General features: G+C 70.1%; 98 protein-coding genes, 1 tRNA gene and 1 riboswitch (2 of these 100 running past the window's edge). Of the genes, 50 read left to right on the top strand and 49 right to left on the bottom strand.

Annotated features, from left to right (window positions below; genetic code table 11):
• Positions 1-204: the final stretch of a histidine phosphatase family protein gene (locus ACEUEL_RS14830; protein WP_405706992.1), read on the top strand. Its footprint begins 594 nt before the window's first position; the window shows 204 of its 798 coding nt (coding positions 595-798); its start codon lies off the left edge, out of view; the stop codon is at positions 202-204.
• Between the two features lie 156 nt (positions 205-360).
• On the opposite strand, the gene ACEUEL_RS14835 is transcribed toward ACEUEL_RS14830, so the two are convergent.
• Both ACEUEL_RS14835 and ACEUEL_RS14840 read right to left on the bottom strand, forming a co-directional pair.
• Positions 361-1,875 carry a carnitine 3-dehydrogenase gene (locus ACEUEL_RS14835; RefSeq protein WP_405706994.1) on the bottom strand — a complete coding sequence of 505 codons (1,515 nt, stop codon included), beginning with the start codon at positions 1,873-1,875 and terminating at the stop codon, positions 361-363.
• 270 nt (positions 1,876-2,145) lie between these two features.
• Positions 2,146-3,048 carry a BKACE family enzyme gene (locus ACEUEL_RS14840; protein ID WP_405706995.1) on the bottom strand — a complete coding sequence of 301 codons (903 nt, stop codon included), beginning with the start codon at positions 3,046-3,048 and terminating at the stop codon, positions 2,146-2,148.
• A 91-nt stretch (positions 3,049-3,139) separates the two neighbouring features.
• Here ACEUEL_RS14840 and ACEUEL_RS14845 point away from each other — a divergent pair, with 91 nt between their 5' ends.
• On the top strand, positions 3,140-4,105 hold the full coding sequence (locus tag ACEUEL_RS14845) for a GlxA family transcriptional regulator (protein ID WP_405706997.1): 966 nt from the start codon (positions 3,140-3,142) through the stop codon (positions 4,103-4,105).
• A 196-nt stretch (positions 4,106-4,301) separates the two neighbouring features.
• On the opposite strand, the gene choX is transcribed toward ACEUEL_RS14845, so the two are convergent.
• Complete coding sequence (gene choX / locus ACEUEL_RS14850) at positions 4,302-5,246, bottom strand: choline ABC transporter substrate-binding protein (RefSeq protein ID WP_405706999.1); 945 nt, start codon at positions 5,244-5,246, stop codon at positions 4,302-4,304.
• A gap of 315 nt (positions 5,247-5,561) precedes the next feature.
• Between choX and ppk2 the strand changes: the two genes are divergently transcribed.
• Together ppk2 and ACEUEL_RS14860 are read left to right on the top strand one after the other, a co-directional pair.
• The gene (gene ppk2 / locus ACEUEL_RS14855) at positions 5,562-6,680 is read left to right on the top strand and encodes a polyphosphate kinase 2 (RefSeq protein ID WP_405707000.1); all 1,119 of its coding nucleotides are present in this window, start codon (positions 5,562-5,564) and stop codon (positions 6,678-6,680) included.
• Positions 6,681-6,754: 74 nt separating this feature from the next.
• A riboswitch (cobalamin riboswitch) is annotated at positions 6,755-6,980 on the top strand.
• Positions 6,981-7,016: 36 nt separating this feature from the next.
• Positions 7,017-7,694, top strand: a complete 678-nt coding sequence (locus ACEUEL_RS14860; RefSeq protein ID WP_405707002.1) for an energy-coupling factor ABC transporter permease — start codon at positions 7,017-7,019, stop codon at positions 7,692-7,694.
• Between the two features lie 106 nt (positions 7,695-7,800).
• Here the strand turns inward: ACEUEL_RS14860 and katG are convergent, their stop codons facing one another.
• Entirely contained in the window at positions 7,801-9,978 is a 2,178-nt protein-coding gene (gene katG / locus ACEUEL_RS14865; RefSeq protein ID WP_405707003.1) for a catalase/peroxidase HPI, read from the bottom strand.
• A 345-nt stretch (positions 9,979-10,323) separates the two neighbouring features.
• On the opposite strand from katG, the gene ACEUEL_RS14870 reads away from it, so the two are divergent.
• Genes ACEUEL_RS14870 through ACEUEL_RS14880 form a run of 3 tightly spaced genes read left to right on the top strand, consistent with a single transcriptional unit; the run spans position 10,324 to position 14,848 of the window.
• Positions 10,324-11,766, top strand: coding sequence for a CHASE2 domain-containing protein (locus ACEUEL_RS14870; RefSeq protein WP_405707005.1), 1,443 nt, complete (start codon positions 10,324-10,326; stop codon positions 11,764-11,766).
• Positions 11,763-12,686, top strand: a complete 924-nt coding sequence (locus ACEUEL_RS14875; RefSeq protein ID WP_405707006.1) for a hypothetical protein — start codon at positions 11,763-11,765, stop codon at positions 12,684-12,686. Before ACEUEL_RS14870 ends, ACEUEL_RS14875 begins: the two co-directional genes overlap by 4 nt.
• Positions 12,683-14,848 carry a caspase family protein gene (locus tag ACEUEL_RS14880; protein ID WP_405707008.1) on the top strand — a complete coding sequence of 722 codons (2,166 nt, stop codon included), beginning with the start codon at positions 12,683-12,685 and terminating at the stop codon, positions 14,846-14,848. The genes ACEUEL_RS14875 and ACEUEL_RS14880 overlap by 4 nt, the downstream gene beginning before the upstream one ends.
• Before the next feature lie 63 nt (positions 14,849-14,911).
• Here ACEUEL_RS14880 and ACEUEL_RS14885 read toward each other — a convergent pair whose 3' ends face one another.
• The 5 genes from ACEUEL_RS14885 to ACEUEL_RS14905 form a co-directional block, all read right to left on the bottom strand.
• Positions 14,912-16,168, bottom strand: a complete 1,257-nt coding sequence (locus ACEUEL_RS14885; RefSeq protein ID WP_405707010.1) for a serine protease — start codon at positions 16,166-16,168, stop codon at positions 14,912-14,914.
• 304 nt (positions 16,169-16,472) lie between these two features.
• Positions 16,473-18,896 (bottom strand): hypothetical protein, encoded by a 2,424-nt coding sequence (locus ACEUEL_RS14890; RefSeq protein ID WP_405707012.1) that lies wholly within the window; start codon positions 18,894-18,896, stop codon positions 16,473-16,475.
• 23 nt (positions 18,897-18,919) lie between these two features.
• Positions 18,920-20,626, bottom strand: a complete 1,707-nt coding sequence (locus ACEUEL_RS14895; protein ID WP_405707014.1) for a CHAT domain-containing protein — start codon at positions 20,624-20,626, stop codon at positions 18,920-18,922.
• Positions 20,626-22,914 (bottom strand): caspase family protein, encoded by a 2,289-nt coding sequence (locus tag ACEUEL_RS14900; RefSeq protein WP_405707016.1) that lies wholly within the window; start codon positions 22,912-22,914, stop codon positions 20,626-20,628. The genes ACEUEL_RS14895 and ACEUEL_RS14900 overlap by 1 nt, the downstream gene beginning before the upstream one ends.
• Positions 22,915-23,032: 118 nt before the next feature.
• Positions 23,033-23,554: a hypothetical protein gene (locus tag ACEUEL_RS14905; RefSeq protein ID WP_405707018.1), complete on the bottom strand. Its 522-nt coding sequence runs from the start codon at positions 23,552-23,554 to the stop codon at positions 23,033-23,035.
• A 72-nt stretch (positions 23,555-23,626) separates the two neighbouring features.
• On the opposite strand from ACEUEL_RS14905, the gene ACEUEL_RS14910 reads away from it, so the two are divergent.
• From ACEUEL_RS14910 to nikR, 11 genes are all read left to right on the top strand, one after another.
• Positions 23,627-24,652: a DUF2157 domain-containing protein gene (locus tag ACEUEL_RS14910; protein WP_405707020.1), complete on the top strand. Its 1,026-nt coding sequence runs from the start codon at positions 23,627-23,629 to the stop codon at positions 24,650-24,652.
• Positions 24,649-25,770, top strand: coding sequence for a DUF4401 domain-containing protein (locus ACEUEL_RS14915; RefSeq protein ID WP_405707022.1), 1,122 nt, complete (start codon positions 24,649-24,651; stop codon positions 25,768-25,770). The genes ACEUEL_RS14910 and ACEUEL_RS14915 overlap by 4 nt, the downstream gene beginning before the upstream one ends.
• Positions 25,767-26,288, top strand: a complete 522-nt coding sequence (locus tag ACEUEL_RS14920) for a GDYXXLXY domain-containing protein (protein WP_405707024.1) — start codon at positions 25,767-25,769, stop codon at positions 26,286-26,288. The genes ACEUEL_RS14915 and ACEUEL_RS14920 overlap by 4 nt, the downstream gene beginning before the upstream one ends.
• Before the next feature lie 106 nt (positions 26,289-26,394).
• Positions 26,395-27,171 (top strand): DUF4198 domain-containing protein, encoded by a 777-nt coding sequence (locus ACEUEL_RS14925; protein ID WP_405707026.1) that lies wholly within the window; start codon positions 26,395-26,397, stop codon positions 27,169-27,171.
• A 2-nt stretch (positions 27,172-27,173) separates the two neighbouring features.
• A complete protein-coding gene (cbiM, locus tag ACEUEL_RS14930; RefSeq protein ID WP_405707028.1) occupies positions 27,174-27,788 on the top strand; it encodes a cobalt transporter CbiM in 615 nt (204 codons plus the stop codon).
• On the top strand, positions 27,785-28,348 hold the full coding sequence (locus tag ACEUEL_RS14935) for a cobalamin biosynthesis protein CbiL (RefSeq protein WP_405707030.1): 564 nt from the start codon (positions 27,785-27,787) through the stop codon (positions 28,346-28,348). Before cbiM ends, ACEUEL_RS14935 begins: the two co-directional genes overlap by 4 nt.
• Positions 28,348-29,058, top strand: a complete 711-nt coding sequence (gene cbiQ / locus ACEUEL_RS14940; RefSeq protein WP_405707032.1) for a cobalt ECF transporter T component CbiQ — start codon at positions 28,348-28,350, stop codon at positions 29,056-29,058. Before ACEUEL_RS14935 ends, cbiQ begins: the two co-directional genes overlap by 1 nt.
• Positions 29,055-29,768, top strand: a complete 714-nt coding sequence (locus tag ACEUEL_RS14945) for an energy-coupling factor ABC transporter ATP-binding protein (protein WP_405707034.1) — start codon at positions 29,055-29,057, stop codon at positions 29,766-29,768. The genes cbiQ and ACEUEL_RS14945 overlap by 4 nt, the downstream gene beginning before the upstream one ends.
• 112 nt (positions 29,769-29,880) lie before the next feature.
• The gene (locus ACEUEL_RS14950; RefSeq protein ID WP_405707035.1) at positions 29,881-30,672 is read left to right on the top strand and encodes a hypothetical protein; all 792 of its coding nucleotides are present in this window, start codon (positions 29,881-29,883) and stop codon (positions 30,670-30,672) included.
• A gap of 51 nt (positions 30,673-30,723) precedes the next feature.
• Positions 30,724-31,254: a hypothetical protein gene (locus ACEUEL_RS14955; RefSeq protein WP_405707037.1), complete on the top strand. Its 531-nt coding sequence runs from the start codon at positions 30,724-30,726 to the stop codon at positions 31,252-31,254.
• Positions 31,255-31,332: 78 nt separating this feature from the next.
• Positions 31,333-31,806 (top strand): nickel-responsive transcriptional regulator NikR, encoded by a 474-nt coding sequence (gene nikR / locus ACEUEL_RS14960; protein WP_405707039.1) that lies wholly within the window; start codon positions 31,333-31,335, stop codon positions 31,804-31,806.
• Here nikR and ACEUEL_RS14965 read toward each other — a convergent pair.
• From ACEUEL_RS14965 to ACEUEL_RS14975, 3 genes are all read right to left on the bottom strand, one after another.
• Positions 31,803-32,570 (bottom strand): endonuclease/exonuclease/phosphatase family protein, encoded by a 768-nt coding sequence (locus ACEUEL_RS14965; RefSeq protein ID WP_405707041.1) that lies wholly within the window; start codon positions 32,568-32,570, stop codon positions 31,803-31,805. The genes nikR and ACEUEL_RS14965 overlap by 4 nt on opposite strands.
• Entirely contained in the window at positions 32,567-34,717 is a 2,151-nt protein-coding gene (locus ACEUEL_RS14970) for a VTT domain-containing protein (protein WP_405707043.1), read from the bottom strand. Before ACEUEL_RS14970 ends, ACEUEL_RS14965 begins: the two co-directional genes overlap by 4 nt.
• Positions 34,718-34,790: 73 nt before the next feature.
• On the bottom strand, positions 34,791-35,090 hold the full coding sequence (locus tag ACEUEL_RS14975; RefSeq protein WP_405707045.1) for a hypothetical protein: 300 nt from the start codon (positions 35,088-35,090) through the stop codon (positions 34,791-34,793).
• 126 nt (positions 35,091-35,216) lie between these two features.
• Between ACEUEL_RS14975 and ku (ACEUEL_RS14980) the strand changes: the two genes are divergently transcribed.
• Positions 35,217-36,029 carry a non-homologous end joining protein Ku gene (ku, locus tag ACEUEL_RS14980; protein ID WP_405707047.1) on the top strand — a complete coding sequence of 271 codons (813 nt, stop codon included), beginning with the start codon at positions 35,217-35,219 and terminating at the stop codon, positions 36,027-36,029.
• A 26-nt stretch (positions 36,030-36,055) separates the two neighbouring features.
• On the opposite strand, the gene ACEUEL_RS14985 is transcribed toward ku (ACEUEL_RS14980), so the two are convergent.
• From ACEUEL_RS14985 to ACEUEL_RS15005, 5 genes are all read right to left on the bottom strand, one after another.
• Positions 36,056-36,553: an MgtC/SapB family protein gene (locus tag ACEUEL_RS14985; protein WP_405707049.1), complete on the bottom strand. Its 498-nt coding sequence runs from the start codon at positions 36,551-36,553 to the stop codon at positions 36,056-36,058.
• Between the two features lie 13 nt (positions 36,554-36,566).
• The gene (gene ligD, locus ACEUEL_RS14990) at positions 36,567-39,146 is read right to left on the bottom strand and encodes a DNA ligase D (protein ID WP_405707051.1); all 2,580 of its coding nucleotides are present in this window, start codon (positions 39,144-39,146) and stop codon (positions 36,567-36,569) included.
• A gap of 6 nt (positions 39,147-39,152) precedes the next feature.
• Positions 39,153-40,073, bottom strand: coding sequence for a non-homologous end joining protein Ku (gene ku, locus ACEUEL_RS14995; protein ID WP_405707053.1), 921 nt, complete (start codon positions 40,071-40,073; stop codon positions 39,153-39,155).
• Between the two features lie 146 nt (positions 40,074-40,219).
• Positions 40,220-40,717, bottom strand: a complete 498-nt coding sequence (locus ACEUEL_RS15000; RefSeq protein ID WP_405707055.1) for a YciE/YciF ferroxidase family protein — start codon at positions 40,715-40,717, stop codon at positions 40,220-40,222.
• 252 nt (positions 40,718-40,969) lie between these two features.
• Positions 40,970-41,236: a DUF2934 domain-containing protein gene (locus tag ACEUEL_RS15005; protein ID WP_405707057.1), complete on the bottom strand. Its 267-nt coding sequence runs from the start codon at positions 41,234-41,236 to the stop codon at positions 40,970-40,972.
• Between the two features lie 226 nt (positions 41,237-41,462).
• On the opposite strand from ACEUEL_RS15005, the gene ACEUEL_RS15010 reads away from it, so the two are divergent.
• From ACEUEL_RS15010 to treY, 4 genes are all read left to right on the top strand, one after another.
• Entirely contained in the window at positions 41,463-41,639 is a 177-nt protein-coding gene (locus ACEUEL_RS15010) for a hypothetical protein (RefSeq protein ID WP_405707059.1), read from the top strand.
• Positions 41,640-41,714: 75 nt separating this feature from the next.
• Positions 41,715-43,778 carry a glycogen debranching protein GlgX gene (gene glgX, locus ACEUEL_RS15015; RefSeq protein ID WP_405707061.1) on the top strand — a complete coding sequence of 688 codons (2,064 nt, stop codon included), beginning with the start codon at positions 41,715-41,717 and terminating at the stop codon, positions 43,776-43,778.
• Entirely contained in the window at positions 43,775-45,556 is a 1,782-nt protein-coding gene (gene treZ / locus ACEUEL_RS15020) for a malto-oligosyltrehalose trehalohydrolase (protein WP_405707063.1), read from the top strand. The genes glgX and treZ overlap by 4 nt, the downstream gene beginning before the upstream one ends.
• Positions 45,553-48,129, top strand: a complete 2,577-nt coding sequence (treY, locus tag ACEUEL_RS15025; RefSeq protein ID WP_405707065.1) for a malto-oligosyltrehalose synthase — start codon at positions 45,553-45,555, stop codon at positions 48,127-48,129. Before treZ ends, treY begins: the two co-directional genes overlap by 4 nt.
• A 9-nt stretch (positions 48,130-48,138) precedes the next feature.
• Here the strand turns inward: treY and yjfF are convergent, their stop codons facing one another.
• The 5 genes from yjfF to ACEUEL_RS15050 form a co-directional block, all read right to left on the bottom strand.
• A complete protein-coding gene (yjfF, locus tag ACEUEL_RS15030; RefSeq protein ID WP_405707067.1) occupies positions 48,139-49,152 on the bottom strand; it encodes a galactofuranose ABC transporter, permease protein YjfF in 1,014 nt (337 codons plus the stop codon).
• Positions 49,153-49,163: 11 nt separating this feature from the next.
• Positions 49,164-50,156: an ABC transporter permease gene (locus ACEUEL_RS15035; RefSeq protein WP_405707069.1), complete on the bottom strand. Its 993-nt coding sequence runs from the start codon at positions 50,154-50,156 to the stop codon at positions 49,164-49,166.
• An 11-nt stretch (positions 50,157-50,167) separates the two neighbouring features.
• Positions 50,168-51,736 carry a sugar ABC transporter ATP-binding protein gene (locus ACEUEL_RS15040; protein WP_405707071.1) on the bottom strand — a complete coding sequence of 523 codons (1,569 nt, stop codon included), beginning with the start codon at positions 51,734-51,736 and terminating at the stop codon, positions 50,168-50,170.
• 101 nt (positions 51,737-51,837) lie between these two features.
• Positions 51,838-52,803, bottom strand: coding sequence for a galactofuranose ABC transporter, galactofuranose-binding protein YtfQ (gene ytfQ / locus ACEUEL_RS15045; protein ID WP_405707072.1), 966 nt, complete (start codon positions 52,801-52,803; stop codon positions 51,838-51,840).
• A 133-nt stretch (positions 52,804-52,936) separates the two neighbouring features.
• Positions 52,937-53,470: a cupin domain-containing protein gene (locus tag ACEUEL_RS15050; RefSeq protein WP_405707583.1), complete on the bottom strand. Its 534-nt coding sequence runs from the start codon at positions 53,468-53,470 to the stop codon at positions 52,937-52,939.
• A gap of 384 nt (positions 53,471-53,854) precedes the next feature.
• On the opposite strand from ACEUEL_RS15050, the gene ACEUEL_RS15055 reads away from it, so the two are divergent.
• A complete protein-coding gene (locus tag ACEUEL_RS15055; protein WP_405707073.1) occupies positions 53,855-57,508 on the top strand; it encodes a PAS domain S-box protein in 3,654 nt (1,217 codons plus the stop codon).
• Positions 57,509-57,555: 47 nt separating this feature from the next.
• Here the strand turns inward: ACEUEL_RS15055 and ACEUEL_RS15060 are convergent, their stop codons facing one another.
• From ACEUEL_RS15060 to ACEUEL_RS15080, 5 genes are all read right to left on the bottom strand, one after another.
• Positions 57,556-57,777 (bottom strand): hypothetical protein, encoded by a 222-nt coding sequence (locus ACEUEL_RS15060; RefSeq protein WP_405707074.1) that lies wholly within the window; start codon positions 57,775-57,777, stop codon positions 57,556-57,558.
• 111 nt (positions 57,778-57,888) lie between these two features.
• Positions 57,889-58,977: a polysaccharide deacetylase family protein gene (locus ACEUEL_RS15065; RefSeq protein WP_405707076.1), complete on the bottom strand. Its 1,089-nt coding sequence runs from the start codon at positions 58,975-58,977 to the stop codon at positions 57,889-57,891.
• A gap of 214 nt (positions 58,978-59,191) precedes the next feature.
• On the bottom strand, positions 59,192-60,004 hold the full coding sequence (locus ACEUEL_RS15070; RefSeq protein ID WP_405707078.1) for an alpha/beta hydrolase: 813 nt from the start codon (positions 60,002-60,004) through the stop codon (positions 59,192-59,194).
• A 15-nt stretch (positions 60,005-60,019) separates the two neighbouring features.
• Positions 60,020-61,483 carry an NAD-dependent succinate-semialdehyde dehydrogenase gene (locus ACEUEL_RS15075; RefSeq protein WP_405707585.1) on the bottom strand — a complete coding sequence of 488 codons (1,464 nt, stop codon included), beginning with the start codon at positions 61,481-61,483 and terminating at the stop codon, positions 60,020-60,022.
• A gap of 26 nt (positions 61,484-61,509) precedes the next feature.
• Positions 61,510-62,763 carry an iron-containing alcohol dehydrogenase gene (locus tag ACEUEL_RS15080; RefSeq protein ID WP_405707586.1) on the bottom strand — a complete coding sequence of 418 codons (1,254 nt, stop codon included), beginning with the start codon at positions 62,761-62,763 and terminating at the stop codon, positions 61,510-61,512.
• A gap of 131 nt (positions 62,764-62,894) precedes the next feature.
• Here ACEUEL_RS15080 and ACEUEL_RS15085 point away from each other — a divergent pair, with 131 nt between their 5' ends.
• The 5 genes from ACEUEL_RS15085 (at position 62,895) to ACEUEL_RS15105 (ending at position 67,849) form a co-directional block, all read left to right on the top strand.
• A complete protein-coding gene (locus ACEUEL_RS15085) occupies positions 62,895-63,596 on the top strand; it encodes a GntR family transcriptional regulator (protein ID WP_405707080.1) in 702 nt (233 codons plus the stop codon).
• Entirely contained in the window at positions 63,596-65,173 is a 1,578-nt protein-coding gene (locus ACEUEL_RS15090; RefSeq protein WP_405707082.1) for a sugar ABC transporter ATP-binding protein, read from the top strand. Before ACEUEL_RS15085 ends, ACEUEL_RS15090 begins: the two co-directional genes overlap by 1 nt.
• Entirely contained in the window at positions 65,166-66,161 is a 996-nt protein-coding gene (locus ACEUEL_RS15095; protein WP_405707084.1) for an ABC transporter permease, read from the top strand. The genes ACEUEL_RS15090 and ACEUEL_RS15095 overlap by 8 nt, the downstream gene beginning before the upstream one ends.
• 82 nt (positions 66,162-66,243) lie before the next feature.
• A complete protein-coding gene (locus tag ACEUEL_RS15100) occupies positions 66,244-67,194 on the top strand; it encodes a substrate-binding domain-containing protein (protein WP_405707086.1) in 951 nt (316 codons plus the stop codon).
• Positions 67,195-67,228: 34 nt separating this feature from the next.
• Positions 67,229-67,849, top strand: a complete 621-nt coding sequence (locus ACEUEL_RS15105; protein ID WP_405707088.1) for a DJ-1/PfpI family protein — start codon at positions 67,229-67,231, stop codon at positions 67,847-67,849.
• Between the two features lie 65 nt (positions 67,850-67,914).
• Here the strand turns inward: ACEUEL_RS15105 and cydB are convergent, their stop codons facing one another.
• The 4 genes from cydB to ACEUEL_RS15125 are packed head-to-tail and all read right to left on the bottom strand — an operon-like array spanning position 67,915 to position 73,425.
• Positions 67,915-68,949, bottom strand: a complete 1,035-nt coding sequence (gene cydB, locus ACEUEL_RS15110; RefSeq protein ID WP_405707090.1) for a cytochrome d ubiquinol oxidase subunit II — start codon at positions 68,947-68,949, stop codon at positions 67,915-67,917.
• A 3-nt stretch (positions 68,950-68,952) separates the two neighbouring features.
• Entirely contained in the window at positions 68,953-70,368 is a 1,416-nt protein-coding gene (locus tag ACEUEL_RS15115) for a cytochrome ubiquinol oxidase subunit I (protein ID WP_405707092.1), read from the bottom strand.
• 2 nt (positions 70,369-70,370) lie between these two features.
• A complete protein-coding gene (locus ACEUEL_RS15120) occupies positions 70,371-72,671 on the bottom strand; it encodes an FdhF/YdeP family oxidoreductase (RefSeq protein ID WP_405707094.1) in 2,301 nt (766 codons plus the stop codon).
• A gap of 31 nt (positions 72,672-72,702) precedes the next feature.
• Positions 72,703-73,425 carry a helix-turn-helix domain-containing protein gene (locus tag ACEUEL_RS15125; RefSeq protein ID WP_405707096.1) on the bottom strand — a complete coding sequence of 241 codons (723 nt, stop codon included), beginning with the start codon at positions 73,423-73,425 and terminating at the stop codon, positions 72,703-72,705.
• Positions 73,426-73,750: 325 nt separating this feature from the next.
• On the opposite strand from ACEUEL_RS15125, the gene ACEUEL_RS15130 reads away from it, so the two are divergent.
• Together ACEUEL_RS15130 and ACEUEL_RS15135 are read left to right on the top strand one after the other, a co-directional pair.
• The gene (locus ACEUEL_RS15130; RefSeq protein WP_405707098.1) at positions 73,751-74,893 is read left to right on the top strand and encodes an efflux RND transporter periplasmic adaptor subunit; all 1,143 of its coding nucleotides are present in this window, start codon (positions 73,751-73,753) and stop codon (positions 74,891-74,893) included.
• A 5-nt stretch (positions 74,894-74,898) separates the two neighbouring features.
• A complete protein-coding gene (locus ACEUEL_RS15135) occupies positions 74,899-78,015 on the top strand; it encodes an efflux RND transporter permease subunit (RefSeq protein ID WP_405707100.1) in 3,117 nt (1,038 codons plus the stop codon).
• 84 nt (positions 78,016-78,099) lie between these two features.
• Here ACEUEL_RS15135 and yghU read toward each other — a convergent pair whose 3' ends face one another.
• Positions 78,100-78,963, bottom strand: coding sequence for a glutathione-dependent disulfide-bond oxidoreductase (gene yghU, locus ACEUEL_RS15140; RefSeq protein WP_405707102.1), 864 nt, complete (start codon positions 78,961-78,963; stop codon positions 78,100-78,102).
• Positions 78,964-79,370: 407 nt separating this feature from the next.
• Positions 79,371-79,446: transfer RNA gene (locus ACEUEL_RS15145), tRNA-Ala, on the bottom strand.
• Positions 79,447-79,591: 145 nt separating this feature from the next.
• Here ACEUEL_RS15145 and ACEUEL_RS15150 point away from each other — a divergent pair.
• Both ACEUEL_RS15150 and ACEUEL_RS15155 read left to right on the top strand, forming a co-directional pair.
• On the top strand, positions 79,592-79,870 hold the full coding sequence (locus ACEUEL_RS15150; RefSeq protein WP_405707104.1) for a YggT family protein: 279 nt from the start codon (positions 79,592-79,594) through the stop codon (positions 79,868-79,870).
• A complete protein-coding gene (locus ACEUEL_RS15155; protein WP_405707106.1) occupies positions 79,867-80,187 on the top strand; it encodes a DUF167 family protein in 321 nt (106 codons plus the stop codon). Before ACEUEL_RS15150 ends, ACEUEL_RS15155 begins: the two co-directional genes overlap by 4 nt.
• A 42-nt stretch (positions 80,188-80,229) precedes the next feature.
• Here ACEUEL_RS15155 and ACEUEL_RS15160 read toward each other — a convergent pair whose 3' ends face one another.
• From ACEUEL_RS15160 to ACEUEL_RS15180, 5 genes are all read right to left on the bottom strand, one after another.
• Positions 80,230-80,703 (bottom strand): hypothetical protein, encoded by a 474-nt coding sequence (locus tag ACEUEL_RS15160; RefSeq protein ID WP_405707108.1) that lies wholly within the window; start codon positions 80,701-80,703, stop codon positions 80,230-80,232.
• A 13-nt stretch (positions 80,704-80,716) separates the two neighbouring features.
• The gene (locus tag ACEUEL_RS15165; RefSeq protein WP_405707110.1) at positions 80,717-81,016 is read right to left on the bottom strand and encodes a hypothetical protein; all 300 of its coding nucleotides are present in this window, start codon (positions 81,014-81,016) and stop codon (positions 80,717-80,719) included.
• A 60-nt stretch (positions 81,017-81,076) separates the two neighbouring features.
• A complete protein-coding gene (locus ACEUEL_RS15170; RefSeq protein ID WP_405707112.1) occupies positions 81,077-81,586 on the bottom strand; it encodes a GNAT family N-acetyltransferase in 510 nt (169 codons plus the stop codon).
• 198 nt (positions 81,587-81,784) lie between these two features.
• Positions 81,785-83,614, bottom strand: a complete 1,830-nt coding sequence (gene typA, locus ACEUEL_RS15175) for a translational GTPase TypA (RefSeq protein ID WP_405707114.1) — start codon at positions 83,612-83,614, stop codon at positions 81,785-81,787.
• A gap of 101 nt (positions 83,615-83,715) precedes the next feature.
• A complete protein-coding gene (locus tag ACEUEL_RS15180; protein WP_405707116.1) occupies positions 83,716-83,946 on the bottom strand; it encodes a hypothetical protein in 231 nt (76 codons plus the stop codon).
• Positions 83,947-84,138: 192 nt separating this feature from the next.
• On the opposite strand from ACEUEL_RS15180, the gene ACEUEL_RS15185 reads away from it, so the two are divergent.
• Positions 84,139-84,411, top strand: coding sequence for a hypothetical protein (locus ACEUEL_RS15185; RefSeq protein ID WP_405707118.1), 273 nt, complete (start codon positions 84,139-84,141; stop codon positions 84,409-84,411).
• Positions 84,412-84,420: 9 nt separating this feature from the next.
• Here ACEUEL_RS15185 and ACEUEL_RS15190 read toward each other — a convergent pair whose 3' ends face one another.
• Positions 84,421-85,536, bottom strand: a complete 1,116-nt coding sequence (locus tag ACEUEL_RS15190; RefSeq protein WP_405707119.1) for a site-2 protease family protein — start codon at positions 85,534-85,536, stop codon at positions 84,421-84,423.
• A 149-nt stretch (positions 85,537-85,685) separates the two neighbouring features.
• Here ACEUEL_RS15190 and ACEUEL_RS15195 point away from each other — a divergent pair, with 149 nt between their 5' ends.
• On the top strand, positions 85,686-86,177 hold the full coding sequence (locus ACEUEL_RS15195; RefSeq protein WP_405707121.1) for a pyridoxamine 5'-phosphate oxidase family protein: 492 nt from the start codon (positions 85,686-85,688) through the stop codon (positions 86,175-86,177).
• A gap of 87 nt (positions 86,178-86,264) precedes the next feature.
• Here the strand turns inward: ACEUEL_RS15195 and ACEUEL_RS15200 are convergent, their stop codons facing one another.
• The 5 genes from ACEUEL_RS15200 to ACEUEL_RS15220 all read right to left on the bottom strand — a co-directional run bounded on the left by ACEUEL_RS15200 (position 86,265) and on the right by ACEUEL_RS15220 (position 90,810).
• Complete coding sequence (locus ACEUEL_RS15200; RefSeq protein ID WP_405707123.1) at positions 86,265-87,494, bottom strand: argininosuccinate synthase; 1,230 nt, start codon at positions 87,492-87,494, stop codon at positions 86,265-86,267.
• 101 nt (positions 87,495-87,595) lie between these two features.
• Positions 87,596-88,192, bottom strand: a complete 597-nt coding sequence (locus ACEUEL_RS15205; protein WP_405707125.1) for a hypothetical protein — start codon at positions 88,190-88,192, stop codon at positions 87,596-87,598.
• A 20-nt stretch (positions 88,193-88,212) separates the two neighbouring features.
• Positions 88,213-88,779 carry a hypothetical protein gene (locus tag ACEUEL_RS15210; protein ID WP_405707126.1) on the bottom strand — a complete coding sequence of 189 codons (567 nt, stop codon included), beginning with the start codon at positions 88,777-88,779 and terminating at the stop codon, positions 88,213-88,215.
• 4 nt (positions 88,780-88,783) lie between these two features.
• Complete coding sequence (rlmN, locus tag ACEUEL_RS15215; protein WP_405707128.1) at positions 88,784-90,007, bottom strand: 23S rRNA (adenine(2503)-C(2))-methyltransferase RlmN; 1,224 nt, start codon at positions 90,005-90,007, stop codon at positions 88,784-88,786.
• Positions 90,008-90,105: 98 nt separating this feature from the next.
• On the bottom strand, positions 90,106-90,810 hold the full coding sequence (locus ACEUEL_RS15220; protein WP_405707130.1) for a GyrI-like domain-containing protein: 705 nt from the start codon (positions 90,808-90,810) through the stop codon (positions 90,106-90,108).
• A 198-nt stretch (positions 90,811-91,008) separates the two neighbouring features.
• Here ACEUEL_RS15220 and dapF point away from each other — a divergent pair, with 198 nt between their 5' ends.
• The 4 genes from dapF (at position 91,009) to ACEUEL_RS15240 (ending at position 94,817) form a co-directional block, all read left to right on the top strand.
• Positions 91,009-91,893, top strand: coding sequence for a diaminopimelate epimerase (gene dapF / locus ACEUEL_RS15225; protein ID WP_405707132.1), 885 nt, complete (start codon positions 91,009-91,011; stop codon positions 91,891-91,893).
• Positions 91,893-93,170, top strand: a complete 1,278-nt coding sequence (gene mtaB / locus ACEUEL_RS15230) for a tRNA (N(6)-L-threonylcarbamoyladenosine(37)-C(2))-methylthiotransferase MtaB (RefSeq protein ID WP_405707134.1) — start codon at positions 91,893-91,895, stop codon at positions 93,168-93,170. The genes dapF and mtaB overlap by 1 nt, the downstream gene beginning before the upstream one ends.
• A gap of 13 nt (positions 93,171-93,183) precedes the next feature.
• A complete protein-coding gene (ftsY, locus tag ACEUEL_RS15235) occupies positions 93,184-94,125 on the top strand; it encodes a signal recognition particle-docking protein FtsY (RefSeq protein WP_405707136.1) in 942 nt (313 codons plus the stop codon).
• 86 nt (positions 94,126-94,211) lie between these two features.
• The gene (locus ACEUEL_RS15240; RefSeq protein ID WP_405707138.1) at positions 94,212-94,817 is read left to right on the top strand and encodes a septation protein A; all 606 of its coding nucleotides are present in this window, start codon (positions 94,212-94,214) and stop codon (positions 94,815-94,817) included.
• 12 nt (positions 94,818-94,829) lie between these two features.
• Here ACEUEL_RS15240 and ACEUEL_RS15245 read toward each other — a convergent pair whose 3' ends face one another.
• Both ACEUEL_RS15245 and ACEUEL_RS15250 read right to left on the bottom strand, forming a co-directional pair.
• The gene (locus ACEUEL_RS15245; protein ID WP_405707140.1) at positions 94,830-95,873 is read right to left on the bottom strand and encodes an aldo/keto reductase; all 1,044 of its coding nucleotides are present in this window, start codon (positions 95,871-95,873) and stop codon (positions 94,830-94,832) included.
• A gap of 80 nt (positions 95,874-95,953) precedes the next feature.
• On the bottom strand, positions 95,954-96,673 hold the full coding sequence (locus tag ACEUEL_RS15250) for an arylesterase (protein ID WP_405707142.1): 720 nt from the start codon (positions 96,671-96,673) through the stop codon (positions 95,954-95,956).
• On the opposite strand from ACEUEL_RS15250, the gene ACEUEL_RS15255 reads away from it, so the two are divergent.
• From ACEUEL_RS15255 to ACEUEL_RS15270, 4 genes are all read left to right on the top strand, one after another.
• Entirely contained in the window at positions 96,672-97,427 is a 756-nt protein-coding gene (locus ACEUEL_RS15255) for an ABC transporter ATP-binding protein (RefSeq protein ID WP_405707144.1), read from the top strand. The two genes, ACEUEL_RS15250 and ACEUEL_RS15255, sit on opposite strands and share 2 nt — an antisense overlap.
• Before the next feature lies 1 nt (position 97,428).
• Positions 97,429-99,999, top strand: a complete 2,571-nt coding sequence (locus ACEUEL_RS15260) for an ABC transporter permease (RefSeq protein ID WP_405707145.1) — start codon at positions 97,429-97,431, stop codon at positions 99,997-99,999.
• A gap of 166 nt (positions 100,000-100,165) precedes the next feature.
• On the top strand, positions 100,166-100,954 hold the full coding sequence (locus tag ACEUEL_RS15265) for a Bax inhibitor-1/YccA family protein (RefSeq protein WP_405707147.1): 789 nt from the start codon (positions 100,166-100,168) through the stop codon (positions 100,952-100,954).
• A 181-nt stretch (positions 100,955-101,135) separates the two neighbouring features.
• Positions 101,136-101,699 carry a GNAT family N-acetyltransferase gene (locus tag ACEUEL_RS15270; RefSeq protein ID WP_405707149.1) on the top strand — a complete coding sequence of 188 codons (564 nt, stop codon included), beginning with the start codon at positions 101,136-101,138 and terminating at the stop codon, positions 101,697-101,699.
• 6 nt (positions 101,700-101,705) lie between these two features.
• Here ACEUEL_RS15270 and ACEUEL_RS15275 read toward each other — a convergent pair whose 3' ends face one another.
• The 3 genes from ACEUEL_RS15275 to acnA all read right to left on the bottom strand — a co-directional run bounded on the left by ACEUEL_RS15275 (position 101,706) and on the right by acnA (position 106,147).
• Positions 101,706-102,062 carry a DUF2794 domain-containing protein gene (locus tag ACEUEL_RS15275; RefSeq protein WP_405707150.1) on the bottom strand — a complete coding sequence of 119 codons (357 nt, stop codon included), beginning with the start codon at positions 102,060-102,062 and terminating at the stop codon, positions 101,706-101,708.
• Positions 102,063-102,499: 437 nt separating this feature from the next.
• Complete coding sequence (locus ACEUEL_RS15280; RefSeq protein ID WP_405707152.1) at positions 102,500-103,321, bottom strand: DUF1223 domain-containing protein; 822 nt, start codon at positions 103,319-103,321, stop codon at positions 102,500-102,502.
• A 141-nt stretch (positions 103,322-103,462) separates the two neighbouring features.
• Positions 103,463-106,147, bottom strand: coding sequence for an aconitate hydratase AcnA (gene acnA / locus ACEUEL_RS15285; protein WP_405707154.1), 2,685 nt, complete (start codon positions 106,145-106,147; stop codon positions 103,463-103,465).
• 279 nt (positions 106,148-106,426) lie between these two features.
• Here acnA and ccmA point away from each other — a divergent pair, with 279 nt between their 5' ends.
• From ccmA to ACEUEL_RS15320, 7 genes are all read left to right on the top strand, one after another.
• Positions 106,427-107,047, top strand: a complete 621-nt coding sequence (ccmA, locus tag ACEUEL_RS15290) for a heme ABC exporter ATP-binding protein CcmA (RefSeq protein ID WP_405707156.1) — start codon at positions 106,427-106,429, stop codon at positions 107,045-107,047.
• Entirely contained in the window at positions 107,044-107,715 is a 672-nt protein-coding gene (ccmB, locus tag ACEUEL_RS15295) for a heme exporter protein CcmB (protein ID WP_405707157.1), read from the top strand. Before ccmA ends, ccmB begins: the two co-directional genes overlap by 4 nt.
• A 304-nt stretch (positions 107,716-108,019) precedes the next feature.
• Positions 108,020-108,574, top strand: a complete 555-nt coding sequence (locus ACEUEL_RS15300; protein ID WP_405707159.1) for a F0F1 ATP synthase subunit delta — start codon at positions 108,020-108,022, stop codon at positions 108,572-108,574.
• Positions 108,574-110,106, top strand: a complete 1,533-nt coding sequence (gene atpA, locus ACEUEL_RS15305) for a F0F1 ATP synthase subunit alpha (RefSeq protein WP_405707161.1) — start codon at positions 108,574-108,576, stop codon at positions 110,104-110,106. The genes ACEUEL_RS15300 and atpA overlap by 1 nt, the downstream gene beginning before the upstream one ends.
• Positions 110,107-110,131: 25 nt before the next feature.
• Positions 110,132-111,010 carry a F0F1 ATP synthase subunit gamma gene (locus tag ACEUEL_RS15310; RefSeq protein WP_405707163.1) on the top strand — a complete coding sequence of 293 codons (879 nt, stop codon included), beginning with the start codon at positions 110,132-110,134 and terminating at the stop codon, positions 111,008-111,010.
• 25 nt (positions 111,011-111,035) lie between these two features.
• On the top strand, positions 111,036-112,469 hold the full coding sequence (gene atpD / locus ACEUEL_RS15315) for a F0F1 ATP synthase subunit beta (RefSeq protein ID WP_405707165.1): 1,434 nt from the start codon (positions 111,036-111,038) through the stop codon (positions 112,467-112,469).
• Positions 112,470-112,576: 107 nt separating this feature from the next.
• On the top strand, positions 112,577-112,730 hold the beginning of the coding sequence (locus tag ACEUEL_RS15320) for a F0F1 ATP synthase subunit epsilon (RefSeq protein ID WP_405707167.1). Its footprint extends 266 nt past the window's final position; 154 of the gene's 420 nt are visible here — the first part of the coding sequence; it begins with the start codon at positions 112,577-112,579; the stop codon falls past the right edge of the window.

Raw genomic sequence — 112,730 nt, forward strand, 5'->3', positions numbered from 1 at the left:
AAGGGCGTGCCGGGCGGGGTGCCGGCGACCTGGCCGAACCCGACCTTCAACTATTTCTGGATCCTCGATTACGACAGCCCGACCGCGCAGGTGCCCGCGCGCTTCACCACGGTGCGCCAGAATTTCGCGCCGCCCTTCGCCAACCTGCCGAACAACGCCTGGGGCACGCCGGAACAGCTGCCGCCGGGCGCCGACTGCACCTGAGAGCCGGTTTACAGAATCGCCGGGAGATGGTCATCCCGGCCGGAGCCGCAGGCGAAGAGCCGGGATCGCTCCGGGTCACCGGAGCGATCCCGGATACGGCCTCCGGCCGTTCCGGGATGACGCCTGGAAGCACGTTCCAGCCGGTATTCCCCGCGCTCAGGCCGGCACCGCCGCCGCGCGCTTCTGGCCGACGCTGCGCCCCGCGCCTGCCGGCGTCGCCAGCCGCGCATGCGCCTCGACGATCGGCCGCAGCTTCGCCAGCACGGCTTCGGAAGCCGGCACCGCGCGCCCCGCCTTGGTGTCGACATGCAGCAGCATCTGCTCGGCGGTGGCGATCTCGCGCCCCTCCGGTCCGGCATAAAGGCGATGGAAGACGTGCAGGCGCTTGTCGTCGGCGGACAGGATCTGCGTGGTCGCCGCCAGCGCCTCGCCGAGCTTCGCCTCACCCAGATGCCGGATATGGGTCTCCACCGTGTAGTAGCTCTGCCCCGCCTCGACATAGGCGAGGTCGACGCCGATCAGGCGCAGCAGCGCGTCGGTGGTCTCGCCGAACATCTGCAGGTAGCGGTGCTCGGTCATATGGCCGTTATAGTCGATGAAGGCGGGCGAGACGCGGGATGCGAGCAGCGCCAGCGGCGCCGCCGGATCGGCCGGCGCCGGGGCGGGGGCCTGCGCCCACAGCCGCCGCTCGAAATCGGCCAGCAGCTTGCCCGCGCCCCAGCCCTGCCCGCCATGGCCCGCCTTCAGCGCCTGCACGATGCCGACGAGGTTCTCGTCGCGGATGCGCTCCAGCGCGCGGATCGACAGCCCGCCCGCCTGCGCGTCCGACTGCGCGCCGATCTTCTCGACCAGCGCCTCGTCGAGGTCGACCACGTCGGTGAGCTTGGTCCACGGCCATTGCAGGCAGGGGCCGAACTGGGCGAGGAAATGGCGCATGCCGGCCTCGCCGCCGGCGATGCGATAGGTCTGGAACAGGCCCATCTGCGCCCAGCGCAGGCCGAAGGAATAGCGGATCACGTCGTCGAGCGTCTCGACGTCGCAAATGTCGTCCTTGATCAGCCACAGCGCCTCGCGCCACAGCGCCTCCAGGAGCCGGTCGCCGACGAAGGCCTCGATTTCCTTGGCGATCACCACGCCCTTCATGCCGATGGCGTCCAGCACCGCCTTCGCCCGCGCGATGGTGGCGGGCGCCGTCGCCGTGCCGCCGACGATCTCGACGAGGGGCAGCAGGTAGACCGGGTTGTAGGGATGCGCGACAAAGAGGCGCTCCGGGTGGGCGAGCCCCGCCTGCAGGTCGGAGGGCTTGAGCCCGGAGGTGGAGGAGCCGATCAGCGCCCCGGCCGAGGCGCTCGCGTCGATCTCGGCCAGCACGCGGCGCTTGAGGTCGAGCCGCTCGGGCACGCTCTCCTGCACCCACTGCGCATCCTTGACCGCTTCCGCCACGCTCGCGCAGAAGGTGAGCCGCCCGCGCGCGGGCAGCGGGGCGCCGGTGAGCAGGCCATAGGCGCGCTCGGCATTGGCGATCACCTCGCCCACGATGCGCTCGGCCTCGGGGTGCGGGTCGAACACCTTCACGTCGATGCCGGCGAGCAGGAAGCGGGCGATCCAGCCGCCGCCGATGACGCCGCCGCCGATGGCGGCCGCGCGGGAGATGGGGGAGAGGCTTGTCATGTCAGGCTCCTTGGCGATTGTCCGGACATTGTCATTTCAACCTGAACCGCCTCATCCCGGGAGGCTGGTCGGAAAATCACGGCGGCGCCGACACCTGCCCCGTCATGGCCGGCCTGACCCGGCCATCCACGTCTGTCGGCCGGGCGCGGGTGGTGATGCAGGTGGCGGTGAAGGCGTGGATCCCCGGGCCAAGCCCGGGGATGACGGCGTTTCGGGACGTCCCGGTCGGGTTCCCGGAATGAGGTCGATGAAGAGTTCCAACTGGGCTCCTCAGCGCTTCACCAGCTTCAGCTTGGCGCGGACCTCGTCCGGCCCAAGGAGGCGCGCGCCCATGTTCGTCACCACGGTCGCGGCCTTCTCGACCAGCTGCGCATTGGTGGCGAGCTGGCCCTTGCCGGCATAGAGATTGTCCTCCAGCCCGACGCGGACATTGCCGCCCGCCAGCACCGCCGCGGCCGGATAGGCCAGCGCGTTGCGCCCGATCGAGAAGGCCGAGAAGGTCCAGCTGGCCGGCACGTTGTTGACCATCGCCATGAAGGTGTTGAGGTCATCAGGCGCCCCCCACGGAATGCCCATGCAGAGCTGGATCAGCACCGGGTCCTCGATCAGCCCCTCCTCGGCGAGCTGCTTCGCGAACCACAAATGCCCGGTGTCGAACGCCTCGATCTCCGGGCGCACGCCGAGCGCCGTCATCTGCCGCGCCATCTCGCGCAGCATGGACGGCGTGTTGGTCATGACGTAGTCGCCGAGATTGAAGTTCATCGTGCCGCAGTCGAGCGTGCATATCTCCGGCCGGCACGCGGCGACATGGGCGACGCGCTCGGTGGCGCCGGCCATGTCGGTGCCGGCCGCATTCACCGGGAACGGTGCCTCGACCGAGCCGAAGACGAGGTCGCCGCCCATCCCGGCGGTGAGGTTCAGCACCACGTCGACCTCCGCCGCGCGGATGCGGTCGGTCACCTCGCGGTAGAGGTCGAGGCGACGCGAGGCGGCCCCGGTCTCGGGATCGCGGACATGGCAGTGCACGATCGCCGCGCCGGCCTTGGCCGCGTCGATGGCGCTCTCGGCGATCTGCTTCGGCGTCACCGGCACCTGCGGCGACCGGCCCACCGTGTCGCCCGCGCCGGTGACGGCGCAGGTGATGAAGACGTCGCGGTTCATCGAGAGCGGCATGGATCACCTCCAGGAATGCGGAGCGAGCTTGACGCGGAACGCGATCCGTGACGCAACTTATTGCGAAGCCGGTTTTGCATTTGGCGCAGCCATGATCTTCGCCCATTCCGACGCGCCGCTCGACGTCACGCTGCTGCTCTTCCCCGGGCTGTCGCTGCTCTCGCTGGCGGCGACGCTCGACCCGATGCGCGGGGCGAACCGCGTGCTCGGCCGGCCGGCCTATCGCTGGAGGCTGGTGTCGATGGACGGGGCGATGCCGGCGGCGAGCTGCGGCCTGCCGATCCCGGTCGACGGCGTCTTCGATCCGGCGCGGGCGCAGGACATGCTGCTGGTGATCGCCGCCTTCGATGCGGCGAGCTTCGCGACGGCGCCGATCATGAAGGCGCTGCGCGCGGGCGCCCGGCGCTCGGCGGTGGTCGGCGGCATCGAATCGGGATCGTGGCTGATGGGCTTCGCCGGCCTGCTCGACGGCCGCCGGGCCACCACGCACTGGGAAGACCTCGAGGATTTCGCCGCCCGCTTCCCCAACACCGACGTGCAGCCGGACCGCTTCGTCGTCGACGAGCCGGTCTTCACCACCGGCGGAGCGACGCCGGCGCTCGACTGCATGCTGTCGCTGATCCGCGCGCGCAACGGCTATTCCACCGCGCTCGATGTCGCCAGCCTCTACATCTACGAGGAGGTGCGCACCGGCTCGGACGTGCAGCCGATCGTCTCGCTGGGGCGCATTCGCCAGCACGAGCCGCGCGTCGCCGAGGCGATCCGGCTGATGGAGACGCATATCGACCGTCCCCTGACCATCGCCGCCATCGCCCGCAAGGCCGGCGTGTCGACGCGGGGGCTGGAGACATTGTTCGCCAGGACGGTCGAGGTCTCGCCCGGCGCCTATTACGTGACGCTGCGCCTCAACGCGGCGCGGCGCCTCGTGCTCGACACCAACCTGCCGATCGCCGACATCGCCGAGCGCACCGGCTTCTCCGCCATCGCCTCGCTCTCGCGGGCGTTCCGGCGGCAGTTCGGCGCGCCCCCCTCCGCGGCGCGGCGGAAGCGATTGTGAGGTCCTCGGGCGTCATCCCGGAACAGGCTCCGACGCGGCCGTCATCCCCGGGCTCGTCTCGGGGATCCACGCCTTTCGGAACGCCCTGGGCAAAGACGTGGATGGCCGGGACGAGCCCGGCCATGACGGTGCGCTTCGTATCGGAAGAGACTTTCCCCGCCGGCCCTCTCGGGACGGCGGTGATTATCGGCCCGCGTCAGAGCCCCAGCCCGCTCTTCGCGGCGGCGATGCCGGGCTTGCCGTCGAGCGTGGTGACGCCGTCGAGCCACTTCTCCACCGCCGCCGGGTTCTCCTTCATCCAGGCCTTCACCGCCGCCTCGGGCTGCATGCCCTTGTCGAGGATGTCGCTCATCAGGCGGTCCTCCATGGCGACGTCGAAGACGAGGTTGGTCAGCAGCTTGCCGACATTCGGGCACTCCTTCGAATAGCCCGGCCGGGTCAGCGTCACCACCGTGGCGCCGCCGTCATTGGGCCCGAACACGTCGTTGCCGTCGGCGAGATAGGCGATCGGCAGGTTGACGTTCATCGGGTGCGGCCGCCAGCCGAAGAACACCACCGGCTTGTTCTGCCGGATGTTCTGATTCACCTGCGCCAGCATGCCCTGCTCGCTCGATTCCACCAGCGAGAACCCCTTCAGGCCGAAGGTGTCGTCGGCGATCATCTTGGAGATGGTGCCGTTGGCGCCGCTGCCGGCCTCGATGCCGTAGATCTTGCCGCCGAGCTGGTCCTTGAACTTGGCGATGTCGGCATAGGTCTTCAGCCCGGCGTCATAGGCCGCCTTCGAGGTGGCGAAGCCGATGCGCGCGCCCGACAGGTTGGTCGCCGCGACCTCGACCTTGCCGGCCTTGACGAGGGGCGCCTGGCTCGGCTCCTGCAGCGGCATCCAGTTGCCGAGGAAGATGTCGCGGTCGCCGTTCTCCAGCGACTTGAAGGTGACGGCGACGGAGAGAACCACCACGTCCGGCTTGTAGCCGAGGCTGGTGAGCAGCTGGCTGGCGATCGCCGTGGTGGCGGTGATGTCGGTCCAGCCGACATCGGAGAAGCGCGGCTTGGCGCAGGCGGCCGGCTCGGCGGCCATGGCGGCCGACGACAGCAGCGCGGCGGATAAGGTGAGGCAGGCAACGAGACGGCGTGAGATCATTGCTGTTCCCTCGGGTTGGCCATCATGCCGCTGACCGGCAGGGCAGGCAAAAGCCTAGCCCCCGCCCCGCCGGCTGATTGACCTGAAACGAAGCGAACACGACGCATTGCGCAGCGTCCCGCCGGGACAGGGCGAATCCCGTCGTCCCCGCGCCTCCCGCTGCGCCCGGCGTTGATCCTCCTCAACGCGCCCCGCCGCGCCCGGCCTCACGCTCCGGGGTCACCCCCGCCGCACGCCGGCCTTGAGACTGTCATGCGCCGGGGCGAGGATGGGCGCCCGCGCAGCCGCTGCGCACGGCACGAGGGAGAAACGGGAATGGTCAACGAAAAGGGCCGCGGCCGGAAAGCCGCCGCGACGCCGCCGGCAGCCGCCGCACCTGAGGTCGCCGCGACCGAGGAGCCCGGCTCCCTTCCCGCCGAGGTGGAGACGACGCTCGCCGACGAACGGCGCGAGGCGGCGCAGGAGGCCGAGCTCTCCGCCGTCGCCGCGATGGCCGCCGATGGCGCCGCCGGCGAGGGGCTGGAGGCGCTGATCGCCGGCGCCGCCCCCGACGATGCGCTGCGCCTGCGCCAGTCCCTCGGCCTGCCCAAGCCCGCCGGCCACCCGCGCGCGACCAGCGACGAGCTGGCCGACGACTGGCGGCGGGGCGGCTATCCGTTCAAGTACAAGATGCTCCGGCGCGACTACGAGCGCGAGAAGTTCATCCTGCAGACCGAACTGCTGAAGCTCCAGTCCTGGGTGAAGGAGGCGCGCCAGCGCGTCATTATCCTGTTCGAGGGGCGCGACGCCGCCGGCAAGGGCGGCGCCATCAAGCGCTTCATGGAGCACCTCAACCCGCGCGGCGCCCGCGTCGTGGCGCTGGAGAAGCCGAGCGAGGTCGAGCGCGGCCAATGGTACTTCCAGCGCTATGTCGAGCACCTGCCGACCACCGGCGAAATCGTGCTGTTCGACCGCTCCTGGTACAACCGCGCCGGCGTCGAGAAGGTGATGGGCTTCTGCTCCGAGGAGGAATACCGCGAGTTCCTGCGCCAGGCGCCGGAATTCGAGCGCAACCTCGCCCGCAGCGGCATCCACCTGTTCAAGTTCTGGTTCTCGGTCAGCCGCGACGAGCAGCGGCGCCGCTTCAAGGAACGCAAGGTCCACCCGCTGAAGCAGTGGAAGCTGTCCCCGGTCGATCTCGCCTCGCTCGACAAGTGGGACGACTACACCCGCGCCAAGGAGGCCATGTTCTTCCACACCGACACGGCGGATTCGCCCTGGACGGTGATCAAGTCGGACGACAAGAAGCGGGCGCGGCTGAACGCCATGCGCTACGTGCTGCACTCGCTGCCCTATACCGGCAAGGACCCCGAGCGCATCGGCCGGGTCGATACGCTGCTGGTCGGCCGCGCCAACACCGTCCATGAGCGCGGCGAGCACGACAACGGCGGCTGAGGCGGCGGCGGGCGACGGCCCGGCTGCCGCGGCGAGGTCCCGAAGGTCCGGCTTGACAGGCGCCCCGATCTCGCAAGTGTGGGCGGGCGCATGGTGTCCGGGCGCGGCGACTCGCCCGGATGAAACGGGAACGGGGAAGAGCGGGGGCCGTAGCGCGGCCGCCGCCCGAAGCCCCGACCGCCCCCGCGACTGTGAGCGGCGAGCCTCCCCCGATACGCCACTGGCCCGAGAGACGGCCGGGAAGGCGGGGGCCGGCGGTGACCCGCGAGTCAGGAGACCGGCCCTGCGCATGGCCCACCTTTTGCGCCGTCGGGTGAGACGGCATCGGAGACAGCTATGCATATCGAACCCGGCCTCGTGGCCGACGCCAAGATCTGGCTGAGCTACGCCACCGCCGCCGCCGCGGGCGGCTACACGCTGAAGCTCGCCGCCGACGCGGCACGCGAGCGCGGCGTCGGCTCGCTGCTGGCGCGCAGCGCGGCGACCACCGCCCTCGTCTTCGCCTTCTTCGAGGTGCTGCCGCACCACCCGGTCGGCGTGTCCGAGGTGCATCTCATCCTCGGCTCGACGCTGTTCCTGATCTTCGGCGTGGCGCCGGCGGCGATCGGCCTCGCCCTCGGCCTGCTGATCCAGGGCCTCTTCTTCGCGCCCTTCGACCTGCCGCAATACGGCATGAACGTCACCACGCTGCTGGTGCCGCTGTTCGCGCTCACCGCGCTGGCGCGGGCCATCATCGCGCCAGATACCCCCTATGTGGAGCTGAAGTACCGGCAGGCGCTAGCGCTCTCCACCACCTACCAGGCCGGCATCGTCGCCTGGGTCGCCTTCTGGGCGCTGTACGGCCAGGGCTTCGGCGCGGAGAACCTCTCGTCGGTCGCCTCCTTCGGCGTCGCCTACATGTCGGTGATCCTGATCGAGCCGCTGGTCGATCTCGCCGTGCTGGCCGCCGCCAAGGCGCTGTCGGGCCTGCGCGGCAGCCCGCTGTTCGAGCGCCGCCTCTACGACGCCGCCTGAACCCCGCTCGCCGCAACGAAAGACGCCGCCGGCCGGTGACGGCGCGGCGGCGTTTTCGTGAGGAGCCGGTGGCAGCCCGGAAGCCGCCGCCGGTCGATGCGCCGGATCAGGCGAGGTCGAAGCGCCCGAGATCGGTCACCTTGGCCCAGACCGCCACGAAGTCGTCGATGAACTTCTTCTGCGCGTCCGCGCTGGCATAGACCTCGGCAAGCGCGCGCAGCACCGAGTTCGACCCGAACACGAGGTCGACCCGCGAGCCGGTCCACTTCGCCTCGCCGGACTTGCGGTCGCGACCCTCATAGACGTCCTTGCCGCCGCCCTGCGCCGTCCACTGCGTGCCCATATCGAGCAGGTTGACGAAGAAGTCGTTGGTCAGAACGCCCGGCCGGTCGGTCAGCACGCCCTTCGACGAGCCGTCGGCGTTGATGTTGATCGCGCGCAGGCCGCCGACCAGCACCGTCATTTCCGGCGCGGTCAGGGTGAGGAGCTGGGCCTTGTCGACCAGCGCCACCTCGGCCGCGACGGTCAGCGAGGGCTTCTGGTAGTTGCGGAAGCCGTCCGCCTGCGGCTCCATCACCGCGAAGGCGTGGATGTCGGTCTGCTCCTGCGTGGCATCGGTGCGGCCCGGCGTGAACGGCACGCGCGCCTCGAAGCCGCCCGCCTTCGCCGCCTGCTCGATGCCGGCATTGCCGGCGAGCACGATGAGGTCGGCCAGCGAAACCTTCTTGCCCCCGGGCGCCTCGGCGTTGAAGCCGGCCTGGATGCCCTCCAGAACCTGCAGCACCTTGGCGAGCTGCTGCGGCCGGTTGACCTCCCAGTCCTTCTGCGGGCTGAGACGCACGCGCGCGCCGTTGGCGCCGCCGCGCTTGTCGCCGCCGCGATAGGTCGAGGCCGAGGCCCAGGCGGTGCCGACCAGTTCGGAGGTGGTGAGCCCGGCGTCCAGCACCTTGGCCTTCAGCGCCGCCGCGTCCGCGTCGTCGATCAGGGGGTGGTCGACCTCCGGCACGTTGTCCTGCCAGATCAGCTCTTCCTTCGGCACTTCCGGCCCGAGATAGCGGGCGCGCGGGCCGAGATCGCGGTGGGTGAGCTTGAACCAGGCGCGGGCGAAGGCGTCGGCGAACTCCTGCGGCTGCTCGAGGAAGCGGCGCGAGATCTTCTCGTAGGCGGGATCGAAGCGCAGCGACAGGTCGGTCGTCAGCATGCGCGGCTTCTGCTTCTTCGAGGCGTCGTGGGCGAGCGGAATATCCTCCGGCCCGTCCTTGGCCTCCCACTGGATGGCGCCGGCGGGGCTGCGGGTCTGCACCCATTCGAACTTGAACAGGTTCTCGAAGAACAGGTTGGTCCACAGCGTCGGGTGCTGGGTCCAGGTCACCTCGATGCCGCTGCTGATGGTGTCGCCGCCCGAACCCGAGCCGTAGCTGCTGATCCAGCCCAGCCCCTGCGCCTCGAGCCCCTCATCCTCCGGCACCGGGCCGACATAGGTCGTGGCCGCCGCGCCGTGGGTCTTACCGAAGGTGTGGCCGCCGGCGATCAGCGCCACCGTCTCCTCGTCGTCCATCGCCATGCGGGCGAAGGTCTCGCGGATGAAGGCCGCCGCCGCGAGCGGGTCGCCGCTGGCGTTCGGGCCTTCCGGATTGACGTAGATGAGGCCCATCTCGGTGGCCCCGAGCGGGTTGGCGAAGTTCTCCAGCTGGCGGTGCGCCAGCCACTCGCCCTCGACGCCCCAGTTGATGTCGAGGTCCGGCTCCCAGCTGTCCTCGCGGCCGGCGGCGAAGCCGAAGGTGCGGAAGCCCATCGTCTCCAGCGCGACGTTGCCGGTGAGGATGAGGAGGTCCGCCCAGGAGATCTTCTGGCCGTATTTCTGCTTGATCGGCCAGAGCAGGCGTCGCGACTTGTCGATATTGACGTTGTCCGGCCAGGAATTGAGCGGGGCGAAGCGCTGCTGCCCGCGCCCGCCGCCGCCGCGCCCGTCGGCGAGGCGATAGGTGCCGGCGGCGTGCCAGGACATGCGGACGAACTGCGGCCCGTAATGGCCGAAATCGGCCGGCCACCAGTCCTGCGAATCGGTCATCAGCTTGCGCAGGTCGTTCTTCAGCTCGGCATAGTCGAGCTTGGAGAATTCCTCGCGGTAGCTGAAGCCCTGCCCCAGCGGATCGGTCTTGGCGGAATGCTGGCCGAGGATGTCGAGGCGCAGCTCGTTCGGCCACCAGTCGCTGTTCTGGCGGGGCCCGCGACCGTGGGCGACGGGGCACTTGCCCACGCTGTCGTCAGTCTTGGCGTCCATGTTGCTCTCCGATCATGGCAGTGCTGAAGGTGCGGTGCGCCCGGGCGCACAAGAGTGGCCGGTGCGGATGACAGGCGTGGGACGGTGCGCGCCCGTGCCGGACCGCGCAATCCGTAGATGGCACGATCACGCGGCCAAGCCCGTGGAATGGCGGTATCGGCATGGGCGGCTCCCTCGTCGCCGCCTTCATAGCAAAGCCCTTTCATTATATTAATTCCGATTTTCTGATCAGCCCGATAAGATGAACTTATCGTCGCCGGCCGATCCTTGTGCCCGCCTCGCTTCGGCGGTCGTGCGGCGCCGGGGGGCTTCTCCAAATGCCGCCGGAATCATAGGCTAGGTATGATGAGGCGCACCGCCCGATCGGCGGCGCGCGACAGGGTGGTCGGGGTCGGTCCGTTCGTGCAGCCAAAGTCCCGTTGGATCGGTCGCCTCCTCAAGCCGGCACTGATGGCCGCCATCGTCGGCCTGTTTTCCGTCTTCGGCCTCGCCGACCGCATCGCCGGCTTCAGCGCCAATCTCGGCGAGAAGGACCGCATCGTGCGCTGGGCCTCGGTGCTCTCCGGCGCGACGCGCAACGCCATCCCGGTGACGCTGATCGACATCGACGGCCCGACCATGGCGGCGCTCGGCAACCCGCCGCGCGCGCCGCGCGACCTGCTCGCCGGGCTCATCGCGCTGGGCGCCGCCAAGCGCGCGGGCGGCATCTTCCTCGACATGGACACGGTGCGGCCCGACACGCCGGCCGGCGATGCCGCGCTCACCGCCTTCATCGCCGGCTACCCGGCCGACGCGCCGCCGCTCGCGCTCGCCCGCCGCCTCGACACGCTCAGCGAGGGCGGGGCGAACCGGCTCGTCGCCGAGCCCTCCATCCTCGACGCCGCGACCGCCGGCCACGCCAACATCCTCTGGGTGACCAGCGTCAGCCGCATCGACGAGGACCGTGTCGTGCGCCGCTGGGAGCTGAGCCAGACGCTGTGCGAGGGGACGGGCGGCATCACCCTGCCCTCGCCGCAACTCGCCGCCGCCGCCGTGGCGGGATCGCCGCCCCGCCCGCTCGCCGATGTCGCCGCCTTCACGCAGGCCCGCACCCGCGCGCTCTGTGCCGGCGACGGCTCGCCGGCCCCCGCCTGGCCGCGCAATCCCGATGCCCGCGCCGCCATCCCCTTCCTCATCGCCGACGGCCCCGATCTCGCCGCGCCCCAGTTCATCCGCCGCGGCGGGCGCGACGTGCCGCTGTTCCGCCGCGTCTCGGCCCGCACCCTGCTCACCCCGGTGGGAGCGGTGGTGGCGCCCCGCGCGGTGGCGGACGACCTGCTGGCGAACCGCTTCGTCATCATCGGCTCCAGCCATGCCGAGAGCCTCGACGGCCACCTGACGCCGATCGGCTACCTGCCCGGCGCGCTGATCGTCGCCAACGCCGTCGCCACGGCGCCCGCCGTGCTGTCGGGCCGACCGCTCGGCACGCTGGGCGCGACGCTGGTGGCGCTGGCGCTGTTCGGGCTGCTCACCGCCATCACCGCGCGGCTCAAGGCGCTGCCGGCGGCCATCGTCGTCGCGCTGGCGGTGCTCGGCTCGCTGGCGCTGCTCGGGCAGATCGTGGCGCCGACCACGGCCGGCGACATCGTGCTCGCCGCCTTCGGCATGCTCGCCTTCTTCTCCACCCTCGAGGGCGTGTTCGGCATCGCCCGGGAATGGCGCCGCCAAGGCTGGCGAGCGCTGCTGAAACCGGGCAAGCCCGTCAAGCCGAACCAGCCCGCCGCCCAACCGACGGAAGACCCCGCATGAGACGCCCCGCCCCGGCCGGCCGGTTCCGCCAAACCTTCGTCGCGCCGCAAGCCTTCGTCGCGCTCCAGATCGTCCTCGCGCTCGTCATCGGCGGCATCGTCCTGCCCGCCCAGGCGCAGGACGGCATGCGCCCGCCCGCCGGCTACATCCTCGCGCTCGACAGTGCCGCCGCCGATCCCGACGCCGCCAGCCACATCCTGCGCGAGGGGCAGGAGGTGCCGGTGCAGATCGGCGGCGCGCTGTTCGCGGGCGACCAGGTGGTGGTCGCCGATCCGACCACGGCGGTGACCATCGAGACCGCGGGCGACGGCCAGCTGCGCATCGACGCCGCCCGCTCGCCCCACCCGGTAAAGGGCGAACTGCCCACCGGCGGACGGCTCAGCGCACTGGCGGCGCTGATCGGCGAACTGTTCCAGAGCAAGCCCGAGGCGCGCACGGTGAACCTGATCGGCCGCACCGATCCCGAGCTCAGGCTGACGCTCGGCCGCGGCGTGCCCCAGCGCGTCGTCGCCGGCGCGCCGCTATGGGTCGGCTGGAGCGGAGGCGTCGCGCCTTTCGCGGTGACGATCGGAGCGGCCGGCGCCCCGCCGCTCGCCCGCGTCGAGGCCCGCACGCCCGCCGCCCGGCTCGACCTGCCGGCGGGAACGGGCGGACCGCTCGTGCTCACCGTGCGCGACGCGCAGGGGGCCGAGGCGCGGATCGACCTCGTCGCCGGGCCGCCGCCCGAACTGCCGGACTGGATCGCCACCGGCACACCGACCCCGGATTTCGCCAAGGTCGCGGGCGCGCTGTGGCTGATCGAGCGGCAGCCGGCGGAATGGGATCTCTACGCCGCCGCCCTCGCCGCGCAGGCGGGCGATTACCCGGCCGCGCAGGAACTGCTGCGGCGGCTCGCGGCGGGCGAGAGGCCGGCGCCATGAGGCGATCCCCGAAGATTTCGATCGCGCGCCTGGGCGGCGCCCTCTTCCTGCTGGCGGGGCTCGTCGCCGCCGCCGATCCCGCCGACGCCGCCACCCGGGCGCTTCTGGTGGGCGTGTCCGACTATCCCGCCTTCCCGCCCGACAAGCAGCTCAAGGCGCCGGCCAACGACGTGCGCCGCATGCGGGCCGCGCTCCTCGCCCGCGGCATCGGCGAGGCGGACATCACCGTGCTCGCCGACGGCGTCGAGGGCTCGGCCGGCCTGCCGACCCGCGCCGCCATCCTCGCCGGGATGGAGCGCCTCGCGCAGCAGGCCGGCCGGGGCGACCTGGTGATCGTCTACGCCTCCGGCCATGGCAGCCGGCAGCCCTCGCGCACCAGCCGCAAGGTCGACGGGCTCGACCAGGTGTTCCTGCCCCGCGACGCGGGCGCCCCCGCCTCGGGAGGGACCGCACCCGCCCCGCGCAACCGCTTCGACAACGCCATCGCCGGGCCGGATTTCGGCGAGCGGCTCGACGCCATCCGCGCCCGCGGCGCCGATGTCTGGTTCATCCTCGACAGCTGCTTCTCCGGCTCCGCCTCGCGCGCGGTCGGCGACGACGTGCACGAGAAGAAGATCGAGCTCGAGGATATCGGCCTTTCCGCCGCCACCGCCATGGCGCCGGACAAGACCACCGTGCTGGCCGACCTCGCCCCGGCGCTGCCGCCCGACGCCGGGCGGCTCACCGCCTTCTACGCCTCGCAGCCCAACGAGACCGCGCGCGAGGTGGCCCTGCCGCCGACCGCACCCGCCGACAAGCGCGTCTGGGGCTCGATCTTCACCACCGCGCTGACCGACGTGCTGAAGCGCGCGCCCGCGCTGAGCTACCGCCAGACTATCGTCGAAACCGGCCGGGTGCTGCGTGCCGATGCCGCCTTCCAGGCGCGGCAGACGCCGAGCTTCGAGGGCGACGGCCTCGAGGGCGCCCTGCCCGGTGCCGCCGCGCCCGGCGAGGCGGCGACCTGGCGGGTGAGCGAGGGCGTGCTCCATGCCGGCCGGATCGAGGGTCTCGAGGCCGGCGCCGTCGTCGCGTTGTTCCCCGCCGCCCCGCAGCCCGGCGACAAGCCCTCCGGCCATGCGCTGGTGGAGGAGGCCGAGGCGGTGCGCGCGCGCCTGTCGCCGCTGAAACCCGGCTGCGTGCCGGGCGCGGCGCGCTGCCCGACGGTTCCCACCTCGCCGGCGTTCAAACAGGCGGCCTATGCCCGCCTCGCCCGCCCCGCGCCGCTCGCCGCCTTCGGCATCGCCGCCCCGCGCCCCTGGCCGGGCGCCGGCGCGGCCGACCCGACGGCCCAGGCGGCGCAGGCCGACGCCCTCGCGGCGGCGCTCGCCGGCCCGCTGAAGGACCGCGCCCGCGCCGACGAGGCCGCGCCCGCGCTGGTGCCGTGGATGAGTGCGGAGGGTCTGCGCTTCATGCCGCCCGGCCTCGATCCCGCCGAGGTCGAAGCCGGCCCGCTGGTCGCGCTCGCGCCCGGTGCCGCCCCGTCGGCGGAGGATGTCGCCCGCGCCGTGCTGCGCGCCCGGCAGGTGGCGCTGATCCAGTCGCTGGCCGCGACGGGCAGCGGCGGCGATCTCGACGTGAGCGTCGAGGTGCGGCGCTATGGCTACGATGCCGGCACCCGCCAGTGCGCGTTCAAGGCGACGCCCACCGAGGTCGATGCCGAGGCGCTGGTGGAACGCTGCGACAAGGTGCAGGTGGCGGTGGAGAACCGCAGCACCCGGCCGATGCTGGCGGCGATCTTCTTCCTCGACGACGGCTGGAACCTGATCGCGCGGCGCCCGACCTGCCCGGTCGGGCTCACCGTGTCGGACCGGCTGGAGCCGGGCCGGCGGCTGCTGTTCGAGGTGCCCTACCACCCCCGCGCGATCGTGCCCGGGCGGGCGCCGACGACGACCAACGGCGTCTTCGTCGTCGGCGTGCCGTTCGTGGCGGGCGAGACCGACCTGCCCTCGCTCTGTGCGCTCGCGGCCTTCAACGACCGCGCCGCGCAGGCGACGCGCGGTGACGACACCGGCAGCGGTCTCGACGACCTGCTCGACGGGGCGACCCGCGGCGGGCGGCTGCCGCTCGAAAGCGCCAGCCTGTCCCTCGCCTTCTGGCCGATCCGCCAGCCGGTCAAGCCCTGAGCCGGCCGGGGACGGGCGCCGGATAGGGTCCGGCGCACGCCCGCGCGCCGGACGGTCCGCGGCTCACGGCCGGCGGGCGGGCTTCGCGCCGGCGGGAGCGGCGGCCGCCGCCGGGGCCGGCGGCGCGGGCGGGGCGGCGATGGTCTTCTTCATCCAGTCGGTATAGAGCGCGAGGCGGGTATAGACGCCCGGCAGCTCGGCGTGGCCGCAGCCGATGCCGAAGCTGACGATGCCCACCTGCACGAAGCTGCCATCGGCCTTGCGGCTGAGGATCGGCCCACCGGAATCGCCCTGGCAGGTGTCGATGCCGTCCACCGCCGCGCCGGCGCAGAACATCTGCGGCGTCACCACACCGCCGATCTGCGGCAGCTGCTGCTCCAGCGCCTTGCGGCCGGCCTGCGACAGGTTGAAGACGTAGCTGAGATCCTCCAGCGCCTTGCGGGCGTCGGGCGAGTTCACCAGCGCCGAGGTCAGCACCCGGTTGCACTGGTTGCGGTCGACCGCGTTCAGCGTCGATTCCATCAGGTCGACCGAGGGGCTGCCGCCCTCCGAGGTGGTGCCCCAGCCGACGATGTGCAGCTCCGCCTCGTTCGGCAGGTCGGCCGGCTCGGAATCCTTCGTCACCACCGTCACCTGGTCATAGGCGACGCCGCGCCGGGGCGTGCGGTCGAGTTCGATCAGGGCAATGTCGTTGACGTTGGTGCCGGTGACGTATTTCGGGTGCGGGATGACGCGCTTGATCGGAACCCAGTCGCGCTCCTCGGGATCGGCCAGCAGGTTGGTGCTGCCGACATGGACCAGGATGTCCTTGGTGCTGCGCAGTCCCTGCACCTTGCCGCCGGTGCCTTCCACGAAGCAGTGCGCGGCGGTGAGGATCCAGCGCGAGGTCAGCACCGTGCCCCCGCACATCGGCGCGAGGCCGGTGACCTTCCCGTTGGTGGAGACCAGACGCAGGATGCCGGCCTGGAAGGGATAGGTGCCCTGCTGCGCCTGCTGGCCGCCGACGATCTTCTCGTTGGCGCCCTTCTTCAGGATGCCGCCCTTCTTCAGCGCGACACCGGCCGCGTCATAGGGAAGTCCGCGGCCGGAGGCCGGCAGGCGGGAGGCGGCACCGGCACCCGCATCGAGGGCGGCGGCATCGTCGCCGGCGGGCAGCGTCGCGGGGCGCTCGACCGCCGCGGCCGGCGCGACCTCGACCTTGAGTTCGTCGCCCGGCCCCTCGGCGTGGGCGGCGAAGGCTCCGCAGAGAAGCGAAGCGGCGAGCGCGCCGGACCGCAGGGCCGGCCGGCGCAGGAGCGGGCGAAGGACGTGGAGCATCATGATGGGCACTCTGTGACGACGGATGAGGCTTCCGGGGGAGACGCCCGGCCGAGCCCGATCGGCCGCCCGCGCAGGCGGCGGGCGGTCGGAGCCGGGGGGCGGAGGAGACCGCGGCCATCGCGCAGGCGAGGCCACCGCCAGGGGGCGCCGAGGGTCGCGGCAGGGGCCGGGCGGGAAAGCCCGGCAGGGGGAGAAGCGTCAGCGTCGACGCGGCATGGCAGGCAAGACCGGCATCGTTCCACTTCCCCCTCGGCGCACGACGACGCGAGAATGTCAGACAATCGCGCAACGTCAACGGCTACCGTCATGGCGTCGCTGCCGCCCGGCTCGCGGCCCAGTCCGCGCCAACCAGCGTCTCCAGCAGCTTGCGATCCTCGCGCGCGCTGGCCGTGTCGCTGGCCGGCGGGCGCTGGATCTCCAGCGCCGCGCGGGCCGCCTCGCGCGCCGGGATGCCGTCGCCGAGCCCGTAATAGGCGAAGGCCTGCGCCCGCCGGATGCGCCGGGGCACGTCGCTGTCGGCCTTCAGCCGGCGCCGGCTGCGATCGAGCAGCGTCGCCAGCGTGCGCAGCGTCTCCGCGCGCGGGGCGTAGTAGGCCTCGAGATTGGCGAGGCCGAGCTGGTCGTCGAGCGCCTTCTCCTCGCCCACCAGCACCGCCTCGCTCTGCGGGAAGACATAGGCCTCGTAGGTGGCGCGGGCCTCGTCGAGCCGCCCCGCCGCCGCATAGACGGCGGCGAGCGAGCGGGCCGGCTCCAGCACCGACCAGTCGTCCTTGCCGTTGGCCGCGACCAGCGTGGCGATCGCGTCCTCGGCGAGGCGGATGGCGAGCGCCGTGTCGCCCGCGTCGAAGGCGCGGTAGGAGCGCTTGAGGTCGAGCCGCGCCAGGATCCGCGGCTCGATGCCGCTCGCCCCCGCGCGCAGCCGCTGCGCCTCGTCGACCAGCGCGGCGGCGAGGCCGGCGTCGCTCTGGTCGGAGGCCATGTCCAGCAACAGCGCGATGCGCTCGGTCTCGTGGCCGGGCTCGACGGCGATCACCTCATAGGCTTCGCGGGTGAAGCGCGCCGACAGCGCGGGGTTGGCGTCGATGACGGTCTCGGCGCGCAGGGTCAGAAGGGTCGAGAGCGCCTTGCGCCGCCCCTCCGGCGCGGCGCGGATCTCGCGGATCGCCTCGTCCGCCAGCGCATCGGCGCGCGCGGGCTCCCCCCACATCGAGGCGAGGCCGCTGACCCAGCCGATGCGGAAGGAATCGCGGCGGGGATCGCCGGGCGGGAGCCGGCTGGCGAGGCGCCCCATCAGGTCGATCGCCGCCATGTAGCTGGGGAACACATAGTCCTTCACCCCGGCATAGCTGATCGCGGTCATGTCCTCGATGCGGTCGAAATCGGCGAGGTCGAGGCTCGCCACCTGCCGGTCGACCTCGGCCCGCTCCGCCGCCGCCCGGTCGGCATAGCCGGCCGCGGCCGCGGTATGGGCGATTTCCAGCTGCAGCAGCGCCGCGACCAGCCGGCGCTTCACCTCCGGGTTCGGAATCGACCGTTCGAGCGCCACGCCCTCGCCGAGACCCGCCATGACGACGGCGCGCTGGAACGCCAGCAGGCGCAGGGCGAGCTGCGGCGCCCCCACGCGCACCGCGCGGCGGGCGAGATGGCCGCACATCTCGGCGAGGCGGGGCTCGTAGACGCCCCGGTCGAGCGCCGAGCGCACGACACGCGCCCCGGCGATGGCGGCGCCGGCGACCTCGCCGATGCTGGCGAGATAATTGCCGACGAGATCGACGCTGGCGGCGAGGTCGGCATCGTCCGCCGGCCGGTTCATCTGGCGCAGCAGCAGCAGGTCGCGCGCCGCCTCGAAGCGCTCCTCGCGCAGCGAGCCCTGCGGCACGTCGGCGAGCAGCTCGACGAGGAGGCGCTCGGCGGTGGCCGCATCGCCCGCGGCGAGGGCGCGGTCCGCCGCCTGCCGGCATTCCGCCATGCGGGCGGCGGGAAGGTCGGCGCGGCCGAGGCAGGCGCCCGCCTCCGGCGGCGGCGCGAGCGGCGCGGCGGCGGCTTCCATCTCCGCGACGATGGCGGCGAGCTTGCCGGCATTCTCGGCGTCGACGCGCCCCTTCTGCGCCAGCGGCAGCGCGCGGCGGAACACGGCCAGCGCCAGTTCCGGGCGCCCGTCGGCGCGCAGGCGCTGCCCCATCAGCAGCAGGGCGATGGTCTCGGTCTCCTCCAGCGCGTCCGGCAGCGGCCCCGCGCGCCGGGCGGCCTCGACGCTCGCCAGCATGTTGGCGAGCACCAGCAGCTGCGCGTCGCGCACGTCGTGGCGGCTATAGGCTTCCGCCAGCGAGAATTCGGCGTCGAGCGTGTCGATCGATTCGAGGGGGTTGGCGAGATAGGCCAGCAGCACCGCCTGCACCTTGGCGGAAAGCTCGGTCGGGCGATCCCCCAGCGCCTTCCCGGCATAGCCGGTGAGGCTGTAGAGGATGCCGAGCCGGTCGAGATCGCCCGCATTCTCCAGCGCGTCGCGTGCCGGCAGCAGCAGCGCCATCGCCGCGCCCGCCTGATCGTCCTCCAGCAGCTTGTACGCCGTGCGCAGCTGCTTCACCGGATCTTCCGGCGAGGCCGGCGCGGCGGCGGCCGGCGACTCGCGCAGCGGCGCGTCGGCGGTCTGCGCCCGTCCCGGCAGCAGGCCGGCGCCGAGCAGCAGCGGCACGAGCAATCCCGCCCCGAGGAGGCGCGATGCCACCCGTCGTAACATCGCCCGTCGCATCATCGCCCCTCCCCCACCATCACGAAGGGCGCCCAGATCGCCGGGTGCGCCAGCGTCGGGTCGGAGGGGTCGGCGATCAGCGCCAGCGTCGCCCGGCGGAAGGCCTCCGCCTTGGCGAGGCCCGGCTCGGCCCGCAGCGCCCCGAGCGCGCCGGTGGTGAGCCGGGCGGCGGCATCGTCGCGCACCGGCCAGTGCGAGACCAGCAGGGTGCGTGCGCCGGCATAGAAGAAGGCCCGCGCGAGGCCCGACAGGCCGTCCGCGCCCGGCGTGCCGTCGCCGCCCGCCGTGTTGCAGGCGGAGAGGATGACCCAGTCGGCGGCGAGATTGAGCCGCGCCGCCTCCGAGGCGGTCAGCAGGCCGTCGTCGCCCCCCTCCCCCTCGGGCGGGGTGAAGACCAGCGCGGGTTCGGCGAGGCCCGGAATATCGCCGGCCAGCAGCCCGTGGGTGGCGAAGGCGAGCACGCGGTATTGCGAGAGATCGGCCGCCAGCACCGCGCTCTTGGTCGCCGCCGCGCCGGTCTGGACGGCATCGGGGCCGGCCCCCAGCGTTTCGGCGAGACGGCGCAGCTCGCCCTCGGTCTGCGGCAGCGGCGCGAGGCTGCGCACGGTCTCGCGGCTGACCGTGCCGCCGCGCAGCAGCGTTCCCGCCACCGCCGCGCCGCGGCTGGCGATCTGCGCCGGGGCCGCGCGCCCGCCCAGCAGCGGCGCGCCATAGCCGCGGAAGGGCAGCGGCGCGCTCGAGACGGCGGCGGCCGCGCGCAGCGTCTTCAGGCTCGACACCGAGGGCAGCGTGACGATGGCCTGCCGCTTGATCAGCCAGGCGGTGTCGCGCAGCGCGGCGGGGTCGGTGTCGTCGCCCGCCGGCGGCTGCGTGACCAGCAGCGCGAAGGGGATCGAATCGAACGGCCGCTCGGCGACGACGAAGACGCGGGCACGGCCGGCCAGCAGCCGGTCGAACGGCGCCAGCAGCCGGGCGAACAGCTCGTGCGCGCTGGCCCGGCTGAAGCTGGTGCGCACGCTCTCGCCGGCGCCGTCCACCTCCGCCTCGCCGAAATCGCGCAGCGCGCCCGAGCGCATGACCGCGACCGCGCCGGGATCGAGCCCGGCGCGCAGCCCCTTCACCTGCGCCACCAGATCGTCGCGGGTCGCCGGCACGCGCTGCCAGTCGGCGTCGTCATGCGTCACCGCCCAGACGAAGGTCTCGCGGGTGGCGACGAACACCAGCACCAGCGCCTCGTCGGGGCCGAGCAGCGCCTGCGCCTGCGCGATGGCGACCGGTTGCGGCTGCGAGAGCTCGGCATAGGCCGGGAAGCGGGCGGCCATCTCGCGGTCGCTGTCGGCGATGCGCGCCTCCAGCGCCTCCGCCTCGGCGCGCCGGGCGGCGACCGCCGGATCGTCGGCCGTGCCGGCGGTGCCGAGCGCTTCGACCAGCGCCCCGTCGGCGCTCTTCCAGGCGGCGACGAGATCCTGCCGCTGGCGCACCAGCCGGGCGAGGCCGTCCGAGCCCGCCGCGAAACGCACGCCGAGCTGCGCCAGCGCGAGGCTGGCCGAGGTGAGCATGGCGGTCTGGGCGGAGCGGAACGCCTCGTCGCGCAGTTCCGCGGGCGTCGGCGTGGGGGTCGGCGCCGGCTCGGCGGCGCGGGCGGCGGGGCCCGCCAGCGCGAGCAGGACGAGCGCGAGAACGGCGAGCGGGCGGCGCGCGCGCATCAGCGTCCTCCCCCCGGCGGCAGCAGGTCGAGCGTGAACTGGCGCACGACCGGGCCGCCGGCGGCCTCGGTCTCCTCCTCGAACGGGTTGGCGGCCCGCAGCGCGGGATCGACCAGCGCGGCGCGGCTCAGCAGGTCGATAAGCCCGCCCTTGCCGCCCGCATTGCGCAGCGCGGCCGCGCCGGCCGCCGCCGTGGCGGCGTCGCGCTGCAGCAGGTGGCAGAGCGAGGGCGGGATTCCCCCCGTGCGCGGCAGGGCGAAGACCAGGATGCGGTGCAGCCCGATCTGGCCCGGCCCGTTCTTGCCCCAGCTGCGCAGCGTCGTGCGCAGCACCAGCGGCCCCGACGCCTTGGCCGGCAGCGTGGCGATGCAGCCGTTCTGCCGCCAGTCCTTCACCGGAACGTCGATGCCGCCGAGCGGATCGAGGAAGAACACGCCGAGATCGATATCGCGGTCGGATCGGTTGGCGATGGTGAGGCGCACCATGTCGCAATGGGCGAGCGCCGCCGCCGCCCCGCTGTCGACCGGCAGCGGCGCCGAAGGCCGCGCGGCGGCGGCGCAGGCGCGGCGCGGATCGGCGAGCCGCGCCGGATCGGTCTCGCGGATGCGCTCCAGGGCGATCTCGATGTCGCCCGCGCCGGCCCCGGCCTCCATCTCCGCGAGGCTGGCGACGCGCACGAGATTGGCGGCGCGGGCATAGGCGAACACGGCCGCGCGCAGCTGCCGGTCGAAATCCCCCGGCGGCAGGTCGAGCGGCAGGGAGAAGCTGCGGCCATAGGCCTGCGGGTCGCGCACGAGCGGGGCGCCCTCCGGCGCCAGCCAGAGCCGGCCCTCGGCGACGTCGAGCCGCAGATCCGCCGGCGCCCCGGGGGCCACCGGCTCGACGCCGATCGCCGGCCCGCCCTCGCCGGGCGCGAGCGCGGCGCGGATGCGCCCGTCGACCGGGGCGTCCGCGACACCGGCGACGCGGAAGCGGAAGGCGACGCCCGGTCGCTCCACCTGCGCCCACAGCCCGCCCTCCCCCGGCGCCGGCGGATCGGCGAGCGGGGCGCGGCTGTCGGCGGCGGTGGCGGTGTCGAGGCGCGCCGTGCCGAGCCGCGCCGCGCCGCCCAGCGGCCCGTCGAACAGGGCGACCTCGGCGCCGGCATCGAAGCCCTGCAGCGCGCCCGCCTCGATCACCACCTCGCCATTCTCGAGGCGGGCGGGAAAGCGCGCCGCCCCTTCGCCCGCCGCCCCGAACAGGCCGCGATCGAGGTCGCCCTCGAACACCGGCAGCGGCGCCTGCGCGAGGCGCGAGCCGGCGGCGATGTCGAGCGAGACGCGGCGGGCGAGATCGCGGAAGCTGCGCGCCTGCCCCGCTTCCAGCGCCCGCAGCAGGTGCCAGGTGAAGACGCCGAACTTCGCCTGCTCCTCGCCGGCCGACCCCGACGCCGCCCCGGTCGATGGCACGGGATAGGCGCGCTCGATCGCCAGCGTCCAGGAATCGACGGCGAAGAAGGCGATGAGCGGGCCGGCACCACCCGCGGCCACGGCCGCGCCGCCGCGCAGCGTCGCGGGATCGAACGTGCCGGCGCGCTCCGGCGGGTGCGGCGCGGGCGGCGTGGCGGGCGGCGTCGCCCCCGCCGCCGGCACGCCGAGGGCGAGCGGATCGACGCTGCGCGTGGCATCGGCCGAGCGTGTCACCGAGCCGGCATGGCAGGCGTCGACCACCACCCACACCGTCGCGCCCCGGGCGCGGATGCGGTCGAGCGCGGCGCCGAGTTCGTTGTCGACGATGGCATTGCGGATGCCGCGGGCCGCGGCGTCGTAGCGGCCGGCATCCTTGGGCAGCAGCACCTGGTCGCGCCCGCCCGCCTCGATCTCCGCGTCCTCGCCCCCCGCTCCTTCGCCCTCCGCCTGGGTCTGCGGCTGGGTGGTGCCGTGGCCGGAATAGTGGAACAGCACGAAATCCCCCGCCCCGGCCCGGGCGGCCAGACGATCGAGACCGTCGAGGATGGCGGCGCGGGTCGGCGCCGCCTCCGGCGTCGGCGTATCGGCCGCCGCCGGCAGTCCCTCCGCCAGCACCTCGATGTCGGCGGGCGCGAAGTCGTGGCGGACCAGATAGCGCCAGAGCGCGACGACGTCGTTGCGCGGCCCCTCCAGCGGGCGGATCGAGGGCTCGTCATAGGCGGCGACGCCGACCAGCAGCGCGAGGTTGCGGGCCTGCGCTGCCCCGGGCGCAGCCCAAGGCGCCAGCGCAAGCGCAAGGATCGCGAGGAGACGATGCCGGAACGGCGGGGGCACGCGCATGCTCAGCCGGCGCCCCGGCTTTCGGTCCGCGAACCCCGCATGGCCCGCCCTGTCCCCCACTGCGATGGCGGGACTATAGGTCGGCGATGACGGTACGGGAAGTGGTGGCGCATGACGCTCAGTCCCGGCATGCGGTGACTTTCCAGAGCCCGTCCGGCGGCACGAAGCGGCGCCCGTCGCGCTTCCAGTCCCAGAACGCCTTGGACAGGCCCGGCAGCTGCATCAGCGGCGGCGCCGCGGGCGCACCGTCATCGGGCCGGGGATCGACCCGCTTGAGGTTGTCGCCGAAATAATAGAGCGATGCGGAGGGCGCCTTTGCCGCGTCGAAGCCCTTCCTCGCCCCGCCCGGCGGCACCAGCATGTAGACGTGGACGGCACTGAAGCCGGGCGGATCGGCCACCGCGAAGTCGGCGGCGAGCTTCTGCCGGTTCTCGGCGAGGCGGATGATCCAGGGCCGGTCGGCATCCGCCGGCGCCGGGTGCACATGGGTGATCTCCCAGGCATTGGCGACGCCCGCCTCCGCCCCCCAGTCGTCGTCCGCGTCGAGCGGGGTATAGACCGCCTTCTCCAGCGGGCAGGCGAACGCCGCCGGGGCGAGCGCGGCGAGAATCAGCACAGCGAGTCCGGCGAGGCGGGGCATGGATCGACCTTGGAGCATACCGTGCGCAATGGTATTCACGGGCGAGCCTCCAGCACGGCGGGTGAACGGCGGATGAAGGACGATGCGGCCGACCGGCCGGGCGCGCTCGACACGATCCGCCTCGACCGGGCGGCCATCGACCGGCTCGCCGCGCGGGGGCTGATCCCGGCCGCCGCCCGCGATCATGCGCTGGCGCTCATCGGGCCGCCCCGCCGCTGGGGGCTGTGGGCCGGACGGCTGATCGGCACGGTGGGCGCGGCGCTGGTGCTGGCCGGGCTGATCTACTTCTTCGCCTTCAACTGGAACGCCATCCCGCCCATGGTGAAGCTCGGCGCCATAGGCGGCCTGTTCGCGACCGCCTGCCTCGCGGCCGCCGCGCTCGGCTTCGGCCGGCCCGCCGGCGACGGCGCGGCCACGGCCGCGGTGGTGCTGGTCGGCGTGTTCCTCGCCGTCACCGGCCAGATCTACCAGACCGGTGCCGATGCCTGGACGCTGTTCGCGGCCTGGGCCGGCCTCACATTCGCCCTCGCGCTGATCGCCGCCTCGGCCGCCGCCTGGGCGGTGTGGATCGCGGTGGCGGCGGTGGCGCTATTCACCTTCTGGGACCAGACGCAGCCCGCCGACGCCACCTTCCACGCCGGCCGCAACCTCGCGCTGATGGCGCTGTTCGGCTCCGCCCTGCTGCTGCGCGAAATGCTGGCGCGCGGTGGCTATGCCGTCGCGGGCGGGCACTGGACGCGCTTTTATCTCGGCCTGACGCTGCTGGGGGTGGCGGCGCAGCTCGCCTTCCTGCTGCTGGACGAATTTCACGGCTCCGGCCGGCTCGAAGGGCTGGCGCTCGCCGTCATTCCGCTGCTGCTGCTCGTCATGGCGGGGGCCTATCGCTTTGCCATTCCCGATGTCGCCATGCTCACGGCCGTCATCCTCACCGTCTGCGCCATTGGCGATTTCGCGCTGTTCCGGGCGGTCTCGGCCGGCGCGCGGCGGCCCGATGTCGGCACCTATTTCCTGATGGGACTGGCGACGCTGGCCCTGTTCGCGCTGGCGGTGGCGTGGCTGCGCTCGATGGCCCGGCGCATGGAAGGGCATGCGCCATGACCGCTGCCACCCGCCCCGGCATCGACGCCGCCACGCTGCTCGCCGCCTGGCGCGCCGCCGGCGAGGTGCCCGCCGAGCGTGAAGCCGTGCTCGCCGAGGCGATCCGCACCGACGCCGCGCAGGAGCGCCCGCCGCTGCACCTGCGCCTCCTCTCCGCGCTCGGCACCTTCCTCGCGACGCTGTTCTTCCTCGCCTTTCTCGGCATCTCCGGTCTGATCTCCTTCGACAGCGGCAACGGCCTGCTCGTCTGGGGCATCATCTTCCTCGCCCTCGGCATGGGGCTCTCGCTCGCCCTGAATGCACAGCCGGCGGGGCTGGCGCGCGACATGCTGGCCCAGACCGGCTTCACCGCGCTGGCGCTCGGCAAGGTGATGACCGTGGGCGGCATCATGACGCTGGCGGGGGCGGACAGGCCCTTCACGCTGCCTGCGGCGATCCTCGCCGTCACCGTGCTGACCTATCCGGTATCGGCCTCGTCGCTCGACCGCCTCCTCTCGCCCTATGCCGTGGCGGTCGCCCTCATCGCCGAGATCCTGCTGCGCGACAGCCTCATCGGCGACCCGACGGCCGCGCTGACGCTGCTCTACGCCGCCGCCACGGCGCTGGCGGGGCTGCTGCTCCTGCCGCACCGCGCCCCCGTCGCGCTGCGGCCGGTCGGCCTCGCCGCGCTCGCCACCATGGGCACCATCGTCGCCCTGATCGCCGCCGGACGCGAGGTCGGGCTCGGGGCCAGCGACGTGCCGGTCGATCCGCGCCCGATCGCGGCGATCCTGACGCTGTCGCTGATCGGCCTCGTCGCCTGGGTGGCGGGCGGCGTCGCGGCGCTGGCCCGTCCGCCGCTGATGGCGGCGGTCGCCGGCATCGTGCTGCTCGGCGTCATCGGCGCGCCCGGCATCGGCTACGCGCTGGCGCTGCTGATCCTCGGCCACGCCCTGCACGACACGCCGCTCCGGGTGCTGGGCATCATCGCGCTGCCGGCGTTCCTGGTGCTCTGGTATTATGGCCGGGACATGGATTTCCTCGCCAAATCCGCTGCGCTGGTCGGCAGCGGCCTGCTGCTGCTGGCGGCGCGGGCGGTGATCGCCCTTGCCGGCTGGGACCGCGAGGCGGCGCCATGACGGCGGGCGATACCAGCGCGCGCGGCATGCGCCAGCCGGTCCGGCGGGCGCTGTTCCTGCTCGCCGGCCTCGCCGTGCTGGGCGCGTTCGGCTGGACCGTGCGCGGTTTCGAGCGGCTGATCGCGACCGGCGAGGTGGTGCTGCTGGAACTCGTGCCGGTCGACCCGCGCTCGCTGATGCAGGGCGACTATATGCGCCTCGCCTTCGCGCTGGAGCGCGAGCCGATCCGCCTCGAGACCCCGCGCGCCGTACTGGTGCTGGGGCTCGACGACCGCCGCATCGGCCATTTCCGCCGCGTGCTCGACGCCGGCGCGCCGGGCGCAAACGAGGTGGCCTTCGAGGTCGGCCGCGACAGCGACGGGAGCGCGCGCATCGAGCCGCACTCCTTCCTGTTCCAGGAGGGACAGGGCGACCTCTATGCGCAGGCCCGCTACGGCATCTTCCGCGTCGATGCCACCGGCCGTCATCTCCTCGTCGGCCTCGCTGATGCCGAGGCGCGACCGATCACGCCGCCCTGAAACCGCGCGGCGGAACGCCCGGCGCACATAGCGCTTGCAAGCCGGCGCGGGCCATGAGTATGATAACTTCAATAAATATTCATACGCTCGAACGGTCGGAGACGAGATGCCCGCCCTTCCCCTCGCGCTGCGCGCGGGCCTCGTCGGCCTTGCGCTGTCCGCCTCGTCGGCCTTTGCCCATTTCCAGGAGATCATCCCCTCCGCGGATGTGCTGCCCGATGGCGGCACCGTCACCCTCGACCTCGTCTTCACCCATCCGGTCGAGGGCGGGCCGGTGATGGAGATGAAGAAGCCGGCGCGGCTCGGGGTGCTGGTCGATGGCAAGACGACCGATCTGCTCGGCAGGGTCACCGAAAAGCCGGTCGACGGCAAGAGCGCCTGGACGCTGGCGCAGGAGCTGCCCGAGCCGGGGGCGGCGGTGTTCTTCGTCGAGCCGCAGCCCTATTGGGAGCCGGCGGAAGGCAAGTTCATCGTCCACTACGCCAAGGTGGTGGTCGACAGCTTCGCCTCGGGCGAGGGCTGGGACGCGCTGATCGGGCTGCCGGTGGAGATCCAGCCGCTGACCCGGCCGACCGGGCTGTGGGCCGGCAACCTGTTCTCCGGCGTCGTGCTGAAGGACGGCAAGCCGGTGCCCTTCGCCGAGGTCGAGGTCGAGTTCATCAATGACGGCACGGTGAAGCCGCCGAACGACGCCTTCGTCACCCAGGTGCTGAAGGCCGACGCCAACGGCACCTTCAGCTACGCCATGCCGCGCGCCGGCTGGTGGGGCTTCGCCGCGCTTGTCGAGGGCGACCGGCCGATGAAGTCGCCGGACGGCAAGGACGTCCCTGTCGAGCAGGGCGCGCTGATCTGGGTGAAGGCCACCGGGATGGACGGGAAGTAGCCATGGCCCATATCCCCGACGGCATCCTCTCCCTGCCCGTGCTGCTGGCCGGCGGGGCGATCGCCGCCGGCGGGGTGGCGCTCGGGCTGCGGCGGATGGACGACCGGCTGGTGCCGCGCGCCGGCATCCTCTGCGCCGCGGTGTTCGCGGGCTCGCTGATCGCCGTGCCGGTCGGGCCCTCCAGCGTCCATGTGCTGCTCGCCGGCCTGATGGGGCTGATGCTCGGCACCGCCACCTTCGCGGCGGTGCTGGTGATGCTGCTGCTGCAGGCGCTGCTGTTCGGCTTCGGCGGGTTGACGACGCTCGGGGTCAATACCGTCAATATCGCCTTGCCCGGCGTCGTCGCGGCGCTGCTGCTGGGGCCGGCGATCCGGCGCACCGCGCGCGCCGGCCTGCGCGCGGCGCTGGCGGGCGCGGTCGGCGCGCTGGCGGTGCTGGGAACCGGTGGCCTCGTCGCGCTGGCGCTGGCGCTGTCCTCCTCGGACTACACGCCGGTGGCGCGCGTGCTCATCGCCACCTACCTGCCGCTGGCGCTGGCCGAGGGCTTCGTGACGGCGGCCATCGTCGCCTTCCTCGCCCGCGTGCAGCCCGATGCGCTGCGGCCGCTGGCGTCATGAGGCGGCTCGCCCTCGCCGCCCTGTTCGCGCTCGCGCTGGGCGGCACCGCCGAAGCGCACAAGCTCAAGGTGTTCGCCGCGGTCACCGACGGCAATGTGGGCGGCTATGCCTTCTTCATCGGCGGCGGCCGCGCGCAGGGCGCCTCCTGGGTGGCGAAGGACGCGGCCGGCACCGTGATCGCCGCGGGAACCACCGATACCGAGGGCCGCTTCAGCTTCCGGCCGCCGGCGCGGCCCGCCTCCGACATCACCGTGACCGTCGACACCCACGAGGCCCACATCGCTTCGGCGACCCTCGAGGCGGCGCGATTCGGCGCCGTGGCCGCGGCACCGTCTTCGCCGCCGCCGGATGCCGCACCGGCAAGCGCCCCGGCCGCCCCCCTGTCGGGCGCGGACACCGCCGCGCTGGTCGAGGCCGCCGTGCAGCGGCAGGTCGAGCCGCTGCTGGAGCGGATCGAGGCGATGGATTCGCGCCTGCGGATGGTCGACATCCTCTCCGGCCTCTTCTTCATCTTCGGGCTGGCCGGAATGGGCCTGTGGCTGCGCGCGAGGCGCTCCTGATGCGGCCCGCGGATCTGCGGCTGCGCCTCGTCGCCGCCTTCGCGGTGATCGTCTGCATCGCGCCGCTGCACAGCCTCCCCGTCGCCGCCGCCGTGCTCGCCGCCGCCGTGCTGCTGGCCGCAGGGGGCGGCCGCGTGACCGGGCTCGCGCATCGGCTGCTGCATGTCGAAGCCTTCATGCTGCTGCTGTTCGCGACGCTGCCCTTCACCGTGCCGGGCGAGACGCTGTTCACGCTCGGGCCGCTCGCCGCGAGCCGGGAAGGCGTCTGGCGCGCCGCGCTGATCGCCTGCAAGGTCTCCGCCTCGGTGCTGGTGCTGACGGCGCTGCTGGGCGATGTGGAGCCGGCGCGGCTCGGCACCGCGCTGCGCGCGCTGCACATGCCCGAGCGGCTGATCCGGCTGCTGGTGACCACGGTGCGCTATGCCGGCCTGCTGCGCGCCGAGGCGGGGCGCCTGCACGAGGCGATGCGCGCGCGCGGCTTCCGGCCGCGCTCCACCCGCCATGGCTGGCGCAGCCTCGGCAATCTCATGGGCATGCTGCTGGTGCGGGCGCTCGACCGCGCCCACCGGGTGGAGGAAGCCATGCTGTGCCGGGGCTATCAGGGCCATTTTCCCTCCCGCGCCCTGCCCCGTCCCGCGCGATCCGACTGGATCGCCTTCGCCGCGCTGGCCGCCGGCGGCATGCTCGCGCTCGCGGTGGACCGGCTGTGAGCGTCCCCGTCGAGCTCCTCGATCTCAGCGTCCGGCGCGAGGGCAGCCTCGTGCTCGACGGCGTCAACCTGACGCTGGCGGCCGGCGAGCGCCTCGCCATCGTCGGCCCCAACGGGGCGGGCAAGACGACCTTGCTGCGCACCATCGTCGGGCTGGAGCGCGCGGCCGGCGGCCAGATCCGCCTGTTCGGCACGGACTGCGCGCGGGAGCGCGATTTTCGTCCCTTCCGCCCCCGCATCGGCTTCCTGTTCCAGGACAGCGACGACCAGCTGTTCTGCCCGGTGGTGATCGAGGACGTCGCCTTCGGCCCGATGAATACCGGCTGCACCGAGGCCGAGGCGCTGGCGCGCGCGCAGGCGGCGCTGGACGCGCTCGGCATCGGCCACCTCGCCGAGCGGGTCTGCCACCGGCTCTCGGGCGGCGAGAAGCGGCTCGTCTGCCTCGCCGGGCTCTTCGCCCTGCAGCCGGACGTGCTGATGCTCGACGAGCCGACCAACGGCGTCGACGCCGAGAACGGCCGGCGGCTGCGCGCCGCGCTGGCGGGTTTTCCCGGCGCGATGCTGCTGGTCTCGCATGACGACGCCTTTGTCGCCGAACTCGCCACCCGGGCGCTGGTGATGGAGGGCGGGCGGCTGGTCCCCGGCGCGATCCACGCGCATCCGCACTATCACAGCCACCGGCACGTGCACGCCGCCGGCACCGACGAATGAGACGTGCCGCGGACGCCTGACGCCAGCGGGCGAGACTGCGGATCGATGCGGATTGCCTTTGCCGCGCGGCGCCGACATGGTGCGCCTCCCGCCGCCAGAGTCCGCCGGTCCGATGCGTCGCATTTCCGATCTCGAGCTGATCGCCGCCGCCCTTTTCGCCGGTCTCGCCGCGCCGGCGGCTGCCGAACAGCGGCCCCAGCCCTACCGGCCGGTGCCCGCCACCATCGGCGCCGCGCTCACGCCGCCCGCCGACCTCGTCGCGGTGGCGCAACGGCTGGGCGAGGCGGCCCGCGCGGGCGATGACGCGGCCGTCGCGGCGCGGATCGCCGACCGGCTCGTCTTCGTCATCGCCGGCATCACCCCGGCATCGGCCCGCAAGGCGAAGACGGAGGGCCCCTGGCGCGACGGCCCACAGCGGCTGGAGGCGATCGGCGGCTATTTCATGGAGGGCGACCTGCCGCCCGCGCCCGGCGTGGACCCCGGCGCCGCCCATATCGCGCAGGCGCTTTCCGTCATCGCCGATGCCATCGCCACGCCCGAATGGGGCCGCGATCCGCTGGTGAAGGACGCGATCTGCACCTATCGCGGCGCGCGCTGGGACGCCGGGGCGGCGGCGCGGATCGACGCGGGCGCGCGCGGTCTGTACGCCCCCGCGGCAGCGAAGGTCCATGCTTCCGCGTCGGAGAATGCCGCGATCCGGGGAACGCTCGAGCCGGAACGGATTTACCTCGAGGAGACTCTCGATGGACTGCCGGACGGCTGGCGCGGCGTACGCCTGCCTTCCGGCGCGGCGGGAGCGGTGCGCGAATCCGATGTCCGCGATCCCGCCGTCTGGGGCCTGTGCTTCCGGCGCGGGCCGGCGGGCGAGTGGAAGGTCGCCGCCTTCTCCACCGCGCTGCTCTGAGCCATCGGTCGACCCGCCCTCCCCTCGTCCTCCCCGCCATCGGATCCCGCCATGATGACCCTTCTCGCCGAGACGGCCCTGCGGCTCATCGGCCTGTTCTATCTGTTCAGCGGGGTCATGGTGGTGCGCTCGCTCGCCGCGTCGTCGATGGCCGACGCGACCTACGCCGCGATCATGGGCGGGCCGCCGAACCGCGCCGAGCGCCTGCGCGAGATCTGGCTCGCCGCCGGCTCGGTGCTGATCGGCGCGGGCGGGCTGGCGCTGATGCTGCCGATCGACCTCGCAGCGGTGCTGTTCGTGCTCGGCGCGCTGCAGCAGGTGGTCTATCTCGGCCTCATCGCCCCGCGCTTCCTCGATCCGGAGGATCCGCCCGACCCAGCCGGTCGCGCGCGAACCTGGAACGCCGCGCTGGTCTATCTCGTGGCGACGGCGATCGTGGTCGGCGCGGCGTGGGCCGGGCTGCTGCCCTCCTGGCGCGACACGCCGGCCTTCCTGCTCGGGCTCGCCGCCGGCGCCGTGCTGGCGGGGGTGGCCTGGACCATCCGCGCCCTCATGTGGCGCCGCCGCGCGGGCGGGGACTGAGCGCCGACCGGGCCGGCCGGCGATTGAGCGGCATGGGGCGATGACCTAACCTCAAAGCCGACAGCGGGAGAGGCGGACATGCAGCGCACCACCATCGCCATCGACGACGAACTGGCCGGCGCGCTCGATGCCTATATGGAAGCGACCGGGGGGCTCAGCCGCTCGGAGGCGATACGGGATCTCGTCCGGCGCGGCCTCTCCACCCGCGCCGGGGCGCCGGCCGATGCGCCCTGCTTCGGCATCATCAGCTGCGCCGTCGACCAGTCCGTGCGCAACCTTGCCGCGCGGGTGCCGCAGGGCCGGCTCGACCGGCATGACCAGACGGTCGCGACCTTGTCGGTGCCGGTCGACCACACAACCTCGATCGACGTCACCGTGATGCGCGGCAGCGTGCAGGACGTGTCGAGCTATGCCGAGGCGCTGTTCCTCGAACGCGGCCTGATGCACGGCGCGCTGCAGCTCATCCCGGTGGCGGAGGATGTCGCCGCCCATTCGCACGACCCGGATTCGGCCCCCGCCCACCGCCACCTGCGGCTGCGCAGCGGCTTCTAGCCGGTGGCCATGCCGGCCGGTTCGCGCACGGACTGCGGGGTCGCCTCCCGCCCTGTCGCCTCCGCGGGCGGCGGCAGCACGATGTCGGCGATGACGGGGAGGTGGTCGGAGGCGTGGCGCGCGGCCGGGTCGGTGAAGGCGTCGCGCAGCATGCCGCGCGCACTGCAATAGATCCGGTCGAGCCGCAGCGTCGGCCAGTGCGCGGGAAAGCTGCGCAGCGCGGTCCGCTCGGGCAGCGAGCGGGCCAGTGCGCGGCGCCACCCACCGGCCGGAAACCAGTCGTTGAAATCGCCCATCATCACCATGGGCATGCCGTCTCCTGCGCGCGCGATTGACGCGAGCCGGGACAGCTGGCGGTGGCGCTCCACCAGAGCGAGGCCGAGATGCACCGCCACCAGCCGCAGCGGCCCCGCCGGCGTCGCCACCTGCGCCTCGATGGCGATGCGCGGTTCGCGCCGGCGCACCGAGAGATCGTGCAGCACCACCTCGCCGATCGGCCAGCGCGCGAACAGCACATGGCCGTAATGGCCGTCCCCCACCGCGATGGTGCGTGCCTCGGCGCGATGGCCGATGCCGAGCCCGTCGAGCGGCGCGAGGCACTCGACGCCGCGCCCGCGCGTGTCGACCTCCTGCAGCGCCAGCAGGTCCGGCCGGTGGCGGGCGACCAGCGCGGCGATGCGCTCGAGGTCGAAACGCCCGTCGGGACCGACCCCGCCATGGATGTTCCACGTCATCAGCCGCAGCGGCCGCTCCCGCCCGCTCACGCCGGCCTCCGGAACCGGGAGACGAGGTGCTGCAGGCCGAGCGAGCAGCCGATCCACAGCAATACGAAGCCGGCCAGCAGCGCGATGCGCATCAGCGAGGGCTCGGCGACGAATTCGACGATCTGCCGGCCGAGCGCGCTCAGCACGACGAGCCCCGGCAGCAGGCCGAGCACGGTGCCGATGGCGAAATCGCTCAGCCGCAGCCCGGCCGCGCCGGCGACGAGGTTGATCACCGAGAACGGCGCCAGCGGCACCATGCGCATGGTCGCCACCGTGACGATGCCGCGATCGGCGAAGGCGCGGCGGATGCGGTTGACCCGCGGCCCGATCACCCGGCGCAGCAGGCGCGCGCCCAGCCGCCGCCCGATCAGGAAGGTGGCGACGGCGCTGGTGACCGCCCCCGCCCCGGCCAGCAGCGCGCCGGTCCAGCCGCCATAGACCGCCACCGTCGCCACGATCAGCACCGAGACCGGGAAGGCGATCAGCCCGCCCAGCACATAGGCCACCACCACGACGGCCGGCGCCCAGGGGCGGTCGGCGAAACCTTCGAGCGCGGCGACCATGCGCTCCGGCTCGGCGAAGGGCGACTGCGTCCAGGCGACGATCAGGCCGGCGACCACCACCAGCGCCGCGATCAGCGCCAGCCAGAACCGCGCCCGGCCGCGTCCGTTACCGCCCTCGGCTCGGTCGTCGTAGATCGGTTCGATCGGATCGGCCAGCGCGTTGATCGGCAAAGCGAGGTCGAGCGCGTCCGGGTCGGGAAGACCGGCGAGACGTCGCCCGCCGCCGCAGGCGCGCGCAGCGGCGAGCAGACCCTCGCGCTCCACGATCATCCCGACCGCCTCGGGCTCCAGCCCGACATGCTCGCCGAGCAGCCGGTCGCGCACCGCCGCGACGCCGGCACGCTCGCGCGCGGTGCGGGCCTCGATGACGAGGTCGCATTCGGTGTCGAAGCCCATCGAGCGGTTGCAGACATTGGCCGAGCCGACCCGCAGCAGCCGGTCGTCGACGATCAGGATCTTGGCATGGACGAACACGTCCGTGCCGCCCTCGGCGCCGTCCACCTCGGGGAACACCAGCCGGGCCCGGTCGGCGAGGCCCTCCTGCCGCAGCCGCTCGCGCAGCCGCTCGCGGGCGACGCCCATCGCCTGATGCTCGAGCCAGCTCCGGTAGTGGCGCGGTGTCACCATGAGCGCTTCGAGCGCGGGTTGCGCGTGAAGGCGGGCGATCACCCGCCCGGCGAAGCGCTCGCAGGTGATGAACTGGTTCTCGACATAGAGCGAGCGCTGCGCGGTATCGATCATGTCGAAGAACAGCGCCTCGACCTCGCGCACCGCCGCCTCGCCGCGATAGGCCGGCAGCGTCCGCGCGATGCCGATCTTCGCCATGCGGAAATCGGGCGCCAGCGCCTGCGGCCAGCGCGGGCCGGGGCGGCGGGCCGGCTGAAGGCGCTCGGAGGCGGCGCGGCGCCAGCGCTCGCGGAAAAGCTCGCCCAGCGCGGCGGCGGCCGGCCCGTCCACCGCCATCTGCACGTCGTGGAAGGCGCCATAGGCGCCGCCCTGCGGGTCGATACGGCGATCATCCCCGGGGCGATGCTCGGACGTGTCCCAGCGGCGCTGGGTGATGTCGAGCCCGCCGGAAAAGGCGAGGCTGTCGTCGATCACCACGATCTTCTGGTGGTGCGAGGCGCCGAGCGGCAATTCGTCGTCGAGGCAGAGCTCGATCTGGCGGGGGGTCGACCACAGGAAGGAATAGAGCGGCATCAGTTCGCGCTCGAGCGCGAACATCACCGAATAATCCCACAGCAGCAGGCGGATGCGCAGCTCCGGGCGCCGCGTCACGAGCGCCGAGAGGAAGGCGGCTAGCGTCTCGGGGAAACCGTCGTCGGCGCGGCCGCTCGCCCCCACCAGCTTCATGCGGCTGTCGAGATCCCAGCCGGCGATGTGGATGGTCTCGCGCGCCTCCAGCATCGACGCCCGCAGCGCCCCGAAATAGGCGGCCCCGTCGACCAGCACCGCCGCCCGATCGGCCTTCTCCAGCCGCCAGATGTTGCGCCCCGGCTCCAGCACCGGGGTGTCGGCGCGCCGCCCGGACGGGGACGGTGCCGGCACGGCCGGCGGGTCGATCAGGGCGGAGCTGGGAAGCATGGCGGGCATCGTCTTTCGATAAGCGGAACCTGCGCTAACCCGGGCCCCCGCCGGCGGGTTCCGCGGGCCCGGCTCACGAGAGCAGGGCAACGGCGAGCGCGAAGCCGACGATGACCAGCAGCAGGCCGGAGACCGCGGTGGCGAAGGAGATGCCCCTCAGCGCTACGCCCTCGTCCGCATAGGGCCGACCCCGCTCGTCCGTTCCCGAGCCGACCGTCGTCTCGCCATCCGCCGTCGGCGCGGATGCGGCCGGCGGTCGCCCGGCCGCCTCGTCGTCGGTCCCGAGCGGGGCGGCGGCGGGATCGGGAAACGGCACCTTGTCGCCGGCCTTGCCGGCATCGATCCGATCGCGCAATCGCTCGCTGTCGGACATGGTTCACGCGCTCCCAAAGCTCGGCCGGCCCATGGCCCAACGCCCGCCGCCGGTTTTGGTTCATCGGGTGGGGAACCCGGCGCGCCGCCGGCGATTATCGGTCCGGGACGCGGCTCGGAGGGCGAGATGGCGGCGCGCGGTTTCTGGAAGGGCTATCTCAAGCTGTCGCTGGTCACCTGCCCGGTGGCGATGGCGCCCGCCACCAGCGAGACGGAGAAGATCCGCTTCCACACCCTCAACCGCGCCACCGGCAACCGCGTCGAGGGCATCTATGTCGATTCCGAAAGCGGCGAGACCGTCGAGAGCGACGATCAGGCGCGCGGCTACGAGCGCGAGCCCGGCAGCTACGTGATCCTCGACGACGACGAACTCCAGGCGGTGGCGCTGGAGAGCACCCGCACCATCGACATCGAGACCTTCGTGCCGGCCGACAGCGTGGAGTGGATCTGGTACGACACGCCGCATTTCCTGATGCCGGACGATCCCGTCGGCGAGGAGGCCTTTTCCGTCATCCGCGAGGCGATGGCCGCCACCGGCAAGGTCGGCATCTCCCGCCTCGTGCTGCACCGGCGCGAGCGCCCGGTGATGCTGGAGCCGCGCGGGCGCGGCATCGTGCTGTGGACGCTGCGCTATGCCGACGAGCTGCGCCGGCCGGAGGACTACTTCAAGGACATCGATGAAGCCACCGACGCCGACATGATCGCCCTGGTCGGCCGCCTCATGGAGCGCCGCACCCGCGACTGGGACGCCGCGCTGGTGCACGATCCGCTGCAGGACAATCTGCGCCGGCTCATCGAGGCCAAGCAGAAGCAGCGCCGTCCCTCGCGTCGCCGCGCCAGCGCGGCGCCGGAGGACGAGAGCCCGACCAAGGTGGTCAACATCATGGATGCGCTCAAGAAGAGCCTCGCCGCCGAACAGAAGCGCGGCAAGTCGCGGTAACGGCGAGCCGGCCGTCGAGCCGGGCGCTAATCCCGGTTGTCCTTCGCGGGGGGTGGATCGACCTCGGGTTCGAGCCATCGTTCCAGCGGCTTCATCACCGCCAGCAGCACGAAGATCGCCGCCAGCGCGACGAGGATGACGTGCCAGGAGGCGATGGCGCAGGCGACGCCCAGCGCCGCCGTCACCCAGACCGTCGCCGCCGTGGTGAGGCCGTGAACCTCCATCCGGTCGCGGTCGCGCAGCACGACGCCGGCGCCCAGGAAGCCGATCCCGGTCATCACCCCCTGCACGATGCCCTGCACCACGCGGCTGGTCGCATCGGGATGGCCGGCCATGCCCTCCACCCGCATGGCCGAGAGCGCCACCAGCGCCGCGCCGAGCCCGACGAGGCCGAGCGTGCGCATGCCGGTCGGCTTGCCGCGCAATTCGCGGTTCACGCCCACCGCCATGCCGCAGCCCGCCGCCGCCAGCAGGCGCAGCAGCGCCTCGATCTCGTCCGAACTGAGCCAGAACCCCTCGGGCATGGCGGGCGCCTCCTCAGCGCGGGGAACGCGCCTTGCCCCGCTTCGGACGCGGCGCGTCCGCCGCCAGCGGCACGGCAGCGGCGCGGAAATCCGCCCACGGGTCGGCGGCAAGGTTGGCGAGGCGGGCCGGGGCGTCGGAAATGGTGAACTGATCGGCGCCGGAGATGGCGTCGAGTTCATCCCAGCCGACCGGCATCGAGACCGCGGCACCCGGCCGCGCGCGCGGGCAATAGGCGGCGACCGCCGTGGCGCCGCGCCCGTTGCGCAGATAGTCGACGAAGATGCGCCCGCGCCGGCGCGCCTTGGTGGCGACCGCGACGTAGCGCTCGGGCGCATCGGCGGCCATGGCGTCGGCGAGCGCCTTGGCGAACGACTTCGCCGCGCTCCAATCCGCCTTCGGCTTCAGCGGCACCACGACATGCAGCCCCTTGCCGCCGGAGGTCTTCACGAAGGCGGGCAGCTTCTGCGCCTCGAGCCGCGCCCGCACTTCCCGCGCGCCCTCGACCATCGCCTCCCAGCCGACGCCCTCGCCCGGATCGAGATCGAAGATCAGCATGTCCGGCCGCTCGAGGTCGGCCAGCGGCGCGCCCCAGGGATGGATCTCCAGCGCCCCGGCCTGCACCAGCGCGATCAGGCCGTCGAGATCCTCGATGACCAGGAGTTCCGCACCGTCGGCATCCGTGCGGACGCCGATCGCCTTGTTCATCCCGCGCCAGGCGTGCTTCTGGAAGAAGCAGGACTGCGTGATCCCGTCGGGACAGCGCAGCAGGGCGAGCGGGCGGGCCACGACGAAGGGCGCGATGAACGGCCAGATCTCGCTGTAATAGTCGGCCAGCCCCTGCTTGGTGACGCCGTCCTCCGGCCAGTACAGGCGGTCGGGATGGGTGAGCTTCACCCGCGGGCGCGGCCGGCCCTTCGGCGGCGTCTGCGTCTGCGCCATGGCGTCGCCCTCGTCCTCGCGCACGATCTCGCGCGCCGGCTTGTCCTCGCGCAGCCCGCGAAAGGCGGCGTGGCGCAGGTGATGCTCGCCGGTCCAGCCGCGGAATTCCACCTCGGCGACGAGCTCGGGCGCGACGAAGCGCACCCCGCGCCGCTCCTCCGCCGTCAGCGCGCCGGCGAAGGGGCTGCGCGTGCGGGCGAGCGGCGCCAGCCTCTCCCGCAGGTCGTGGGCGACCTTCTGCGAAAACCCCGTGCCGACCCGGCCGACATGGCGCAACGTGCCGGCCTCGTACACGCCCAGCACCAGCGAGCCCACCGCATCCTTCAGCGCGGTGGAGGGCACGAAACCGCCGATCACGAATTCCTGCCGGTGGCTGCACTTCGATTTCACCCAGTCGCGCCCCCGCCCCGAGCGGTAGGGCGCGTCGGCGCGCTTGGAGACCAGCCCTTCGAGGCTCAGCCGGCAGGCGTGGCGCAGCATCACCGCGCCGTCAACGGTGAAATGCTCGCTAACGCGGAGGATCGGCGGCGCCCCCGCCAGCACGCCCGCCAGCATCTCCTTGCGCACCCGCAGCGGCTCGCCCCGGAGGTCGCGGCCGTCGAGGTGGAGGAGGTCGAAGGCGTAATAGACGAAACGATCATGGCGGTCGTCGCCGAGGTCCTGCTGCAGCAGGCTGAAGCTCGACGCGCCGGCGCCGGTCTCCACCACCACCTCGCCGTCGATCAGCGCATCGTCGACCGGCAGCGCCTCCAGCGCCGCCGCCAGCGAGGGCCCGAACCGCCCGGTCCAGTCGAGCCCGGCGCGGGTCAGCAGCCGCACCCGGCGCTTGCCCCTGGCCGCCTTGTCGATCCGCGCCTGCAGCCGGTAGCCGTCGAACTTGATCTCGTGGAGCCACGCCTCGCCGGCCGGCGCCTTCGGGACCAGCGTGGCGAGCGCCGGCGGGACGAAGTCGGGCAGCGGCGCGGCAAGACCCGGCGCGGGCGCGGGCCCACCGGCGCGGCGCCGGCCCCGCGGCGGCGCGCTCGCCACCGTATCGGCCGGCGCCTTCTTCGCGCTCGCCCGGCGCTTCGCCATCGGAGCCGGCGGCGCGTCGGCGGCGATCTCGTCCAGCGTGCGCCCGGTCTTCACCGAGAGCGGCGCTTCCTCGAGGATATCGGGCGCGTCCTCGGTGCGGGCGACCTCGTCCTCGGCCTTGATCAGCAGCCAGTTGTCGGCTTTCTCGCCCCGCCGCGGCTTCAGCCGCACGAGGTGCCAGCGCCCCTGCAGCTTGGCGCCGTGCAGCGCGAATTCGAGATGGCCCTTGCGATAGCCCGCTTCCGCGTCGCCGACCGGCTCCCAGCGGCCCGTATCCCACAGCATGACGGTGCCGCCGCCATACTGGCCTTTCGGAATGGTGCCCTCGAAGCTGCCGTAGTCGAGCGGGTGATCCTCGACATGCACGGCGAGGCGCTTCTCGCCCGGCACGAGGCTGGGGCCGCGCGTCACCGCCCAGCTTTTCAGAACGCCGTCCATCTCCAGCCGCAGATCGTAATGGAGGCGGCGCGCCGCGTGTTTCTGGATCAGATAGGCATGGCCCTCGGCCGTCCCTTCGGCACCTTCCGGCTCCCGGGTCCGGCTGAAATCGCGCTTGCGGCGATAGAGGTCGAGCGCCATGGCGCGTCATCCCGCCTTGCGCGCCGGGGCGGCACGGGCGGGCTTCCGCGCGCCCGCGCTGCGCGCCTTCTTCGTGGCCCCGCTCTTGCCGCCGCTCTTGCCGCCGCCCTTGCCGCCGGCCTTGCCCGTGGCCCCCTTGTCCCCGCCCTTGTCGGCCATCTTCGCGCTTTCGCGCAGCGCGTCGAGCAGGTTGACCACCTTGCCCCCCGCCGGCTTCTTCGGCGGGGTGATCTTGCGGCCGGCGATCTTGGCGCGCACCAGTTCCGCCAGTGCCGCGTCATAGCGGTCGTCGAAGCTTTCCGGCTGGAAGCGCCCCGCCTTGGTCTCGATGATGTGGCGGGCGAGGTCCAGCATCTCCGGCTCGATGGCGACGTCGCGGATATCCGCGAACGCCTCCTGCGCCGAGCGCACCTCGTAATCATAGTTCAGCGTGGTCGCGATGATGCCATCATCATAGGCGCGGATCAGCAGGCTGCGCGGGCGGCGGAACAGCACGGCGGTGGCGACCGCCGCCACCTGGCGCGCGCGCAGCCCCTCGCGGATCAGCGCGAAGCTGGCCTGAGACGGCTTGTCGGCGGGCTGGAGGTAATAGGGACGGTCGAAATAGAGGTCGTCCACCTGCCCGCAGGGGATGAAGCTCTCGATGCTGAGCGTCTTGTCGCCCTTCGGCGTCACCTCGGCGATCTCCTCCGGCTCCAGCACCAGATAGTCGCCGGATGCGACCTCGTAGCCCTTCACCTGATCGTCGCGTTCCACCACCGCGCCGGTCTCGCCGTCGACGAAACGGCGCGACAGGCGGTGGCCGCTGCGGCGGTTGACCATGTGCAGGCTGACGCGCTCGCTGGCGCTGACACCGGTGTAGAGCGCCACGGCGCTGACCAGTTCGCCCAGCCGGAGAAAGCCCTTCCATGTCGCCCGCGCGGCCATGCCAAACCCGCCTGCTCGCTCGCTGCGATGATCGCGGCCCATCGCCTACCCGGGCACCAACGCCGGTCGGGCGCGCCGGTTCCATCCTTCCCCGGTCCGCGCGAACGGGACGCTGGGGGCGCCGGCGGTGCCGGCGCCCGGCCGCGTCACGCCGCCTTCAGGGCCTTCTGGTTGGCGACCTGATCGGCGAGCTTGGTGAGTGCCTCGTCGGTCATCGACTCCTCCTTGAGGGTGGCGTCGAGCAGCTTCACGGCATCCTTCATGCCGAGCACCTGCGCCCAGCGCTTCAGCGTGCCGTAGCGGCTGATCTCGTAATGCTCGACCGCCTGCGCCGCCGCGGCGAGGCCGGCATCGAGCGCCGGCTGGCCCTTGAACTCCTCGAGGATCTCCTCGCCCTCTTCGAGAATGCCGTCGATCGCCGGGCAGGTCTTGCCCTGCGCGCGCTTGCCGATCATCTCGAACACCTGCTGCAGGCGCTCGATCTGGCCTTCGGTCTCGTCGCGGTGCTTCTCGAACGCCGCCTTGACTTCCGGCGACTGCGCGCCGCGCGCCATCTTCGGCAACGCCTTCAGGATCTTGCGTTCGGCGTAGTAGATGTCCTTGAGCGTCTCGTGGAAAAGCGTGTCGAGGTTCTTCTCGGCCATGGTCTGTCTCCTTGGGAAAAACGACCCCAAACCCGAGCGCACAACGATGTCGGCCCGGCTTCGTTCCCATAAGTCGCAGCCGCCTAATCTGCTACCTCTGATGGTATTTTTCCCATAGGGGGCAACGTGTTTTAGGCGTCCGCGACCGCGCGGCAGGACGCCGCGCGCGAGCGGGCGACGGCCCGCCAGCCTCCGCCCGGCCGCGGCAGGATCACGGTGGCAGAGCATCGCGGCAGGATCACCGTGTCGGGATCACCGCGGCAGGCGCCGCCGCGGGATCGCCATCTCGCCCTGGTCGGTCAGGGTCGGGAACTCGCCGGCATTGGTCAGCGCCTCGATCGGCTCGACCGGCGGCGCGGCGCTCTCCTCGACCGGCTTCAGCGCCGCCGCGCCGTTCTCCTCCACCGCGACGATCTCCTTGGCCTGGAACCAGTGCGCCTCGGCGCGCCCGTCCGGACGGCCCTCCTCCTCCCAGAGCTTGTGCGCACGTTCACGAATGCGGTCTTCACGCTCGTCCATCGGATCCTCCCATGAGCTGCGCGATCAACGAGGTGACGCACCAGAGCGTTCCAGCGCGCCGCATTTCGCACCCGCAGCAAATTGCGGCGGAAACGCGGGAACCATCGCCGTGGCGGCGACGTTCTCGTCGCACACGTCAAGCGAGACTGCGTCGATGCCCGATCTTCACTGGGATGCACGTTTTCAACGGCCCTTCCAGACCCGGGAAGGACGCCGTCTATGCACCTTGCGCGACGCCGACCAGTTCATCCGCGGCCACAGCGCCAATCTCGGCCACCCGCTGGTCACCGGCACGCTCACTGCCCTGCGCCTCGCCGCCGGCAGCGGCTCGCGGAGCGATACCGGCCGCGCCTTCGCCCGAACCGAGCGGCTGATGCGCGCCAATCGCTGGGGCTGGAGCTGAGCCGGACGCGCCCGGGCCACCGCCAGTCCTTTGCCGTCTTCCCATCCTGATTCCCCTCGCACCGGTGACCCGCTTATGCGCACGATACTGCCCGGCTCGGCCTTCCCGCTCGGCGTGACGGTCGACGACCAGGGCACCAACTTCGCCCTGTTCTCCGACAACGCCACCGGCGTCACGCTCTGCCTGTTCGACCGCTACGGCGAGACCGAGCAGGAGCGCATCGACCTGCACGAATGCACCAACGGCGTCTGGCACTGCTACCTGCCGGGCGTCGGGCGCGGGCAGGTCTATGGCTGGCGCGTGCACGGGCCGTGGGCGCCGGAGGCCGGCCACCGCTTCAATTCCAACAAGCTGCTGCTCGACCCCTATGCCCGCATGCTGGTGGGCAATATCCAGTGGGACGACGCGCTCTACGGCTATACCATCGGCGCCGGCGACGACGCCGACCTCGTCATGGACGACCGCGACAGCGCCCCCTTCATGCCCAAGGCCCGCGTCGTCGCCGGCATGCCCTACACCTCCACCCAGCACCTGCGCGTCTCCTGGGCCAAGACGGTGATCTACGAGGGCCATGTGCGCGGCCTCACCATGCGCCACCCGCTGGTGCCCGAGGCGATCCGCGGCACCTTCACCGCGCTCGGCCAGCCGGAATTCATCGACTACCTGTCGAAGCTCGGCGTCACCGCGCTGGAGCTGCTCCCCGTCCACGCCTTCACCCAGGACCGGCACCTGATCGACCGCGGCCTCGCCAATTACTGGGGCTACAACACGCTGAACTTCTTCGCCCCCGAGCCGCGCTATCTCGGCGAGGACGGGCTCGACGCCATCGGCGAGGCGGTGGACCGGCTGCACCAGGCCGGCATCGAGGTCATCCTCGACGTGGTCTACAACCACACCTGCGAGGGCAACCATCTCGGCCCGACGCTCTCCTTCAAGGGCATCGACAACGCGTCGTACTATCGCCTGCTGCCCGGCAATGGCCGCTACTATGACGACATGACCGGCTGCGGCAACGCGGTGAACACCGACCACCCGCGCGTGCTGCAGATGGTGATGGACTCACTTCGCATGTGGGCGTCGATCTACGGCGTCGACGGTTTCCGCTTCGACCTCGCCACCACGCTCGGGCGCCGTCCCACCGGCTTCGACCCCGGCCACGCCCTGTTCAATGCCATGCTGCAGGATCCCACTCTCGGCGGCCTGAAGCTGATCGCCGAGCCGTGGGATGTCGGCCCGGGCGGCTACCAGCTTGGCGCCTTCCCGCCCGGCTTCTCCGAATGGAACGGCGACTATCGCGACAAGGTGCGCGAGTTCTGGTGCGGCTCGGAAGGGCTGCTGCCCAGCTTCGCCACTCGCTTCGCCGCCTCGCAGGACATCTTCGCGGAGGGCAAGCGCCGGCCGTGGTCCAGCGTGAACTTCATCACCGCCCATGACGGCTTCACCCTGCACGACCTCGTCACCTACAACGACAAGCACAATGAGGCGAACGGCGAGGACAATCGCGACGGCCACGACGACAACAAGAGCTGGAACTGCGGCGTCGAGGGCGAGACCGACGACGCGGCCATCAATTCCCTGCGCCGCCGCCAGAAGCGCAACCTGATCGCGACGCTGTTCCTCTCGCAGGGCGTGCCGATGCTGCTGGCCGGCGACGAGCGCTCCAACTCGCAGGGCGGCAACAACAACGCCTATTGCCAGGACAACGAGATCGGCTGGGTCGACTGGTCGAACGAGGACGAGGAACTGACCCGCTTCGTCGCCCGGCTCGGCGAGCTGCGCAAGACCCATTCCTCGCTGTCGCGCCCGGAATTCCTCACCGGCGCCCGCAACGCCATGGGCCAGCCGGACGTCGCCTGGTTCAACAATGGCGGCGAACGGATGAGCGAAGCGAACTGGGCCGATCCCCACTCCAAATGCCTGACGCTGCGCCTCGCCCCGGTGCTGGAGGGCGAGCCCTCGCTGGTGATCATGCTCAACGCCGCCCATGTCGACGTCGATTTCGTCGCCCCCCCCGTCGAAACCGGCCACTGGGAGTCGATCCTCGCCACCGGCGACGATCTCGAAGGCCATGCCGTCGACGGCGGCGGCCCCTTCACCGTGCCGGCCCGCACGCTGCTCGTGTGGGAATGGCGCGCATGAGCCGTGTCGGCTTCGGTCCACGGACGGACGCCGGCCTGACGCGCTTCCGGCTCTATGCGCCCGACGCCGCTGCGGTCGCGCTCGAGCGCGACGGCGCCGCCCCGGTGCCGATGGCGGGTCCGCGCGACGGCTTCTTCACCACCGCCGTCGCCGGCCTCGCCCCGGGCACGCGCTACCGGTTCCGCGTCGGTGCGGGCGACGATGCGCTCACCGTGCCCGATCCCGCCTCGCGCGCGCAGGCCGCGGATGCCGATGGCTGGAGCCTCGTGCCCGCGCCGCACGCGCCGCGGCCGGCCGCTCCCCTGCGCCCCTGGCACGAGGCTGTGATCGCCGAGGTGCATGTCGGCACCGCGACTCCCGAAGGCACCTTCCGCGCGCTGATCGGGCGCCTCGATCATTACCGCGACGCCGGCTTCACCGTGATCGAGCTGATGCCGGTCGCCGACTTCACCGGTCGGCGCAACTGGGGCTATGACGGCGTGCTGCTCTACGCCCCCGACACCGCCTATGGCACGCCGGACGATCTACGCGCCCTCGTCGAGGCCGCCCATGATCGCGGCCTCGGCATGATGCTCGACGTCGTCTACAACCATTTCGGCCCGAGCGGGAACTATCTGCCCGCCTATGCGCGCGCCTTCTTCCGCGAGGACATCGCCACCCCGTGGGGGCCGGCGATCGATCTCGGCAATCCGGTGGTCCGGGCCTTCTTCACCGAAAACGCCGCCTACTGGCTCGCCGAGTTCGGTTTCGACGGGCTGCGCTTCGACGCCGTGCACGCGCTGGCCACCGACAGCGCCAAGGTCTTCCTCGTCGAGCTCGCGAGCGCCTGCCGCGCCGTGCGGCCCGACGCCTGGCTCGTGCTGGAGAACCACGACAACATCGCCGAATGGCTGGTCGACGGGCGCTCGCTCTACACCGCGCAATGGAACGACGACTGGCACCACGCCTTCCATGTTCTGGCGAGCGGCGAGAGCGGCGGCTATTACCGCCCCTATGCCCGCGACGCCCTCGGTGCCGCCGCCCGCGCGCTGGCGGAAGGCTTCGTGTTCCAGGGCGAACGCTATCCCGACGACGAGGGCTTTCCGCGCGGCACGCGCTCGCGCGAGCTGCCGCCGACCGCCTTCGTCGCCTTCGTCCAGAACCACGACCATATCGGCAACCGCCCGCTGGGCGACCGGCTCGCCGGCACGCTCGACCGCGAGCGCCTCGCCTTCCTGCGCTTCGTGCTGATGCTCTGCCCGCAGATCCCGCTGCTGTTCCAGGGCGAGGAGGCGCTGCTCGACAAGCCGTTCCCGTTCTTCTGCGATTTCGCCGGGGATCTCGGCGAGGCGGTGCGGACCGGCCGGCGCGGCGAATTTCCCGACTTCTTCCGCGACCACGACGCCGGCAGCTTCCCCGACCCGCTGGACGAGGCGACGTTCCGCGCCGCCACGCTGCGGGCGGAGGATTTCGAGACGGCGCCGGCGCGCGAGGAACTCGCCGCCTTTCGGGCGCTGGCGGACACCCGCCGCGCCCTCGTCTGGCCGCTCACCGACGGCGCCTTCGTCGGCGCGGACATGGTGCGCGAGACGGGCGGGCTCCTCGTCACCTGGCATTTCGCCGCCGGCAGCCTCGCCATGGCGCTGAACCCGACCGCGGCGCCCGCGCGGATCACCGTGGCCGCCGGCGTCGCCGGCACGGAGCCGGCGGCGCGTGTCGGCGACGTGGCCCTGACGGCCGACGGCGCGCTCGCGCTCGGCGCCTTCGCCGCGGCGGTGTGGAGGCTTGCCCGGCCATGACCGCACCCGCCCCGCTGCCCCCGCTCCTCGCCACCTACCGGCTGCAGTTCCACAAGGGCTTCACCTTCGCCGACGCCGAGCGCCTGGTGCCCTACCTCGCCGGCCTCGGCATCAGCCATCTCTACGCCTCGCCGATCACCACCGCCGTGCCGGGCTCGACCCATGGCTACGACGTCGCCGACCCGACCCGGATCAACCCGGAACTCGGCGGCGAAGAGGAGTTCCTCAGCCTCGGCCGGGCGCTCGCCGCCCACGGCATGGGGCTGCTGCTCGACATCGTGCCGAACCATATGGCCGCCTCCAGCCACAACCCGTTCTGGATGGCGATGCTGGAAGAGGGACCGGACAGCGCGGCGGCGCGGCTGTTCGACGTCAAATGGGACAGCGGCCGGCTGCTGCTGCCCGTGCTCGGCGATCCGCTGCAGGCGACGCTCGCGGCCGGCGGGGTCAGCCTGCGCGCCGACCCCGCGGCGGGACGCATCCTCGCCGTCTATGCCGATCACGCCTTCCCGCTGCGCGCGGAGAGCGTCGCGGCGCTGCTCGACGCTCTGCCGGGCGACGATCGCACCGATCGCACGGACCGGTCCAGATCGGACTCATCGTCCACCTCACCGCACTCACTGGTCACGGCGCGTGAGCGCCTCCGGCAGCTCGATCCGGCACAGCGAGCGGCGCTGGACGATGCGCTGGCGAAAGCCGATATCGCCGCGGTTCTGGCCGCCCAGCACTGGCGGCTCGCCTGGTGGCGCACCGCCGCCCACGACCTCAACTACCGGCGCTTCTTCAACATCACCGACCTCGCCGGCGTGCGCGTCGAAGACGACGAGGTCTTTGATATCGTTCACCGTTTGCCGTTCGACCTGGTGCGGCGGGGGCTCGTTCACGGCCTGCGCATCGACCACATCGACGGGCTGGTCGATCCGGCAAGCTATTGCCAACGCTTGCGAAATTGCGTCGGGCCGGATGTGCCGATCCTCGTCGAGAAGATTCTCGAGCCCGGCGAGACCCTGCGGCCGTGGCCGATCGACGGCACCACGGGATATGAGCGGCTCAATCATATCAACGGGTTGTTCGTCGATCCCGAGGGCCACGCCCGCCTCGAGGCGGCGCTGCGCGAACGCCATATCCTGGTCGGCAGCCTCCCCGAGCGCCTCGCCACCGCCAAGCGCCAGGTGCTGGAGACCAGCCTCAGAGCCGAGGTCGAGCTGCTCGCCGGCCTCGCCCGCGACGGGCTGGACGAGGCGATGGCCGCCGGGGATCTCACCGACACGGCGGTCCGCGACGGCGTCGTGGCGCTGCTAACCCATTGCCCGGTCTATCGTTCTTACGCGACGAACGACAGCCACGACGCCGGGGATGTCGCCATCTGGCAGGCGATCCGGTCCGCCGTGGCGGCCAACGAGAACCCGCTGACCGCCGCCGCCGCGAGCCTGCTGCTGGAGCGCGTCGAGCACCCGCTGACGGCGAGCGACAGGGAATTCCGCCTGCGTTTCCAACAGGTCAGCGGGCCGGCCATGGCCAAGGGCTTCGAGGACACCGAGCTCTACCGCCACCCGGTGCTGCTCTGCGCCAACGAGGTCGGCGGCAGCCTCGAACACCCCTCGCGCACACCGGCGCAGATGCACGCCCTCGCCACCGCCCGCGCGCAAGCCGGCGCGCGCGACCTCATCCCGCTCGCCACCCATGATACCAAGCGCGGCCCCGCAACCCGCGCCCGCCTCGTCGCTCTCGGCGGGCGCGCCGAATTGTGGCTCGATTTCCTCGACGAGGTCGATCCGCTCTGCCGCCGCTTCACCCACGAGGTGGACGGTGCCGTGATGCCCGATGCGCTCGACCGCCACTTCATCCTGCAGACGCTGTTCTCCGCCTGGCCGATCTCGGCCGAGCGCATGCAGGTCTACCTGACCAAGGCACTGCGCGAGGCGAAGCGCCATACCGACTGGGAGACCCCATCGGAAACCTATGAAGCAGCCAGCCTCGGCTTCGCGCGGGCCCTGATCGAGGCCCCCGAATCGGCCGATTTCCGGCAGCGGCTCGACAGCCTCTGCGAGAGCCTGGCGCCTGCGGCGCAGATCGTACGGCTGGGGCAACTGGTGCTCCAGCACACGCTGCCGGGGACGCCCGATCTTTATCAGGGCACCGAGCTGCCGGATTTCTCGCTCGTCGACCCCGACAATCGCCGTCCGGTGGACTGGGAGGCCCGCATCAAGGCGCTGGCCGCCACCGGCGCCCTCGCACGCGAGGACGCCGAGCATCTCGCGCTGACCCGCGATCTGCTTGCCCTGCGACGCCGCAACGCCGCGCTGAGGGAGGGCGACTACCGGCCCGTCGACGTCGCGCCTTCGCCCTGGCAGTGGTTCGGCTTCGAACGGCGCCGGGGTGAGACCGCGGTGCTCGTCCTCCTGCCGACCCGCGTGCCGGAAGGAGCGCAGGAGAACGCCAGAGCGACGGTCGATCTCGCCGCGCCCCTCGCCAAGGGCTGGCGGACACACGATGGCGAGGCCCTCCCCGGCGGCGCGAAGCGGCTCGAGTTCCCCGCCGGCCGGCCGCTTCTGGTCGCCGAAAAGGCCTGACCCTCCCGGCTAGGAATGAGCTGCCAGAGCGGGCGCGCCGCGCCGCGGGCGGCGGGCGAGATGCACGGTGAGCTGCTGGAAGGCGATGAAGGCGAAGAGCAGCAGGCCCGTGGCAATCTTCGCCCACCAGCTCGAAAGCGAGCCGTCGAAGCTGATATAGGTCTGGATCAGGCCCTGGATCAGCACGCCGAGGAACGAGCCGAACACGAAGCCGTAGCCTCCCGACAGCAGCGTGCCGCCGATCACCACCGCGGCGATGGCGTCGAGCTCGACGCCGACGGCGGACAGCGAGTAGCCGGACGATGTGTAGAGCGAGAACACGATGCCGGACAGCCCCGCCAGCACGCTCGACAGCGCATAGATGAGCACGGTGGTGCGGTTGACGTTGATGCCCATCAGCGCCGTGGCCGTCCGCGAGCCGCCGAGCGCATAGACATTCGCGCCGAAGCGGGTGAGATGCAGCAACGTCATCCCCGCCGCGACCACGGCCAGCATGATCATGGCCGGGACCGTCAGCCGCGCGCCGCCCTCGAAGCGCAACGCATGGTCGGACAGGTGGGCATAGAGCTCGGCGTTGATCGGTATCGACTCCGTCGACATCAGGAAGCTGAGCCCGCGCGCCAGAAACATGCCGGCCAGCGTGACGATGAAGGGCGGAAGGTCGAAATACTGGATCACCGCGCCCATGCCGGCCCCGAAGGCCGCGCAGAGCAGCAGGATGAGGGCGAAGGCCGCGAGCGGCGGCACGCCCCAGCGCTCGATGGCCAGCGCCAGGAACACCGTGGTGAAGCCGATCACGGAGCCGACCGACAGGTCGATGCCGCCCGAGATGATCACGAAGGTCATGCCCACCGCGACGATGCCGAGAAAGGCGTTGTCGGTCAGCAGGTTCATCACCACCCGCAGCGAGGCGAAGTTGGGGTAGATGGCCGCGCAGACAAGAAAACCCAACACGAACACGACGCTGGTGGCGAGCACCGGCGTCAGCCGACCGAGCGAGCGCCGAAGGGATGCGTAGGCCATCGGGGTCCCCTTCACTTCCGCCGCTCGAACAGGACGCTGAGCCCGGCGAGATGGCCGCCGAGCCGGGGCGACTGGGCGAGCAGCACGGCGAGCACCACCACCGCCTTGACGACGAGGTTGGTTTCTGGCGGGAAGCCGGAGAGCAGGATGCCGGTGTTCATCGCCTGGATGATCAGCGCGCCGACCACCGCGAGGATGATCGAGAAGCGCCCTCCGAACAGAGAGGTGCCACCGATCACCACCGCGAGGATCGCGTCGAGCTCGAGCCAGAGCCCGGCATTGTTGGCGTCGGCGCCGAGGATGTCGGCCGCCGCCACGATGCCGGCGAGCGCGGCACACAGGCCGCTCCACATGTAGACGGCGACAGTGATGAGCCGCGTGCCGATGCCGGCGAGGGCGCTGGCGCGCGGATTGCCGCCGGTCGCCTCGATCATCAGCCCGAGAGCCGTGCCGCGCACGATGGCGAGCGTCAGCGCGGTCATGCCGAGGGTCAGCACCACCGGCGTCGGCAAGCCGAGGATCGAGCCGCCGCCAAGGAAGGCGAGATCCGGCGAGGAGAAGGTGACGATGCGCCCCTCGGTGATGAGCTGGGCGATGCCCCGGCCCGCGACCATCAGGATCAGCGTCGCGACGATCGGCTGGATGCCGAGCACGGCGACCAGGAAGCCGTTCCACAGCCCGCAGGCGAGGCCGACGCCGAGCGCGGCGGCCAGCACGACCGGCAGCGCATGGGTATCCGCGAGGCTGGCGGCGATCGCTCCGCAGATCGCCATCACCGCGCCCACCGAGAGGTCGATGCCGCGCATGGCGATCACCAGCACCATGCCGAGCGAGAGCAGCGCCACCGGCGCGCCGCGGTTGAGCACGTCGACAAGGCTGCCGAACAGCCGCCCGTCCTGCAGGCGGATGTCGAAGAACTGCGGCGAGACCAGCCAGTTTGCGAACAGGATGAGGCCCAGCGCGACGAATTGCGCGGTGCCGATGCGGGGAAGGCGCAGCGCCATGATGGCCCTCCTCACGACGCCAAGGCCGGCGCCGGCTCCGGCGCGTCGGCGATGGCGGCGAGGATGGCGGGCACGCTGACCGCCTCGCCGGTCAGGCGCGCGACATGGGCGCGGTCACGCAGCACGATCACCTCGTTGGCATAGGTGACGATCTCGTCGAGTTCGGACGATACCACGAGCAGCGCCATGCCCTCCGCACACAGGTCGCGGATCAGCTTGATGATCTCGGCATGAGCGCCGACGTCGATGCCACGCGTCGGCTCGTCGAGGATGAGCAGGCGCGGCTTGGTGGCGAGCCAGCGGGCCAGCAGGGCCTTCTGCTGGTTGCCACCGGAAAGTAGGCCGATCGGACGTTCGGGATCGGGCGGGCGGATGTCGAGCAGGCGGATGAAGCGGGCGGCGATTTCATCCTGTTCGCGCCGCGAGAGCGGGCGAAACGCGCCGCGCTGGGCCTGCAGCGCCAGCACGATGTTCTCGCGCACGGTGAGTTCTGCAACGATGCCCTCGGTCTTGCGCTCTTCCGGGCAATAACCGAAGCCGAGCCGCATCGCCTCGCGCGGCGAGCCGATGCTCACGTCGCGCCCGTCGACCCGGACACGGCCGCAGTCGCCCTTCTCGGCGCCGAAGACAAGACGCACCGTCTCGGTGCGCCCCGAACCGAGCAGGCCGGCGAGGCCGACCACGTGACCGGCCGGCAGCTCGATATCGAACGGGGCCACATACCCCGCCTTGCCGTAGCCCGCGAAGGCGGCGACCGGCGCCCCGCCCGCGGCACCCTCGCGGGCGGGGCGGCTCGCGGTCGCCTCGCTGAGCTCGCGGCCGAGCATCAGCCGCACCAGATCGATCCGCGCCAGCTCGCCGATCGGCGCGGTGCCGGCGAGACGGCCGTTGCGCAGCACCGTGATGCGATCGCAGACGGCGTAGACCTGATCGAGGAAATGCGTGACGAAGACGATGCCGATGCCGCGCGCCTTCAGCTGGCGCATGACCGCGAACAACACCTCGACCTCGTGGGCGTCGAGGCTGGCGGTGGGTTCGTCGAGGATCAGGATGCGCGCGGACTGGTCGACCGCGCGGGCAATGGCGACGATGTGCTGGATGGCGACGGAATAGCTCTCGAGCGGGGCTCCGACATCGATGGACAGGCCGAACTCGGCCAGCAGCACTTCCGCGCGGCGGCGCATCTCGCCCTCGCGCACGAAGCCGAACCGCGTCGGCTGCCGGCCGAGGAAAAGGTTCTGCGCCACCGAGAGGTTGGGCGCCAGATTGACCTCCTGGTAGACCGTGGCGATGCCGGCCTTGAGCGCCTCCTCGGCCGAGCGCGGCGCCATCGCCTCGCCATCGACCCGCATGACGCCGGCATCGCGCGTCACCACGCCGGTGATGGTCTTGATGAGCGTGGACTTGCCGGCACCGTTCTCGCCGAGCAGCGCATGGATCTCGCCGTGCCGCAGGGTGAAATCGATGCGGTCCAGCGCGACGAAGCCGGCAAATGATTTGCAGAATCCGCTGATCGCGAGCAGCGACGGTTTTTCGCCCGCTCCGGGAGAAGAGGGCGTGAGAGCATCGTCAGGAGACATCGCGGCCTCGGAAGCGCAGGACGGCCGGGGCGGGCCGGAACGGAGTCGAACCGGCCCGCGTGACAGGAAGCGGTCCGCGGGACACGCCCGCGGCAAGTCGCTCAGTAACCGAGGTCCTTCTTGGAATCGTAGATGGCCTTCGGGTTGTCCGCCTGGGTGTAAAGCTTCGATTCGGTCTGGATCCACTTCGGCGGAACGGTGCCCTTGGCCTTGTAGGCCATGACCGCATCGAAGGCCGGGCCGGCCATGTTCGGCGTAAGCTCCACCGTGGCATTGGCCTCGCCGGCCGCCATCGCCTTGAAGATGTCCGGCACCGCGTCGATCGACACGGTCAGCACGTCGGTGCCGGGCTTCAGGCCCGCTTCCTTCATCGCCTGGATGGCGCCGACCATCATGTCGTCATTATGGGCGTAGACGGCGCAGATGTTCTTGCCGCCGCCTTCGGCCTTGATGAAGCTCTCCATCACTTCCTTGCCCTTGGCGCGGGTGAAGTCGCCGGTCTGGCTGCGGACGATCTTCACGTTCGACGCCGAGGCGATGCCGTCCTCGAAGCCCTTCTTGCGGTTGGTGGCGACCGAGGCGCCAACCGTGCCCTGCAACTCGACGACGTTGCACGGCTTGCCGGCGACGGTCTTCACCAGCCACTCGCCGGCGACCTTGCCCTCATGCACGGAATCGGAGGTGACGGCGGTGAGATAGAGTTCCTTGCCGGACGGGTCGATGTCGCGGTCGAGCAGCACCACGGGGATCTTGGCTTCCTTGGCTTCCTTCAGCACCGCATCCCAGCCGGTGGCCACGACGGGTGCGAGGAAGATGGCATCGACGCCCTGGGCGATGAAGGAGCGGATCGCCTTGATCTGGTTCTCCTGCTTCTGCTGGGCATCGGCGATCTTGAAATTGATGTTCCGCTTCTTGGCTTCGGCCTTGGAAACGGTGGTCTCGGCCGCGCGCCAGCCGGATTCCGAGCCGATCTGCGAGAAACCGATGGTGAGGTCCGCGGCATGCGCGCCGACGGAGAAGAGCGTGCCGGAGACGGCGGTCGCGAGCAGCAAGGCCCTGAAAGTCATTGGCGTTTCTCCCATGGGGTGGAGTCCTCGCGCCACGTCCCGGGCGCTTTCGGACGGGGTATCTATGCCACAGCTTTTCCGGGCTGAATAGTCATACTGTTTTACTTTTATGCCCGAGATGCGCGCGCTGAACTCATTCGGTGGGCTGGTCGCTCCGGCGAAGCGGCGGTCCGATGAACTCAACGTGCCACTTCAGTCCGAACGCGTTGAGCGCCGCCGTGTCCGGAACCCCGTCCCGCATCACGCCTGCGAGTTCGGCAAAGAAAGCGGCGGCATCGAGCGACGGTGTCATCAGGATGTACTGGCGTGCCGGGGCGTCGGTGACATTGACAAAGCCATGGGCCATTCCGCCGGGAATGCAGACCACATCGCCTGCCTCCGCATAAAACCGTCGCCCGTCGGCTTCGTAGAGATAGCGCCCCTCGATGACGCGGAAGATCTCCGCCTCGGGATGGCGGTGGCGCGGCGGGCCGAAGCCGGGCGCATTGATCGTCTCGATGAGGCAGAACGCCCCGCCGCTGGCGGCGGGCGGCATGCGCACGAAGAGATCGAGCCCGATGGCGGGAATGCGGATGGGAAGTTCCGCCCCCTTGGAGTGGAGAAAGGAAAGCGACATTGCCGGCCCTCGCAAATGGGGAACGATCCCCCGAGAGTGCCCCGAACGCATCTCCGGCAAAAGACGATGCGGCCTCCTCCCCGCGCGTTTTCGCCTACCGACCCGCGCTGAGTCGAGCGATTGCCCAATCACTCCTCTTCCCCCTCAGCACCAGACATTCCCCGCAGGCGTCCGAGGACGCGGTCGCCCCTACCAACCAGGGGCGACGGATAGCAAGTTGCGATCCGACGGCCCGGAGCGGCTATGCTCAGCCCGCGGAGAATGATCGCAGCCGCTGCCCCCTACGCGCCCCCCTGCCGCGTTCCGCCCGACATGAAGGCCGGGACCAACGGTAAAATCGGTTGCCGGCAGGGAACTCTTTTACCGTTCGAACGTTTTTGCCGGTTGATATGTCTCGAGAGTTGCGTGCGGCCCGGTCTGGGCCAGGGGGTTTCGATGGGGCCGGATCGTCGCGCGGGGTTTTCCGACCGCGCCTTTCTCACCGGCGGCGGGGAACTCGGGCGGCGCATCGGCGATCATGACTGGTCGAAAACGCCGATCGGCTCCATCGACGGGTGGCCCGGGAGCTTGCGCAATACGATCAGCCTGATGCTGGCGAGCCCGGTTCCCCTCGTCCTGCTGTGGGGCGAACTCGGCGTCATGATCTACAACGACGCCTATTCCATCTTTGCCGGCGGGCGCGACAGCCGACTGCTCGGTGCCAACGTCCTCGAAGGCTGGCCGGAAGTCGCGGATTTCAACGCCAACGTCATGCGCGTGGGCCTGGCGGGCGAAACTCTCAGCTACAGGGATTTCCCGCTCACCCTCCTGCGCGACGGGCATCCCGAACAGGTCTGGCTCAATCTCGACTATTCCCCGGTGCGCGGCGAGGACGGCAGACCCGCCGGGGTGATCGCGGTGGTGGTCGAAGTGACCGAGGCGCACCACAACCGCGCGGCGCTGGAGGAGAGCGAGACCAAGCTGCGTTTTCTGGACGAACTCGGCCGTGCGGTAGTCTCGCGTCCGGCCGCCGAGGAGATTCTTGCCATTACGACGCAGATGACCGCCCGCTATCTCGGCGTGTCGAACTGCGCCTATGCCGACATGGACGACGACGAGGACGGCTTCACCATCCGCGGCAACTGGCACGCTCCGGGCTCCCCGTCGATCCTCGGCCATTACAGACTCACCGATTTCGGCACGCTGGCGGTCCGCGAACTGCGCGCCGGACGGCCGCTGGTCATCAACGACAACCGCGCCGAACTTCTCCCCGAGGAAGCCCGGCAGTTCGAGGCGATCGGTGTCGCCGCCACCATCTGCATGCCCCTCATCAAGGAGGGGCGCCTCGCGGCGCTGATGGCGATCCACGACAAGGTGCCGCGCCGCTGGTCGGATCATGAACTGGGCATCATCCGCGAGGTAACCGAACGATCCTGGGCGCACATCCAGCGCGCCGGCGCCGAAGGCGTGCTGCGGGAGCGCGAGGCCCACAACCGCCAGATTCTCGACAGCGCGATCGACTACGGCATCGTCGCCACCGATCTCGAGGGACGCATCACGCTCTGGAACAGGGGTGCGAGCGAGATGCTGGGCTGGTCCGAGCCCGAGATGATCGGCAAGCCGATGTCCATCTTCTTCACGCCCGAGGACCAGGCCTCCGGCCGGCCGGAGGCCAAGCGCCGCGAGGCGCTCGAGACGGGCCGCGCCCATGATGCGCGCTGGCACGTGAAGAACTCCGGCGAGCGCTTCTGGGGCCTCAGCGAAATGAGCCCGCTGCGCAACGAGGACGGCATGCCGATCGGCTTCGTGAAGCTGATGCGCGACCAGACGCAGGAATATCAGGCGCAGGCAGCGCTTCGCCAGAGTGAGGAACGCCTGCAGCGGGCGCAGGTCGCCGGCGGCGTCGGCCTGTTCTCGGTGGATATCGCCACCAGCATGATCAGCGCCACACCGGAATTCTGCCGCATATTCGGCATCGCCCATGCCGAACAGATCCCGACCGCAAGCGTGGAATGTCTCGTCCTGCCCGAGGACGCCGCCATCATCTCGAATGCCGCCAAGCGGGCGACAGGGTCGGCGCCGCTCGACGTGGAGTACCGCATCCAGCGGCAGGACACCGGCGAGGAACGCATCATCGCCCGCAAGGCCAGCTACGAGCGCAACGACGCGGGCGAACCGGTGCGGATGGTGGGCGCCGTCCAGGACGTCACCGAGCGCCGCCGCATCCAGCTGGCGCTGGAGAAGAGCGAAGGCCAGTTCAGCGCCCTCGCCCAGAACATGCCCAATCAGGTCTGGACTGCACGCGCCAATGGCGAACTCGATTGGTTCAACCATCAGGTCTACGCCTATTCGGGCGCCGAACGCGGTAGCCTCGACGGCAACGGATGGACGCGGATCGTGCATCCCGACGACATGCCGGCCGCCGCCGAACGCTGGGCGCAGGCCCTCGCCTCCGGCACAACCTACGAGACCGAGTTTCGCCTGCGCGACGCCGGCGGCACCTATCGCTGGCACCTCGCGCGCGCTGTACCCCTCACCGATGCGCGGGGCGTGGCGACGTCCTGGGTTGGCACCAATACCGAAATAGAGGCGCAGAAACGCGCCGAGGAAGCCTATGCCCGCGATCGAGACCGGCTCTGGACGATCAGCCAGGACTTGATGCTGGTCTGCGACTTCGAGGGTGTCATCACCGCCGTGAACCCCTCCGCCAAACGCTTGCTGGGGTGGGAGGAGGCCGATCTGGTGGGTGAATCACTCGCCGCGTTCCTGCATCCGGATGATCTCGAGATCACCGCCCGCGAGATCGGCCGCCTGTCCAGCGGCGCGACGACGTTTGCCTTCGAGAACCGCTACCGCGCCAAGAACGGCGAGTATCGCCTGGTGGCCTGGACCGCGGTGCCCCATGACGGCCGTATCCACGCGGTGGGGCGCGACATCACCGAGCAGCGCGGCACCGAGGAGGCGCTCCGGCAGAGCCAGAAGATGGAGGCGGTCGGCCAGCTCACCGGCGGCATCGCCCATGACTTCAACAACCTTCTGCAGGGCATTACCGGTAGCCTCGACATTCTCGGCAACCGCATCGCTCAGGGGCGCACGGACGACCTGACGCGCTGGCTTGCCGGCGCGAAAAGCTCGGCCCAGCGCGCGGCGGCGCTGACGCATCGCCTGCTGGCCTTCTCCCGCCGCCAGCCGCTGGACCCACGCCCCGTTCGGGCCAATCCCCTCATCGCCTCGCTGGAGGACATGCTCCGGCGCACGCTCGGCGAGCGCATCCAGCTCGAACTGGTTCTCGCCGGGGGGCTCTGGCTGACCCGATGCGACCCGAACCAGCTCGAAAGCGCGATCCTCAATCTCGCCATCAACGCGCGCGACGCCATGCCCGACGGCGGCAAGCTCACCATCGAGACCTGCAATGCCCATCTCGACAGCCACTATGCGGCACGTCAGCGTGATGTGAAGCCCGGCCAGTATGTCTGCATCTGCGTGACCGATACCGGTATCGGGATGAGCAAGGAGATCATTGCCCGCGCCTTCGAACCCTTCTTCACCACCAAGCCCATCGGGCAGGGCACCGGCCTGGGCCTGTCGATGATCTACGGCTTCACGCGTCAGTCGGAAGGGTATGCTCGCATTTATTCGGAGGTTGGCCACGGCACCACCGTGAAGCTCTACCTGCCGCGCCATCGCGGCGAGGAGGACCCCGAGGAGATCGCCACCAGCCTGCGGGATGCGCCGGGCTCGGATGCGGGAGAAGTCGTGCTCGTGGTGGAGGACGAGGCCGTGGTGCGCGGCCTCATCGTCGAGGTGCTGGGCGAACTCGGCTACCGCGCGATCGAGGCAGGCGACGGTCCAAAGGGCCTCGAAATCCTGCAGTCGAACCGGCGGATCGACCTGCTCATCACCGATATCGGACTACCGGGTCTGAACGGGCGTCAGGTTGCGGACGGCGCCCGCGTCACGCGGCCCGACCTCAAGGTGCTGTTCATGACCGGATATGCCGAGAACGCGGCCCTCGCCTCGGGTTTTCTCGAGCCCGGCATGGCGATGATCACCAAGCCGTTCGCCATGGATGTCCTCGCCAATCGCATTCGCGAGATCATCGGCGGCTGAGGTCGACCGGCCGCCGGGCGGGACGGTCGACCCACGCGGGACGGCGCTCAATATGCGGGGGGATCGCTGGCGGGGAAGGATTCGTCCCCGGCCTGGTCGACCTTGTCCCAGCTGTCCGGCGGATTTTCCATATTGGCGGGGCCCGCATCGCGGGCGGGCGCTGCGGCAGCGGAATTATGCTCGTCGCCGGGACGGCGGGTGGACTGTATGAAGCACAGCGCGCCGATGGTGGCGGCGAGGGTCATCGCGGGAAACAGGCGAAACGTCATCTGGCAGACCTCCGGTGATGCGCGGGGGAAACGCGCCCCGGCGGCAACCGTTCCGGAAGCACGCGTTCCGCGCAGCGCGCGTTGCGGCAACCGGCGCCATCCGCCCCGCTGTTACGGCGATGGAGGCATGGAGGACGGTAAGGGTCGCGGCCGTGATGGCGCCGTCGCCGCCGGGCCGGGGGAGGCCGTCGGTGCCGATCCGGCGGAAGGCGCGGCACCTCCCGGCGGAACCGCCGCTGGCTTCGCCGCGGCGGACCGACTGCGCTGATGGAGAATCCGCTGCACGGTCGCTTCCGTCTCCGACGTCCATCCCGCCGGCGCCGGAACGGTATTGGCGGCCCCCGAACCGGGCACGATATGCACCACCCGGTAGCCACGCCGCTTCAGTTCGCCGAGGAAGCGCGGCAGCATCGCCACCGTCTGCTGACGCGTGTCGTGCAGAAGGACGATTCCCCGCCCGGCTGCGTCGAGCCGCGTCATCAGCAGGTCGAGCTGCGCTTCGGGGGTCATCGGCTTCCAGTCGGATGCCCAGACATCCGCCCCGAAGATCGCGATATTGCGGCTCGCCAGAAAGGCGCGCAGCGCGGGCGTGTCGGCAAAGCCCGGGAAGCGGAAGAACGGCACATGCGGCGCCTCCGGCCGCGCGTCCGCGCCCCAGCCCGCCTTTTCCACCGCGGCGATGCCGCGCATCAGGTCGCGCTCCGCCTCGGGCGGGGCGAGACCCCGCAGTGTCGCTTCGGGATGTGACTGGGAATGATGGGCAACCGTATGCCCCTCGGCGACCTCACGCCGAACCAGGGCGGGGTGCTGGGCGGCATTGCGCCCGATCAGGAAGAAGGTCGCCTTCACGCATTCGCGCGCCAGCGCATCGAGAACCGCACCCGTCGGACCGGGCAGCGGGCCGTCATCGAAGGTCAGCACCACCTCGTGGTCGGACAGCCGCAAGGTCTGCGGATAGGATTTGAGCCCCACCGCCGGACCGCCCTGCGTCCCCACCTCGAGGACACGCGAGGTGCCGAGCGCTGCGGGATTGGCGCAATGGGAGGCAGAAACCGTCTCGATGGGGGCCGGCGAGGTCGCGACCTCGCCGGCGCACGCGTCGCCAAGGGACAGCGCGGCCGCCGTTATCGATACGGTGACCGTGATCAGACCCCGCCACGCCGGGCAGCGCTCTGCCCTGCCCCCATTCCTTCCAGCCATTGCATCCCCACGCTTCGGCAGACATCGCCGGACCGGCGATGCGGTCACGTCGCACCCGATCGCGTCAAAGATGAGCCCATTTGGGTGAGCGTCTGGACGCCGCGTATCGATGAACGCGATGCCGGCGCTTAGGGGATCGGCGCGGCAGGCGCAAGCACCGCTCCGACGGCACCCCGCCGGCGCGCGATCAGCGGCTGGGGCGACAGCGAACGCCTCACCCCGCCAGCATGCCGGCGAGCAGCGCGGCCATCCGGGTGCCGGGCGTGCCGAGATCAGCAACGATGCTCATGTGATCGGCATCGGCGATCGTTTCGCCTTCGGCCGGCGTACCGGCCCGCCGCAGATGCGCCGCGAACGCCTCGGCCTGAAGATGGAACGGCGGCGTTTCCTTTTCGCCCGTCAGGACCGTCACGGCCGGACCCGCGCCATAGCGCAGGCGGAGCGGGCTGAACCGCGCCACCTCGTCGTCGCGCAGCGCGATGAGGTCGCGGAGAAACGAGGACTGCAGCCGCGCGAGGTCGTAGAGTCCACTGAGCAGCAGCGCGCCCCGCAGCGCCTCGGCTGGCTGGCCCAGATCCATCAGCAGCGCGCACAGATGGGCGCCGGCGGAATGGCCGCTCACCGTCAGCCGATCCGGGTTCCCGCCATGCGCGGCAGCGTGATCGCGAAGCCAGTCGCGGGCGCGCCGAACCTGCGCGACAACCGTCTCCAGCCGCACGGCGGGCATCAGGTCGTAGTCGATGATCGCCGCGATCGCGCCGGCGGCGGTGACGGTCTCGGCGACGAAGGAGAAATCCTCCTTCGCGAACATGCGCCAATAGCCGCCATGGACGAACATGTGCACGGCGCCTGTCGCCGCACCCCGCGGGGGAAAGAAGAGATCGAGCCTCTCCCCCGGCGCCGGCCCGTAGGCGATGTCCGCCTTCAGCGGCAGACGTGCCCGCGCTTGGGCGCTGCGTTCGGCATAGGCGGCGACATGCCGGTCGAAGTCGGGCACATGGTCGCGGGTACGGAACGGATCGGCCATATGTCGGGTCAGCCGCTAGAGCGTGGTCGCGATGTATTTCGGTTCGAGAAACTCGAGCACGCCATGCGCACCGCCCTCCCGTCCCAGGCCGCTCTGCTTCATCCCGCCGAACGGCGCGGCCGGATCCGACACCAGCCCTCGGTTCAGCCCCACCATGCCGGTCTCGATCTGCCGGGCCACCCTTATGCCGCGGGCGAGGTCGCGCGTGAAGACATAGGCGGCAAGGCCGTACTCGGTGTCGTTCGCCAGTGCGATCGCCTCCGGCTCGGTCTCGAAGCGGCTTACCGCCGCAACGGGGCCGAATATCTCCTCGCAGCTCATCGCCGCGGCCACCGGCACGTCAACCAGCACCGTCGGCGGGTAGAAGAAGCCGGGCCCCTCGGGCCGCGCGCCGCCGCACAGCAGCCGTGCTCCGCGCTCCTGCGCATCGGCCACGAGACGCTCGATCTTCTCGACTGCGGCTCGGGTGATCATCGGGCCGCACTGGGTTGAGGGTTCGACGCCGGGCCCGACCTTCAGGCCGGCCATTCGCGTGGTCAACTCGGCCACGAAGCGGTCATGTATGCCAGCCTGGACATAGATGCGGTTGGCCGCCGTGCAGGCCTCGCCGGCGTTGCGCATCTTCGCGAGCATGGCGCCTTCCAGCGCGACCTCGAGATCGGCATCGTCGAACACGATGAGCGGCGCATTGCCGCCGAGTTCCATGGAACAGCTCACCACCGATCGGGCCGCCTCCGCGAGAAGCCTGCGCCCCACCGGCGTGGAGCCGGTGAAGGACAACTTGCGCACCCTCGGATCATCCAGCATGGCGGCGGTCACCGGTCCGGGCGCGGAGGTGGTGAGGACATTGACGACGCCGGGCGGCACGCCGGCCTCCTCGTAGATCGCCGCGAGCGCATAGGCGGTCAGCGGGGTCTCGCTCGCCGGTTTCAATACGACGGTGCAGCCCGCCGCCAGCGCCGGGGCGATCTTGCGGGTCGCCATCGCCGCCGGAAAGTTCCACGGCGTGATCAGCACGCAGATGCCGATCGGCTCGTAGTCGACGATGATATGGTTGCCGCCCGCCGGCGACAGCGCGAAATCGCCGCTGATCCGCACGGCCTCCTCCGCATTCCAACGGAAGAACTCCGCGGCATAGGCGACTTCGCCGCGGGCATCCGAGAGCGCCTTGCCGTTTTCCAGCGAGATCAGCCGCGCGAGTGCCTCGCTGCGGGCGCTCATCAGTTCGAAGCAGCGGCGCAGCACCTCGGCCCGCCGACGCGGCGGGGTCGCCCGCCAGCCGGCCGCTGCCGCTGCCGCCGCCTCGACCGCGGCGAGGGCGTCGTCCGGCGTCGCATCGGCGACTTCGGCGAGGACGGTTTCATCGGAAGGGTCGACCACCGGAATGGCGCCACGCCCCTCGGGCCATGTCCAGACGCCGCCGATACGAAAGCCCAGCGCGCAGGCGGCCGGATCGATCTGCGGGGAGCCGGGCATCATCGACCCGGCAAGGGGGGCTGCGACGTTCATGCGAGTTGATCCGTGGTGAGGAGATGGCGAGGGGTCTCGGCGGCGTCTCCGCGATAGGCCACGTCGAGCAGGTCGCGCATGTCGGCGGGGGTGAAGGGGCGCGGATTGTTCTTGATCAGCCGCTCGACACCGAGGGCCTGCTCGGCCGTCCAGGCGAGGCGCTCTTCCGGCAGGCCGAGTTCGGCCAGGGTCGGGGGGATGCCGATCGCCGCGAACAGTCGCGCCACCTCCGCGATCGCGGCATCCGCCAGCGCCTCGCGCGACCCGGCCGGATCGCCGGCGCCCAGGGCGCGCGCAATCTCCGCCATCTCGTCGAGCGCCGCATCGCGATTGAAGCGCATCACATAGGGCAGCAGCGTCGCGACGCCGAGCCCGTGCGGCGTGTGGGTGAGCGCGCCGACCGGATACTGGATGGCATGGGCCGCCGCCGTGCCCGCCGTACCAAAGGCACAGCCTGCCGCCAGAGCGCCCATCATCACCTCCGCACGCGCGTCCGCGTCGGCTCCATCGCGCCAGGCGCGCTCCAGGCTGCGGCCGAGCAGCCGAATGGCCAGCAGCGCGAAATGATCGGTCAGCGCGGACTTGCCGATGAAGACATGCTTCTGAGGGAGCTCAGATGACGGGGCGCGGCGACCGGCGGTGAAGGCTTCGATCGCATGGGTGAGCGCGTCGGCGCCGGCGATGGCGGTGAGGGCCGGCGGGCAGGTCAGCGTCAGCTCGGGATCGCAGACCGCAGCCGCGGGAATGAGGTAAGGGCTGGAAACGCCGATCTTCAGCGTGCGGTCGGGATCGGAGATCACCGCCACCGGGGTGGCTTCCGAGCCGGTGCCGGCGGTCGTCGGCAGCGCGATCACCGGCAGCACCGGGCCGGGCACTTTCAGCTCGCCGTAATAGTCCGGCAGACGTCCGCCATGGCTGAGCAGCAGCGCCGCGCACTTCGCCATGTCGAGGCAGCTGCCGCCCCCCGCGCCAATGACGACATCGGGCGCGAAGCTGCGCGCCGCCTCGGCGCATTCGGCAGCCGAGTCGCGCGGCAGGTCGGGCTCGGTGCGATCATGAACGAGAATCGCCAGTCCGGCCTCGCGCAGCCCCCGGATCATCTCGTCGAAGGGCTGCGAGCCGGCGAAGCGCTGATCCGTGCAGATCAGCACCCGCGACCCGAGGCGCCGGGCGATATCCGGCACGGCCTTGCGCTGGCCGTTTCCGAACAGGATTTCCGGCGGCAGCCGGATGGCGGCGAACAGGTCCACGGGCATGTGCCTTCGATTTAGGGGTTCGAATTCAAGGAGATAACAAAATCCTATATGAAATCGTATAGGATATCGTATTGCACGGCGCTGAAGATCATGCTAGCTCATGGCCATTGTCAAGAGGCCAGACCGTGCGCAGCCAGAACCCGCTCCCCACCTCCCGCGAGACCGAGCGCCCCCACGCGATCCATCGCGCCGCCAGCCTTGCCGAAGAGGTCTATGAGGCCATCTTCGCCCGGCTGATGGCACTCCGGATCGCCCCTGGCGCCCGCATCACGGTCGACAATCTCGCCCGCGAGCTGAACGTCTCGCAGACCCCGATCCGCGAGGCGCTGGGGCGGCTGGAGGGCGAAGGCCTGGTGGTCAAGACGCACCTCATCGGCTACAGCGCGGCCCCCCAGATCACGCGGCGGCGGTTCGACGAACTCTACGACTTCCGCCTGCTGCTCGAGCCCGACGCGGCCCGCCGCGCCGCGCTCGCCATGGATGCGAAGACGCTGCGTGCCGTCACCGAGGCCGCCGGCGTCATGTCGCGCGGTGGAAGCGCGGACGAACGCACGCGCTACTCCCAGTTCGCCCGGCAGGACGCGATCTTCCACGATCTCATCCTGCAGGCGGCCGGCAACGAGCTCATCCGCGAGATGCTCGCCCACCAGCACACGCATTTCCATATCTTCCGCCTGATGTTCCATTCGCGGGTCACCGAGGAGGCACTCGACGAGCACGCCGCCATCCTCGATGCCTTCGCCGCGAAGGACCCCGATGCCGCGGCAATCGCGATGCGGGCGCATGTCGAGCACTCCCGCGACCGCCTCATCCCGGCGTTCGACTGATGAATCCCGCGTCGGCCGCCCCCTCCCCTGCCGTGACTGCCGCGCCGCTTCTGCGGGCCGAGCGTCTCGCCAAGCGCTTTGGCGGCGTCACCGTCCTCTCCGACGTCTCGATCGACATCGTGCCGGGCGAGATACATGCGGTGATCGGCGAGAACGGCGCCGGCAAGTCGACGCTGATGCGCCTGCTCGCGGGCTATCTGAAGCCCGACGAGGGCACGCTGGTCATGGACGGCACGCCGGTGGCCTTCGGCCGCGCCGCCGACGCGCACGCCGCCGGCATCGCGTTGGTCCATCAGGAGATCCTGCTCGCCGAAGGACTGACGGTCGTCGAGAACATCTTCCTCGGCCGCGAAATCACCCGCCACGGCATGCTCGACGAGCGGGCGATGCGCGCGGGCGCGGCGGCGAAACTGGCGGAGATCGGGTGCCGCGCGCGTCCGACGGACCTCGTGCGCGATCTCTCGCTGGCAAACCGCCAGCTGGTCCAGATCGCCAAGGCCCTGCTGGACGACCATCGGGTCGTCATCTTCGACGAGCCGACGGCGGTCCTGACGCATGACGAGGTCGATCCGCTGCTCGACATCATCGTCGGGCTCAAGCGACGCGGCGTTGCGGTGCTCTACATCAGCCACCGGCTCGACGAGGTGGAGCGCATCGCCGACCGCGTGACCGTGCTGCGCGATGGCCGGATGGTCGGGACGCACATCGCCGCAGGCCTCTCGACCACGCGCATGGCGAGCCTGATGGTGGGCCGCGAGTTCGCCAATTTCTACCCGCCGAAACTCACGCGCGACCTCGCCGCGCCCGCGCTCGAGATCGAGGGCGCCCATGTGCCCGGCTTCGTCCAGGACGTCTCCCTGACCCTGCGCGGAGGCGAGATACTCGGCCTCGCCGGCATGATCGGTGCCGGTCGCACGGAGCTGTTCGAAGGGCTGGTCGGCCTGCGCCCCGCCACCTTCCGGGCCATCCGCCTGCACGGCCGGCCGGTGACGATCCGGAATCCGGCGGAGGCGATCGCGGCCGGCATCGGCTATCTCACCGAGGACCGCAAGAACAAGGGGCTCCTGCTCCAGGAGAAGCTCGCACCGAACCTGACCCTCGCCGCCCTGCCGCGGGTCCATGCCGGCCTCGGCCTCGATCTGCGCCGGGAAGCGCAGCTGCTGGACGAGACGATCCGCAGCTACGACATCCGCCTGCGCAGTCCCGATGTGAAGGCCGGCCAGCTCTCCGGCGGCAACCAGCAGAAGCTGCTGCTGGCCAAGGTGATGCTCAACGACCCCTCGATCGTCATCGTCGACGAGCCCACCCGCGGGATCGACATCGCCAACAAGAGCCAGATCTACGCCTTCATCCAGTCGCTGGTGCGCCAGGGCAAGTCCTGCATCGTGATCTCCTCGGAGATGCAGGAACTGATCGGGCTGTGCGACCGCATCCTGGTCATGCGCGCCGGCCGCCTCAACGGCGAACTCGAGGGCGAGGCCATGGACGAACACAACGTCGCGCTGCTCGCAACCAGCAGCTCCCCCCGCGCCAACGGGGTCAACACACGACATGCGGAGGATCGACCTCATGGCTGATATCGCCGCCACGCCGCCGCGCGCGACCTCCCAGGGCTGGTCGCTCGGCTGGGGGGACGCCGGCCCGTTCATCGCGCTCGCGGCACTGATCGCGCTGGGCTTCCTGATCAATCCGGACTTCCTGTCAGCGAACAACATCGCCAATGTCGTCACCCGCAGCGCCTTCATCGCCATCATCGCGATCGGCGCCACCTTCGTGATCTCCTCCGGCGGCCTCGACCTGTCGGTGGGCTCGATGGCGGCCTTCATCACCGGCGTGATGATCCTGTTCATGAACTGGATGGCGCCGACGCTCGGGACGGCGGCGATCCCCTTCGGAATGGGCGTCGCGCTCATCACCGGCATCGCCTGCGGACTGTTGAACGGCCTCATCGTGACGGTCGGACGCATCGAGCCGTTCATTGCCACGCTCGGCACGATGGGTATCTTCCGCGCGCTGATCACCTACCTGACCGACGGCGGCACCGTCACCATCGACCGCAGCCTGCGCGAGGCGTATCGCCCGGTCTATTTCGGCGACTTTCTCGGCGTCCCGATCCCGATCCTGGTGTCGCTCGCGGTCGCGCTCGCCGCCACCTGGCTGCTGTATCGCACGCGCTACGGACGGCGCTGCGTGGCGGTCGGAGCGAACGAGGATGTCGCGCGCTATTCCGGCATCTCGGTAGCCCGGGTCCGCACCGCCGCCTTCGTGATCCAGGGCGCCTGCGTCGCCATCGCCGCCATCTGCTACGTCCCCCGGCTCGGCGCCGCGACGCCGACCACGGGCCTGTTGTGGGAGCTCCAGGTCATCACCGCGGTGGTGATCGGTGGCACCGCCCTGCGCGGCGGCAAGGGGCGCGTCTGGGGCACCGTCGCCGGTGCGGTGATCCTCGAGTTCATCGCCAATCTGATGGTCCTGTCCGACTTCGTCTCCGAATACCTCGTCGCCGCCGTGCAGGGCGTGATCATCATCATCGCCATGCTCGTGCAGCGGATGTCGAAAAGGTAGCCGGAACAGAAAGCGGGCGCGTGCGAGGCAGCCGCGACGCGCCGGGCTTCAAACATGACTGCCGCATCAACGGAGGAAACGCATGCTCAGGACTATTCTGCTGGCCACCAGCGTCGCCACGGCGCTTCTGGCCGCCGGCCCGGCTTCCGCCGCCGAGAAGAAGACGATCGCCGTATCGATCCCCGCCGCCGATCACGGCTGGACGGCGGGCGTGGTCTACCACGCGAACGCCGCCGCCAAGGAAATCAACAAGGCGTTCCCCGAACTCGACGTCGTCGTGAAGACGTCGCCCTCGGCGAGTGCCCAGGTGGGCGCGATCGAGGATCTCTCCGCAACCCGCAAGCTCGACGCCCTCGTCATCCTGCCGCACAGTTCGGAAGAACTGACCACTCCGGTCAAGGCGATCAAGGACAAGGGCACCTTCATCACCGTGGTCGACCGCGGCCTGAACGATCCGCACATCCAGGATCTCTACGTCGCCGGCGACAACATCGCGGTGGGCTACAACACGGCGAAGTTCCTCGTCGAGAAGATGGGCGGCAAGGGCAATCTCGTCGTGCTGCGCGGCATTCCGACCGTGATCGACGACGAGCGCATCAAGGGCTTCAAGGACGGCATCGCCGGCTCGGACCTGAAGATCCTCGACATCCAGTACGCCAACTGGAACAGTGACGAGGCCTTCAAGCTGATGCAGGACTACCTCGCCAAGTATCCGCAGATCGACGCGGTGTGGGCGAACGACGACGACATGCTGCTCGGCGTGCTGGAGGCCATCAAGCAGTCGGGACGCAAGGAGATCAAGTTCGCGCTGGGCGGCAACGGCATGAAGGAGATCATCGAGAAGGTGAAGGCGGGCGACCCGGTCACCCCGGTCGAGACCCCTTACCCGCCCTCGATGATCAAGACCGCCATATACCTGACGGCCGCCCATCTCGCTGGCCACGCCCCCGTGCGCGGCGCCCTCAAGCTCGACGCGCCGCTGATCACCAAGCAGAACGCCGATGAATACTATTTCCCGGATTCGCCCTTCTGAACGACGACCGGAAACACCGACGGAGGAAATCACCATGCCCGGCAAGAAAATCCTGATGCTGACCGGCGAGTTCACCGAGGAATACGAGATCTTCGTGTTCCAGCAGGGGATGGAAGCGGTGGGTCACACCGTCCACGTCATCTGCCCCGACAAGAAGGCCGGCGACAAGATCCAGACCTCGCTGCACGATTTCGAGGGGCACCAGACATACATCGAGCGTTACGGCCACCTCGCCGACATCAACAAGACCTTTTCGGAGGTGCGGCCCGAGGAATATGATGCCGTCTATTGCGCTGGCGGACGCGGGCCGGAATACATCCGCACCGACAAGCGCATCCAGGCGATCGTCCGCCACTTCCATGAAGCCGGCAAACCGATCTTCACGATCTGCCATGGCGTGCAGATTCTCATTGCCGTGGATGGCGTGGTGACCGGCAAGCGCGTCGGCGCGCTTGGCGCCTGCGAGCCGGAAGTGCGCCTTGCCGGCGGCACCTATGTCGATCTTTCGCCGACCGACTCGCTGATCGATGGCAACATGGTCTCCGCCAAGGGCTGGACGGCGCTGGCCGCCTTCATGCGTGACTGCCTGAAGGTGCTGGGCACGGAGATCCGCCACTCTGACACGACCCCGGCTGCCGCATCCCGCGCGGCCTAGCGTTCCTTTGCACGGTACCACGACCCGATCCGACGTTTCGGATCGGGTCGTATAGTGTCGGGACATCACGCCGCCGGACCGCCATAGCCACCGGTGTGGCTCGTCACCTTGCCGCGGAAGACCCAGTAGGCATGGGCCTGGTAGGCCAGCACGATCGGCAGGATGACGACCAGCCCGACCGAAATGAAGGCCAGCGTCTGCGGATCGGCCACGCCGTCCCACACGGTGACGCTGCGCGGCACGACATAGGGCCACAGGCTCACGACGAGCCCGATGAGGCCAAGCGCGAACAGCGCCAGCGCCAGCAGGAACGTCCGCATCTCCGCGCCCTCCCACAGGCCGCGGGCGATGGCGACGATCACACCGATGGTGACCAGCGGCACCGGCGCCAGCACCAGCAGGTTCGGGAACGAAAACCAGCGCGCCGCGACCTCCGGAACGCTCCAGGCGCTCCACGCGCTCACCACCGCCATCATCACGGCGGTGAGGATCAGGGCGGATTGCGTCACCTCCCGCGCGAAGACCTGCGTCGCACCGCTGGTCTTCCAGATCAGCCAGCCGGCGCCGATCAGCGCATAGCCGCCGACCAGGCCGACGCCGCACAGCACGCCGAGAAGGCTGAGAAAACTGAACGGCCCCCCGGAGAACATGCCGTTGGAAACCGGCACCCCGTTGATCAGGCCTCCCAGGATCAACCCTTGGCAGAACGTCGCCAGCACCGAGCCGGCCGAGAAGGCGATGTCCCAGAGATAACGGAACTGGGTCGCCTGGAGCCGGAAGCCGAAGGCGACGCCCCGGAAGATCAGCGCGAACAGCATGAACATCACCGGCAGGTAGAAAGCCGGCAGCAGCACATAGTAGCCGGCCGGGAACGCCGCCAGCAGGAGCGTTCCCCCCATCACCAGCCAGGTCTCGTTGCCGTCCCAGACCGGTTCGATCGATTCCATCATCAGGTCGCGGTCCTCCTCGCGCGGCGCGAGGAGGAACAGGATGCCGACGCCAAGGTCGAGGCCGTCCGCGAGCACATAGACGACGACACAGAAGGCGGCGACCGCGGCGAAGATCAGCGGAACATGCTCGGCAAGAAACAGATGGGTCATGGCTCAGGCTCCGGCATGGCCGGCGGCGGACGCCGGTCCGGGAACAGTTTCATCGGCGAACAGTCGGGCATTGGTCCGGTCGAGGCCCGGATGCTCCGGCCGCGACGGGGTCTCGTCGGTCGGGCCCCGGAGTGCGAGCCGGCCCGCGAACCACAGGAAGGCGAGCAGCAGCAGGTTGTAGACGAGCACGAAGATGACAAAGCTCGTCGTCACCGCACCCGCGGTCACCGGAGCGACCGCGTCGACCGTGCGCAGGTGGCCGTAGACCACCCAGGGCTGACGCCCGGCTTCGGTCACCGTCCAGCCGGCGAGCACGGCGAGAAAGCCGAGCGGCGTCGCCGCCATCGCCGCGAACTGGAACCAGCGGGTCTCGTAGAGCCGGCCGCGCAGGCGCAGCACGAGCCCCGTCACGGCAAGGGCGAGCAGCGCGACACCGATGCCGGCCATGATGCGGAAGGCAAAGAACACCACCGGCACGTTGGGCTGGTCGGCCGGCGGCACCGATTTGAGGCCCGTCACCTCGCCGTCCCAGCTATGGGTGAGATAGAGGCTGGCGAGATGAGGGATGTCGATCGCATAGAGAGTGCGCTGCGCTTCCTGGTCCGGCCAGCCGATGACGGTCATGGCCGGCCCCCTCGTGGTGTCCCAGAGGCCTTCCATGGCGGCGAGCTTCACCGGCTGTTCCTTCAGCGTGTTGCGGCCATGCAGGTCGCCCAGCAGGATCTGGGTGGGCGTGAGGATGAGCGCCAGCCACATCGCCAGCGAGAGCGCCTTGCGCGAAGCCGCGACATGCCGCCCCCTCCACAGGTGAAACGCCGAGACACCCGCCACCACGAAGGCGTCGGTGACGAAGCTGGCGCAGACCATGTGCGCGAGGCGGTAGGGGAAGGACGAGGTGAAGATCGCCTGCCACCAGTCGGTCACGTGGAAGACGCCCTGCGCGTCGGGCACGGCGCCGCCCGGCGTCTGCATGAAACTGTTCGAGGCGATGATCCACGTGGCACTGAACAGCGCGCCACAGGCGACCATCAGGCAGGCGACGAAATGCGCCGCCTTCGAGACCCTGCCCTCGCCCATCAGCACGATGCCGATGAAGCCGGCCTCGAGGAAGAAGGCCGTCAGCGTCTCGTACATGAAGAAGGGGCCGATGATGTTCGCCACGGACCGCGAGAAGCCGGCCCAGTTGGCTCCGATCTCGTAGCTGATGACGACGCCGGTGACGACGCCGACCCCGAAGCCGAGGGCGAAGATGCGGGACCAGAACCGCATCAGATCCCGATAAAGGACATTTCCGGTGCGCCACCACAGGAAGCTGAGCAGGGTGACGAACCAGGCAAGGCCGATGGTCATGGTCGGCCACAGGATGTGGAAGCCGACGGTGAAGGCGAATTGCGCGCGCGCGAGATCGACGGCATCCATGGTTACATTGCTCCCGTCTGGCCGGCGCTCTTCACGAGACGCACCGGCACGCCCTTCGAGGCGGGGGTGAAGCTCTGGGGGTCGTGCGCGTAGAGCGGCACGAGCGGATTGGCCTCCGGGTAGTAGGCGGCGCAGCTCGCCGCCGGGAAGGCGTAGGGCACCACCTTGAAGCCGCGCACGGCTCGCTCGATCCCATCGGTCGACAGGGTGACGATGTCGACGCGGTCGTCGGCCTTCAGGCCCCGCCGTGCCATCTCGGCCTCGTTGAGGAAGATGACGTCGCGCTGGCCGTAGACGCCGCGGTAGCGGTCGGAGAGGGAATAGAGGGTGGTATTGTACTGGTCGTGGCTGCGGATGGTGGTCAGCCACAGCGCGTCGGGATCCGTGACGGTCGGGTCCTCGCGCAGCCCGGTGCAGACGAGGAAGCTCGCCTTGCCCGACGCCGTCGCCCAGATCCGTTCGCGGGCGAGCGAGGTGAGGTGGAAGCCGCCGGGTTGCTTGATGCGCACGTTGTAGCCCTGGAAGATCGGGAAAACCGCCTCGATGTCCGTGCGGATCCGCGCATAGTCGGCGACCAACGCCTCCCAGGCGACCTTGGAGCGATCGCCGAGCGTCGCGCGCGCCATCCCGGCGATGATCGCCGGCTCGCTCTTCAGATAGGGCGAGGCGGGCGGACGCAGCCCGGTGGAGGCGTGCACCATCGACATGGAATCCTCGACCGTCACCGATTGCGGACCGGTCGCCTGCTGGTCGAGTTCGGTACGGCCGAGGCAGGGCAGGATCAGCGCATCGCGGCCATGGACGAGATGGCTGCGGTTGAGCTTGGTCGAGATATGGACGGTGAGGTCGAGGCCGCGCATCGCCTTCTGCGTCGCCTGCCAGTCGGGGATGGCGGCGGCGATGTTGCCACCGAGGCCGATGAACACCTTGACCTCGCCCCGGATCATCGCCTCGAGGCCGGTCACCACGTTATGGCCGTGCTTGCGCGGGGCCTTGAAGCCGAACCGACCCTCGAGCCGATCCAGGAATTCCGCGGTCGGCACCTCGGTGATGCCGACAGTGCGGTCCCCCTGAACGTTGGAGTGGCCGCGAACCGGGCAGAGGCCGGCACCCTCGCGGCCGATATTGCCGCGGAGCAGCGCGAGATTCGCCAGTTGCTGGACGTTCTGGGCGCCGTGGACGTGCTGGGTGATGCCCATGCCGTAGACGAGGATCGTCCGCTCGGCGCGTGCATACGCGCTGGCCGCCACCTCGATATCGGCCCGCGACAGACCGGACTTGCGTTCGATGGCGTCCCAGTCCGTCGCGTCGAGATCAGCGATCAGGGCCTCGATACCGGTGGTGTGGCCGCCGATGAAGTCCCAGTCCAGCACGAGTTGCCGTTCTTCCGCCCGCGCTTGGCGGTCGGCTTCGACGAGCCACTTCATCATGCCCTTGAGCAGCGCGACGTCGCCGCCCACCCGCACCTGGAACAGCTGCGAGGAGATCGGCGTCGAGGTGAGCGTCGCCATTTCCACGGGGTTCTGCGGCGCCTGGAAGCGCTCCAGCGCGCGCTCGCGGAAGGGATTGAACGACATGATGGTGGCGCCACGCCGGGAGGCATTGCGGAGGTCGGTCATCATGCGCGGCGAGTTGGTGCCGGGATTCTGGCCGAAGATGAAGATGGCATCGGCCTTCTCGAAGTCCTCCAGCAGGACCGTGCCCTTGCCGACGCCGATCGATTGCGGCAGCCCGACGCTGGTCGCCTCGTGGCACATGTTCGAGCAGTCGGGGAAATTGTTCGTGCCGTATTCACGGGCGAAGAGCTGATAGAGGAACGCGGCCTCGTTCGAGGCACGCCCGGAGGTGTAAAAATCCGCCATGTCGGGACTGGGCAGGGCGTTGAGGTGGCGACCGACAAGCGCGAAGGCCTCGTCCCAGCTCACCGGGACATAGGTGTCGCTCTCGGCCGCATAGCGCATCGGGTGGGTGAGCCGGCCCACCATCTCGAGCTCGTAGTCGCTCCAGCGCGACAATTCGGTCACGGTGTGGGAGGCGAAGAACGCGGGCGTGCAGCGCTTGGCGGTCGCTTCCCAGGCCACCGCCTTGCCGCCGTTCTCGCAATATTCGAACGGCGAGGTGTGCTTGGGGTCGGCCCAGCCGCAGCCGGGGCAATCGAACCCGCCGGGCTGGTTCATGCGGGCCAGCAAGGCCATGCCGGAGACGGCAATGTCCTGTTCGGCGAGCGCCGTGCCCATCGCTTTCAGCGCGCCCCAGCCGCCGGCCGGATGATGATAGGGACGGATCGTCTTGACGATGCCCATGACGGTTTCCTGTCGGTGGATCGGGAGGGGATCAGGCCGCGGCGCGCTGGGCACAGCGCCACTGATAGGGCGTGTCGCCGACGAAGCGGCGGAACACGCTGGTGAAGTGCGCCTGGGTCTGGAAGCCGACCGCGAGCGCGACCTGAACCAGCGGCTCCCGCGTCTCCAGCATCAGTGCCTGTGCGCGCTCGATGCGCCGGCGGAGCAGGAATTCGTGCGGCCGCACGCCGGTGGTCACCCGGAACTGGGCGGCGAAATGCATGCGGCTAAGACCCGCGGCGGCGGCCATTCCGCCCAGCGTGACGCTCTCGCCGAGATGGGCGTCGATGTAGTCGACAACCCGCTTCAGGCGCCACTTCTGCAGGCCGGAGCGGGGCCGCTCGAGGGGAGCAGGCCGGACCGGGGCCTGGGGCTCAACAACCGCCTGCTCGATAGACGGCGCGCGCAGGGTCAGCAGCCGCGCGGCAAGAGCGAGCTTCACCGCATCCGCGTAGACATCGCCGAACTCGCTGCGCTGCTCGGCATTTTCGAGCGCCTGCCGGAGCTTGGCCACGATGGGATCGTCGAGTTCCGTCATCTCCGGGGCGGCAGGCTCGACGCCGATCCGGATGCCGGCCACCGCGGGGGAAAGGGCGAGCACGACGCCGAGGCGATCGAGATGAAGGGCCGGTGCCCCGGTGTCGAGCGACACGTGGCGATCGGCGGAAGCGAGGGCGGGAGTGCCGGCGAGCGGCGGGGCGACGTGAAACGACATGGCCTTGGATCCTCCACGAGCAAACGGGCGGAGCCGATCGCGGTGGCACGCGGCACGATCCGGAAGTCGGGGGCGCGTCCCCCTCATCTATCCCGTCTCGGCCGCGGCGCCCCGACACGCCCTGAGGCATCGGCTTGCGGTGTTCACAGGATAGGGAGGTGCCCAAGCGGGACCATTCTACGTGGGTTTGCCCGGTCGTATGATGGGTTTGGCGGACGCATACCTAGGTATGGCATGCGGCGACGACGGCCCCGGCTTTCCTGAAAGAAGCCGGGGACGCGCCGGGGCAGTCTGAGGCGAATGATCCCTGCGCGGAGCTTTCCCGATGCGCCGTCTTTCTGTTGCCGCTCTCTCTCTCGTGGTCTGTGCCGCCGGCTATGGCCTCTGGCACGAGAGCGTGGCGCAGGCCCCTGCGGGGACATCCGCGACGACGACCGCGGCTTCGCCCCTGGTGCCGGTCGAGGTGGGCCTCGCCACGCGGCGCGACGTGCCGGTCTACCGGGTGGATCTCGGCACGGTCGCCCCCTTCAACAGCGTCACCGTGCACACGCGCGTCGACGGCGAACTGCTGCAGGTCCTGTTCACGGAAGGCGCCGATGTCCGGAAGGGCGATCTGCTCGCGGTCATCGATCCGCGCAGCTTCGAAGCGGCGCTCGATCAGGCCACGGCGCGCCTGCAGCAGGATACGGCGTCGCTCGCCAATGCCCGGCTCATCCTCCAGCGCGATTTGCAGCTCGGCAAGGACCAGTTCGCCAGCCAGCAGGCCGTGGATACCCAGCAGAGCACGGTTGCGCAGCTGGAAGCCCAGATCATGCAGGACAAGGCGCTGATCAGCGCCGCGCAGACTGAGCTTTCCTACACCCAGATCCATGCCCCGCTGGACGGTCGCCTCGGCATCCGTCTGGTCGATCAGGGCAACATCGTGCACGCCGCCGACGCCGGCGGGCTCGTGGTCATCAACCAGCTCCACCCCATCAGCGTCATCTCGACCGTACCGGAGAGCGAAGTTCCGGCTCTCCGCGCCGCGCTGGCCGCAGGCCCCGTCGAGGTGGAAGCCCACGCACGCGGCGACGGCAGCGTGCTGGATACCGGCACGGTCACGCTGGTGGACAATCAGATCGACCCGCAGAGCGGCACGCTGCGCGTGAAGTCGACCTTCCCCAATGTGCAGGACCGGCTATGGCCCGGCCAGTCTGTCGAGGCCCGCATCCGCATGTCCCGTATCCCCGGCGCCGTCACCGTGCCCTCCGATGCGATCATGCGCGGCCCCGAGGGGACATTTGTCTTCGTTGTCGGGGACGATGACCGCGTTACGCCGGCGCCGGTGGTTACGGGGCCGATCGCCCAGGGCATCGCGGTCATCGCAAGCGGGCTGGAGCCCGGAACGCGCGTCGTGGTGCACGGCCAGTACCGCCTCGCACCGGGGACGCGCGTGAGCGCGTCCACTCCAGCGCCCCCCGCGGAGTGAAGTTCATGTCGCTGTCCGCCTGGTTCATCCGCCACCCCATCGGCACCTCGCTGCTGATGGCCGGCCTGCTCGCCATCGGCGCCGCGGCCTTTCCGCAATTGCCGGTGGCCCCGCTCCCGGAGGTCGACTTCCCCACGCTCCAGGTCTCGACCCAGCTGCCCGGCGCCAGCCCGCAGATCATCGCCTCCTCGGTGACGCAGCCGCTGGAACGCCAGTTCGGCGAGATACCCGGTCTCGCGCAGATGACCTCGATATCCACGCTGGGCAATTCGGCGATCACCCTCCAGTTCAGCCTCGAGACGGACATCAACGCCGCGGCGCAGGATGTCCAGACCGCGATCAACGCCGCGGGAGGCCAGTTGCCGACCAACCTGCCGGCGCCGCCCACCTACCGCAAGGTGAACCCTGCCGATCCACCCATCCTCGTCCTCGCGCTGAAGTCGAAGACGCTGCCGATCACGCAGGTCGACGACTTCGCCGAGAACATCCTGCAGCAGCACATCAGCCAGGTCCCCGGCGTCGGTCAGGTCTCCGTCTTCGGCCAGCAGAAGCCTTCCGTGCGCATCCAGGTCGATCCAGCCAAGATCGCCAATCTCGGCCTGTCGCTGGAGGCGGTCCGCGGCGCGATCGTGAGCAATACGCTGAACGGTGCGAAGGGAACCGTGCAGGGCCACAGCCGCACCTTCACTCTCCTCGACAACGACCAGCTCACCAGCGCGGAACCCTGGCTCGACGCCATACTCGCATGGCGCGACGGCGCACCGGTGCGCGTGCGCGACATCGGCACCGCCATCGACGCGCCCGAGAACGACCAGTTGGCGGCATTCGCGAACGGCGAGCGCGCCATCCTCCTGCCGGTCTTCAAGCTCCCCGGCGCCAACGTCATCGACACGGTCGACCGGATCCGGGCGCAGCTGCCGGTGCTGCTCGCCACCGCGCCGGCCGGGCTCGACCTCTCCATCCTGAGCGACCGGACCGGGACCATCCGCGCCTCGGTCGATGACGTCGAGAAGACGCTGATGATCACCATCGTCCTGGTCGTCGCGGTGATCTTCGTCTTCCTGCGCAACCTCCGGGCGACGGTGATCCCCGCCATCGCCGTGCCGCTCGCGGTGGTGGGCACCTTCGCGGCGATGTATGCGCTCGGCTACAGCCTCGACAACCTCTCGCTGATGGGTCTGTCCATCGCGGTCGGCTTCGTCGTCGACGATGCCATCGTGATGCTGGAGAACATCGAACGTCATCTCGACATGGGCAAGACGCCGCTTCAGGCGGCACTCGACGGTTCGGCGGAGATCGGCTTCACCATACTCTCCATCAGCCTCTCGCTCATCGCCGTCTTCATCCCGCTCCTCCTGATGGGCGGGCTGGTCGGCCGGCTGTTCCGGGAGTTCGCGGTCACCGTGACCATCGCCATCGGAGTGTCGGCCTTCGTCTCGCTGACGCTGACGCCGACCCTGTGCGCGCTGTTTCTGAAGCCGAAGCAGGCGACACCGCATGGGCGGCTCTACGGCGCTTCCGAAGCCGTGTTCGAGGCGATGCTCAACTTCTATCGCCGCAGCCTCGATGCGGCGCTCGACCATCAGCGGACCACGCTCGCAATCTTTCTCGCCGCGGTGACGGCGACCGGCGCCCTCTTCTATGCAATCCCGAAAGGTTTCTTCCCGCTTCAGGATACGGGGCTGATCATCGGCGTCTCGGAAGCGGCTCAAGACGTATCCTTTGCCGAGATGGTGCGTCGGCAGCAGGCGCTGGGCGCTGTCGTCGCCGCCGATCCCGATGTCGCCACCGTCGGCATGGGTGTCGGCGCCGGCGCCGGGCAGACGGTGAACAACGGACGCGTCTTCATAACCCTCAAGCCCCGCGACCAGCGCACCGCCACGGTGTTCGAGGTCATAGCGCGGCTGCAGAAGAAGCTGGCGGGGGTCGAAGGCGCAGCGCTGTTCCTGCAGGCGGCACAGGACCTCAACGTGGGCGGGCGCGTTGCGCGTACGCAGTTTCAGTACACGCTCCAGGACGGCGACATCGCCGAGCTGAGTGACTGGGCGCCCAGATTACTGGCGAAGCTGAAGACGCTGCCGGAATTGACCGGCCTGGCCTCCGACCAGCAGAACGGCGGCGCCACGCTGACCCTCACCATCGACCGGGACCAGGCGGCACGCTACGGCATCACGCCCGCCGACATCGACAACACGCTCTATGACGCCTTCGGCCAGCGGCAGGTGACGCAATACTTCACGCAGCTCAACAGTTACCACGTGATCCTGGAGCTGAGGCCCGACCTCCAGAACTCGCCGCACGCGCTGGAACTCATCTACCTGAAATCGCCGCTCACCGGCGAAGAGGTTCCGCTCAGCGTGCTGGCGCAATGGACGACGCTGCCGGTCAGCCCGCTGGCGATCAATCACCAGTCGCAGTTTCCCGCCGTGACGCTCTCCTTCAACCTCGCTCCCGGTGTCGCACTGGGTGACGCCGTAGCGGCGATCCACCGGGCGGAAGCCGGGATCGGCAAGCCCGCGACGCTCATCGGGACCTTCCAGGGCAACGCACAGGCGTTCCAGTCGTCCCTCGCGAGCGAACCCGCCCTCGTCCTTGCCGCACTGCTGGTGATCTACGTCATCCTCGGCGTGCTCTATGAGAGCTACGTGCACCCGTTGACCATCCTCTCGACCCTGCCGTCGGCGGGCCTCGGAGCGCTGATCATGCTCTGGATGTTCGGCTTCGACTTTTCGATCATCGCGCTGATCGGCATCATCCTGCTGATCGGCATCGTCAAGAAGAACGGGATCATGATCGTCGACTTCGCCATCGAGCGCGAGCGCGGCGAAGGCCTGCCGGCGCGCGAGGCGATCCGCGAGGCGTGCCTGCTCCGGTTCCGGCCGATCCTGATGACAACCTTCGCGGCCCTGCTCGCGGGCGTGCCGCTCATGCTGGGCCACGGCACGGGGTCGGAATTGCGCCAGCCGCTTGGCTACGCCATCGTCGGCGGCCTCGTCGTCAGCCAGATCCTGACGCTCTACACCACGCCGGTGATTTACCTCTACCTGGACCGCCTGCGGGAACGCCTATTGCCGCGCCGCCCCCCGCCGGCCACGGCGGGCGCATCGCCGCCTGCCCACTAACCGCAGGACAGGTTGGCTGCGGGTCCCCTCGCCCGACACGGCAATGGCAACCACCCGCCGCCAGCCGTTCACGCAACGTGCCGCCTACCGCCCCTCCGGGGCCAGGGCGGCGAAATCGCTGGCGTCGTGGCGTTCGCGCAGCTGCTCGGCAGGATCGCCGCTGAGCCGGTTGACGATCCGGCCCCGCCGCACCGCCGGCCGCGCGAACACGGCATCCGCCCAGCGCTGGACATGCACATAGTCCTGCACCGACAGGAACTCGGCGGCGCCATACTGCCACCCTTTCACGAGCCCGCCATACCACGGCCAGATCGCGATATCGGCGATGGTGTAGTCGTCGCCCGCGATGAATGCGTTCTCGGCCAGCCGGCGGTCCAGAACGTCGAGCTGACGCTTCACCTCCATGGCGAAGCGATCGATCGCATATTCGATCTTGGCGGGCGCGTAGGCGTAGAAGTGGCCGAAGCCACCACCGAGATAGGGCGCCGAGCCCATCTGCCAGAACAGCCAGGAGAGCGTTTCCGCCCGGGCCGCCGGCGTCCGGGGCAGGAAGGCGCCGAATTTCTCCGCCAGATAGAGGAGAATGGCCCCCGATTCGAAGACGCGTATCGGCTCCGGGCCGCCGCGATCCAGCAGCGCCGGGATCTTGGAGTTGGGGTTGACCGCGACGAATCCGGAGCCGAACTGGTCACCCTTCCCGATCTCGATCAGCCACGCGTCGTATTCAGCGCCCTCATGCCCGAGTGCGAGCAACTCCTCGAGCAGGATGGTGACCTTCTGCCCGTTCGGCGTGCCGAGCGAGTAGAGCTGGAGCGGATGCCGGCCGACCGGAAGTTCCTTGTCATGGGTCGCACCTGCGACCGGGCGGTTGATGTTGGCGAACGCGCCCCCGCTCGGCCCGATCCAGCGCCACACCTTTGGTGGAACATACGCGGCCTTCTCCGACATGGACGATCTCTCCAGCGATGGGGCGCCCGGTTTCGCGGGCACATCGCTTATTTTAGATCATACGCTACAGAATTGAACAACCGCCGCGGAACCAGGTTGCGGCCAGAGAAAGCCCGCGCGGACGAGACGGGCGCACCGCCATATTGAAGCAGCGCCGCCCTCTCACGAGAGCAAGCCGGGTCCGGGGCCTGGCCAGCCTTGATGTCCGATACCGCAGCTAAATCGCGATGGCTTCGGGCCGATCGCTAGAATGCCGTTCTGGCGTCGTTTTCCGCCGTGGGGAGAGCCGTCGCCGGCCGGCGCGATCCGCACAGAGAGCCTGGGAACGGATCGGTTGCGCCGCAGCGACCGACGAGATCGGCAGCGTTTCCGGTCATATCAATCAGGTCGTGAATTCAAGGCCGGCCTGGTGGAGCTGAGGGGAATCGAACCCCTGACCTCTGCAGTGCGATTGCAGCGCTCTCCCATCTGAGCTACAGCCCCGGCCGTCAGGCTGGGCCTTTTACGGTCGCGCCAACGGAAATGTCAAGCACGCGAACCACTGTTGTCCGGGGACGGGGGTTGCCGCTGTGCGGCGGGCAGATTAAGCATCTCGCGCTCTTCCCTCCCGCGCCGGTCGAGGCCTGCGATGCTGTCGCTGCTCTGGTTGATTGATACGCTGATCACCCTCTACGTCTGGATTCTCATCGCCTCCGCCGTGCTGTCCTGGCTCGTCGCGTTCAACGTCGTCAATCCGCACAACCAGTTCGTGCGCGGCGTTGGCGAATTCCTGTGGCGGGTCACCGAGCCCGTCCTGGCTCCCATCCGCCGCCTGCTGCCCAATCTCGGCGGCATCGACGTCTCGCCGGTGATTCTCATCCTCGGCCTCTATTTCATCCGGCAGCTGCTGTTCGAGTATCTTGCGTGACGCCACGCCCCTGGCGCGCGGCCGCCGGTGGCGTCGAGCTGCAGCTGCGGGTGACGCCCCGCGGCGGACGTGATGCCATCGACGGGCTAGCGGTTCTGAGCGACGGTCGCATGGTGGTGAAGGCACGGGTGAGTGCGGTGGCCGAGGACGGCAAAGCGAATGCGGCCCTCGTTCGCCTTATCGCCGAGGCGGCCGGCGTGGCCACCTCGCGCGTCGACGTCATCCGCGGCCACACCGCGCGGCTCAAAACCGTCCATATCGAAGGCGACAGCGGTACCCTTCTCGCCCGCATGGAGGAGATAGATCAGGGCGCATAGGCACGAGCCGAAAGGTCGGGCTCGTGCCGGCGCGCCATCAGCTCACGCCGGCGGCTTGCAGGTCCCGAAAACCGTCAGAACCGTATCGTGATCGACGGTGGTGAAGCTGAGGTCGGAAGCGCTTCGCGACGTCTGCAGCACCCACCCGATCGAACCGTCGACGCCCTGCGCGATCAGCGCGTCGCCCGCCGCGGCCAGCGAATTGATGCTCGACACATGCGGCAACCCGCTCGGGCTGGTCGCCGCCAGCAATTGGCGCGGGAAGTCGACCAGCATCTGGGCGGGAAGCGGGATGTCGCCGAACGTCTTGCTCGGCGAACACCCTTTCGCCGGCTCGCAGATGAACGCCGTCGTCAGCGTGCAGGCCAGCGGCCCGGGCAGCGCCGGGGTGGCGGCCTCGGGCTCGGGGGCGGACGGCGGGGCCTGCGCTCCGGCGGCGAGGGGAGCGCCGAGAACCGCTGCGAGGGCGACCGCGAAAACAGCGCGGCGGCGCGGCGTCGGGAATGAGGCTCGCATGATGGCTCCGCGATCAATAGGGAACAGGCGTGCGGCAGGGCGGGTAAGGCGGCGCCCCACAATAGCCGGGGCCGTAGACCGGCGGCGGCGGATAGGCCGGGCGGGCATAGACCGGCGGCGGATAATAGTACGGCCGATAATAGTGCCGCTGCGAGGCGGTGACGGCAGAGCCGATCACCGCGCCGGCCACGAGACCGCCGATGATCGCGCCGGCATCATTGGCGCGGGCCGTCTGCGGGGGCACCAGAAGAGCCGCCACCAGCGACCCCGTCGCCAGCACGCTCGCCAGATGCGATGTGAATACCCTCTTCATCCATCCTCCAACGGCACGAGCCGCGCCGATTCGCCGCCGCGCGAGTGTGAAGCGGCTCTCTCAGCCGTTCCAGCCAAAAGCCATCTTCTCCAGCGCCCGCCCACCGAAGGTTTCGGAGGAGCGCGCCACCGCGGCGCCGCCCAGAGCGCGATAGAAGCCGATCGCCGGCTCGTTGTCGGCCAGCGCCCAGACCGCCAGCCCCTCGAAGCCGGCGCCGACCAGATCCTTGCGGACGTCCCGGAACAGACGCCGGCCGAGGCCCAGGCCCTGATATTCCGGCTTGAGATAGAGTTCATAGATCTCCCCCTCATAGGGGAGGCTGCGCGCCCGGTTGCGGCCGTAATTGGCGTAGCCGGCAATGTCGTCCCCGAAGGTGAGCACGATGACCCGGCTGCCTCGCCGCAAGGCGGACTGCCACCACACCGGCCCCCGCCGGCTGATCATCTTCTCAAGCTCGGCACCCGGGATGAGGCCGCGATAGGCGGAACGCCATGACGCATCGTGGATCGCGGCAATGTCCACCGAATCCGAGGGGCGTGCCCGACGTGTCTCAATCAGAAGCGTGCTCATCGCACCTATGGGAGCAAAGCCGGCGAATCCGATCAAGTGCTTAGTTTATGGGCGATCGCTCATTATGCGGAGCCGTGCCCGGATGGACACGGCTTCATGTCGCAATCGCCCGAGGCGGCAGGGTCAATGCGTTGACACGCAACGAGTTTGAACACGCGGACCGCGACCGCGCGTTCATTCCCCCGCCGAACGGCGCACTCAGACGCCTTCGGCTTCCTTGCGCCGTTCCTCGCGCTTGCGCTCGTTGGGATCAAGCAGCCGCTTTCGGAGGCGAATCGATTTCGGCGTGACCTCGACCAGCTCGTCGTCCTGGATCCAGGCCAGCGCGCGCTCCAGCGTCATGCGGATCGGCGGCGTGAGGCGCACCGCTTCATCCTTGGACGTGGTGCGGATGTTGGTGAGCTTCTTGCCCTTGAGGACGTTCACCTCGAGGTCGTTGTCGCGCGTGTGCACGCCGACCAGCATGCCCTGATAGACCTTCCAGCCCGGCTCGATCATCATCGGGCCGCGATCCTCGAGGTTCCACAGCGCATAGGCCACCGCCTCGCCCGCCTCGTTGGCGATCAGCACGCCATTGGTGCGGCCGGCGATCTCGCCCTTGTAGGGCGCGTATTCGTGGAACAGCCGGTTCATGATCGCCGTGCCGCGCGTGTCGGTCAGCAGTTCCGACTGGTAGCCGATCAGGCCGCGCGTGGGGGCGTAGAAGACCAGCCGCTGCCGGTTGCCGCCGGAGGGCTTCATCTCGACCATCTCGGCACGGCGCTCGCTCATCTTCTGGACGACCGTGCCGGAATATTCCTCGTCGACGTCGATCAGCACTTCCTCGATCGGCTCGAGGGTCTCGCCCGTGGTCTCGTCCTTGGTGAACACCACGCGGGGGCGGGAGACGGCGATCTCGAAGCCCTCGCGGCGCATGGTCTCGATCAGCACCGCGAGCTGGAGTTCGCCGCGGCCGGACACGTAGAACGAATCCTTCTCCACCGACTCTTCGATCTTCAGGGCGACATTGCCCTCGGCCTCGCGCAGCAGGCGATCGCGGATGACGCGGCTCGTCACCTTGTCGCCCTCGGTACCGGCGAGCGGCGAATCGTTGACGATGAAGGTCATGGTGACGGTCGGCGGGTCGATCGGCTGCGCCTTGAGCGGCGTCTCGACCGCGAGATCGCAGAACGTATCAGCGACGGTGCCCTTCTGCAGGCCCGCAATGGCGACGATATCGCCGGCGACGCCCTCCTCGATCGGCTGGCGCTCGATGCCGCGGAAGGCGAGGATCTTGGAAATGCGGCCCTGCTCAACCAGCGAGCCGTCCTGGGCGAGCACCTTGACCGACTGGTTGGGCTTGATCGAGCCGGAGGTGATGCGCCCGGTGATCATCCGCCCGAGGAACGGATTGGCTTCGAGCAGCGTGCCGATCATCTTGAACGGCGCCTCTTCGACGGTCGGTTCCGGCACATGCTTCAGCACCAGGTCGAACAGCGGGGCCATGCCCTCGTCGCTCGGGCCTTCCGGCGAGGCGGCCATCCAGCCGCTGCGGCCCGACCCGTAGAGGATCGGGAAATCGAGCTGCTCATCGGTGGCGTCGAGGGCGGCGAAGAGGTCGAACACCTCGTTGATGACCTCGGACGGGCGGGCGTCGGAGCGATCGACCTTGTTGATGGCGACGATCGGCTTCAGCCCCACCTTCAGCGCCTTGCCGACCACGAACTTGGTCTGCGGCATCGGGCCTTCGGCGGCGTCGACCAGAACGATGGCGCCGTCCACCATGTTGAGGATGCGCTCGACCTCGCCGCCGAAATCGGCGTGGCCCGGAGTATCCACGATGTTGATGCGGGTATCCTTCCAGACCACCGAGGTGGCCTTGGCGAGGATGGTGATGCCGCGCTCTTTTTCGAGGTCGTTCGAATCCATCACCCGCTCCGCCACGCGCTGGTTCTCGCGATAGGAGCCGGACTGCTTGAGCAACTCGTCCACCAGCGTGGTCTTGCCGTGGTCGACGTGGGCGATGATGGCGATATTGCGCAGCTTCATAAGGATCAAACACCAAAAAGCGGGCCCGATGTGACTTCGGACCCGCACCAGATTTTGCGGCGCACTATACTCGGAACGCCCCCGAGATCAACGCCGGCCGTTCAGAGCTGGCGCAGCGACCAGATTCGCCGGATTTGATCGAGGGCCAGCACCTCACCCTTCTCGGTCCGCAGCCAGGCGATCTCGCGATCGGCGGGACGCTGCGTCATCGCAAAGGTGACGGCATCGTCGACGGTTTCGAATTCGTAGCTGTCCGGCCATTCGTCCGGCGCGTCGACGGAATGCGAGGCCGGCCAGTACTGCAGGCGGACGGGGGATTGTGCCGTGTTCATGGAACGTCTCCCGGGTTCGGCGGGCGATCGCCCGCGCCTCGTTGTCCGGCGCGCGTCAGGCGCCGGGGCAATCCGGAAACGAACTTCCGGCGATTTGGTTCCGCCGACAGGCGCCGGCGCTTCCCGGCCTTTTCGCAATCGCACCGCCGGCTTCCTGCTATGATCGCGGTGTCTGCATCGCGGGAGGATGGCATGAACCCACCCAAACGGCCGGAGACGGCTCCAGACGAATCCATCGGCCAAGCCGCCATCGACGAGGCGCTGGAGGACAGTTTTCCGGCCAGCGACCCGCCGGCGTTCACCGTGACCACCGGCGTGGGCGATGCCGTGGACGCGCCGGCTGCCGGGGAGGAAAACGCGGCTCCCGACGAGGCCGACATCGACGAGGCGCTGGACGAAAGCTTTCCGGCCAGCGACCCGCCCTCCTTCACCGGCATTACCGGCGAAAAGAAGCACGGCGCGTGAGCCCTGCCGTCAGGCTGGCCTGGTCCCTGTGAAAGGCCCGAACCGGCCCTCGGGCCGGGCGGCGCGCAGCATCATCATCTCGCCGATGTTCTCGGCCGTCAGCAGCCCGACCAGCCGCCTCTCCCCGTCGAGCACACCCACCGCCGGCGCCGACGTCTCGCTCATCAGCTTTAGCGCGGCATCGAGCGGCGAGCGTGCGGCGACCGTCGGCACGTCCGGCGCCATGGCCTCCAGCACGGACGCATCCGGCCCGCTCTGCTGCAACGCCCGGATCATGGCATCGCGGGTGAGCACGCCGCGCAGATGAGCGGCCCCGTCGACGACGGGGAATTCCTTCTGCGTGGTGCGGATCAACACTTCCGCCGCCTCGCCGACGCTCGCCTGCGGCGAAAGACTCTCGAAATGGGTGATCATCGCGTCCTGGACCAGAAGCCCGCGCGCCACCTGCCGCATCTGCACGTGGTTCGCCTCCCCCGAGGCGGCCATGAACACGAAGACGGCAATGATGATCAGCATCGGATTGCCCAGTATGCCGAGGAAGCCGAGGCCGATGGCCAGCGCCTGCCCGATCGAGGCCGCGGCCTGCGTCGCCCGCGCGTGCCCCATCTGCATGGCGAGCAGCGCCCGCAGCACGCGTCCGCCATCCATCGGGAAGGCGGGGATGAGGTTGAACACGACGAGGAAGATATTGGCGCCGGCAAGCTTGGCCAGCAGGCTCACCTGCGGATTCTCGATGTCCTGCAGATGCTCGACGCCGGTCGTGCCGCCGAGCACCAGCATCAGCGCCAGCGCGATGACGACATTCACCGCCGGCCCGGCGATCGCCACGACGAGTTCCTCGGAGGGCTTCTCCGGGATGCGGTCGAGGCTGGCGATCCCGCCGAACGGCCAGAGCGTCACGTCGGAGGTCTTCACGCCGTAGCGTCGCGCGGCGAAGACATGGCCGAATTCGTGCAGCAGCACGCACAGGAACAAGAGCGCGACGAAGGCGACGCCCTCCCACGCGGCGCCCGCGCCACCGCGCTGGTAGTAGGCCACCCAGATCCAGATCAGGAAAAGCAGGAAGGTGACGTGGATGCGAACCGCCGTGCCTTGGACATGCGCGACGGTGAGCGACCAGGGCATGGGAAACTCCTCGGGCGGGGCGGCTATCCACCATAGGCGGGCGGCCCCGCGCCCGACAAGCGACCAGCCCTCCGCCACGGTCGCCGCCGATCGCTGGGAACCCGGCGGGCACCAGCGGGTTGCCTCCCCAGCAAACAGGAGAGCCGATGATGACCACCGAGACCGACGCCGTCGACCGCATCTGGGAGATGATGGCCGACATCCGCATCTGCATGCTGGTCACCCGCGAGGGGGAGACGCTGCGCGCCCGCCCGATGGACGCGCATCCCTCGCGCGAGGAAGGCTGTGTCTGGTTCCTCTCCGATCGGCGCGGCCACAAGGACGACGAGCTTCACCGCGACCCGCAGGCCGCGCTCGCCTTCGCCCATCCCGGCCGCAACGATTACCTCTCGGTGTCGGGACAGGCCGAAGTGTCGGACGACCGTGCCAAGATCGATGAGCTGTGGAGCGACATGAACAAGGCGTTCTGGCCGGAAGGCAAGACCGACCCGAACATCTGCGTCGTCCGCTTCCTGCCCGAGAGCGCCGAATATTGGGATGGCCCGTCGAGCTCGATCGGCGTCGCGCTGCGGATGGTGGCAGCGCGCATCACCGGCAAGCCGACCGATCTGGGCGAGAACCGGAAGGCCAGCCTGTCGTGATGAACCGTTGACGGAGCCGAATCCGTCATCCCGCGCACGGCAAGAGGCCGAAGGTGAGCGGGATGACGGATGGCGGGACGGCAGAGCCTACCCTGCAATCTTCCGCGCGCGATTGCCGAGCGTGCGCAGGCGCAGCGCGTTCAGCTTGATGAAGCCGGCGGCGTCGCGGTGATCGTAGGCGACCGCGCCTTCCTCGAAGGTGACGAGGTCTTGGTTGTACAGGGAATACGGGCTTTCGCGCCCGACCACGGTGGCGTTGCCCTTGTAGAGCTTGAGCCGGACCGTGCCGGTGACCAGTTCCTGGCTCTTGTCGATCAGCGCCTGCAGCATTTCGCGCTCCGGCGAGAACCAGAAGCCGTTATAGATCAGCTCGGCATAGCGCGGCACGATGTCGTCCTTCAGGTGGGCCGCGCCGCGGTCGAGCGTGATGCTCTCGATGCCGCGATGCGCCGCCAGCAGGATGGTGCCGCCGGGCGTCTCGTAGACACCGCGCGACTTCATGCCGACGAAGCGGTTCTCGACCAGGTCGAGCCGGCCGATGCCGTTCTCCTTGCCGAGCTGGTTCAGCCGGGTGAGCAGGCTGGCCGGCGAGAGCGCCTCGCCGTCGATGGAGACCGCATCGCCCTTCTCGAAGCCGATGGTGATGATGGTCGCCTTGTCGGGCGCGTCCTCGGGGGCGATGGTGCGCATATAGACCATCTCTGGCGCCTCGATGGCCGGGTCTTCCAGCACCTTACCCTCGGAAGACGAGTGCAGCAGGTTGGCGTCAACGGAAAACGGGGCTTCGCCCCTCTTGTCCTTGGCGATCGGAATCTGGTGGCTCTCGGCGAAGGCGATCAGCTGCTCGCGCGAGCGCAGGTCCCATTCGCGCCAGGGCGCGATGATCTTGATCTCCGGCTCCAGCGCGTAATAGCCGAGCTCGAAGCGCACCTGGTCGTTGCCCTTGCCGGTGGCCCCGTGGGACACGGCGTCGGCGCCGACCAGCCTCGCGATCTCGATCTGCTTCTTCGCGATCAGCGGCCGCGCGATCGAGGTGCCGAGCAGGTACTGGCCCTCATAGAGCGCGTTGGCCCGGAACATCGGGAACACGTAGTCGCGCACGAATTCCTCGCGCACGTCCTCGATGAAGATGTGCTCCGGCTTGATGCCGAGCAGTTCCGCCTTCTTGCGCGCGGGCTCCAGTTCCTCGCCCTGGCCGAGATCGGCGGTGAAGGTCACCACCTCGCAGCGATAGGTGGTCTGGAGCCATTTCAGGATGACCGACGTGTCGAGACCGCCCGAATAGGCGAGGACGACGCGCTTGATGTCGTGAGCCATGTCCGTTTCCGCGCAAGAGAGCGGGCCGAAAGCCCGTCGTTGAAAGCGCGCGGACTATAGGCAGGCGCGGGCGCGGCGCAAGCGTGTATCCACGCAGGTCTTCAGGCGATGCCCGGCGGGACGGCGGGCAGCGGAACCGGAGCCCCCGGGGCCGCCCGGCGCCAGTCGCCGGCGGTGCGGCCGGCGATCAGCCAATAGATCGCCCCGGCCGCGAGGCCGGCGATGGCCGTGTCGAGGCCGACCCGGGCGAAGGTGGTGTCGCCCGGCTCCGCGACCACCATCCAAGCGACGGCGCCGATCCCGCCGCCGGCAACGATGTGCCACCACGGCGCGCGCAGCCGGAATCCCTCGGAGACCACCACCCACGCCAGCATCGGCAGGAACGACAGCACGATGCCGATGACGTAGCCCATGCCGAAGATGATGCCGAGCAGGTAGAAGGCCGAGAACATCGGGTCGGCGCCGAGGATCATGCTGGAGACCAGCGCCGCGCCGGGCAGCAGCGTGACGCCGACGATCGCCGCCAGCAGGAAGGCGCCGAAGATGCGGAAGGCGCGGGTCCATCTCAGCCCCCGGAAGAAGGCCGCGACCGGCGCGGTACCGCCGGCCGAAAGTCCGCCGGACCATCCGTCCCCTGCGTGGGCGTCCGTTGCGCGGCCTTCCGCGCTCTCCGTCCCGTCCGCGCCCGGTCCGTTCATCCGACGCGTCCCCGCCTTGTTCAGTCGTGACCGCGCGCGGGCGGCGGCACCGATTCGATCGGCGGAGCGCCCGGACGTTGCGGTAGCGGCGGCGCTTGCGGCGGCGGCGTCTTCGGTGACCCGCGTTCGCCGCCGACCGGCAGCCAGAACCCCGCGCTCCAGCCTGCCACCGCCCAGTAGGCGAGCCCTCCGGCGAGCCCGGCCGCGAGGATGTAGAACAGGTCGTCGAACGGCACCGGCGCGTCGGCATAGGGCGCCACCACCTGCGCACCGAGCCAGGCGGAGATGGCACCGTTCGCGGTGTGGTAGATCCACGAGCGGATGGCGAAGGCTTCCGCGAACAGGATGCCGATGGTCGCCACCGCCCACATCACGAACACGACGATGGTCAGCGCCCAGGTTGCCGTCACCAGCGCGTCGAGGATGGCGAAGAGTTCGACCTCGGTCACCCCGGCCAGCAGATCACCGAGCCGCCAGTAGCCGATGATGATCACCAGCATCGAGGCGCTCATGCCGGCGAGATAACCGAACGGCACCACCACCAGCCGCAGCAGCAGGCGCAGGACGATGGCGACCGCGTCGTCCATCGGGCTATTCCGCGGCCGCGGCCATGGCGCGCAGGGCGAGGCGCTCGCGGGCGGTGAGCTTCTCGGTCTCGCTCTTGAGCTGGCCGCAGGCGGCGAGGATGTCACGCCCGCGCGGCGTGCGCACCGGGCTCGAATAGCCGGCCCGGAACACGATGTCGGAAAACTGCTCGATCGTGTCCCAGTCGGAGCACTCGTACTGCGTGCCGGGCCAGGGGTTGAACGGGATCAGGTTGATCTTGGCCGGGATGCCGGCGAGCAGCTTCACCAGCGCCTTGGCGTCGGCCGGTGAGTCGTTCACACCCTTGAGCATCACATATTCGAAGGTGATGCGCTTGGCGTTCGAGGCCGCCGGGTAGGAGCGGCAGGCATCGAGCAGCGCTTTCAGCGGGTACTTCTTGTTGATCGGCACCAGCACGTCGCGCAGATCGTCGCGCACCGCGTGCAGCGAGATGGCGAGCATCGGCCCGACCTCGCGCCCGAGCCGCTCGATCTCCGGCACGACGCCGGACGTGGAGACGGTGATGCGCCGCTTGCCGAGGCCGAGCCCCTCGCCATCCGCCAGGATCTCGATCGCCTTCGCCACGGAATCATAGGCATAGAGCGGCTCGCCCATGCCCATGAAGACGATGTTCGTCACCAGCCGGTCGCCCTCGGTCGGCAGCCCCGGCCCGACCGCGCGATCACGGCCGGGATAGTCGCCGAGCCGGTCGCGCGCCACCAGCACCTGCGCGACGATCTCGGCGCTGGTGAGGTTGCGCACCAGGCGCTGCGTGCCGGTGTGGCAGAACGAGCAGTTCAGCGTGCAGCCGACCTGGGAAGAGACGCACAGCGTGCCGCGATCGCTCTCGGGGATGTAGACCATCTCGACATCGTGCGGCTTGTCGCCGGCGATGTCGGGCGGCAGCCGCAACAGCCATTTGCGGGTGCCGTCTTCCGACACCTGCTCGACCACCGCCTCGGGGCGAGCCAGCGTGAAGTGCTCGGCGAGCTGCGCCCGCAGGCCCTTGCCGACATTGGTCATCTCGTCGAAGGAGGTGGCACCGCGCAGGTAGATCCAGTGCCACAGCTGGGCGACGCGCATGCGCACCTCGCGCGCCGGCAGGCCGATGCCGGCCAGAGCCTCGGCGAGTTCCGCGCGGTCGAGCCCGGCGAGCGAGCGGCGCGCGTCGTAAACGGTAAGAGGAGCGCCGGCCGCCGGGCGGGGCGCGCTGTCGATCAATGTCGTCATCGGTTCGATTGGCTGTGCGATGGGTCGCGTTCGAGCGGCTCATAGCACAGACCCGTGCGCAAGGCGAATGAGCCGCCCTGCGCCGAACGAGCCGCCGGTTATTTCAGCGGCACGTAGATGTCGATGACGAGGTCGTCCTGCGAGGTGGTGCGCGGGTCGGTGCGGTATTCCTCGATATAGAGGTCCTGCGCCTCGAGGTCCTTGGCGTCGAGCAGGTTGGCGATCTGCTCGTAGGTCGGGTCCATCGCGTCATAGGGGCCGCGATGGGTGAAGCGCAGCGCCTTGCCGGCGACCGAGGCGGAGAACTGGAAGCCCTCCTTCGGCTTTTCCGTGGTGACGCCGGTGAAGGGCACGGCGACCTCGAAGTCGAAGCCGGTGTCGTCGGTCGCGGTGTAGATCACCGTCGGCGGGCCGGAGGCCTTGAGGTTCAGCCGGGCGAGTTCGGCGTCGACATCCTTCAGCGCCGCGACGATCGAATTATAGCCGTCGTCCCAGTTCGACTCCCCCGCCTTCTGCAGGATCGCGCTCGGCTTCAGCTCGACGGTCTCGCCGAACCCGTCCGGCTTGCCGTCGGGGCTGGTCTGGGCTTGATCCGCCGGCGCGGCGGGATCGACCGTGAGCGGCTGCGTCTCGACACCTTTCGGATCGATCACCGGCGGCGCCGTCATCGTGTCGCCCGGCAGGGGCTCGGCGCCCTGCTGTGCACGCGCCGGAGCGATTCCCGCACCGAGCGGCGCGAGCAGGACGCAGACGAGAAGCGCCCGGAACAGCGGGCGGTGACGCAGGGAAGGCAAGGCTTTCATCGGTTCACCGGGGAACGGCGCGCGGCGCAGGAACCATGGTCTAGCATTCTCCGCGCCGGGCCGCGACGGTCATCTCGGCGCGTGCCGAGCGCTCCGACAGGTCGCCGACGGGTTGGACATCGATCAACGCACTGGCCATCGCCCCGACCATGGCCATATAAGGGCCGGCAACCCTGCCATTCCACCGAAGCCCGCGCCATGAGCACGCTCGCCAACCGTCCTTTCGTCAAGATGAACGGCCTCGGCAACGAGATCGTCGTTCTCGACCTGCGCGACAGCCCTGTGCCGGTGCCGCCGGCGGCCGCGCGTGCGCTGGCCCGGCCGGATGTGCTGCCGTTCGACCAGATCATGGCGCTCTATCCGCCGCGCGCGGGCGGCACCGACGCCTTCGTGCGCATCATCAACGCCGACGGCTCGGAGGCGGGCGCCTGCGGCAACGGCACGCGCTGCATCGCGCTTTACGAGGCGGCGCGCACCGGACGCGACCGGCTGCTGTTCGAGAGCGTCGCCGGCCTGCTCGACTGCACGGTAGGCGCCGATGGCGCGGTGACCGCCGACATGGGCGCGCCGCGCTTCGGCTGGCAGGATATCCCGCTGGCCGAACCCTTCGCCGATACCCGCGCCATCGAGCTTCAGGTCGGCCCGATCGACGCGCCGGTGCTGCATTCGCCGTCCGTGGTCAATGTCGGCAACCCGCACGCGATCTTCTGGGTGGACGATGTCGAGGCCCATGACCTCGGCCGCTTCGGCCCGCTGCTGGAAAACCACCCGCTGTTTCCCGAACGCGCCAATATCTCGCTGGCGCAGCTCGCCGGCACCGACCACCTCGTGCTCAAGGTGTGGGAGCGCGGCGCCGGGCTCACCCGCGCCTGCGGTTCCGCCGCCTGCGCGAGCGCCGTCGCGGGCGCCCGCACCGGGCGCACCTCCCGCCGCGTGCGGGTGACGCTTCCCGGCGGCGACCTTCATGTCGACTGGCGCGAGCGCGACGACCACATCCTGATGACCGGACCGGCCGAGACCGAGTTCGAAGGCCGGCTGACGGCCGGCATGCTGGGGCTGGGCGAGCCGGCCGGCGCTGCCTGATGAGCGTCGAGGTCGTCACCTTCGGATGCCGGCTCAACGCCATCGAATCCGACCGCATCCGCCGCGCCGCCACCGCCGCCGGCCTCGAGCGGACCCTGATCGTCAATTCCTGCGCGGTGACGCAAGAGGCGGTGAAGCAGGCGCGCCAGACCATCCGCCGCCTCAGGCGCGAGGATCCCTCACGCCGCATCATCGTCACCGGCTGCGCCGCGCAGACCGGCCCGGATGCCTTCGCCGCCATGGCGGAGGTCGACCGCGTCGTCGGCAATGGCGAGAAGGAACGCGCCTCCACCTGGTCCGAGGCGCGCGCGGCCTTCGACTTCGGCCTGTCCGGCGAGGCCAAGATTGCCGTCGGCGACATCATGGCCGTAAGGGCCGTCGCGCCCCAGTTTCTCGACGATGCCGAGCCGGAGCCCTTCGCCGGCCATACCCGCGCCTTCGTGCAGGTGCAGGTCGGCTGCGACCATCGCTGCACCTTCTGCATCATCCCCTATGGCCGGGGAAACGCGCGCTCCGTGCCGATGGGCGCGGTGGTCGAGGAGGTGCGCGGGCTGGTCGCGGCGGGCCATGCCGAGATCGTGCTCACCGGCGTCGACCTCACCTCCTGGGGCGCCGACCTGCCGGGCCGCCCGCATCTGGGCGCCCTCGTGCGGACGCTGCTCCGGCATGTGCCCGCCATCCGCCGGCTGCGTCTCTCCTCGATCGACGCGGTCGAGGCCGATGACGAGCTCCGCGCCGCCTTCGCCGAGGAGGAGCGCCTCATGCCGCACCTCCACCTCTCGCTCCAGTCGGGCGACGACCTGATCCTGAAGCGCATGAAGCGGCGCCACTCCCATGCCGATGCCGCGCGCTTCTGCGCGGAGATGCGACGTCTGCGGCCGGACATGGTGTTCGGCGCCGACATCATCGCCGGCTTCCCGACCGAAACCGAGGCGCAGTTCCGCCGCTCGCTCGACCTCGTCGATGCCTGCGGCCTGACGCATCTGCACGTCTTCCCCTATTCGCCGCGCCCCGGCACGCCGGCCGCCCGCATGCCGCAGGTCGCGGCCGGCACGATCCGCGAGCGCGCCCGCCGGCTGCGGGAGAAGGGGGAGACGGCCTTGCGCCGCCACCTTGCCGCCGAGGTCGGTCGCAGGCATGAGGTGCTCGCCGAACGCGGCGGCCTCGCCCGCACGCCGGGATTCACCGCCGTCAGGCTCGCACGCCCGCTCCCGCCCGGCACTCTCGGCGACGTGCGGATCGCCGGGCATGACGGCCGCCACCTGATCGCCGCGTAGAGGGACGGGCACCATGAGCGATACCGAGAACGCCCGCCCCGGCTTCTGGAAACGCCTGACGCAGGGCCTCTCCCGCACTGCGTCGGGCATCGGCCAGGGCATCAACGACCTCTTCACCAAGCGCAAGCTCGACGCCGCGACACTGGAGGACCTCGAGGACGTGCTGATCCGCGCCGATCTCGGCGTCGAGACCAGCGCCCGGATCGCCGAGGCGGTCGGCAAGGGCCGCTACGACAAGGCGGTCGATCCCGACGAGGTGCGCGCCATCGTCGCCACCGAGATCGAGGCGGTGCTGGCGCCGGTCGCGCGGCCGCTGGAGTTCGATTTCGCGGCGAAGCCCTTCGTGCTGCTGATGGTGGGCGTCAACGGTTCGGGCAAGACCACGACCATCGGCAAGATCGCCGCGCAACTGCGCAGCGAGGGGCGCAAGGTGGTGCTCGCCGCGGCTGATACGTTCCGCGCCGCCGCCATCGGACAGCTGAAAGTGTGGGCCGAACGGACCGGTGCCGCCCTCGTCGCCCGCGAGCCGGGCGCCGATGCCGCCGGCGTCGCCTTCGACGGGCTCGCCAAGGCCAAGGCGGAAGGCGCCGACGTGCTCATCGTCGACACCGCCGGCCGGCTGCAGAACCGCGCCGAGCTGATGGCCGAGCTCGAGAAGATCGTCCGCGTGCTGAAGAAGCAGGACCCCGCCGCGCCGCACGCCGTGGTGCTGGTGCTCGACGCCACGGTCGGTCAGAACGCGCTCTCGCAGGTGGAGGCCTTCACCCGCGTCGCCGGCGTCACCGGCCTCGTCATGACCAAGCTCGATGGCACCGCGCGCGGCGGCATCCTCGTCGCTATCGCCCGCAAGCACGGCCTGCCGGTCCATCTGATCGGCGTCGGAGAGGGCATCGACGATCTCCAGCCCTTCGCCGCGCGCGATTTCGCCCGCGCCGTCGTGGGGCTCGAAAAGTGAACGCGGCGGTTGCGGACGGCGCCGGCCGCCTTGATCCCGCCGCCTCCGCGCGGCACTAAGGCCCGGCACACTGGAAAGACGCCGCGATGACCGAGATCACTTCCGCGCCCCCCGCTCCCGCGCGCACGATGAATCCCTTCCTGAAGTTCGCGCTCGAAATGGGTCCGCTGGCGGTGTTCTTCATCGCCAATGGGCGGGCCGGCATCTACGCCGCGACCGGCGCCTTCATGGTGGCGACGCTGCTGGCCCTCATCGCGATGTGGGTGATCGCCCGGAAGATCGCGGTGATGCCCCTGGTCTCCGCGGCGGTGGTGCTGGTGTTCGGCACGCTGACCATCGTCCTGCAGGACGACCACTTCATTAAGATCAAGCCGACCATCGTCAACGCGCTGTTCGGCGCCGCCCTGCTCGGCGGCCTCGCCTTCGGCCGGCCGCTGATGCCCTACGTGCTGGGCGACGTGTTCAAGCTCACCGACGAGGGCTGGCGCCAGCTCTCGATCCGCTGGGGCATCTTCTTCTTGGCCATGGCGGTGCTGAACGAGATCGTCTGGCGCTCGGTCTCGACCGATGCCTGGGTCGCCTTCAAAACCTTCGGCTACCTGCCGCTCACCTTCGTCTTCGCGCTCTCCCAAGCCGGGCTGCTGAACCGCTATTCGGCCGAGCCCCGCCCGGAAGCGGAAGCCGCCGAATAGCGTCCCGCGCGCTCAGGGGCAGGGATTGCCCCTGAGCTGGTGGATATGGTCGATCCGCGCCTCGATCTCCGGCGTGATCGCCACATCGACGGCCGCGATGTCGGTGGCCAGTTGTTCCATCGTCGTGGCGCCGATGATCACCGAGGTCATGAACGGGCGCGACAGCGCGAAGGCGAGCGCCATCTGCGACGGATCGAGACCCGCCTCCCGCGCCAGCGCCAGATAATCGTCGATCGCCGCCTCCGTGCCGGGAGTCTCGTAGCGCTGGCCGCGGTTGAACAGGGTCGTCCGGGCGCCGGCCGGCCGCGCGCCGCGCTGGTACTTGCCGGTCAGATAACCCTGCGCCAGCACCGAATAGGCGAGCAGCCCGACATCCTCGCGCAGGCTCACCTCGGCCAGCGCCGTCTCGTAGGTCCGGTTGAGCAGGCTGTAGGCGTTCTGGATCGAGGCGAGCCGCGGGCCGCCGGTGCGCTCCGCCTCGGCGAGCCAGCGCATGACGCCCCAGGCGCTCTCGTTGGAGACGCCGACATGGCGCACCTTGCCCTCGGCCACCAGTTCGGCGAACACCTCCAGCGTCTCGGCGATGGCGACGCCCTCGCCCTCGACACTCCTCCATCGCGTCGGGTTGGCGCCCCATTGCATCGGCCGGCCGGGCCAGTGCAGCTGGTAGAGGTCGATATAGTCGGTCTGGAGCCGCCGCAGGCTCTTCTCCACCGCCTCGCGCACCTGCGCGCGGTCCGGGCGACCCGGCGCGCCGTCGTCGCGGAACCATGTCATCTCGGTGAGCCCGACCACCTTGGTGGCGAGGATCACCTTGTCGCGGTTGCCGCGTGCCTTGAGCCAGGTGCCGATGATGCGTTCGGTCGAGCCCGTCGTCTCCGGCCGCGGCGGGATCGAATAGAGTTCGGCGGTGTCGAGGAAATTGATGCCGTGGTCGAGCGCATAGTCGAGTTGCGCATGGCCCTCGGCCTCGCTGTTCTGCTGGCCATAGGTCATGGTGCCGAGGCAGATCGTGCTCACATCGAGCCCGGTCCGCCCGAGGGGACGGTACTTCATGGCGGGAGATGTCCGGTAATTCGGAAGCGGGATGGGGTTGGAAGCCGTAGATAATCCCGCGCGCCCTCGCCGTGAAGCCCTCAGCCGCCCGGCTTCGCGCCGCCCTTGAGACCCGCCAGCCAGACCTCCACCGCCGGCAGCATGCGGGCGACGATGACGTCGACGCCCGCGGCGGTCGGGTGGATGCCGTCCGGCTGGTTCAGCTTCGCCTGCCCGGCGACGCCGTCGAGGAAGAAGGGGTAGAGCGCCACGCCCGCCGCGGCGGCGAGATCGGGATAGATGGCGTCGAAGCGACCGGCATAGGCGGCGCCGAGATTGGGCGGCGCCCGCATCCCCGCCAGCAGCACCGGGATGCCGCGTGCCTTGAGCCGCGCCAGCGCGTCGGCGAGCGCCTGTTTGGTGATCGCAGGGTCGATGCCCCGCAGCGCGTCATTCGCCCCGAGCTCGAGGATCACGCCCTGCGTGCCGTCCGGCACCGACCAGTCGATCCGCGCGAGACCCGCACTGGCCGTATCGCCGGAAACGCCGGCATTCTCGATCAAAACATCGTGTCCGCGCGCCTTCAGCGCCTGTTGCAGCTTCACCGGAAAGGCCGCATCGGCGGGAAGCCCGTATCCCGCTGTAAGGCTGTCGCCCAAGGCAACGAGCCGGAGCGGCTCGGCCCGTGCCGGCTCGGCAATGGCGAGGGCGGCAAGGGGTATCGTCGCGATCAGCACGGCGAGGGCCCCCTTTCGCAGCCGCAGCACGGCGCCATATGGTGCCGAACGCAGCGTCCGGTATAGGGATCGAACCACAGGCATGCAGGCAAGCTCCACGATCGGCTCCGTCGATTCCGCATCCGCCCCGGCCATCATCCGCCTCGACAGGGTCGAACTCTCGCTCGGCAGCGGCGCGGCGCGGGTGCACATCCTCAAGGGCATAACGCTGAATATGGCGCAGGGCGAGGCGGTCGGGCTGATCGGCCCCTCGGGATCGGGCAAGTCCAGCCTGCTGATGGTGCTCGCCGGGCTGGAAAGGGCGGATTCCGGCTCGGTCGAGGTGGCGGGCGCGGAGCTGACGCGCCTCAACGAGGACGCCCTCGCCCGTTTCCGCGGCCGCCATGTCGGCATCGTGTTCCAGGCCTTCCACCTCATCCCCACCATGACCGCGCTGGAGAACGTCGCCGTGCCGCTCGAACTCGCCGGCCGCGCCGATGCCTTCGAGCGGGCCGCCGCCGAGCTCGACGCGGTCGGCCTCGGTCACCGCCACGGCCATTACCCCGCGCAGCTTTCCGGCGGCGAGCAGCAGCGCGTCGCGGTCGCCCGCGCGCTGGCGCCCGAGCCGCCGATCCTCGTCGCCGACGAGCCCACCGGCAATCTCGACGAGGCCACCGGCCGGCAGATCATGGACCTGCTGTTCGAGACGCAGGCGAAGCGCGGCACGACGCTGGTCATCGTGACGCACGACCCCTCTCTCGCCCGGCGCTGCGACCGCACCGTCCGGCTGCGCTCCGGCCGTATCGAGGAGGAGATCGCGGCTGGCGGGACGAGCACGGCCGTGGCGGAGACCGCCTGAGATGGCGTTCGTCCCCACCCGCTCCGCCACCCGTGGCCGCACCGGTCTGCCGCTGCGCTTCGCCTTGCGCGAACTGCGCGGCGGCCTGCGCGGTTTCGGCGTCTTCCTCGCCTGCCTCGCGCTCGGCGTCGCGGCGATCGCCGGCGTCGGCGCCTTCTCGCGTTCCCTCACCGATGCGCTGGAGGCGCAGGGCGCGACCCTGCTCGGCGGCGACGCCGCCTTCACCCTCGTCCAGCGCGAGGCGACGCCGGCCGAATACACCCTGCTCGCCGCCGGCGGAAAGGTCTCGACCATCGCGACGCTGCGCGCCATGGCCCGCGCCGGCGAGGGCGACGCCCTCGTCTCGACCCTCGCCGAGGTGAAGGCGGTCGACGACGCTTATCCGCTCACCGGCGCGGTCGGGATCGAGCCTCCCGCCCCTCTCGGCGACGCGCTTGCCGCCCGCGACGGCACGTTCGGCGCGCTCGCCGATCCATTGCTGGCCGACCGGCTCGGGCTGAAGACGGGCGACGGCTTCCTGCTCGGCGACGCGCGCCTGCGGCTCACCGGGCTCATCGCCCGCGAGCCCGATGCCCTGGCCACCGGCGTCGGCTTCGGCCCGCGGCTGATCGTGTCGAAAGCCGCGCTCGACGCCTCAGGCCTCGTGCAGCCGGGCAGCCTGGTGCGCTGGCATTACCGGGTGAAGCTCACCGACCCCGCGACGCTCGCCGCCTTCGTCGACGGCGTGCGCAAGGGCGCGCCGGAGGCCGGCTTCGAGGTCCGCACCCGCGAGGCGGCGACGCCGCGGCTGGAGGACAATGTCGGCCGCTTCACGCAATATCTCACCCTGGTCGGCCTCACCGCGCTGCTGGTGGGCGGTGTCGGCGTCGCCAACGCGGTGAAGAACCATCTCGACGCCCGCCGCGCCACCATCGCCACCTACAAGACGTTGGGCGCCCCGGGGCGCACCGTCTTCGCCATCTATCTGGTCGAGATCGGGCTCATCGCCGGGCTCGGCATCGCCATCGGCCTGGCGGTTGGCAGCGCCCTGCCCTTCCTTGCCGTGTGGGGCTTCGGCGACCTGATGCCGATCGCCATCGAGCCGGCGCTGCAGCCCTCCGCTTTGCTGCTGGCGGCGGCCTATGGCTTCCTCGTCGCGCTCGCCTTCGCGCTGTGGCCGCTCGGCCTCGCCCACGACGTGCCGGTCTCGGCGCTGTTCCGCGACCGCGTCGAGGGCGGCCGGCGCCGGCCGCGCGCGCTCTATGTCGCCGCGACCCTCGCCGGCGCGGTGGCGCTCGCCGCCGTCGCCATCCTCACCTCGCAGGAAACGCGGATCGCGCTCTATTATGTCGGCGCCGCCACGGCCGTGCTGGTCGCCCTGCGCCTCGTCGCCGTCGCGGTGATGGCCATCGCCCGCCGCCTGCCGCGCCCGCGCTCGACCGTCGCGCGCCTCGCCTTGTCGAACATCCACCGCCCCGGTGCGCTCACCCCCACCGTGGTGCTCTCGCTCGGCCTCGGCCTCACCCTCCTCGTCACGCTGGCGCTGATCGACCGCAGCCTGACCCGAGAACTCACCTCCAGCCTGCCCGAGCAGGCGCCGAGCTTCTTCTTCCTCGACGTGCAGAGCAGCGAGGCGGATCGCTTCAAGGCCTATGTCGAGCAGCATGCCCCGTCCGGCACCGTCGAGATGGTGCCGATGCTGCGCGGCCGCCTCGTCCGGCTCGGCGAGACGCCGGTGGAGCAGATCACCCCGCCGGCCGAGTTCGCCTGGGTGCTCTCCTCCGACCGCGGCGTCACCTATGCGGCCAGCCTGCCGGACGGCTCCAAGCTGGTCGAGGGACCGTGGTGGGCGCCCGATTACGCCGGCCCGCCGCTGGTCTCGTTCGAGAAGCGCATCGCCGACGCCTTCGGACTCAAGATCGGCGACACCATCGCCGTCAACGTGCTGGGCCGCACCATCACCGCCACCATCGCCAATCTGCGCGAGGTGGAATGGGAGCGGCTCGCCATCAATTTCGTCATGGTGTTCTCGCCGAACACCTTCGCCGGCGCCCCGCACACCTCGCTCGCCACGCTCGCCTTTCCCGGCGGGGGCGATGCGGCGACCGAGCGCACCCTGGCGCGGGAGACCGCCCGCGCCTTTCCGGCAGTCACCATCGTGCGGGTGAAAGAAGCGCTGGCCGAGATCGGCGACCTCGTCGGCAAGCTGGTCTACGCCATACGCGGCGCCAGCCTGGTCACGCTGGTGGCGAGCATCCTCGTCCTGGCCGGGGCCTTGGCCGCGGGCCAGCACCACCGCGTCTACGACGCCGTGATCCTCAAGACGCTGGGTGCCACCCGGGCGCGGCTGCTCGCCGCCTATGCCATCGAATACGCGGCGCTGGGCCTTGCCACCGCCGTCGTCGCCATCGGCGCCGGCACGCTCGCCGCCTATGTGGTGGCGACGCAGGTGATGCGCGTGGGATTCGACTGGTCGGCGGGCACGGCGCTCGGCGCGGTCGGCGTCGCGCTGGCGCTCACCGTCGGCTTCGGGCTGGTCGGCACCTGGCGGGCGCTCGGGTACAAACCCGCCCCGGTACTGAGAAACCTGTGAACGGCGCGTCAACCACGCCCGCCGAATCATACTTACGCTGCGTCAATTCTGACGCAAAGTTCACTTGCGGGCCGGTCGCGCCTTGCCCATATTTCGCGTAACGTCCGCATGTACGCGAGATTAGGCTCGGCGTGCCGGCGGAACGCTTCGAGAGGGTTTCATCACGATGTCCAATTATGATCGCAACGTCTCGGCGCGGATCGGCGCGACGGCGACGCGCACGGAAGCTGCGGTCGATCAGGGCCTCCGCAGCTATATGCTCCGCGTCTACAACTATATGACGCTGGGCCTTGCCATCACCGGCGCGGCCGCGCTCGGCATCTACATGCTGTCCGTGACCACCGATCCCAGCCAGGCCGTGGGCCAGGTCGCCGGCGGCATCATGCTGACGCAGTTCGGCGCGACGCTGTTCACCAGCCCGCTGAAGTGGGTGGTGATGTTCGCCCCGCTGGCCGCGGTTTTCTTCCTCAGCTTCCGCGTGGAGCGCATGAGCGTCTCCGCGGCGCAGGGCGTGTTCTGGCTCTATGCGGCGCTGGTCGGCGTCTCGCTGTCGACGATCTTCCTCGTCTACACGCATGACAGCATCGTGCGGGTGTTCTTCATCACCGCCGCCTCCTTCGGCGCGCTGAGCCTGTTCGGCTACACCACCCAGCGCGACCTGTCGGGCATGGGCTCGTTCCTGATCATGGGCCTGTTCGGCATCATCATCGCGAGCCTGGTGAACATCTTCCTCGGCTCGACGATGCTGCAGTTCGTCATCTCCGTGGTCGGCGTGCTGGTGTTCGCGGGCCTCACCGCCTACGACACCCAGCGCATCAAGGAGATGTACTTCGCCGGCGACGACGACGTGGTGGCCGGCCGCAAGGCGATCATGGGCGCGCTCGCGCTCTACCTGGACTTCATCAACCTTTTCATGATGCTGCTCCAGCTGTTCGGCAACCGCAACAACAGCTGATCGCCATCACGGCGGATCGACGATCGAGGCCCCGGCATCCGCCGGGGCCTTTTTCGTGGGCGCCTTGAAGGCTCGACGGGAGGCCCTTCGCGCGACGTCGACTGCGGCGTGGCGGTTGAACCGGCCGGCGCTGCGGGTGTAGGCACCTCCCAGCGCCCTCCCGGATCCCTCGCCGCCCGCCATGCCCGCTTCCGCTTCCTCGTTCCCACCGGTGCCGGCCGACGCCAGCGTCGCCCTGCGCCCCGCCCGAGCCGACGACATCCCGGCCATCACGGCGATCTACGCCCATGCCGTGCGCTTCGGAACCGCCTCGTTCGAGATCGATCCGCCGGACGAGGTCGAAATGGTCCGTCGGATGGGCGCGCTTATCGCGGGCGGCTATCCCTATATCGCCGCCGAGGCGGCCGGCCGGCTCATCGGCTATGCCTATGCCGGCCCCTACCGTGCCCGGCCGGCCTATCGCACCACGGTGGAGAATTCGGTCTATGTGCAGCCCGGCCTCACCGGCCGCGGCATCGGCCGCCGCCTGCTGGAGCGCCTCGTCGCGGAAGCGGCCGAAGCGGGCTTCCGGCAGATGATCGCGGTGATCGGCGACAGCGCCAACGCCGCCTCGATCGGGCTGCACGCCGCGGCGGGCTTCCACCCCGTCGGCACGCTCGAATCGGTCGGCTTCAAGGCCGGCCGCTGGCTCGACACGGTGCTGATGCAGCGCCCGCTCGGCCCGGCCGACACCACGCCGCCCTGACCGGCGTCAGTTCACCGCCCGCAGCGGCTTGTCCAGGACGGCGATGACGCGGGCGAGGTCGTGGCCGCGCTTGAGGATCAGCCCGGTCTGGGACACGACGCTGTAGGCGCCCTGCCGCCGGGCGAGAGCCGGATCCTTCTCGATCCGGTAGATCGGGTATTCGGTGGAGCGCCGGAAGATGGAGAAGACAGCCCGGTCCTTCAGGAAATCGATGGCGTAGTCGCGCCATTCGCCGATCGCCACCATGCGCCCGTAGAGATCGAGGATGCGGTCGAGCTCGCGCCGGTCGAATGTCACGCAGACGGGGCGCTCGGCGAGCGCGCTCCCGCCGGCGGGAAACCTTATAGGGTCGATATCCGCCACACGGCCCTCCCCGGCTTGGCCGGCCGGCCGCGCGTCGCGTTCCGGGCGCCCGTCATAACGCCGACATGATCGCGCCGGTCGGCCACGGGGGCAAGCCTTGTCGGCCCACAATCCGACCGCCGACGGGGAATCACGGCCTCGTCATCCGAAATCATGAAGTCGCCCGATTTCAGCCCTTGCAACGCCCCCGCCAGCGACCATCTTCACATCATAAGCAACGGGCCGGCAGGCGAAAGCGCCCCGGTTTCCCAGCCCCCCAGCCCCCCCGTGGCGTGGTGCGTGCCGGCCGGTTGCCACGTAGGTTCAATCCCCCGATTGACCTTTCAGGGCCGGCTCTCAGCCGGCCCTGTTTTTTTGCGCTCGGAAGAATGCGGGCAGCGCCGGCGCAAGGCGCGCCGGCAACTCAAGGCATGGGGAGTGTCAGGGCGCGGGGCGGGTCAGGGCGTGGGGCTTGCCGGCGCCGGCGGGAATTTTGCGGTCTCTTCCTTGGGCAGCGCCATCACGCCGGCACCGACGATAGCCCCCGGCGTGCCGGGCGTCCCGCGCTGCACCAGCACCGCGACGGCGTCGATGCCGTCCGCCATGAAGGCGGCCACCGGCGTCTCGAACTGAGCCGCGGCCCCATTCCAGTCGCCGAGCTTGACCCAGCGCCGCACCACATTGTGGTAGGTGACCTGCTTGCCCTCGTTCTCGCCGCGCCCGATCGCCACGGTGACGCTGGAGGCGAGCGGGCAGAGCCACACCTCGCCGCTCGCGCTTCCCGCCCCGACGCCGACCGCGAGCTTGCCCTCGGTGACCGCAAGCGCGACCGGAACGCTCGGCGGAACCGCCGACTGCACGGCCGTCTCGACCGCCGGACCGTCGCTGCCCACCGCCATCGCGACGCCGTTCACCACCACCTGGGGAGTAAACATCCGCCCGTCGCCACGCAGTCGCGCATAGGCCTTCTGGCGCATCGAATGGCCGTGCTTGGCCAGCGTGTCCTTCCAGCCCAGATAGTCCCAGTAATCGACGGCGAGGGTGAGCGCGATCACGTCCGGCCGTTTCGCCGTCATGTCGCTGATCAGCTTGTCGGCCGGCGGGCAGGACGAGCAGCCCTGGCTGGTGAAGAGCTCGACAACGGCTTTCGGGGCGGTCGTGGACGTCGTATCCGGGGACTGCGCCTGCGCGCCGCCCGCGAGGACCAGCGTGGCCATCATGCCGAACCCGGTCAGCGCACATGCCCGCGCGCCGACGATGCGCCCTATCGATCCTGCCATGTCCGAACGCGGCGTCCTTCTGCGCAACCGGGGAAAACCAGCCTACGCAATAGGGCGGCGCCGGCCGCGGCACCAGTCACATTCGGGTGTCGCACGCCGGCGTGAGCGGGCCCGGCGGCATGGCCGCCGGGCACTGAGCGATCAGGCCGCGAGATTGCGCAGCACATACTGGAGAATGCCGCCATTGCGGAAGTAATCCAGCTCGTCCAGCGTATCGATGCGGCAGGTCAGCGGCACGTTCTTCACCGTGCCGTCGGCGAAGGCGATCTCGGCGACCAGCGTCTGGCGCGGCTTGAGGTCGCCCTCGATGCCCTTGATGGTCACCACCTCGTCGCCCTTGATGCCGAGCGACTGCCAGCTGTCGTCGTTCTGGAACACCAGCGGCACGATGCCCATGCCGACGAGGTTCGAGCGGTGGATGCGCTCGAAGCTCTGGGCGATGACGGCGCGGATGCCGAGCAGCTTGGTGCCCTTGGCCGCCCAGTCGCGCGAGGAGCCGGTGCCGTATTCCTTGCCGGCGAAGACGACTGTCGGCACGCCCTCGCTCTTGTAGAGCATGGCGGCGTCGTAGATCGGCATCTCCGTGCCGTCCGGCCAATGCTTGGTGAAGCCGCCTTCCTTGCCGCCCAGCATCTGGTTCTTTATGCGGATGTTGGCGAAGGTGCCGCGCATCATCACCTGGTGGTTGCCGCGCCGCGTGCCGTACTGGTTGAAGTCGGCGGGCCGCACCTGATGGTCGCGCAGATAGTGGCCGGCCGGGCTCGCTTCCTTGATCGAGCCGGCGGGCGAGATGTGGTCGGTGGTGATGGAATCCAGGAACAGGCCCATCACCCGGGCACTGATGATGTCCGTCACCGGCTCCGGCTTCATCTCCATGCCCTCGAAATAGGGCGGGTTCTGAACATAGGTGGAGCGGTCGTCCCAGGCGTAGGTCTCGCCCTTCGGCACGGCGATCTTCTGCCAGTTCTCGTCGCCCTTGAAGACGTCGGCGTACTTCTCCTGGAACATCTTCTTGGTGACGTTCTCACGGATGAAGGTCGCGATCTCCTGGTTCGACGGCCAGATGTCCCGGAGATAGACCGGCTTGCCGTCCGAACCCGTGCCGAGCGGCTCGGTGGTGAGGTCGATCTGCAGCGAGCCGGCCAGCGCATAGGCGACGACGAGCGGCGGCGAGGCGAGGTAGTTCGCCTTCACGTCCGGGTTCACGCGGCCCTCGAAATTGCGGTTGCCGGAGATCACGGCGCCCGCGACGAGGTCGTTCTTGTTGATGGCTTCCGAGATCGGCTCGGGCAGCGGCCCGGAATTGCCGATGCAGGTGGTGCAGCCGAAGCCGACCAGGTTGAAGCCGACGGCGTCGAGGTCCTTCTGCAGGCCCGCGGCGTTCAGATAGCCCTCGACCACCTGGCTGCCGGGCGCGAGCGAGGTCTTCACCCAGGGCTTCGACTTCAGGCCCTTGGCCACCGCGTTGCGCGCGAGCAGGCCCGCGGCGATCAGCACGGAGGGGTTCGAGGTGTTTGTGCAGGAGGTGATGGCGGCGATGGTCACGTCGCCATGGCCGAGCGTGTAGTCGGTGCCTTCCACCGGCACCCGCTTGGCGGCTTCGCCCGCCTTCTTGAACTCGCCTTCCAGCGCCGCGAGGAAGCCGGCCTTGGTGCCGGAGAGCAGCACGCGGTCCTGCGGGCGCTTGGGGCCGGCGAGCGAGGGCAGCACCGAGGAGATGTCGAGTTCGAGCACGTCGGTGAACACCGGGTCCGCGGTGCCGGCGTGGCGCCACATGCCCTGCGCCTTCGAATAGGCCTCGACCAGCGCGATCCGCTCGGGCTTCCGGGCGGTCTCGTCGAGATAGGCGATGGTCTCGCTGTCGACCGGGAAGAAGCCGCAGGTCGCGCCGTATTCCGGCGCCATGTTGCCGATGGTGGCGCGATCGGCGAGCGAGAGGTGGTCGAGGCCGGGGCCGAAGAACTCGACGAACTTGCCGACCACGCCCTTCTTGCGCAGCATCTGCGTCACCGTCAGCACGAGGTCGGTGGCGGTGATGCCCTCGTTGAGACGGCCGGTCAGCTTGAAGCCGATCACTTCGGGGATGAGCATGGAGACCGGCTGGCCGAGCATGGCCGCCTCCGCCTCGATGCCGCCGACGCCCCAGCCGAGCACGCCGAGGCCGTTCACCATGGTGGTGTGGCTGTCGGTGCCGACGCAGGTGTCGGGATAGGCGACGGTGGTGCCGTCCTCATCCTTCGTCCACACCGTCTGGGCGAGATATTCGAGGTTCACCTGGTGGCAGATGCCAGTGCCGGGCGGCACCACGCGGAAATTGTCGAAGGCCGACTGGCCCCATTTCAGGAAGCGGTAGCGCTCCTGGTTCTGCTTGTACTCCTCCTCGACATTCTTGCCGAAGGCGGCGTTGTCGCCGAAGAAGTTCACGATCACCGAATGGTCGATGACGAGATCGACCGGCACCAGCGGGTTGATGCGCTTGGGATCGCCGCCGAGGTTCACCATGGCGTCGCGCATGGCGGCGAGGTCGACCACCGCCGGCACGCCGGTGAAGTCCTGCATGAGCACGCGCGCGGGGCGGTAGGCGATCTCGCGCTCATCCTTGCCGCGGTTCACCAGCCAGTCCTTGATCGCGACGATGTCGTTCTTCGTGACGGAGCGGCCATCCTCGAAGCGCAACAGGTTTTCGAGCAGCACCTTCATCGAGAAGGGCAGCGCGGAGACCCCGTCGAGGCCGTTCTTCTCGGCATCGGGGAGGCTGTAATAGGTGTAGGTCTTCGAACCGACGGTAAGGGTCTTGCGGCTCTTGAAGCTGTCGAGCGACGTCACGGCAGGCTCATCCCCGATTGCGGTGGCGGGATTGGCGCGCCTCCCGCGATGAGCGGAACTCGGAGAGCCGGGACCTTGGAGGTCGGCCGTGTGGCAAGCTATAGCTCGCGCACGCCGAAGCTTTCCACCGAGGCTTCCCTTGGGATGGCGCGTCGTTGCGATTTCTATATAGAGCCATTTCAAACACCGATCATAGGGGGGTTGATGCAATGCATCGCCGATTTGTGCATTGCGCTTACCGCCTAAGCCGAACGTCGCAGCACCCGGAACCGCGGCATCATGCGCCTCGTCGCTGAAGGGCTCGGCTGCGCCCGCGGCGCCCGTCTCCTGTTCGAGGGGCTGGACTTTTCGGTCGAGGCCGGCCGCGCGCTGGTCGTCACCGGACCCAACGGAACCGGCAAGTCCTCCCTGCTGCAGATCCTCGCCGGCCTTTCCCGCCCGCTCGCCGGCACCGTTCGCCTCGAGGGCGGCGATCCCGATCTGGCGCCCGGCGAGCAGGCCCATCATCTCGGCCATGCCGACGCCCTGAAGGCCGCGCTGAGCGTCACCGAGAATCTCGCCTTCTGGCGCGCCATCCTGGGCGAACCGGCGCTCGGCATCGCCGACGCGCTCGAGGCGGTGGGCCTCGGCGCGCTGGCGCGCCTGCCGGTCGGGGTGCTCTCCGCCGGCCAGCGCCGCCGCCTCGCCATAGCCCGGCTTCTCGTGGTGCGGCGCCCGCTCTGGCTGCTGGACGAGCCGACCACGGCGCTCGACGTCGAGGGACAGGCGCGTTTCGCCGCACTGGCGCGCGCCCATCTCGCCGATGGCGGCCTCGTCGTCGCCGCCACCCATGCCCCGCTCGATTTCGGGCCGGCCGACGCGCTGCAGCTCGGCGCGGCAACGGCGCAGGTGACCTCATGAGCGGCGCCTTCCTCGCCCTGGTCCGGCGCGACCTCGCCCTCGCCCTGCGCGCCGGCGGCGGGGCCGGCCTCGGTGCCGTCTTCTTCCTCGCCGTGGTGGTGGTCACGCCCTTCGCCATCGGGCCGGATCTCAACCTGCTCGCCCGCATCGGCCCGGCGATCCTGTGGATCGGCGCGCTGCTCGCCTCGCTGATCGGCCTCGACCGGCTGTTCGCGGCCGACGCGGAAGACGGCTCGCTCGACCTGTTCCTCACCGCGGACCTGCCGCTGGAACTGGTCGCCGCCGCCAAGGGCCTCGCCCACTGGATCGCCACCGGCCTGCCGCTGGTCCTCGCCGCACCGGTGCTGTCGCTGCTGCTCAACCTCGAGCCGACCGCGATCGCCGCGCTGGTCGTGACGCTGCTGGTGGGAACGCCAGCGGTCACCTTCCTCGGCCTGATCGGCGCCGCCTTCGCCTGCATCTTCCGCCGCGGCGGTCTGCTGGTGGCGGTGATCGTGCTGCCGCTCACCATCCCGGTGCTGATCTTCGCCGTCGCCGCCACCACCGCGGCGGTCACCGGGCCCGTGCCCTTCGGCGCGCCGTTCCGCATCCTGCTCGGGCTGTCGCTCGGGTCGCTGGTGTTCGGCCCGCTCGCCGCCGCCGCCGCGCTGCGCCTGACCCGCGGCTAGCCGCCGGAACCGCACCTGCGGCAGCGCTGCTGCTGCAATGCGCCGCAGGCATCGCAAAACCTTCCCGCGCAAGCCCTTTCGGCGGCCTGCGAAGCGTGGGGGTCGCTGCGTCATCTGTACCCACACATCCCGCGCCGCATCGTGTTGCAGCACGGGGGAAGCCGTGTTAGGGAACCGCCGACTTGTCCGGGGGCCGAGGGGCAGGCCCGCTCCCTCCGGCACATTGAAATCCTTGCAATCCCAGGAACCGGCCGCGCCCGATTTCGGTCGGCGGCACGCCCGGGACGAGCCCGAGAGAGGCACGGTGGCGGAGACGATCGTATCCGGTGTGGCGGGACGCTACGCGACGGCTCTGTTCGAGCTGGCGCGTGAAGTCGGCGCCATCGACGCGGTGAAGGCGGATCTCGACCGCTTCGCCGCCCTCATCGCCGAGAGCGACGACCTGAGGCGCCTGGTGCGCAGCCCGGTCTTCACCTCCGAGGAGCAGGAACAGGCGGTCGCCGCCGTTCTCGACCGGGCGGGCATCGCGGGCATCGCCGGCAACTTCCTCAAGACCGTCGCCGCCAATCGCCGCCTGTTCGCGGTCGAGGCGATGATCCGCGACTACGCCGCCCTGGTGGCCACGGCCAAGGGTGAGGTCGTCGCCGAGGTCACGGTCGCGCAGCCCCTTTCCGATGCCCATGCGGCGACGCTCAAGGAAGCGCTCGACGCCCTGACGGGCAAGGACGTCAAACTCGCCGTCGAGGTCGATCCCTCGCTCCTCGGCGGTCTCAAGGTCAAGCTCGGCAGCCGGCTGGTCGACGCTTCTCTCAAGACCAAGCTCAACTCGATCCGGCATGCGATGAAAGAGGTTCGCTGATGGATATCCGCGCCGCTGAAATTTCCGCGATCCTCAAGGAGCAGATCCGGAACTTTGGCCAGGAGGCCGAGGTCTCCGAGGTCGGTCAGATTCTCTCCGTCGGCGACGGCATCGCGCGCGTCTACGGCCTCGACAACGTCCAGGCGGGCGAGATGGTCGAGTTCGAGAGCGGCGTGCGCGGCATGGCGCTGAACCTCGAGCTCGACAATGTCGGCGTCGTGATCTTCGGCTCCGACCGCGAGATCAAGGAAGGCCAGACCGTCAAGCGCACCGGCGCCATCGTCGACGTGCCGGTCGGCAAGGGCCTGCTCGGCCGCGTCGTCGACGCGCTGGGCAACCCGATCGACGGCAAGGGCCCGATCGAATCCACCGAGCGTCGCCGCGTCGACGTGAAGGCGCCGGGCATCATCCCGCGCAAGTCCGTGCACGAGCCGATGCAGACCGGCCTCAAGGCGATCGACGCGCTGATCCCGATCGGCCGCGGCCAGCGCGAGCTGATCATCGGCGACCGCCAGACCGGCAAGACCGCCGTGGCGCTCGACTCGATCCTCAACCAGAAGCCCCTGAACGCCGGCGACGCGCCCGAGAGCCAGAAGCTCTATTGCGTGTATGTCGCGGTCGGCCAGAAGCGCTCCACCGTCGCGCAGTTCGTGAAGGTGCTCGAGGAGCAGGGCGCGATGGACTATTCCATCGTCGTCGCCGCCACCGCGTCCGACGCCGCGCCGATGCAGTTCCTCGCGCCGTTCGCCGGCACCGCCATGGGCGAGTTCTTCCGCGACAACGGCATGCACGCGCTCATCATCCACGACGACCTGTCCAAGCAGGCCGTGGCGTATCGCCAGATGTCGCTGCTGCTGCGCCGCCCGCCGGGCCGCGAAGCCTATCCGGGCGACGTGTTCTATCTCCACTCGCGCCTGCTCGAGCGCGCCGCCAAGCTCAACGACGAGAACGGCGCCGGCTCGCTGACCGCCCTCCCCGTCATCGAGACGCAGGCGAACGACGTCTCCGCCTACATCCCGACCAACGTGATCTCGATCACCGACGGCCAGATCTTCCTCGAGTCCGACCTGTTCTACCAGGGCATCCGCCCGGCGGTGAACGTCGGCCTCTCGGTCTCGCGCGTGGGCTCCTCGGCGCAGATCAAGGCGATGAAGCAGGTCGCCGGCAAGATCAAGGGCGAGCTCGCCCAGTACCGCGAGCTGGCGGCCTTCGCCCAGTTCGGCTCGGACCTCGATGCCTCGACCCAGAAGCTGCTGAACCGCGGCGCCCGGCTCACCGAGCTGCTGAAGCAGTCGCAGTTCGCGCCGCTGAAGGTCGAGGAGCAGGTGGCGGTGATCTATGCCGGCACCAACGGCTATCTCGACAGCCTGCCGGTGTCCAAGGTCGGTGCCTTCGAGCAGGGCCTGCTGCTGTTCCTGCGCACCAACCACCAGGACATTCTGGACGCCATCCGCACCTCCAAGGAACTCTCCAAGGAGACCACCGAGAAGCTCGTCAAGGCGCTCAACGCCTTCGCGAAGACCTTCGCCTGAGCCGCAGCGGAACGCCGGGAAGCCCATGGCCAGCCTCAAGGATCTGCGAAACCGCATCGCTTCGGTGAAGGCGACGCAGAAGATTACCAAGGCGATGCAGATGGTCGCCGCCGCCAAGCTGCGGCGCGCCCAGTCGGCCGCCGAGGCCGCCCGTCCCTATGCCACGCGCATGGAGACGGTGCTCGGCAACATCGCCAGCGCCGTGGCCGGCGGCCCCGACGCGCCGCTGCTGCTGACCGGCACCGGCAAGGATCAGGTGCACCTTCTTCTGGTGCTCACCGCCGAGCGCGGCCTGTGCGGCGCCTTCAATTCCTCGATCGTCCGCCTTGCCCGCGAGCGCGCCCAGTCGCTGCTCAACCAGGGCAAGACGGTCAAGATATTCTGCGTGGGACGCAAGGGCTACGAGCCGCTGAAGCGCCAGTTCGAGAAGAATATCATCGAGGTGGTGGAGCTGCGCTCGAACAAGGGCGTCACCTTCGCCGACGCCCAGGCCATCGCCGGCAAGATCGCCGATCTCTATGCGGCGGGCGAGTTCGACATCGCCACGCAGTTCTATTCGCGCTTCCAGTCGGTCATCTCGCAGGTGCCGACCGCGCAGCAGATCATCCCCGCGACCTTCCCCGATGCCGGCACCGCCGGCGCCCCCGCGGCGGATTACGAGTATGAGCCGGGCGAGACCGAGATCCTCGCCGACCTGCTGCCGCGCAATCTCGCGGTGCAGATCTTCAAGGCGCTGCTCGAGAACGGCGCGTCCGAGCAGGGCGCCCGCATGAGCGCGATGGACAACGCCACCCGCAACGCGGGCGACATGATCAAGAAGCAGACTTTGACCTACAACCGCACCCGCCAGGCGATGATCACGAAGGAACTGATCGAGATCATCTCCGGCGCCGAGGCGCTGTGAGGCAGGACGGGAAAGGACGACGAACATGGCTAAGGTCGGACGCATCACGCAGGTCATCGGCGCCGTCGTCGACGTGCAGTTCGAGGATCACCTGCCCGAGATCCTGAACGCGCTCGAGACCAGCAACAACGGCGCGCGCCTCGTGCTCGAGGTCGCCCAGCATCTCGGCGAGAACACCGTGCGCACCATTGCCATGGACTCCACCGAGGGTCTCGTGCGCGGCACCGAGGTGACCGACACCGGCGGGGCGATCTCCGTGCCGGTGGGCGATGCCACCCTCGGCCGCATCATGAACGTCATCGGCGAGCCGGTGGACGAAGCCGGCCCGCTGGTCGGCGAGAGCCGCCGCGGCATCCACCAGCCGGCCCCCTCCTATGCCGACCAGTCGACCGAGGCCGAGATCCTCGTCACCGGCATCAAGGTGGTGGACCTGCTGGCGCCCTATTCCAAGGGCGGCAAGGTCGGCCTGTTCGGCGGCGCCGGCGTCGGCAAGACCGTGCTGATCATGGAGCTCATCAACAACATCGCGAAGGCGCACGGCGGCTACTCCGTGTTCGCCGGCGTCGGCGAGCGCACTCGCGAGGGCAACGATCTCTACCACGAGATGATCGAGTCCAAGGTGAACGTCGACCCGCACGAGAATGGCGGCTCCTCGGCCGGCTCCAAGTGCGCCCTCGTCTACGGCCAGATGAACGAGCCGCCCGGCGCCCGCGCCCGCGTCGCGCTGACCGGCCTCACCGTCGCCGAGCACTTCCGCGACCAGGGCCAGGACGTGCTGTTCTTCGTCGACAACATCTTCCGCTTCACCCAGGCGGGTTCGGAAGTGTCGGCGCTGCTCGGCCGCATCCCCTCGGCGGTGGGCTACCAGCCGACGCTGGCCACCGACATGGGCCAGCTGCAGGAGCGCATCACCACGACCAACAAGGGCTCGATCACCTCGGTGCAGGCCATCTACGTGCCGGCCGACGACCTGACCGACCCGGCGCCGGCCGCCTCCTTCGCCCATCTCGACGCGACCACCGTGCTGTCGCGCTCGATCGCCGAGAAGGGCATCTACCCGGCGGTGGATCCGCTCGATTCGACCTCGCGCATTCTCTCCCCCGCCATTCTCGGCGAGGAGCACTATCAGGTCGCGCGCCAGGTCCAGCAGACCCTCCAGCGCTACAAGGCGCTGCAGGACATCATCGCGATCCTGGGCATGGACGAGCTCTCGGAAGAGGACAAGATCACCGTGGCCCGCGCCCGCAAGATCGAGCGCTTCCTCTCGCAGCCCTTCCACGTCGCCGAAGTCTTCACCGGCTCGCCCGGCAAGCTCGTCGACATCAAGGACACCATCAAGGGCTTCAAGGGCCTCGTCGAGGGCAAGTACGACCACCTGCCGGAGCAGGCCTTCTACATGGTCGGCACCATCGAAGAGGCGATCGAGAAGGGCAAGAAGCTCGCCGCCGAGGCGGCGTGATCGCGGCCTGACCCGCGGGCGGAACGCAGGTCGCGCTCCGCCCGACATACCGATGCCGCCCGAGGGGCGCCCTTTCTGCAGGGCACTGCCCCGCAAGGAGAGTTGAGATGGCCGCAACCTTCCCGTTCGAACTCGTCTCGCCCGAGCGCCTGCTCTATTCGGGCCAGGTGACCGAGGTCATCGTGCCGGGCACGGAAGGCGAGTTCGGCATCATGGCCGGCCATGCCCCGTTCGTGTCGACGCTGAAGCCCGGCATCCTCG

The sequence above is a fragment of the Ancylobacter terrae genome (genome assembly GCF_045108345.1).
Taxonomy (GTDB): domain Bacteria; phylum Pseudomonadota; class Alphaproteobacteria; order Rhizobiales; family Xanthobacteraceae; genus Ancylobacter.

What these genes read in the sequence shown, in the direction of transcription:
- ACEUEL_RS14835 (WP_405706994.1), bottom strand. Translation starts at nt 1,875, where the DNA reads ATGACAAGCCTCTCCCCCATCTCCCGCGCGGCCGCCATCGGCGGCGGC.
- ACEUEL_RS14840 (WP_405706995.1), bottom strand. Translation starts at nt 3,048, where the DNA reads ATGCCGCTCTCGATGAACCGCGACGTCTTCATCACCTGCGCCGTCACC.
- ACEUEL_RS14845 (WP_405706997.1), top strand. Translation starts at nt 3,140, where the DNA reads ATGATCTTCGCCCATTCCGACGCGCCGCTCGACGTCACGCTGCTGCTC.
- choX (WP_405706999.1), bottom strand. Translation starts at nt 5,246, where the DNA reads ATGATCTCACGCCGTCTCGTTGCCTGCCTCACCTTATCCGCCGCGCTG.
- ppk2 (WP_405707000.1), top strand. Translation starts at nt 5,562, where the DNA reads ATGGTCAACGAAAAGGGCCGCGGCCGGAAAGCCGCCGCGACGCCGCCG.
- ACEUEL_RS14860 (WP_405707002.1), top strand. Translation starts at nt 7,017, where the DNA reads ATGCATATCGAACCCGGCCTCGTGGCCGACGCCAAGATCTGGCTGAGC.
- katG (WP_405707003.1), bottom strand. Translation starts at nt 9,978, where the DNA reads ATGGACGCCAAGACTGACGACAGCGTGGGCAAGTGCCCCGTCGCCCAC.
- ACEUEL_RS14870 (WP_405707005.1), top strand. Translation starts at nt 10,324, where the DNA reads ATGAGGCGCACCGCCCGATCGGCGGCGCGCGACAGGGTGGTCGGGGTC.
- ACEUEL_RS14875 (WP_405707006.1), top strand. Translation starts at nt 11,763, where the DNA reads ATGAGACGCCCCGCCCCGGCCGGCCGGTTCCGCCAAACCTTCGTCGCG.
- ACEUEL_RS14880 (WP_405707008.1), top strand. Translation starts at nt 12,683, where the DNA reads ATGAGGCGATCCCCGAAGATTTCGATCGCGCGCCTGGGCGGCGCCCTC.
- ACEUEL_RS14885 (WP_405707010.1), bottom strand. Translation starts at nt 16,168, where the DNA reads ATGATGCTCCACGTCCTTCGCCCGCTCCTGCGCCGGCCGGCCCTGCGG.
- ACEUEL_RS14895 (WP_405707014.1), bottom strand. Translation starts at nt 20,626, where the DNA reads ATGCGCGCGCGCCGCCCGCTCGCCGTTCTCGCGCTCGTCCTGCTCGCG.
- ACEUEL_RS14900 (WP_405707016.1), bottom strand. Translation starts at nt 22,914, where the DNA reads ATGCGCGTGCCCCCGCCGTTCCGGCATCGTCTCCTCGCGATCCTTGCG.
- ACEUEL_RS14905 (WP_405707018.1), bottom strand. Translation starts at nt 23,554, where the DNA reads ATGCCCCGCCTCGCCGGACTCGCTGTGCTGATTCTCGCCGCGCTCGCC.
- ACEUEL_RS14910 (WP_405707020.1), top strand. Translation starts at nt 23,627, where the DNA reads ATGAAGGACGATGCGGCCGACCGGCCGGGCGCGCTCGACACGATCCGC.
- ACEUEL_RS14915 (WP_405707022.1), top strand. Translation starts at nt 24,649, where the DNA reads ATGACCGCTGCCACCCGCCCCGGCATCGACGCCGCCACGCTGCTCGCC.
- ACEUEL_RS14920 (WP_405707024.1), top strand. Translation starts at nt 25,767, where the DNA reads ATGACGGCGGGCGATACCAGCGCGCGCGGCATGCGCCAGCCGGTCCGG.
- ACEUEL_RS14925 (WP_405707026.1), top strand. Translation starts at nt 26,395, where the DNA reads ATGCCCGCCCTTCCCCTCGCGCTGCGCGCGGGCCTCGTCGGCCTTGCG.
- cbiM (WP_405707028.1), top strand. Translation starts at nt 27,174, where the DNA reads ATGGCCCATATCCCCGACGGCATCCTCTCCCTGCCCGTGCTGCTGGCC.
- ACEUEL_RS14935 (WP_405707030.1), top strand. Translation starts at nt 27,785, where the DNA reads ATGAGGCGGCTCGCCCTCGCCGCCCTGTTCGCGCTCGCGCTGGGCGGC.
- cbiQ (WP_405707032.1), top strand. Translation starts at nt 28,348, where the DNA reads ATGCGGCCCGCGGATCTGCGGCTGCGCCTCGTCGCCGCCTTCGCGGTG.
- ACEUEL_RS14950 (WP_405707035.1), top strand. Translation starts at nt 29,881, where the DNA reads ATGCGTCGCATTTCCGATCTCGAGCTGATCGCCGCCGCCCTTTTCGCC.
- ACEUEL_RS14955 (WP_405707037.1), top strand. Translation starts at nt 30,724, where the DNA reads ATGATGACCCTTCTCGCCGAGACGGCCCTGCGGCTCATCGGCCTGTTC.
- nikR (WP_405707039.1), top strand. Translation starts at nt 31,333, where the DNA reads ATGCAGCGCACCACCATCGCCATCGACGACGAACTGGCCGGCGCGCTC.
- ACEUEL_RS14970 (WP_405707043.1), bottom strand. Translation starts at nt 34,717, where the DNA reads ATGCTTCCCAGCTCCGCCCTGATCGACCCGCCGGCCGTGCCGGCACCG.
- ACEUEL_RS14975 (WP_405707045.1), bottom strand. Translation starts at nt 35,090, where the DNA reads ATGTCCGACAGCGAGCGATTGCGCGATCGGATCGATGCCGGCAAGGCC.
- ku (WP_405707047.1), top strand. Translation starts at nt 35,217, where the DNA reads ATGGCGGCGCGCGGTTTCTGGAAGGGCTATCTCAAGCTGTCGCTGGTC.
- ACEUEL_RS14985 (WP_405707049.1), bottom strand. Translation starts at nt 36,553, where the DNA reads ATGCCCGAGGGGTTCTGGCTCAGTTCGGACGAGATCGAGGCGCTGCTG.
- ligD (WP_405707051.1), bottom strand. Translation starts at nt 39,146, where the DNA reads ATGGCGCTCGACCTCTATCGCCGCAAGCGCGATTTCAGCCGGACCCGG.
- ku (WP_405707053.1), bottom strand. Translation starts at nt 40,073, where the DNA reads ATGGCCGCGCGGGCGACATGGAAGGGCTTTCTCCGGCTGGGCGAACTG.
- ACEUEL_RS15000 (WP_405707055.1), bottom strand. Translation starts at nt 40,717, where the DNA reads ATGGCCGAGAAGAACCTCGACACGCTTTTCCACGAGACGCTCAAGGAC.
- ACEUEL_RS15005 (WP_405707057.1), bottom strand. Translation starts at nt 41,236, where the DNA reads ATGGACGAGCGTGAAGACCGCATTCGTGAACGTGCGCACAAGCTCTGG.
- glgX (WP_405707061.1), top strand. Translation starts at nt 41,715, where the DNA reads ATGCGCACGATACTGCCCGGCTCGGCCTTCCCGCTCGGCGTGACGGTC.
- treZ (WP_405707063.1), top strand. Translation starts at nt 43,775, where the DNA reads ATGAGCCGTGTCGGCTTCGGTCCACGGACGGACGCCGGCCTGACGCGC.
- treY (WP_405707065.1), top strand. Translation starts at nt 45,553, where the DNA reads ATGACCGCACCCGCCCCGCTGCCCCCGCTCCTCGCCACCTACCGGCTG.
- yjfF (WP_405707067.1), bottom strand. Translation starts at nt 49,152, where the DNA reads ATGGCCTACGCATCCCTTCGGCGCTCGCTCGGTCGGCTGACGCCGGTG.
- ACEUEL_RS15035 (WP_405707069.1), bottom strand. Translation starts at nt 50,156, where the DNA reads ATGGCGCTGCGCCTTCCCCGCATCGGCACCGCGCAATTCGTCGCGCTG.
- ACEUEL_RS15040 (WP_405707071.1), bottom strand. Translation starts at nt 51,736, where the DNA reads ATGTCTCCTGACGATGCTCTCACGCCCTCTTCTCCCGGAGCGGGCGAA.
- ytfQ (WP_405707072.1), bottom strand. Translation starts at nt 52,803, where the DNA reads ATGACTTTCAGGGCCTTGCTGCTCGCGACCGCCGTCTCCGGCACGCTC.
- ACEUEL_RS15050 (WP_405707583.1), bottom strand. Translation starts at nt 53,470, where the DNA reads ATGCGTTCGGGGCACTCTCGGGGGATCGTTCCCCATTTGCGAGGGCCG.
- ACEUEL_RS15055 (WP_405707073.1), top strand. Translation starts at nt 53,855, where the DNA reads ATGGGGCCGGATCGTCGCGCGGGGTTTTCCGACCGCGCCTTTCTCACC.
- ACEUEL_RS15060 (WP_405707074.1), bottom strand. Translation starts at nt 57,777, where the DNA reads ATGACGTTTCGCCTGTTTCCCGCGATGACCCTCGCCGCCACCATCGGC.
- ACEUEL_RS15065 (WP_405707076.1), bottom strand. Translation starts at nt 58,977, where the DNA reads ATGGCTGGAAGGAATGGGGGCAGGGCAGAGCGCTGCCCGGCGTGGCGG.
- ACEUEL_RS15070 (WP_405707078.1), bottom strand. Translation starts at nt 60,004, where the DNA reads ATGGCCGATCCGTTCCGTACCCGCGACCATGTGCCCGACTTCGACCGG.
- ACEUEL_RS15075 (WP_405707585.1), bottom strand. Translation starts at nt 61,483, where the DNA reads ATGATGCCCGGCTCCCCGCAGATCGATCCGGCCGCCTGCGCGCTGGGC.
- ACEUEL_RS15090 (WP_405707082.1), top strand. Translation starts at nt 63,596, where the DNA reads ATGAATCCCGCGTCGGCCGCCCCCTCCCCTGCCGTGACTGCCGCGCCG.
- ACEUEL_RS15095 (WP_405707084.1), top strand. Translation starts at nt 65,166, where the DNA reads ATGGCTGATATCGCCGCCACGCCGCCGCGCGCGACCTCCCAGGGCTGG.
- ACEUEL_RS15100 (WP_405707086.1), top strand. Translation starts at nt 66,244, where the DNA reads ATGCTCAGGACTATTCTGCTGGCCACCAGCGTCGCCACGGCGCTTCTG.
- ACEUEL_RS15105 (WP_405707088.1), top strand. Translation starts at nt 67,229, where the DNA reads ATGCCCGGCAAGAAAATCCTGATGCTGACCGGCGAGTTCACCGAGGAA.
- cydB (WP_405707090.1), bottom strand. Translation starts at nt 68,949, where the DNA reads ATGACCCATCTGTTTCTTGCCGAGCATGTTCCGCTGATCTTCGCCGCG.
- ACEUEL_RS15115 (WP_405707092.1), bottom strand. Translation starts at nt 70,368, where the DNA reads ATGGATGCCGTCGATCTCGCGCGCGCGCAATTCGCCTTCACCGTCGGC.
- ACEUEL_RS15120 (WP_405707094.1), bottom strand. Translation starts at nt 72,671, where the DNA reads ATGGGCATCGTCAAGACGATCCGTCCCTATCATCATCCGGCCGGCGGC.
- ACEUEL_RS15125 (WP_405707096.1), bottom strand. Translation starts at nt 73,425, where the DNA reads ATGTCGTTTCACGTCGCCCCGCCGCTCGCCGGCACTCCCGCCCTCGCT.
- ACEUEL_RS15130 (WP_405707098.1), top strand. Translation starts at nt 73,751, where the DNA reads ATGCGCCGTCTTTCTGTTGCCGCTCTCTCTCTCGTGGTCTGTGCCGCC.
- ACEUEL_RS15135 (WP_405707100.1), top strand. Translation starts at nt 74,899, where the DNA reads ATGTCGCTGTCCGCCTGGTTCATCCGCCACCCCATCGGCACCTCGCTG.
- yghU (WP_405707102.1), bottom strand. Translation starts at nt 78,963, where the DNA reads ATGTCGGAGAAGGCCGCGTATGTTCCACCAAAGGTGTGGCGCTGGATC.
- ACEUEL_RS15150 (WP_405707104.1), top strand. Translation starts at nt 79,592, where the DNA reads ATGCTGTCGCTGCTCTGGTTGATTGATACGCTGATCACCCTCTACGTC.
- ACEUEL_RS15160 (WP_405707108.1), bottom strand. Translation starts at nt 80,703, where the DNA reads ATGCGAGCCTCATTCCCGACGCCGCGCCGCCGCGCTGTTTTCGCGGTC.
- ACEUEL_RS15165 (WP_405707110.1), bottom strand. Translation starts at nt 81,016, where the DNA reads ATGAAGAGGGTATTCACATCGCATCTGGCGAGCGTGCTGGCGACGGGG.
- ACEUEL_RS15170 (WP_405707112.1), bottom strand. Translation starts at nt 81,586, where the DNA reads ATGAGCACGCTTCTGATTGAGACACGTCGGGCACGCCCCTCGGATTCG.
- typA (WP_405707114.1), bottom strand. Translation starts at nt 83,614, where the DNA reads ATGAAGCTGCGCAATATCGCCATCATCGCCCACGTCGACCACGGCAAG.
- ACEUEL_RS15180 (WP_405707116.1), bottom strand. Translation starts at nt 83,946, where the DNA reads ATGAACACGGCACAATCCCCCGTCCGCCTGCAGTACTGGCCGGCCTCG.
- ACEUEL_RS15185 (WP_405707118.1), top strand. Translation starts at nt 84,139, where the DNA reads ATGAACCCACCCAAACGGCCGGAGACGGCTCCAGACGAATCCATCGGC.
- ACEUEL_RS15190 (WP_405707119.1), bottom strand. Translation starts at nt 85,536, where the DNA reads ATGCCCTGGTCGCTCACCGTCGCGCATGTCCAAGGCACGGCGGTTCGC.
- ACEUEL_RS15195 (WP_405707121.1), top strand. Translation starts at nt 85,686, where the DNA reads ATGACCACCGAGACCGACGCCGTCGACCGCATCTGGGAGATGATGGCC.
- ACEUEL_RS15200 (WP_405707123.1), bottom strand. Translation starts at nt 87,494, where the DNA reads ATGGCTCACGACATCAAGCGCGTCGTCCTCGCCTATTCGGGCGGTCTC.
- ACEUEL_RS15205 (WP_405707125.1), bottom strand. Translation starts at nt 88,192, where the DNA reads ATGAACGGACCGGGCGCGGACGGGACGGAGAGCGCGGAAGGCCGCGCA.
- ACEUEL_RS15210 (WP_405707126.1), bottom strand. Translation starts at nt 88,779, where the DNA reads ATGGACGACGCGGTCGCCATCGTCCTGCGCCTGCTGCTGCGGCTGGTG.
- rlmN (WP_405707128.1), bottom strand. Translation starts at nt 90,007, where the DNA reads ATGACGACATTGATCGACAGCGCGCCCCGCCCGGCGGCCGGCGCTCCT.
- ACEUEL_RS15220 (WP_405707130.1), bottom strand. Translation starts at nt 90,810, where the DNA reads ATGAAAGCCTTGCCTTCCCTGCGTCACCGCCCGCTGTTCCGGGCGCTT.
- dapF (WP_405707132.1), top strand. Translation starts at nt 91,009, where the DNA reads ATGAGCACGCTCGCCAACCGTCCTTTCGTCAAGATGAACGGCCTCGGC.
- mtaB (WP_405707134.1), top strand. Translation starts at nt 91,893, where the DNA reads ATGAGCGTCGAGGTCGTCACCTTCGGATGCCGGCTCAACGCCATCGAA.
- ftsY (WP_405707136.1), top strand. Translation starts at nt 93,184, where the DNA reads ATGAGCGATACCGAGAACGCCCGCCCCGGCTTCTGGAAACGCCTGACG.
- ACEUEL_RS15240 (WP_405707138.1), top strand. Translation starts at nt 94,212, where the DNA reads ATGACCGAGATCACTTCCGCGCCCCCCGCTCCCGCGCGCACGATGAAT.
- ACEUEL_RS15245 (WP_405707140.1), bottom strand. Translation starts at nt 95,873, where the DNA reads ATGAAGTACCGTCCCCTCGGGCGGACCGGGCTCGATGTGAGCACGATC.
- ACEUEL_RS15255 (WP_405707144.1), top strand. Translation starts at nt 96,672, where the DNA reads ATGCAGGCAAGCTCCACGATCGGCTCCGTCGATTCCGCATCCGCCCCG.
- ACEUEL_RS15250 (WP_405707142.1), bottom strand. Translation starts at nt 96,673, where the DNA reads ATGCCTGTGGTTCGATCCCTATACCGGACGCTGCGTTCGGCACCATAT.
- ACEUEL_RS15260 (WP_405707145.1), top strand. Translation starts at nt 97,429, where the DNA reads ATGGCGTTCGTCCCCACCCGCTCCGCCACCCGTGGCCGCACCGGTCTG.
- ACEUEL_RS15265 (WP_405707147.1), top strand. Translation starts at nt 100,166, where the DNA reads ATGTCCAATTATGATCGCAACGTCTCGGCGCGGATCGGCGCGACGGCG.
- ACEUEL_RS15270 (WP_405707149.1), top strand. Translation starts at nt 101,136, where the DNA reads ATGCCCGCTTCCGCTTCCTCGTTCCCACCGGTGCCGGCCGACGCCAGC.
- ACEUEL_RS15280 (WP_405707152.1), bottom strand. Translation starts at nt 103,321, where the DNA reads ATGGCAGGATCGATAGGGCGCATCGTCGGCGCGCGGGCATGTGCGCTG.
- ccmA (WP_405707156.1), top strand. Translation starts at nt 106,427, where the DNA reads ATGCGCCTCGTCGCTGAAGGGCTCGGCTGCGCCCGCGGCGCCCGTCTC.
- ccmB (WP_405707157.1), top strand. Translation starts at nt 107,044, where the DNA reads ATGAGCGGCGCCTTCCTCGCCCTGGTCCGGCGCGACCTCGCCCTCGCC.
- atpA (WP_405707161.1), top strand. Translation starts at nt 108,574, where the DNA reads ATGGATATCCGCGCCGCTGAAATTTCCGCGATCCTCAAGGAGCAGATC.
- ACEUEL_RS15310 (WP_405707163.1), top strand. Translation starts at nt 110,132, where the DNA reads ATGGCCAGCCTCAAGGATCTGCGAAACCGCATCGCTTCGGTGAAGGCG.
- atpD (WP_405707165.1), top strand. Translation starts at nt 111,036, where the DNA reads ATGGCTAAGGTCGGACGCATCACGCAGGTCATCGGCGCCGTCGTCGAC.